The following is a 115,343-nucleotide window of genomic DNA, read 5'->3' on the forward strand; positions in this document are numbered from 1 at the left end:
CTACGTATCAAGTGTTTTATTATTTCACTTGTCTACCTAGAAGGGAGCATATCAGGATACAGGTGGCAACCTTTTTATTGTGCATACAGCATGAGTGCACAAATAGTCAAAGAATTTCCAAAAACTTTAAATTCTGTATTGACAACTCTGTTCTACTACAGTAAAATGAAAATCAAGATATTTTACTGCAGTAGAATGTTGTATGAAGGAGGTCAGATATGAAAATTAAGTTATTTGATTCAGAACTAAAGATAATGGATGTTCTTTGGAAAAATGGAGATACCACCGCAAAGCGAATAGCAGAGATTCTAAAAGAACAAGTGGGATGGAGCAAGACCACGACTTACACTCTAATCAAAAGGTGCATAGACAAAGGAGCGATTGAACGCATTGAACCTAATTTTGTGTGCCATCCCCTTGTTACGGTTGAACAAGCAAGAGAGCTTGAAACAACGGAACTTATTAACAAAATGTACGATGGTGCCGCCGACCAGCTTGTGGCTTGTATTTTGGGAGGTAAAAACCTATCCCGGGAAGAAATCGAAAAACTAAAGCTGTTGGTCAACAACCTGGAATAAGGAGGATAATTATGAGTTTGCTAAACATGAGTTTTGCGGCTGCTGTTCTTATTCTGGCTATCGTAATCATCCGTGCCCTGCTATTGCACAGACTGCCAAAAAAAACCTTTCTTGCTTTGTGGGGTGTGGCGTTATGCCGCTTATTGATTCCCTTTGAGGTTTCCTCACGGTTCAGCGTTTATTCGGTTGTAAATATAACGGAAGGTAGATTTTTTGAAAAGGGTTTATCTTTATCCGGAATACCTGTTATGCCAAGCAATACAGCTATAACACAAACTGCAGCAACCTGGCCTGAAGCGGCAGATATAAATTTATCTCCTTTCATGATAATCTGGCTTATTGGTTTTGCGGTCTGCGCTGTGTTTTTCCTTGTGACACATCTACGTTGCTGCAAGGAGTATAAGACTGCGCTCCCTATTGATAATGCCTTTGTAAGGCTTTGGCAACGGGAGCATCAAATGTGGAGAAAGATTCAAATACGGCAATCGGATAGAATATCTGCTCCCCTGACCTATGGTATATTGCGACCCGTTGTGCTTCTGCCTAAACAAACTGATTGGACAGATGAAACACGGCTGCGCTATATCTTAACCCATGAATTTGTGCATATACGGCGATTTGATACTCTGACAAAGTTAGTTATGGCAACAGCTTTCTGCGTTCATTGGTTCAACCCGGTTGTATGGCTGATGTATATGCTGGCAAATCGGGATATTGAATTATCCTGCGATGAAACTGTGGTGCAGACATTCGGTGGAGTGATAAAGTCTGCTTATGCCTGTACTCTTATTGAGTTGGAGGAAAAGAGAAGCCACCTTACTCCTCTTATAAATAATTATAGTAAAAATGCTATTGAAGAAAGGATTGTGTCTATTATGAAAATAAAAAAAGTTTCTATTATGGGAGTTTTACTTGCTTTTACCCTAGTCATTGGTACGATAACTGTCTTTGCTACAAACAGTGCTTCCGCTGCCGTACTGACTACAAAAGGTCAGCAAGAGAATAATCTGCAAGTTAGTGCAGTAAAATTAGGAAGAACAACAGATGAGAACACTTATAATCAAGCAGAAAAAGCTGTAAAAGCAGTAAACTATGTTCCGAATTATGTCGAATCATTTTCAAAGGGTTTCTATTTTAAGGAGGCTGTTGTTACTAACACGGAAGTGCTAGACAGCAAGAGCAACAAGGTTATGGAATACAACAGGGGCATTGTGTTCTACTATACTGATACGAAAGGAGCTGGCAAATTTAAAGGCGGAGCCATAATTCTAAGCACAAATCCTAAGGTCACCGGACTGCCAGAGGATCCGAAGGATGCAGTAGCCAATACGGAAGAGAGCTATTGTGGAGATATCAGACTGATTTATTCGCAGATAACGGAGAAACGTGTTCCTAAAGGCTATGTTCCAACGGAAGAGGAAAAGCAGAAAGTCAATCAAGGGTTGCTATATTTCAGTGTAGGTTCTGAAGAAGTCAAGATTTTAAATCTTCAGTGGGTGAAATGGGTTAAGGACGGCATTGACTATAACCTGATGGATTGGGGATACGGCGTCAAAAAGGATGAATTGCTAAAAATGGCAAAGGAAGTTATCGATTGATGCAGGTAATCCTAAATAAGATTGCGCCCATGCTGGGCGCACGATTTTAAATGAGGGACGGCTTGATAGAGCTGCCCCTCATTGTTTATTATTTTAGTGAATTGGTTATAATTAATTTAAAATTCCATATATTTCTTGAAAAAATTTTTTTTAATGATATTATTAATACAATACAAGTACTTGTGATTAAAAAATTTTTTAAACGATTGCCTATCTAACACTAGTGTGAAGTTTTCAAAACTTTCTAACAATGAAATTATATACACTTATGAAAGAAATGGAAATACTTATAAAAATATTGATACCATAATTTCACCAAATAAAGTTAATACTGAAGTATCTTCTAAAAAATAATTCTTACACACATGTTGACACAGTAACATCAATTGTTGAAGATTCAACAATAACTGAAATATCAACTATTAATGGAGAATCATCTTATGATTATTCTCTTGCTAAATCGTCAAAATCTCATAACTGGAAATATCAATATTCTGATGATGGAAATACTTCTGTTCGTAATCAAAGTGTAGCTGCTATTGCAATAGCTTTGGGTGCTTTAATAGGTGGTGGCCCCGGTGCTTTTCTGGCTGTTGCCGCATTTCTTTTTGATAAAAATGTAGATACAGTTTATTATCATGTTGAAGTGTATAAAGATATGAATAGTCCTAAGCTTAGACCAATTCTTAAGAATGTATCCTATTTTTATGAAGATGCCGCACACAAAAAAACTATACCCGGCAATCCTGTTACATCTATTATAGAACCTTAAGAACGAAATTTAACGGTCAAATTGAGGTGATTCAATATTAAAAAATTTTTATTTAATACAAAAAATTTAATGCATGTATCTATTTATATGATAATTGCTGCTATTATTTTTAATAATATTTCCTGGCTAACAAAACTCTCAGGAATATTATTAATCATCTCTTCTGTTTTAGCAATAATTGAAACCTATAAGAATAAGCAGTTTTATATTAAAAATTTGTTATACATATTGCTTATTATTGCAGGCTTTTATATGGTAATTTATTAATAGATTTAATTAAGCCATCCACGTTGCGGATGGCTTTTATTTTATTATAAAGTCTTTACTAATTCCTTTTGCTAAAGAAAGTTGTTGTTGCATATTTAGAATTAATTGCATTAAGTGTTTATCTTGAGGATAATATTTCACAATCTTTTTTAAGTCCATTTGAGATATATCAGATAATTTTTTACCTACTCTTGCCATTCCCATTGTTTTATCAAGATTTTCATTTAATAGTCTTTTTTCTTTCTTGTATTCAAGTTCTATTAATAATTTTTGTCTTTCCAATTTTTCTATATTTAATTCTAAATCTTTTGTATCTGATGGTATTTTTAAGTTAACTTCATGCTTTTGCTTTTCGATTTCATTAAGTTTATCAACTATCTGATCCGGAGCAACACAAAAGTCTATATACAAGTTCTTTTTCTCTAATTCAATTTTAGATTCAAAGTTCTTAATTTGTCCCTCAATCTGTTTTTTCTCTTTGCCGTTGTAGAACCACCTTAGGCCTTGTTTTTTCTCTGTTAAATTTTCAATTTGATAGTATAGTGACATTATGGTATTATTACTATCAAGCATTTTTTCAGCTACAGCAACCTTTGCTGCAATGTATGACGAAAAAGATGCCGTATCCCGAGGAGGAGCAAAGGACACTGATAATGACGGAAAACAAGATTTTTTTATGGGAGGTTCAGTTGTAATTTTCACTCTTAACGAAAAAATGGCTATTACAGTACTACTTTATTATAAATTTGGAGCTAATTTGGATACTGCAGAGCCCGCCGATACAGAGGCAGGTATTATAAATATGGATACTGCGGCAGTAATGACAAACAATAGAACTTACGCTCCAGTAAAATATCTGGCTGAGTTTTATGGGTATACTGTAAAGTAGGATCAAAAGAATACGGTAGCTCTTACAAGCGAAATAGAATAACAAAGGAAGAATATCAGAAGATAGAAAAACAATAAACAAGAAACTACCGCCTGCATTTTGGGGTCAGATCATTTTGCAGGTGGTAGTTTTTAAATTAGAATTGAAAATGTATAGGGTTACAAAGGTTTAAGGAAGTGTTATTTCCCCATTCAATGCTGCCATTGCAGCAGAAGTAGGGGAGGCTAAATAAATCTCTACCTTTGAGGTTCCCATTCTGCCCAGGAAATTACGATTGTTGGTTGCAACAACTCTTTCTCCATCAGATAAAATTCCTCCTGCACGGCCACAGCAAAGGCCGCAGCCAGGGTGTGTTACTACTGCGCCTGCAGCAGTTAAGGTTTTTATGATGCCTGAACGGGTGGCCTCTATAAAAATTTTGCGGCTGGCAGGAGTAACTATTAATTTTACAAATGGAGAGATAGTCTTACCTTCAAGAATTTTAGCAGCAGCTTCCAGATCTTCGTAACGACCATTGGTACAAGAACCAATAAATACCTGATCGATTTTGGTTCCAGCAAGTTCTGACACTGGTTTTATATTGTCCACCTGTGAAGGACAGGCCATAACTGGAACAAATTCTTCTGCCTTGTAGTATATTGTTTTGTAATATACTGCATCTGCATCCGCTTTCAAAGATGTCTCTTTTTCGGTCAATTGAATTTGGCAGTATTTTGCTGTCTTTTCACCCGGTGTGAATAATGCACATTTAGCGCCAGCTTCAATAGCCATGTTGGCTATAGTCATGCGGCTGGCAACGGTCATATTCTCAACAGTACTTCCTGTAAACTCTAAAGCCCTGTAAGTAGCACCATCAGCGCCTAAATCTCCGATAAGGGTTAAAATAATATCTTTTGATGTAACATTTTCAGGCAGGTGTCCCTCAATGTTTACCTTGATTGTTTCAGGAACTTTAATCCACATGGTCCCAGTACCGAGAATACTAGCCATTTCAGTATATCCAATCCCAGAAGAAAAAGCGCCTACACAACCGTAGGTAGTGGTGTGGCTGTCTGTTCCGAATACTACATTTCCAGGTTTTACATAACCAGCTTCTGTCATTAGCTGATGGCAGATTCCATCAGAACGATGAACATTTTTCATACCATATTTTTCGGCAAAAGCATCTCCGATTTTGAAGTGTCTCACATCATCCTGCTGGCTGGCAGGTACAAGATGGTCATAAATTAAGACCACTTTATCTGAATCCCAAAGTTTTGAAAAGCCCATTTCTTCAAATTTTTCTGCGACAAAAGGAATAAAAATATCATGAATCATTACACGGTCAACGTTGACTGTAACAATATCTCCGGCTTTAACGGAAGGTATGCTAGTATTTTCATTGATGTTTCGGGAAATAAGTTTTTCTATAAAGGTCTGTCCCACAGTATACCTCCTTATTTAAGCGGCTCAAGGCCGTTTTGTTTACGCATGGCCTGTACGAGACCACCAGCATTAATAATATCTACCAGATTCTGTGGTAATGAAGCAATAGGGTATTCTTTGCCATTACATTTAATAAATTGGTTTACGCATATTTCTATTTCCTGTCCTTCTTCCACAACATCATGAAGGTCAGGATTTTCTATTAGCAAAAGTCCATTGTTAATGGCATTTCTAAAAAATATACGGGCAAAAGATTTGGCTATTACACATTTTACTTTTAATGCTTTTATAATCTCTGGTGCCTGCTCTCTGGAAGAACCACAGCCAAAATTTTTTCCAGCAACTATTACATCTCCCTCGGTAATTTGCCCAGCAAGTTCAGGACGAAGAGGAGAGAACGCATATTTTTTCATATCTTCTATGGTTTTAAGGGCAAGGTAATCTGTAGGGATAATGATATCCGTGTCGATATCATCCCCTAAAACCCATACTTTACTTTTATACGTTTCCATTTATAATACTCCTTTATAGCTGATCTTCCGTCGCAATAGCTCCCTTGATTGCAGAAGCTGTAACTGTAGCGGCCGAACCAAGATATACCTTCGAAGTCGGGTGCCCTGCTCTGCCTTTGAAGTTTCTGGTTCCAGTGCTGATAAGAACTTCATTTTCTCCTATAACGCCCTGGCAGCTCCCCCAGCAGACACTGCAGTTAGCATTCATGACAATAGCGCCTGCTTCCATAAAGGTTTCAATTAATCCTTCATCAAGTGCCTGCATATAGACTTCATTGCTGGCAGGTACAATAAGAAATCGAACGGTATCTGAAACTTTACGCCCCTTTAAAAGTCTTGCAGCAACACGCATTTCGTCAATACGACCATTATTGCAGGAGCCAAGAAAGGCTTCATCAATCTTAATGCCACAAGCTTCTTTCGCTGGGATAACGTCGTCTACAAAGTCAGGCTTTGCAACAATTGGTTCTATTTGATTCAGATCAAAGGTATATTCCTTAAAATAATTTGCATCAGCATCACTTTTAAAAACATGTTTCGGATTACGTCCATGTTCTTTTAACCATGAAAGGGCAATTTCGTCAGCTTCAAAAATGGCTGATTTTGCGCCTGCTTCAACCGCAAGATTACATAAAACCATACGATCATTTACGCTAAGTGATTTAGCACCGTCACCTGTAAACTCCATTACCTGATAGTTCACACCATTTGCCCCAATCTTACCAATAATGTGGAGCATCAAATCTCTGGGGTAAACCCCATCTTTTAGTTTGCCCGTTAAATTAAATTTAACAGTTTCGGGAACAAGAACCCAGGAAGTACCTGTAACCATTCCGTATAAAAAATCTGTACAACCAACACCAGTACCAAAAGCACCAAGTGCGCCGTAGGTACAAGTATGACTATCAGCTCCAAAAATCAATTCCCCAGGACATACATAGTTTTCCATCATAATTTGATGACAAACCCCTTTTCCTTCCCAGAAATCAATGTTGTGCTGCTTTGCGAAATCTCGCATTTTTTTATGAGAAGCAGCTGTTTTTGGATTGTCAGCAGGAACATTGTGATCCACTATAAATACAAGCTTTTTGGGGTCGGCAATAGTTGGATTCTTAATCTGCTGATTATACATATCTATAGTTAAATGTGTTGTTCCATCATTACTCATCATACGGTCCAAAATGACCGTATGAATATCGCCAGGCTTTACGGTTTCTACACCTGCCGCAGCAGCAATTATTTTTTCTGCAATTGTCATACCCATATTATTTATCACCTCCGCAATTATATTTAGCAGTAGTGCTTTGATCCTCATTTAAAGATGCAATTAAACCACCTTTATCCAGAATCCCCTGCATGTAAGGAGGAAGCTTTGTGCAGGAATATTCTCTGCCGCAAGCTTTAACCATGCCTTCAGATAAGAATAGCTCCATAGTATCACCATCTGAAACATTTTCATACAAATCCTTGCACACAATTACAGGCAGACCAATGTTTATAGCGTTTCTAAAGAAGATACGGGCAAAGGATTTTGCAACAACGGCCTGAACCCCAAGAGCTTTTAGGACACTAGGCGCCTGTTCTCTTGAAGAACCACAGCCAAAGTTTTCTCCACCTAAAACAAAATCACCAGGCTGGACTTTCACAGCAAAGTCAGCATCTAGGGACTCAAACGCATGAGCTTTCATTTCATCTATAGTTGGCAGTAATAAATATTGTGAAGCAATAATCTGGTCTGTATCCAAATCATTGTGGAATTTATATATAACGCCCATAGGGACCTCCTTTAGTTGGAAACCTGTGGAGCACAAGGTTGTTCATTCAGCTCCATAGGTTTTTAAAATAGTAATGCTTTATCAATGAAATTAATAAGCCTAGTATTTTTATTAATAATAGCTTTAGGCTACCGAGAATTACGTTTTTTTAAAAATCACGGTAGCTTTTTGCTTGTTTTTTCGCTTATTTTAGTCTATTTTTACATTTTTATTATAAAATGCTACCATAGATTTTCACTTTTGAAAAAACTCGGTAGTTTTTGAGGTAATTGCTACCGAAAATCTTTATTTTGGGGAAAATTTTGAGCAACTCCATATTCCTGAGCTGCAACCCAATTTATTTAATTGCCTCAGCGACTAAGTCTCCCGCTTCTTTTGTGCCGATTGCTTTCATGCCTTCTGTGAAGATATCTGGTGTTCTGTAGCCGTCTGCAAGAACAGCCTTAACAGCAGCTTCCATGTCATCGGCTTCTGAGGAAAGACCAAAAGTATATCTTAGCATCATAGCCCCAGACAAAATCGTAGCCATAGGGTTCGCTTTATTTTGCCCAGCAATATCAGGTGCAGAACCGTGGACCGGTTCATACATACCGAAATTGCCCTTGGCAAGGCTGGCTGATGGAAGCATTCCAATAGAACCAGTTATCATGCTTGCTTCGTCTGAAAGAATATCCCCGAAAATGTTGCTAGTAACAATGACATCAAACTGCCTTGGATTTCGAACCATCTGCATAGTGGCATTATCAATATAAAGATTATCTAAAGCGACTTCTGGATAATCCTTTGCGACCTCAGCTACAATTCTTCTCCAAAGTCTTGAACTTTCAAGTACATTAGCCTTATCAACACTAGTTACTTTCTTGTTTCTCTTCATAGCCATATCAAAAGCAACAATCGCAATTCTTCTTACTTCTTCTTCTGCATATTGCTCAACATCGTAAGCAGCAGGACCTAAATCCGTATCTTTAAAGCCTTTCTCCCCAAAATAAATGCCCCCAGTAAGTTCTCGTACAACAACGATATCAAGACCGCCTTCAACAATTTCAGGTTTAAGAGGGCAGGCATCTGCCAGTTCATCAAATAAAATAGCAGGTCTTAAGTTAGCAAATAAACCTAATTCTTTTCTTAGACCAAGTAATGCTCTTTCAGGTCTTTGATCGCCTGGCAATGTATCCCACTGCCAGCCGCCAACCGCACCAAGAAGCACAGCATCGCTTGACTTACAAATATCAATCGTTTCTTGTGGAAGACATGCACCTGTTTCGTCTATGGCACAACCACCAGCTAGGACCTGAGTATATTCAAATTTATGATTATATTTTTCTCCGATTTTATTTAAAACCTTGACTGTTTCGGTTACAACTTCTGGGCCGATACCATCACCAGGGATTAACGCAATTTTATAATTCATTGATAGACCTCCTATTTGTCTGCTAAAGGACGAACCTTTTTTTGTCTGTTAAGTGCGGATACCAAAGCGTTAATTGAAGCAAGAATAATATCATCATGGATACCAATACCCCAGTAAAGCTTTTCACTTTTGTCAGTAAGTGCAACATAAGCGCAGGCTCTGGAATTAGAATCTGCATCAAGGGCATGTTCTGAATAAGTTACAAAAGTATAGTCAAAAGCATACGGTGTTTTCTTCAGAGCATTACTTACAGCATCAAGACGACCATTACCCGCAGCTGAAACCTCATATTCATTTCCATCTATGGTTACGCTGATATCAACAAGCATCCCATCATCACTTTTATAAGTAGATACCTTTTTAAAGGTGGCATCTGTGATGTCTACAGGATTAAACACGTTAATATATTCATTTTTAAAGACTTCATAAATTTCAGCAGGAGACAGTTCCTTATGGGAATTATCTGATATACCTTTCACAAGGTAACCAACTTCTTCACGCATTTTCTGAGGGATAGCATAACCGTAATTCTGTTCAAGAATATAGGCAATGCCGCCTTTACCGGACTGACTGTTTATACGGATAACATCCGCATCATATTTACGGCCAACATCATGTGGATCAATTGGAAGGTAAGGGACAGTCCACTGTGTCATATTGTTTTCTTCATGATAAGCCATACCTTTGGCAATTGCATCTTGATGTGACCCGGAAAATGCTGCAAAAACTAATTGACCACCATAAGGCTGCCTTGGGTGAACGGTTAAATCCGTAAATTTTTCATAGGTTTCCACAATAGCAGGCATATCAGCAAAATTAAGACCAGGATCAACACCGTGGGCAAACATGTTCATGGCAACTGTAATGATATCAACGTTGCCTGTGCGTTCACCATTTCCAAACAGGGTACCTTCTACTCTGTCGCCTCCGGCAAGGACTCCAAGCTCTGCGTCAGCAACAGCAGTCCCTCGGTCATTATGTGGATGTAGGGAAATAATTATATTGTCCCGTTCATGTAGGTTATCATTCATGTATTCAATCTGACTTGCGTAAACATGGGGCATAGACATAGAAACAGTGGCAGGCAAGTTTATAATTACCTTATTTGCAGGAGTAGGTTTCCAAATGTCTATAACCTCATTACAAATTTTTAACGCAAATTCCATCTCAGTACCAGTAAAGCTTTCAGGTGAATATTCAAAAGAAATTTCACTGTCCTTCATGGTTTCTTTATATTTATTTAAAAGTGTTGCTCCAGTTGTAGCAATTTCTATTATCTCTTCCTGAGTTTTCTTAAACACCTGTTGTCTCTGTGCAAAGGAAGTAGAGTTGTAAAGGTGGACAATAGCCTTCTTTACACCCTGTAATGCTTCAAAGGTTCTTTTTATAATGTGTTCTCTGGATTGTGTAAGTACCTGAATGGTGACATCATCAGGAATTAAATTCTTTTCAATCAGTGTTCTTAAAAAAGTATATTCTGTTTTGGAAGCAGCTGGAAAACCAACTTCTATTTCTTTGAATCCGAGGCTTACGAGGAACTGGAAAAATTCAATTTTTTCATTTAGGCTCATCGGTACGATTAAAGCCTGATTGCCATCACGCAGGTCAACACTGCACCAGACTGGTGGTGTTTCTATGTGATCTTTTTTGGTCCATTTCATTTCATTGACTGGCGGCATAAAGTAGCCGACCTTGTACTTCTCGTAATTCTTCATTTTTAAATTCCTCCTCGTTTTTACTTATCTTTTTTCTGCATTGCGTTGTTAGCTGGTTCACTTCGGTACTCACGTACTTTTATGTACGTTCCGTTCCTCGGTAAACCAGCTGCCTAGCACTGCAAAAAAAATCCTTCGTAAGCTATGCCTCGTAAGCAAATATTATTTATTTTGTTTATAATAGGTAAGCAAAGTTTTACATTATTTTATTTTTCACTAAGCACCTATTGATAATTTTACATACTAATAGAAGTTTTGTGTTTTGTCAATAAGAAAAGGTAAATTATTTTGTGTTTTTTAACAAAAACCGTTGACTTTTTTGTCTGCAAATATATAATAAGTATTAATCACCAAAAAACTGGTGGCTCTGGAGCGCACACTCCAATATAAAAGCATGTGCAAGTTTTAAGAAAGAAGGGAAGTAGACGAAAATGAAATTAAAAGGATCTGAGATCGTAGCAGAAGTATTGTTAGAGCAGAAAGTCGATACCGTGTTTGGGTATCCCGGAGGCACCATCCTCAATATTTACGATACACTCTACAGCTATCAGGACAAAATTAAGCACATTTTAGCTTCTCATGAACAGCATGCTGCACACGCAGCTGACGGTTATGCAAGAGCCACTGGAAAAACAGGTGTAGTATTCGCAACAAGTGGCCCTGGAGCTACTAACCTGGTAACTGGTATTGCCACAGCCTTTATGGACAGTATACCTATGGTAGCGATCACTTGTAATGTACCTGATTCTCTTGTTGGAAGAGATGCTTTTCAGGAGATTTGCATTACTGGTGTAACAATGCCAATTACAAAGCACAACTACTTTGTTAATAAAGTTGAGGACCTAGCGGATGCACTAAGAAATGCCTTTAGAATTGCTCAAAGTGGAAGAAAAGGACCGGTTCTGGTTGACATCACAAAGGATGTTACTGCAGCAACTATTGACTTTGAAAAGCAGGAACCTTTACCGGTGACAGAGATGCCAAAAGCTGATATGACTGATATCGAAAAAGTTGCTGAGCTGATAAATAAAGCACAGAGGCCTATTGTATATTTCGGTGGAGGCGTAGCAGCTTCATGTGCATCAAAACAATTAGCAGAATTGTTGCAGAAAGCAGATATACCAGGTACATATACGATGATGGCGGCTGGAGTTTTAGGCTATGATGACAAAAAGAACCTTGGATTGATTGGCATGCACGGAAGTGTTGCTTCAAACAAGGCAGTTGATAAAGCAGATTTAGTTTTGGCTCTTGGAACAAGGTTTAGTGACCGAGTAGCGCTGAATATGAAAAAGTTTGCAGAGGGTGCAACTATAGTCCAGATTGACATTGATAAAAGCGAAATCAACAAGAACGTACAGGTTGATTTAAGTATCGTAAGTGATGTTAAAGAGGCTCTAGATAAGTTAATCCCATTAGTAGAGAAAGTAGATCGATCTGAGTGGATTGATAAGATCCGTGAATGGAAAAAAGTTAGAGGAGACAAAAAGGAAGGAAATGCCAAGATTCATCCTTATGAAATTGTTACAGCTGTTTGTGATTTGACCGATAAAGAGACAATTTATGTAACAGATGTAGGCCAGCACCAAATGTGGGCCGCACAATATTTAAAGCATAAGAATACAAGGTGTTTTGTTACCAGCGGTGGTCTTGGAACCATGGGATTTGGATATGGTGCAGCTATTGGAGCACAAATCGGCTGCCCTGAAAAAAGAGTAATCCATTTTACTGGTGATGGTTCTTTCCATATGAACCTGGCAGAAGCATGTACGGCTATAAGCCATAACCTTCCAATTATAACAGTAATAATGAATAACAGTGTATTAGGAATGGTTTACCAATGGCAGACAGCTTTTTATGGCAAACGTTATTCTGCAACTACTCCAGAAAGAAAGACTGACTTTGTTAAAGTAATTGAAGGTTTTGGAGGCAAAGGTTATAGAGCTACAAACCCAGAAGAGTTTGAAGCAGCATTTACAGAAGCTCTTAAGTCAGAGGGGCCAGTTTGGATTGACTGCATTATTTCAAGAGAAGAAAGAGTTCTTCCAATGATTCCAAACGGCGGAACAGTAAATGACATGATAGTAGGTTAGGAAAGGGGGAGATTGCTATGACAAAAAGAAGAGAAGTAATAAGTATTTTTGTAGATAATCAGGCAAATGTTCTTAGCAGAGTTGTTAGTTTGTTCGGAAGAAGGGGCTTCAACATTGATTCCTTAACCGTATCTGCAACCAATAACCCTGAAATCTCAAGAATTACTATTGTATTTACAGGAACAGAACAGGCATTAAATCAAATTATAACACAGACAGAAAAGCTCGAGGTCGTAAAAGACATTTTCACTTTAGAAAAAGAAGAAAGCGTATATAGAGAGCTGCTGCTGGTAAAAATTAAAGCAGATAAAACAAATAGATCTGCGCTCAGAGAAATCGTTGACATATTCAGAGGAAAAATAATTGATCTTTCAAAAGGGAGCGTTGTTGTAGAACTGACAGGAGCACCTGAGAAAGTAGAAGGCTTTATGAACATGGTCAGCTGCTATGAAATCATAGAAATGTGCAGAACTGGAATAACTGGTATAAAAAGAGGTATAGCTACCCCTGAATGCATCCAGGAAGAACATGAGTTATATACGGGTGAACTTTTTGATTAAGTTGATTAAGAAAAATTTTTAATTGTTAAGATATTAAAGGAGAGAGAAAAATGGTAAAGAAATACTATGACACAGATTGTAACTTAGGAATGTTAGACGGTAAAACCGTTGCAATAATCGGATTTGGAAGCCAAGGGCATGCCCATGCTGAAAATCTTAAGGACAGTGGTGTAAACGTTGTTGTTGGTCTTAGAAAAGGCTCTGCGCATACAGCAAAAGCCGAAGCTGCTGGTCTTAAGGTTGTTGAAATAGAAGAAGCAGCAGAAGCTGGTGATGTTGTAATGATGTTAGTTCCAGATGAGCTTGCTGCAAATATTTATAAAACTCAGGTTGCTAAACATATGAAGCCAGGTAATGCATTAGCATTTGCACATGGTTTTAACATTCATTATAACCAGGTTAAGCCAGCAGCAGATATTGATGTAGTTATGATTGCACCGAAAGGTCCTGGCCATACTGTAAGAAGCCAGTATGTAGAAGGTAAGGGTGTTCCTTCCCTAATTGCTATTCATCAGGATGCAACAGGAAAAGCTAAAGATATTGCACTTGCTTATGCATCAGGAATTGGAGCAGGTAGAGCTGGTATTCTTGAAACCTCATTTAAAGAAGAAACTGAAACAGATTTGTTCGGTGAACAGGCTGTACTTTGCGGTGGTGTTACTGAGTTAATGAAGGCAGGTTTTGATACATTAGTAGAAGCTGGATACGAACCAGAAATGGCTTACTTTGAATGTATCCACGAAATGAAGCTAATTGTTGACCTAATCAACAGTGGTGGATTTGAAATGATGAGATACTCCATTTCAAACACTGCAGAATATGGTGACTACAGAACGGGCAGGAGACTAATTACAGAAGAGACTCGTAAGGAAATGAAGAAAGTTCTAGGAGAAATTCAGGATGGCACATTTGCAAGTGAATTTATTCAGGAATTCAATGCAGGCGGTCAGGCTAAATTCTTAGCTACCAGAAGAAAAGAAACAGAACATCTTCTAGTTAAGGTTGGCGGTGAATTAAGAAAGATGATGAGCTGGTTAAAAAAATAGATAAGGAGATTGCGTTATGACACTAAGAAGTGCGAACGTAACTCAGGGTGTAGAAAAGGCTCCAATGCGAAGCCTTTTTTATGCTATGGGTTATACAAAAGAAGAACTGGATAGACCACTGATAGGTGTGGTTTCAGCACATAGCGAGATCGTACCTGGTCACTATCATCTAGATAAAATTACAGAAGCTGTAAAAGCTGGTGTAAGAATGGCGGGAGGAACACCTATTATGATTCCGGCCATAGGTGTCTGTGACGGTATTGCCATGGGGCATATTGGCATGAAGTATAGTCTTGCCAGTAGAGAGTTAATCGCTGACAGTGTTGAAACTATGACATTAGCGCACGCTTTTGATGGTCTTGTACTGGTTCCAAACTGCGATAAAATTGTTCCTGGGATGGTCATGGCGGCAGTCAGAATGAACGTTCCAACAGTTGTTTGCTCTGGCGGTCCTATGATGGCTGGGCTTGTAGATGATGAGGAAATAAGCTTATCTAAAATCTTTGAGGCTGTTGGTGCCAGAAAAGCAAATATGATAGATGATGAAAAGCTAGAAGAATTTGAACAGGGATGCTGCCCAGGCTGCGGTTCATGTGCAGGTATGTATACTGCAAACAGCATGAACTGCCTATGTGAAGCATTAGGTATAGCTTTGCCAGGTAATGGCACTATCCCAGCTGTCCATAATGGAAGAATCCGTCTGGCAAAACATGCTGGCATGGCAATCATGAACTTAATCGAAAAAGATATAAAGGCTAGAGATATTATCAATGAAAGATCCATAAAAAATGCACTTAGATGTGATATGGCTTTGGGATGCTCTTCAAATAGCGTATTGCACTTGTTAGCTATCGCCAATGAGGCAGGAGTTCCCCTTGATTTAAAAATGTTTAATGCAGAGAGTGAAAAAACTCCGAACCTTTGTCATTTAGCACCTGCAGGAGAAACACATATGCAGGACTTAAATATAGCAGGAGGAATACCGGCAGTTCAAAGTGAGCTTGCTAAAAAAGGAATGCTGGATTTAGAAGTAATGACAGCAACAGGCTTGACATTAGGCGAAAATATAAGGGGTGCAAAGAACAAAAAACCTGAAACAATCAGAACTATTGACAATCCATACAGCAAAACTGGCGGTATAGCTATATTATTTGGTAACGTTGCACTTGAAGGCTGTGTAGTTAAGAGAAGTGCAGTTGCTCCAGAGATGTTAAAACACTCAGGCCCTGCAAGAGTATTTAATTCAGAAGAGGAAGCTATTGATGCAATCTATAAAGGCAAAATAGTGGCGGGTGATGTAGTTGTTATTAGATATGAAGGCCCTAAGGGCGGCCCTGGCATGAGGGAAATGTTAAATCCAACTAGTGCTCTGGCGGGAATGAAGCTAGACAAAGCTGTAGCACTTATTACGGATGGTAGATTTAGCGGTGCAAGCCGTGGGGCTTCCATTGGGCATGTGTGCCCAGAAGCTGCAAACGGTGGAAACATTGGACTGCTAGAGGAAGGCGACATCATAGAAATCAATATTCCTGAGTACTCTATCAGCGCTAAGGTGTCAGATGAAGAATTTGAGAAGCGTAGGGAACATTATGTAGCACCAGAACCAAACATCAAAACTGGATGGCTTGGAAGGTATGCAAAGCTTGTGGATTCAGCTGCAAAAGGTGCAATAATGAAACAGGATTTCTAATTTTGAAAAAATCCTTTAGGGTTTTTATTTAAGCTATAAAAAAGAGAAGAAGATTCATTTTTATGAGTCTTCTTTTCTTTTTGTATAGAAAAAATACATTTATTTTCGTAAAAAATGTATCATTTTGTTACTTAGTATGGTCTTCTATTATAGAAGTAATAAAAATGTAGAACAAAAAAGGGGATTACGTGTGATTAAAATTGCTATTTGCGATGATGAAGAAAACATATGCTCAAGGATAGAAGAACTTATACTAGATTATGGAATAACAAATAAAATAAAGGTAGACATTCAAATTTTCTATACAGGGGAAGATTTATTAAAATTAATACAACAGGGACAACAATTTGATTTAATTTTCCTTGATATTGAGATGCAACCTATGAATGGGATAGAGGTAGGGAAGACAATCAGAGAAAAAATGAAAAATGAGGTTATAAAGATAGTCTATATTTCTGCAATAGAAAGTTATGCTATGGAGCTATTTGAAGTGCGCCCATTACATTTTTTAATAAAACCTATAAGTAAGAAAAAAGTAATCTGGACTGTTACGAAAGCTATTGAATTATTAGAAAAAGATGAAACAGTATTTGAATTTAGTTGTAATAAAACTACTGTACGGGTACCAATAAAAAATATCATGTATTTTACCAGTGAAGCAAGGAAAGTAAAAATTATTATGGAAAATGAAGACAAAGAGTTTTATGGCAAACTATCAGATGTAGAAAAACAACTAAATCATAATTTTGTGAGAATACATAAATCCTATTTTATAAATCGAAAATACGTATCAGAGTACACGTATGAAAACATTCATTTATGTAATGGGGATATGCTTAATATAGCTCGTAAGTATAGAAATGAAGTAAGAAAAATATTAATGAGTAGAGAATAAATAATGGGGATAATAAATTCATATTACTGTTTAGCAATGTACTTAATTTACAATGCTTTTGGAATATATGTTATTTTTAAGTTTAATAAAATATTTTTTGATAGGACAAATGGTAATAAAAAAATAGAGCTTTTGGCATACATTGTGTACTTTGTGGTCACAAGCATAGTTTACCTATCGTGGAATTTACCAATACTTACAGTTGTGACAAACCTTATATTATGCTTTGCTGTAAATTGCGTTTACAATAGTAATCAAATAAAACGTCTAGTAATGTCAATTCTTATTAATGCAATATTTTTCTTGTCAGAAAGTATCTCTTATATAATTATGATTAAAGGCAACCTTAAAAATATTGAATTTGTTTTAAGTTTTATATCGACATTGTTAACGTTTGTTCTGGTATTAATATTAGAAAACATTATTAATAATAAAAAAACAGAGAAAGTGGCGGTAGTTCATTGGGAAGTAATTTTTACAGTCCCTGCGATAAGTATTTATATAGCTTTTGTTTTAGTTTCGTCAAGTTATCTTTTTGTACAGACAAGCTTGGGTATTTTAGGACTTCTATCAATAAACTTTTTAATATTCTATTTATATGACGAAATAGCAGAGATTTATGAGATAAAGTATGAAAAGGCATTACTACAGCAAAAAAATAAAGCATATTTAAATGAACTAGATCTAATAAAAACTTCAAATGAGAGTTTAAGAAGCTTAAAACATGATTTGAAAAACCATATTTTAACACTGGAAAGCATGACGGAAAATAATGAAACAGAAAAAACACAGAAATATTTAGGGAAAATGCGAAGTGAACTTTCAATAAGTGGAAACTATAGTTGTACTTACAACTATAGTTTGGATAGTATATTAAATTACAAATTGCAAAAAGCTAAAGAACTGGGCGCAGAGGTCAAAGCTAATGTCAATTTCCCGCAAAATTTAGAGATTGAACAGTTTGATATAACTATTGTTTTAGGAAATTTATTGGATAATGCTATTGAAAGTATTCAAGAATGTAAAGATAAGTTTATAGAGTTGAATATTAATGTAGAACGTGGAGTATTGTTTATAAATATAAAAAATTCAACTATAAGACCTGATAACGTAAAAGCTTTAAATGTTTGGAGGACAAGTAAATCGCAAGGCGAAAACCACGGTTTTGGGCTTAAACAAATCAAAAAAACAATAGATGAATATAACGGGGGATTTGATATATTCATTAAAAATAATATATGTGAAGCGAATATTATGATGTACATAAAAAAGTAAGGAAAATATCTAATATTTGTTTGTGTAGTACCTATACCTGTCAATTTTGACATTAATATATGTCGTTTTTTACAACTGCCCGTAAGGGCAATTTTTTTGTGGTAATATGCAGAAAATATAAATAAAAGGGGGGAGGCTTTATGAAGGGACAATAAGAAAATAGTAAAGTCAATAATTGATTTTTAAAAGGGTTAAATGAAGAAGGAAAAACGGTTTTAATTGTAAGTCATGATGAAAAAATAAAAAAAGTGGTAAGAGGATAGTGAACATATGAAAAATAGTAAAATAAATGCTAAAAAAGTAATAATTATAATTGTAATTATAGTTTTGGTACTATTTGGATTATACAATATTACATGGTATCAAATAACTCATGAAAAGTATGATAATTTTAGTGAAGAGATGGAGAAAACTTTTGGAGAAACTTATGTTAAGCCTTTTTATACTAGTTACAGCTCTTTTGAAAAAGGATATGGTTATAAAGTAAAGTATCCGGATTATTTATCCTATACAGGAAATTTAGCTATAACAAATAATAAGGATACTACATTAATAATATGGCCAGGTATATTTAGCGAAGATGATAATGAATATGGAGTAATAATACAAAATAATGAAAAAGGTTACCAAATCATGATTGATAAAAAGGCAAATTCAATTGAAGAAATATATGAAGATGAAAGCAAAGTTTTAAAAGAAAAGAAAGAAGAAATAAAAGACTTATTAAATAAAGCCAATGAAAAATGGAATTTATAACATGAAGCAAGGGGATATAAATCAATGAGTATAAAAAAATTTAATTTGGTATTAATGATCTTTTGCATGTTTTTTCTATTCAATCAAATTCGTGGAATACTGGATAATTCATTAAATAATTTTGTATGGATATCTATAGCAGTTAATATAGTTATACTTATGCTTTTAGCTCATTATAATTTTAATATAAATTTTCTTTATGTAAAAAAAATAATAATTATTGTAATAATAGGTTCTTTTTACTTTTCTATAGGAACATGGATTTTAGATTATAATATGCATGGATATGTGAAAAGTGGAGATGGGCTTAATGTATACATTGAATATGAGAATATTACAAAACTGCCAATAGAAATATACAAGGCCATTACAATTGGAGAAGAAAATTCAAAAAAATTTGAAAGCAATGTAGATTTAGAAGATGGAAATAAATATAAAATAAATACATTTTTTAAAGAAGATGAAATAAAGGAAGGGAATTCAGTTTCAAATATTATCATATTTAAAATGTTTAAATTTTTACCTTTTGTTAAGATTGCAAAAGTGACATATAGTCAGTAAGTTTAAAAGGGAGGACTCATTTATTTGAGACTTCCCTTTTGCTATTAATGTAAAGGTTATTTCTACAGGTTTACGGCCACCTTTTCTTTAGCATGGAATAAGCCAGTTTTTACGCACAGAATAACGGTAATAACGCAAGCTGTCAAATCGGATATAGGCTGTGCAAATAGCAGACCCGTTTTACCAAACAAGTTGGTAAGAATGAACAGTAATGGAATTAAAACAAGCCCTTGTCTTGCTATACTCAAAATTCCACCTTCTCTGGCCTTTCCTGTGGCTAAGAAATAGGAAGCATATACAAGCTGAAAACCAATGGTCATATAAGTAAGGGAGTTTACTCTGAGCACTTGCATGCCAAATATGATTACGTCTGCTGATTCCTTATTAAACAACAGTATAATATTTTTTGAAAATAAGATGCAGATAAGATTAAAAGCAATGCAGAATGCAGTTGCAATAATACTTGCTTTTTTAGTCAATTCATGAACCCTCAACATATCACCAGCTCCATAATTATAGCCTACAAGAGGTTGATAACCCTTTAAAAATCCAAATACAGCCATCATTTCCAAAGTTAAAATCCGGTTTACAATTCCTAAAGAGGCAACGGTCTGATTACCATACTTTACAGCTACCAGATTCGTCAGGCTTAAAGAAAGACTGATTAAAATCTGAAAGACTAAAATGGGAACACCAATTTTAAAAATATTACTGAATATTTCTTTAGACAATTGTACTTTTACTATTGAAAAGTTTAACATAGTTTTTTTGCTGAACAGATATTTTGTATATAGAGTGGTGGAAACCATACTGGAAACCAGAGTAGCATATGCCACACCTTCTACTCCGAAGTGAAATACATATACAAACAAGGGGTCTAATAACATATTAAGTACTCCGCCGATCATTAGTGCAAAGGCACTAAATCCTGTTGCTCCTTCGGATACAATAATGTTGTTGCATATGATGTTATACATGCTGAAAGCGAGTCCTACGATAATGATTCTTCCATATGTTTTTGCATAGCCGAAGGTGGCGGCATCGGATCCCAGCAAATGCAACAAAGGATTTATCCCGATTAACATGGCTGAAATTATTATTATTCCCACTATAGTACCCGTCACGATAGCCGTTGAGGTATAGGCAGACACTTTACTGTATTCTTTGTCGCCCAGTGCGCGGGCAATATTGGAACCTGCGCCATTTCCAAACAAGACACCAAAGCCTGTAATGATAAGAGTGAGTGGATAAACTAGTGAAACTGCAGCCATCTGATTGGTGCCCAGACCTCCTATAAAATAGCCGTCAACTAAGTTATAAAAAGATGTAATCAGCATACCAAACATGGTTGGAATCCCGAACTTAAATAGTAATTTTGTAATATTACCTTTTTCCATTTCTATGATTTTGTTTTGATTAGTCATTTTAAATTTAATCCTTCCTTTTTATGTTATAAAATAGTATTATAACTATACTGTATAGTAACTATACTAAAATCGAGAAGAAATAGGCACTTTCGTGCCTAAAAATTAGCCTTCTAATTTTATATCCATAGCTTCTTCAATTAATTTTAATACCTCGGCCATATTGTTATAAGTTTCTTCTGGCATACTGTTTAATAAGTCAAAAAATTTTTCATCATTATTTCTATGATAGGATTCATGACCTTCATAGGCCACTTTACCGCTATCTGTAACAAACAGACTGATTTGCGCATCAGAGTCAGGTGAAGTACGTTTTTCCACCATACCTTTGTCTACTAGTTTATAGATCATCTGCGATGCAGCCCCTTTGGTAATGCCTTGCTTCTTTGCCAGTTCAGTTATGCTGATGCCAGGATTTTCCACCACTACAACAACGGTATGTATTTCTGCTCTGGTAAGCATAATACCTGTACCATACTCTCTGTTTTTTAATTCCATCTGACTATACTTATGGATAACTCTTTCCATAAGAGCAGATAATGATTTAAGATCTCTCATTTGTTCACCACCTATACTGTGTAGTAACTATACCAAATTATAAAACGAATATTATTATATGTCAAGGGTAGAAACTATATAAATTTAATAATTACTGTGTACATTATGCATTTAGCTTATTGTAGTTAGGAAACTTATCTGATATTATTATAATAATGTTATAATTTAACAAAAAAGAAGGAGACTAATTACATGAAGAAATTAATTAAAAAAGTTTTTTCCATAACGTTAATTATTACCCTGATATTGACGTATTCGGGAAGCATAACTGCTTTTGCAGCAGATTCTAAGGGAATTAAGGTGCAGTACAATGGGGAAAATATTAAATTCACTGATGCTGCAGTTAAAGTAGTTGATGGAAGAACTGTTGTACCTTTTCGCCAGAGTCTTGAAACCATGGGCGCTGCTGTAAGTTTTGATACAAAGTCTAAGATGATAACAGCAAAGACAAAGGATAAAGAAATTTCCTTTACTGTTGGCAGTAAGAACATTACCATTAACGAGAATGGAAAAAAGGTAACGAAACAAATGGATACAGCTCCATTTGTTGATAAAAAATCAAATTGTACTTATGTATCTGTACGTTTTATTGCAGAAAGTATGGGTTATAGTGTAGGCTGGGATGAAGCGGAAAAGACTGCAATTATCATAAATCCTGCAGATATTTATGCTAATGTGGATAAAGACTTTTCTATTGTCAGCAAATTATTAAAGACAGATTTAGACCTAGAAAAAACATATGAAACAAATGGTAAGTTCAGTTGTGATGTAGTAACAAAAAATGCACCTAACACTACAAATTCAGCCATGAACTTTTCTGTAAACGGTGAAATGAATGGAGTACAGCAAAAACTAAATGCTGATTTAACCATGAAATTTACAGTAAATATGGATAAGATGCTGACAACCTTATCAGCTGAACAAAAGGCAGCCTTTCAGCCAATGCTGGAAATGCTGAAAAATGCAGACATGAACATAAAAATGAATGGTGAAACTGGAAATACATATATGCAGTCTAATCTTTTTTCTGTATTAAATCCTACAGCAGATAAGAATACTTGGTATAAAATGAATGTGTATGACCAATATGATGCAATGGGAATCGATTTGAAATCCATTATGAGCCATCAATCTACCAGAATGAGTTTATCTGATTTGATGAAAGTAATGTCTTCTGTTGAATATTCAGATGTTTCTGCGTATAAAGACATGAAAACGTCATATACTTTCTTAAAATACCTTATTGGCGACGATGCGTTTACAACAAAGACTTCTGGAGATATTAATACGTATACTTTAGATATTAACCAGACTGCAATTATGGCTGCTTTAGCAAAGACAGCAGTTGCTGAAGGAGTAACAAATGACGCAATAGACTTAAAAGAGTTAGAGACGTTTTTAAAGGAAAGCAAATTAAGTGCTAATCTTACCATCCAAGATAAAGGTGGAAGCCTGTATGGATATAGCATAAAGGGTTCAGGTTCAATAGAAAAGAAGGGCAGTTTTGCAATGAATATTACTGGAGATCAGAAGAACGCAGTAATTGATATGACCTTAGATATGGAAGAACTGATGAAGATGGCTATAAAGGCCGAGTCTCATATTTCCGAAACAACAAAGAAGCTTAATGTAGAGATCCCTGCTGGGGCTAAGGTTGTAGAAATGCCTTTACAAAACCCTACTCTTTAGTCAAATATTAAAAAGTTTTGGCGATATTTCAGATAAATATTAATGAAATTAAAAAACTATCCTCCTTGATTAAACTTAACATCAATCAAGGAGGATAGTTTTTATTTATTAATTTGGAAGCTGTTTCCCACAGTTGCTGCAGAACTCATAATCTGGGGCAACCTTAGCGCCACAATAAGGGCAGAATGATTGTTTCTCATGAAAATCCTGCATTGGGTCTGTCTCTTCTGCCTCATCCACAATATCAAATTCAGAAAACCGATTTTTACCAGTTGCATTCTTAAAATTATAAATCCCTTGAACAATGGCTACGCAGACAAAGATGACACCAAATATTGAAAAATACCAAGGCGCCATCATGTTAACCGTGCAAACAGTCCAAAAAACACCAAATACTCCTGCGGCAATAGAACCAAACGCCCCCATCATAGAAGGTCCTCTTCCTGGTTTAATACTTTTCATTAATATATCCCCCTTTTATTAAGCATAATTTTTATTTGGAATGAGTTTTAGCTGTAAGTTAAATATTTTCGCTGAAAGTTCATCAGAGTTTACTTCGTTTAGATACTTCATATATACCTGTGGTGCATGTGCACTTGTGGTTCCAGTAGGTATAAGATTCTCTTCTAAAAGTGCAAGAGAAAGCTTCGCTTTATTAAAATCTTTTACTGTTGGTGCTATTTCTGTAAGTTGTGATAAAGCTTTTTTTGCTGCAGTTAGGTCTTCAACTTTTATCTGCGTTTCATCAGGTAAAGAATAAGTTACCCCATATTTACTATATCCCCACTTTGCTAAAGGTATTTCTGTTACTATGTCCGCAGGATTTACTGCATTAAAAATATTAAAGTATACATTAGAGCTAATCTTTGCAACATTTGGAGTAGCAAACGTATATCCGTAAATATCAGACTGGTCTGCTAGTTTTTCACTCTTAGACAAGTCAGCAGCCAGTAAGTTGGCAACAGCAGCTCCTCTGCTGTGTCCGGTAATTAAAAACTTAGTATTTAATCTGTCCAGATTCAGGCTTTTAATATATTTATTTAAATTAGCTAACAGTGCTTTTTCGGCCTTACTAAAACCTTCATGTATGGCAGGACTGCTCCCGGAATCATTTATATTAAAATTACTAATCCATTCATTATCTCCACTGGTTCCACGTATAACCACAGCAATCAATGTGTATTCTCTATTCTGGCATTTTACTTGCTTGTGGGCAAAAGAGTAGGCCACTAAATTTGTATTCATCCGAGAGGCATTTTTGTAAGAAGTATTATCATAGGTCGTATCATTTGTGAAGCCATTTTCAGTTAAAACTTTTTCAATATTGGCAGCAGTATTGCCATAGGCGGCAGAACTCAATGTAAGAGAATATTTTGCTAAATCTAAATTGAATTCTGTGGAAGACTGTTCAAAAAGGGAATCTGGTGTGGTTGTAGCGAAAACAGTATTTAAATTCATTGGAATTAAGCCAAAAGCCAAAACAATAGTAAATATGATAAGGAATAATCTAATTTTCTCCATCATTACTTTCTTCTCCTTCTAACTGCATCACAGCTTGAATCTGAACAAAATGTTTTGCCGTACGCGGACTTCTTCCCCCATTTCTAATAGCGAAAGCTTCAGCTTTTATGCATAAATCCTTCTCACAAAGTGCCAGATTATATTCTTTTGCTAAATGCTTCACTATATCTAAATAATTATCTTTATCAGGGGCCTGGAATGTAACAGTAAGACCGAACCTTGCAGACAAACTAAGTGTTTCCTGGATGGTATCATTCAGATGCAGGTCATCCCCATTTCTTTCTGACATGTTTTCTTTAATTAAGTGTTTTCTGTTACTGGTTGCATAGATTGCAACGTTCTTACTTCTAGAAGCAATACTGCCTTCAAGAACTGCTTTTAAAGCAGCAAAGCTATCGTCATTACCACTAAAACTTAAATCGTCAATAAACAATATGAACTTAAGGGGATTGATAGATAGGGTTTCCAGCAAGTTTGGCAGATGAATTAACTGATCTTTTTTAATTTCAATAAGCCTCAGCCCTTTATCCTTGTATTCATTTAAGATGGCTTTTACAGTTGAGCTCTTCCCAGTTCCCGCGTCACCATATAAAAGAGCATTGCTTGCGCCAGTACCTTCAATTAGTGACAATGTGTTTTGGATAATGAGGCTGCGCTCTCTTTCGTAACCAGGAAGGTCAGAAAGCCTTTGTGGATCTGGATGTGTGATAGGCACAACTCCATCAGAACTTAAAACAAATGCATAATATTTCGCATAAATACCATACCCATTTGTAGGAAGCTTAGAGATTCGTTCCATATATAAAGAAGTTAAATCCACAGGTTCGTTAGTCCATACAGGTAAAAAACCTTTATAATTTATGATAGATTTTGCATCTTCTGGTGTCAATGATGCGAGTCTGGTTAATACATTTAATTCATTTTTCAAGCTGGATTCTATGACATGATCAAAAACTTTTCCCGCGCCTTTTCCAATAATATAAAAATTTTCATCACTCATAATTAGTTCTGTTATGTAATGGGAGAAGGAACTAGTGCTGTTAAATAGTTTAGAAACAAAGTCCCCATAGACGTGGAGAACAAGGTCTTTTGAATCTAAAGAATAAGTTGATGTTGCTAATTCTTGGAAACTTTGGATAACTTCATCTTTTAGAACATTCCTAAAAATGGCCAAAGTGTTTAATTCTGTAGATAAATCATGTAATTTGTTCATAAAATACTCCTTGTATCTATATATAAGTTTTATTGATAAACCTCTATAAAAATGATATTATTTAACTATTAATTATACCACGAATTTTAGGTGATTTTAAGGACTATACTAAAAGTATAATAAAATATTCGGGAGGTAGATGCTCATGCTTACGTTAGACAAAATATACCATGCAGCTTATGTCTTAAGAGAGGTGGCAAGAAAGACAGATTTGATTTTAGCCCCAGGGCTGAGTCAGGAAAATACCATATATCTTAAAACAGAAAACCTGCAGGTGACAGGTAGTTTTAAACTTAGAGGCGCTTATTATAAAATAAGCCAACTAAGTGAAGAGGAGAAAAAGCATGGGATTATTGCATGCAGTGCAGGAAACCACGCTCAAGGAGTCGCGCTTGCAGCACAAAAAAATGATATTCCTTGTTTAATTTGTATGCCGGATGGAGCTCCGTTAAGTAAAGTGGAAGCAACAAAAAAATATGGAGCCGAAGTCTGTCTAGTGAAGAATACTTATGATGACGCCCATGCAAAAGCATTGGAAATTCAGAAAGAAGAAGGAAGAACCATGATTCATCCTTTTGATGATGATGATGTCATAGCCGGACAGGGGACAATTGGACTGGAAATTTTAGATCAGCTTTCCAGCGCAGATGCAGTAATTGTGCCTGTAGGCGGAGGTGGGTTACTTAGTGGAGTGGCCTTTGCCATAAAAAATCTAAATCCAAACTGCAAAGTCTATGGTGTGCAGGCAGCAGGAGCGCCCAGCATGTATAAGTCTATAAAAGGTGGAGAGCCAATAACTCTTGATTCCGTCAATACTTTTGCAGATGGAATAGCGGTAAAGCACCCCGGCGACATTACCTATGAAATGATTTTAAAATACGTAGATGATATGGCTATTGTATCTGAAGATGAAATTGCAGCAGCCATACTTGCACTGATGGAAAAGCAAAAGCTAGTTGCAGAAGGAGCTGGTGCTGTTTCTGTTGCAGCGGCAATGTTTAATAAGTTTAACCTGCATGGAAAAAAGGTGGTATGTCTTGTCAGTGGAGGGAACATTGATGTAAGCTTTTTAAACAGAGTCGTAACAAGAGGCCTGATTATGAGTGGCAGAAGAAGTACCATAACTGTTGAACTAGCAGACAGACCAGGGCAGCTTTTAAGCGTTAGCGAAATTATAAGCCGTTGTGGTGGTAACGTTGTTACTGTATATCATGATAGAAGCGACCCAAATATGGCAATTAATAGTTGTTTCCTCAGAGTGGTTATGGAAACAAGAGACAGAGAACAAGCGGCAGAGATAAAACAGGAGTTAATAAAAGCAGGCATGCAGCTTGTGGGAGAAAAGCCACAATAATAAAGACATAATATAAAGGGGCTTGAACACTAACTTATGCGTTAGGTGTTCAAGCCCCTTTACACTTTTTGCTATATAGCGTTTGAGACAAGTTCAAAGCTTCTAGTTATTGATAGGGTAAAATTTTCGATACTTTTCGTCATACATTATGGTCAATGCTTCTTGTTCTGAAACAGTTTTTAATTTGTAGATTGGCGTTCCCTCTGTCAACAAATTAGAATCCCAATCTTGATTACCAATGACAAGTCGAATAGACCCTCCTATCCTACTTCCCACTATTTTTATTTATAATTGTGCAAATAATGAACATAAGGCTGCATACGGCAATATGATTATCTAAGAAGAATAAAATTAAGGAGGCAGCATATGAAGCCGATTAGCTATTTACAGACAGATAAACGATGGGCTGGTATTGACTATTCTGCCAAAGGCGAAAATACAACAATAGGCGAATCTGGATGCGGCCCATCCTGCATGGCAATGGTAATTGCCACTCTTAAAGATTCAACGGTTACGCCAAAGGAAACTTGTGCATGGGCACTAAAAAACGGGTATAAAGCTTTCAAGCAAGGCACGTATTATAGTTATTTTGTACCTGCAGGAGCAGAGTATGAAATTAATTTAATAAAAGTCAATAAATTAAATCTTTATGGGGATAAAAGTACTTCGGCTAAGGAAGCTCATGAAAAAGCCGTTATAGCGTTAAAATCAGGCCGCTGGGTGATTTCTTGTATGGGAAAAGGTAACTGGACAAAGTCAGGTCATTACGTTCTGGCATACGGCGTAGAAGAAAATAAGGTATTGATAAATGACCCAGGAAGCACAAAAGCCGGAAGGATTCGTGCAGATATTGAATTATGGCAAAGCCAAGTTAAATACTATTGGATAGTAGAAGTAGATAGTATAAATGAAGAGGAGGAAGTGTCAGTGATAAGGTATGAGAAACTTAAGGATATATCCAATGATTATGGCTTTAGAGATATCATTGAAATTCTAATGAATGCAAAAATAATTAATGGGGACGGCTCGGATACCAGTGGAAATAATGATGTTATAGATTTATCTCTGGATCAGGTCCGCACGTTTGTAATGCTGTATCGTGGCGGTGCTTTTGACCGTAAGCTCATGGAAATGGGAATGCAGCCTGCTGTTAAAATTTAAATCAAGGGAGCTAAAGCTTTAGAAATGCAGGGATGTGTTTTTAAAGCTTTTTATTCATGAGAAAGGCCCGATTACATAGGGTAACCAGGGCCTTTATCACATACTATTTTGATTGTTGACTTATATCATTTACTGTTTTGGATAAATGTTGTTATCATAGGAGCGTGAATCAGTTCCAAATACTAGAATTGGCGCAATAGATTTGTTTTTTACGTTTCTTCCGGCGGTGGAAATATCATAATCTCGCATTGTGATATTGTAAATTGTTGCACCATCAGCGAACCCGAACAATCCGATTACTTTTGAATTAGGGTTGGTCATTGTCAGCCCTTTTATTTCAAAACCATTTCCGCAATAAGTCCCAGTAAATGGATTTTTAGGGGCTCCTATGGGTTCCCACTCAGCCGTTGACATTTGTATATCGGCAGCCTGAATATAGTCTTTATCAAGGGTATAACTCCCTTGACCGATTGACCGCAGTTGTGTTTCATTTTCTACTTGATAGTATTTTTTTCCGGCTAAAATGAAGGTATCCATTGTCAATTTATCATTTGGAGTGCCGATAATTTTGGGATAAACCCGATTGTCCGTTAATGTGACGTTGGTAGGAACAGCACAAATCGGGTCAGCTTTCTTTTCTGCTATGTTTTTTCCCGCTGATGATATGTCTATATCTCTTAATTCAATATTATGCAGGCTTGCTCCTTTAGCATATCCGAAAAAACCGGACACTTTTGTGTTGGGGTTAGTCATAGTCAAGCCCTTAATATTGAAGCCATTTCCATCAAAAGTCCCAGTAAAAGGCTTAGTAGCAGTTCCGATAGGCACCCATTCGTCAGTGGATAGAACAATATCCTTTGCAAGCATATACAGTTTGTCTAAGCTATTGCTGCCTGTACCGATGGAACGAAGCCCCTTCTCTGTATAAACGAAGTAAACGGTTCTATTATTGATAGTGCCGCCAGCTTCAATATCGGGGACACTGGTTGACTCAGCGCTAATGTTGACAGCAGCATACGCGCCTGAAAAAGTAAAACCGCAAACCATTACGACCGTAAGTAGTAATGATATGCATATGCCCCATTTGCTTTTTTTCTTAAATTTCATAATAGCATCTAACCTCTCTTTCAGCAATTCCACACTTTCAGTAAGCGTGACAGAGGCAAGAGCATTTTCGTAATGCCCACCTGTTTTTATTGCTTCAATCAACGTATCACCATAAGCGTATTTTTCTTTTTCAGTCAGTCCCTTAATAACTGTTTCATCACAAGACAACTCACATGCTTTGCTTATTTCCCGTCCCATTAAACGCACGGCAGGGTTAAACCAATGGACGCAGATGGTGATTTGTATCAGCCATTTATAAAACATGTCCCGTCGTTTATAGTGGGTTAGTTCATGCAAAATTGTGTACTCAAAATCAGAATCAGATAGTTTTGTGGTAGGGAGCATAATGCAGGGTCGAAAAAAGCCAATAAGCAAAGGGGATGAAATCAGCGGATTTGTGTAAATTAAAACCGCTCTTTTTATACCTTCTTGTTCTACTAATTTCCCCAAACGCTCCCAATGCTTAATATCTGACACTTCAACTTGCCCTGCTTTTATATACTTCACAAAACTTTGATAGATGGTTATTTTTCGAATTAACAGCAAGGCTGCCACAAATAGCCAGATCAGCAAAGCATTTTGTATCACCTTATCAAGTATGCTTTGTACTACCGCTACAATTTCTTTTGGCCCCTGAGCGTTTGTCATATCATCTTGATTTACGTTCTGATAATCACTTTCGTTGTAAGTTGACAAGTCTGCCACATTTTGTTTAGGGGCCTCTATCATTTCTGATTGTGGAATAACATTGTCAATTTGCTGGAATACATTTCCCACAAGGTTTATTTCAAGCGTAAAGGGCAGCAACAAACGGGCAATCACAATCAGCCAAATGTAATACTGCCAGCTTTTGCTAATCTTATTCTTGATTAGCGGCTTCCAAAGGATAAGAATGAAAATTAAGAATGTGCCAGAAATAGATAAGGACAGCAATACTTTTAGCAGTTCGTTCATTCTTTCCCCTGGCCCTCTCTCCAATGTTTTTTTAATCGCTCGTAATCATCGGATGAAATTAAATCCTTGTGAATCAATGTGGAAATTAAGTCCTTGGCATTCCCCTCGTAAATCTTTTCTAGGAATGTTTCTGTTTGCGCAGCTTTGTATTCTGCTTCCGAAACTAGAGCAGTATACTTGTTCCTGTGGCCAATCTTGCTAATTTTCAGGAATCCCTTTTCTATCAGGCGGGATAGCAAAGAAATAATCGTGTTTTTAGTCGCTGGTGTCCCTTTCGTTTCCAGTGCTTCCACGATTTCAGCGTAAAGGGCTGATCCGCTATTTGCCCAAATGGTTTTCATAAGCTCTAATTCAAAATCCGACACCTGTTGTATCATTCTGATTCTCCTCTCTAAGATTGCGTAGTGCACTCTAAGCATAAGATAGCACTTTGCACTCTAACTGTCAACCAATTTTATGGAAATATCCTGCTACGTTTTTTACTCTATTTTGTGTGGAAAATTTCAATAAATAAGATAAAAAAACATAATATGATTGACTAATCAATAAAATTTTAAGGAGAGGTATATTTTGAAGTAGGTAAAGATGTGGACATAATTGTTGCAAAAGGTACTCCTCTTGAGAATGGAGGTAAGTGTGAAAAATGTAAAACGAATGTTTATAAACGGGCAGTGGTTATTGTCTTCTTCCGAAAAGACGAAGGACATAATTAACCCTGCAACAGGGGAAATCGTTGCAGTTGTAACAGAAGGCCAAGATAATGATGTCATATTGGCCGTAGAGTCAGCTAAAATTGCCTTTAAAGACGATTCTGTATGGAGAAGTATGAGTGCTGAAGAACGTGGCGCGTTATTGTATAAAATCGCAGATTTAATTGAAAAAAGGATAGATGAGATAGCAAGGACAGAGTGCATAAATACAGGAAAGTTGTTTAGAGAAACAAGATACGATGATGTGTATGCTGCCATAGGAGCATTTAGATTTTATGGTGGGATTGCAGCTTCTCTACAGGGGCATACGTCCAATAATTCAAATAATTTGTTATCAATGACAATTAGGGAACCTATAGGTATTTGCAGCATAATCGTTCCGTGGAATTACCCTTTGGGAACTGCATCAGCAAGTATAGCACCAGCATTGGCAGCAGGCAATACCATAATTGTAAAGCCATCTTCCCTTACTCCTTTAACAACCATTATGCTTTTTGAAATTTTTGAAGAAGCAGGCTTACCGGCAGGGGCTGCAAATCTGGTTTTGGGTTCCGGCAGTAACATCGGAAAGGAATTAATTACAAACAAAAATGTAAACAAGATTGTTTTTACCGGCAGCACAAAAACTGGTATGGATATCATTCAGGATTCATCGTCAAGTTTGAAAAAATTAGCACTTGAGTTGGGAGGTAAATCTCCAGTTATAGTGTTTGATGACGTGGATATAGATTTAGTCGTAGATAATGTTATGTTTGGCATATTTTTAAGTCAAGGTCAGGTTTGTGTGGCAGGTTCAAGGCTATTGGTTCAGGAAGGCATATATGATAAGTTGGTTGAAACCTTAGTAAAAAGAGTAGGCTCCATAAAGATTGGAATGCCTTTTGATGAAAATGCAGAATTTGGCCCATTGATTTCAAAAGAACATATGGCTTGCGTATTGAATTATATAGTGGTGGGGATAAGAGAAGGCGCCAAGCTGGCAGTGGGAGGCAAGAGAATAGTTGACGGAGATTTTGAAAAAGGATGCTTTGTTGAGCCCACTGTATTTATAGATTGTAAAAGCAATATGAGAATAGTGAAGGAAGAAATATTCGGGCCAGTTTTGACAGTTCAGAGTTTTTCAACTGAACAAGAAGCTATCGATATAGCTAATGACACTATTTATGGATTGGCAGGAGCCGTATTTACAAAGGATATTGGGAAAGCTCTTAGAGTGTGTAAGTTTGTAAAGTCTGGATTGTTATGGGTGAATACATATTTAGAAGCTGGCTCAAGCCTTCCAGTGAGTCCATATAAGCAAAGCGGCATAGGAGTTATGGGCGGAATACAAGGTCTGGAAGAGTTTACTATTTTAAAGCAGATAAATATGAGTTTAAACCCTAAAAAAACCAATTGGTTTCAGAATGATGATAAAAGGAAAGAAGGCGGGCTATGAGAAATACAGTTGAAATTACAGATGACAGAAATTTAAAGTCTGTCATGGTCAGGATTCCTAAATTTAAAATATCCGACGTTATTGAAGGGGGTGCTGATGTTACGCATCCAGCATTTATAGTGGACGGAAATGAGTTAGAGGCAATATATATAAGCAAATATCAAAATGTGGTGATTAATGGATTAGCATATAGTTTGCAAAACAAAGACCCAGAAGTTTTTGTCACTATAGAGGAAGCGCGAAACTATTGTAAAAATAAGGGTAAGGGGTGGCACCTCATGACTAACGATGAATGGGCAGCTGTAGCCCTTTTATCAAAAAAGAACAATACCCTTCCCAGAGGAAATAATAATTATGGGAAAGATTACCGATTTGAAGATCAAGAAGGAACATTATCAGAAAATAAACCGTGTCCAATCGAAGGAAAGCCTTTTAGAATCCTGACGGGCTCAGGCCCTGTTGAATGGAGCCATGATGGGACAACAGACGGCATCTATGACATGAACGGTAATGTTTGGGAATGGGTCGACGGCATTCGTTCAGTTGACTGCGAATTACAGCTTAGGAGACAAAGTGACGGTGTATGGCGTGCTTTGGACGGTGGGGGGGATTTCTGTAAAGCAGGTGCGAGGGAATCCTTAAAATACAGGGATCTGAACACAGATGGTACACTAATATTATCGGTATCTGAAAGTGGTGAACACACGGATAAAGACACATTAATTAGCCCATATAAGACTGTAAAAACCAATGTAGATAAGGCCTTCACCAATAAGCTTATAGCTATGGCTCTGCTTCCAGAAGGTGATAAATATGAAGAAGATGTGGTGGCCGTCAACGTAAAAGGAACATATAACGCTATACGTGGAGGTTATTGGATAAACAAAGAAAATGCAGGAGTATTTGCATTGGGACTAATATTAAAAGACGATGAAAACTATTTTGATGTGGGATTCAGATGTGCGTATTATGAACAATAGAACATAGAGAAGGAGAATAAGCAGTTGAGTAAAGATTTTGAAACAAAAATTATAACTGAGAAGCTTGACCTTAAAACCACAGTAATGTATGGAATCGGAGGTATGGGAGAAGACATAGCGTACAATATATTCTATATGTTTTTCATCTTCTTTTTGACTAGTGTTGCAGGAATAAATCCAGCAGCAGCAGGGACAATATCACTAATAGCAGTAATGTGGGATGCAATAACGGATCCAATAGTAGGATATTTGTCGGACAGATATAAAGGGAATAAATTTGGGAAGAGAGCCACTTTTATATTAGCAGGAGCTATTCCTCTTGGTTTATTTGTTTTTATCCTGTTTTGTGATGTGAATCTTGGGCAGACAGCAAAGATTTTATACTTTATTATGATAAATATAGCTTTCTGGATGTTTTTTACCATAGTTGATATACCGTACATAGCTGTAGCATCAGAAGTAACTGATGATTACGATTCTAAAACTAGGATGCGGACTTCTGTGCTTTTATTTTCTGCATTTGGTCAGGTAATTTTAACGGTAGGCATATTAAAATTTATGGATTTTATGGCGCTTCAGGGCAAAAGTGACGTTTTGACATGGAAGATAATCGGTGCCGTTTTAGGAACGGTAACAGCCATTGCATTTCTTACAACAGCTGTTGCACTTAGAGGAAAAGATCGCAATGCAATTAAGGAAGAAACAGTAAAAAACAACCAAAGCGGTGGATTTATCCAAGTAGCCTTTAAGGATGCTAAGGATTTATTTCATATAAAGCAGTACAGACTGACTGCGTGTATGGGATTTTTATATAATGTGTTTTTGGGCGTATCTAACAGCTCTTTATTATATTTTTTAATGTTTACATGTAGATTTGATAACAATCAGATAGCTATGGTCAACTTCTGGCCTGGAATTATTTCTATAATGTTTATCGTGCCAATGGGAAATCTTATAGTTAAACTGGGTAAAAAATCTGGGATGTTGATCGGATTTATAATTCTATTTGTATATTCAGTCATTTTATGTTTTATAACTCCAAGCACATTTCTTATGATGGCGCTTCTAATATGTTTATGTCTGGCTTCTGCATCATTTTGGATTATAATATATGCCATGAATTTTGACATAGCTGAAATATATGAATTTAAGTACGGAAAAAGAAGAGAGGGGCTAATCATTTCGCTAAGCTCATTCTTAACAAAAGCAGGAGTTGCTATAGGTATGTGGCTGAATGGAATAGTAATGTCATTACTTAGGGTCGATCCTACCGTTGAAGTGGTCACTGAAAGTATGAGTTCGGCATTAAGAGTGATTTATGCAGGAATTCCGATAGGTATAATCTTTGTCATGATAGTTGTATGTTCACGGTACAAAGTTAATAAAAAAAATATAACAGAGTTGGAGCAGGCTCTAAAACTAAAAAAAGACGGAGAGGAATATTCTCTAGAGGCTTTTAAAAACATTTTATAGCGCCCAAATACTCAAGAACCAGATTGAAAAAATAAAAATACAATTATAAAAATGGGGAAGAAGTAAATGAAAGTAAATGTAAATTATGAAAATAAAAGAAACCTTATTTTAGAAGCTTTCTATAAGCTTGTTGCCGAATTGGGTATGGAGAATGTATCCATAACTAAAATTGCTAAAGCTATAAATATACCGTCAAGCCTTATTTTTTACTATTTTAAAAATAAGCAAGAACTCATATATGGGCTCATTGATTATATGTTTGACAGGTGTATAGATGTTTCAATTCCTCCAGTGGAGATGTCAAACAAGGATGTAAAAGGTGAGTTTACCAAATTTATTGACTCCATGTTTTCTGTTAAGGGTGCATTAGATATTGATTCAAGAGTATATTTTTCTTGTGTGAATATAGCACTTCGTGATAAAAAAGCAAAAGAAAAGTTTATAGCATATACACAGCAAGCTAATGAAAAGCTATTACGATATATAGAATATTTTAAGGATAAAGGGGTTATAAATTGTGATAATGCCACAGAAATAGTTTATTATTTAATGGTTGTTATTGCAGGGCTGCAGGATACTTTGGATTTTTTAGATGACCACGAGAAATTTAAATGTATTGTAGACTTCCATAAAAAGCAGCTATTTAGATTTTTGGCATTTATAGAATGATTCTAAGGCTAGCAAAGATGGAAGATAAAAAGGCTGATATTTTTATAACTAGAATAAAAGTAAATATAACCCATAAAGGGCTGAATACTGTTTTGTAATCATGGTATGCAGCCCTTTTGTTATTTTAAAAAGTAGAAAGGTAGACTATTTTTTTATAAGGGTAATTAGGCCAATAATTAATAGAACAACAGAGATAGAACCAAAGAATATACCCATACCAGAGGAAATCTTTTCGACAGAATTTAAAACCTTCAAGGCCTTGTTAGTTTTTTCTAACTCCTTTTGGGCTTCCAGTGCAGATAATTTTTTTTGATAGGCTTTTTTTGAAAAGCTGAGTATAATACAAACGCAAGAACAAACTAACAAAATAAGTGATATTATCAATAGCTTAAAGTCAAAGTCCTTTAGTGATATGTAAATAGCTAAAAAGGATGTTATAAGATAAATAATTCCTAAAATAAACACTTTTCTATTATAAATTTTAATCACAGGTATACCCCTTATTTTTTCATTGAACTAGTTAATAGTACGAATTAATAACATGAAATTACTATATCACTCTGAAGGTGCTTGTTCAACAAACAAATTTATACGTATAATTTAAAAATAATAGCTAATTAGTTCAAAAATAGTATAATTATTCATAGTAAAGCAATAACGAAATAAAGTGATGTAGCTATAAATAACTAATGAAAAAGTACTATGTTGCTTTAATATAACAAAGCGAAGTTTTCAAGAGATTGTATGCAAAAACGCCTAAAAATACAACATTTCAATAAATTTTAAGAAAATTTAAAATAAAGTATTGTAAATTTATTAACAAGTTTGGTATAATGATTGTGGAGTCTAAATATTAAAAGACTTTTGCATAAACATACAGACATAATGAATAATTATTAAAAATATAAAAAATGAAAGGAACGAAGTCATGAGCATTACTATTAATGGAACAAAGCTAACGGTTGAAGAAGTAATCCGTGTAGCAAGATTTGATGAAGAGGTTGTTATTACACCGGAAGCACAGGCTGCTGTAAAGAAGGCGAGAGATTATGTTGACAAAAAATTAGCAGAGGGTGCGGTTATTTATGGATTGACAACTGGATTTGGAAAATTCTCTGATACATTTATCTCCAGTGACGAAACTGCAGATTTACAGAGAAACCTTATTATTAGCCATACGTGCGCTATGGGCAAGGGCTTGCCAAGAGAAGTTGTTAGGGCAGCAATGCTGCTTAGATGCAATGCACTTTCAAGAGGCCATTCAGGTATTAGACCTGGAACGTTAAATACTTTACTAGAAATGCTAAATAAGGGTGTTCACCCTGTTATACCTGAAAAAGGGTCATTAGGCGCTTCTGGAGATTTAGCTCCACTTTCACATATGGTTCTTACTATGATTGGTGAAGGCGATGCTGAATACAAGGGAGAAATTATGCCTGGCGCAGAAGCTATGAAGAAGGCAGGAATTTCTACTGTTGTGCTTGCAGCGAAAGAAGGTCTTGCACTAATAAATGGTACTCAGATTATGACTGCTGTTGGTGTAAATGTTCTTTGGGATGCAATGAATCTACTAAAAGTAGCAGACATTGCGACTTCTATGACAGCTGAAGCTTTAAATGGAATTAAGAAAGCCTATGATCATAAGGTTCATGATGTGAGAGGTCACCAGGGACAGAAGGATGTAGCAAATAATTTACTTACATTACTTGAAGGAAGTGACAATGCGCACGAAACAAATCCAAATAAGGTGCAGGATCCATATTCATTAAGATGTATTCCACAGATTCACGGAGCATCAAGAGATGCAGTTCAATATGTATATGAGGCAGTAACAAGAGAAATTAATGCAGTAACTGACAATCCACTTATTTTCCCTGATGAAGATGAAGTGATATCAGGTGGTAATTTCCATGGTCAGCCGATGGCTCTTGCATTCGATTTCTTAAAGCTGGCTATATCAGAGCTTGCTGACGTTTCGGAGAGAAGAACAGAAAGGCTTGTTAACCCTCAGCTGTCTGAAGGCTTACCTGCATTTCTTACAAAGCACGGTGGAGTTTGCTCTGGCTTTATGATTGCTCAGTATGCAGCTGCATCAATGGTTTCAGAAAACAAAATCTATGCACATCCAGCTTGTGTTGATTCTATTCCTTCATCAGGAAATCAAGAGGATCATGTAAGTATGGGAACTACAGCAGCAAGAACAGCAGCATTAATTCTTGATAATGCACAAAAAGTTCTGGGTATCGAATTATTTGCAGCGTCACAGGGTATCTGGCTAAGAGGAGAAAAAGGATTAGCAAAGGGTACACAGGCAGCATATGATTTCATAAGACAGTTAGTAGCTCCGGTAGATCAGGATGTTGTTATGCATTATGAGTTAGTGAAGTTTGATGAAATGATTAAGAATAATTCCATTGTTGAAGCAGTTCAAAAAGCGGTAAATATAATTTAATAAAGACACAAAGCATATCGCAAATAGGCGATTAGGCAGAACTAGGAGGTAATATAAATGTTAAATAACCAAAAAATTGCAGATGCTATGACTATAAAACTGGATGCAGCATTACCAGAATATCCAGCTTTTGAAGAAGGTAAGAGAAGAGCTCCAGACAGAGGATTCAGACTTACACCTGCACAGACTAAACTTGCGCTTAAGAATGCGCTTAGGTATGTGCCAGGAGAATTACACGAAACTTTAGCTCCAGAATTTATGGAAGAATTGAAGACTTATGGAAGAATCTATGCGTATAGATACAGACCAGCAGGGAGAATATACGGAAAACCAATTGAAGAATACAAAGGAAACTGTATTGAAGGTAAAGCATTCCAGGTTATGATTGATAATAATCTTGACTTTGAAATCGCACTTTATCCTTATGAACTGGTTACCTATGGAGAGACTGGCCAGCCTTGCCAGAACTGGTTACAGTACAGGTTAATCAAGAAATATCTTGAAGAACTGACTGATCATCAGACTTTAGTAGTTGAATCAGGGCATCCGCTTGGTTTATTTCCATCAAAGCCAGAAGCTCCTCGTGTAATCATTACCAATTCCATGATGATTGGTATGTTTGACAATTTGGAAGACTGGGAAATCGCAGAAGAAATGGGTGTTGCAAACTATGGACAGATGACTGCCGGAGGCTGGATGTACATTGGACCTCAGGGTATTGTTCATGGAACATTCAATACCATATTAAATGCAGGCAGAAAATATCTGGGAGTACCTGAGCAGGGTGACTTGGCGGGTCACACCTTTGTGTCATCAGGGCTTGGGGGTATGAGTGGTGCTCAGCCTAAGGCTGCGAATATTGCAAGAGCAGTTGGCATATTCGCCGAAGTGGATCTTTCCAGAATTGAAACAAGACACGATCAGGGATGGGTTGATGTAATCCTTGACAATCTGGATGATGTATTTAAGCTTGCTAATGAAAAAGTTGCAGCAAAAGAATCCATTTCTATTGCATACCACGGTAACATTGTAGATTTACTAGAGAAGGCTGCAGAGGTTGGTTTTAATATTGATTTATTATCTGACCAGACTTCCTGCCACAACGTATATAACGGTGGTTACTGTCCAGTTGGATTGACTTTTGATGAAAGAACTGAACTTCTCCATAAAGACAGGGATGAGTTCTGTAAGAAGATTGACGAGACATTACGCAGACACTTCCAGGCTATTAAAAAGTTAACAGCTAAGGGAACTTACTTCTTTGATTATGGTAACTCCTTCATGAAGGCTATGTATGATGCAGGAGTTCAGGAAATATCAAAGAATGGTATAGATGAAAAGGACGGATTTATCTGGCCTTCATACGTTGAAGACATCATGGGACCTATGTTATTTGATTATGGTTATGGACCTTTCAGATGGGTTTGCTTATCAGGGAAGCCAGAAGATCTGGATGCAACAGATAAGGCAGCTATGGACTGTATTAATCCTGACAGGAGATTCCAGGATAGAGATAACTGGGTTTGGATCAGAGATGCTAAGGAAAACAAGTTGGTTGTAGGTACTCAGGCAAGAATTCTTTATCAGGATGCAGAGGGAAGAACAAACATTGCGCTTAAGTTCAATGAACTTGTCAAAGAAGGCAAGATTGGTCCTGTAATGATCGGACGTGACCATCACGATGTAAGCGGAACAGACTCACCATTCAGAGAAACTTCAAACATCAAAGACGGTAGTAATGTAATGGCCGATATGGCTGTTCAGTGCTTTGCTGGAAATGCAGCAAGAGGTATGAGCTTATGTGCTCTTCACAATGGTGGTGGTGTTGGTATTGGTAAGTCCATTAATGGTGGGTTTGGTCTTGTACTTGATGGAAGCGATCGAGTCGATACAATCATTAAGTCTGCAATGATGTGGGATGTAATGGGTGGCGTTGCCAGAAGAAACTGGGCAAGAAACGAAAATGCTCTTGAAACTTCTGTTGCATACAACAAGAACTATGCAGGTGCAGGACACATTACCATTCCTTATGTTGCAAATGATGAACTGGTAGATAGTATTGTTGCAAAATATGTGAAATAGGTGAAAAAATGAAAAACACATTGCTGATTAAAAATATAGGAACTTTGCAGACTCCTGTGGGCAGCTACAGCCATACGGGAGAAAAGCAGGGTGAAAATGTGAAAATGAAAGATGCCGCGCTTCTTATAGAAGACGGCATCATAAAGGAAATCTGTGAAAATGGAAAACTTCCTGATGGAGCTCAGGATGCAGATACCATAATAGACGCGGAAGGTAAGCTTGTTACTCCGGGTCTAGTAGAGGGTCACACTCATTTAGTTTTTGGTGGATACAGACAAAATGAAATTCCTATGAAGCTGAAAGGTGCTACTTATTTGGACATCCTAAATGCTGGCGGAGGTATTTTAGACACAGTAAGACATACAAGGCAAGCTGCGTTTGAAGAACTCTATGACAAAGCTTTTGATTTCTTAGATGAAATGATGGCGCTTGGAGTAACTACCTGCGAAGCAAAGAGCGGCTATGGCCTGGATATGGAAAATGAAATGAAAATGCTAAAGGTAGTAAAGGCTCTTGATGAAAATCATCCAATGGATATGGTCGCTACTTTTATGGGAGCACATGCTATCCCTGACGAATATAAGGACAAGGCAGATGAATTTATTGATTTACTATGCAAAGAATTGATTCCAGAAGTGAAAAAACAGGACCTGGCAGAGTTCGTTGATGTGTTCTGTGAAGATTCAGTATTTGATGTACCTCAGAGCAGAAAATATCTGGAATGTGCAAAAGCACATGGATTTGGACTTAAGATTCATGCAGATGAAATTGAAGAAATTGGGGGTTCTGAACTAGCGGGTCAGATGGGAGCCATTTCGGCAGAGCATTTAATTGCTATAGGCGAAAAGGGAATGGAATCCATGGCAAAGGCCGGAACTACAGCTATGTTGCTTCCAGCTACATCTTTCTATCTTGGAAAGACCTTCGCACCTGCAAGAAGGATGATGGAACTAGGCATACCTGTGGCGATTGCTTCGGATTTTAACCCTGGATCATGTCCATCCCTAAACTTACAGTTTGCAATTAATCTAGGGTATTTAAAGTATAAAATGACTCCTGAGGAAATCCTGACAGCAGTAACGATTAATCCTGCTTGTGCTATTGGAAGAGGAGACAAAGTTGGAACGTTAGAAGTTGCAAAACAGGCGGATCTGGTCATCTGGGATGCTTCAGATATGGAGATGCTTTGCTATCGTTTTGGATCAAACTTAGCCATGCAGGTTATCAAAAAAGGTATACTAGTTTAGTAAAAGCTTATAATAAAAAATTAAATTTAACATGGGAGAAACGTATGAAATTAGTTGAAATGAAAGTGAATGAGTATTTAGACGTTCTAAAGTCTGATGCTCCAGCACCTGGAGGTGGATCTGTTAGTGCCCTGGCAGGGGCACAGGGAGTCGGTCTTTTCATGATGGTTTGCGATTTAACCTTGGGTAAGGAAAAATTTGCAGATTATCAGGAAATATGTGCACAGGCAAAAAAAGATGGAGCAAAGCTTTATAAAGAGTTGGTAGAGGCAATTGATAAAGATACGGAAGCTTTCAATCTTGTTTCTGCAGCATTTAAAATGCCAAAAGCAACTGACGAAGAAAAAAGTGCGAGAAGTAAGGCTATTGCAGACGGAACCTTAGTAGCTACTGAAGTTCCGTTTAGGTCTATGGAGCTGGCATATGAGGCACTTTTAATAGCGCAGGAACTTGAAGGTAAATCAAATCTCAATGCAGCCAGTGATTTAGGTGTAGCAGTTTTAAATCTTATGTCTTGTATCAAGGGCGCATGGTTAAATGTTAAAATTAATTTGCCAGGGGTGAAAGATGAATCTACTGCAAAAGCTTTTGTTGAAAAGGGTGAAAAAATCATTGCAGAAGCAGAAGCTATAGAAAAAGAGCTATATGTTAAAATTTTAGGTTCATTATAAGATTATAAAAAATTGAGGAGAAATTTTAGGAGGAATTAGTAACATGGCTAAAATAATAGAAAGCGTACCAAATATTAGTGAAGGTAGAAATCAGGAAGTTATCGAAGCATGTGTAGACCAGATTAGAACAACAGCAGGGTGCACATTACTTGATTACTCATCAGATACAAGTCATAACAGAACAGTTATTACCTACATGGGAAGTCCTGAAGCCTGCGAAGAAGCAAGTGTAAAACTTGCAAAGAAAGCAGTTGAATTAATTGATTTGACAAAGCACGTTGGGGAACACCCTAGAATGGGCTGCGTAGATGTTATGCCTTTCATTCCTATTAAAGATGCAACTACTGAAGATTGCGTTGAATTGTCAAAAAGAGTTGGTAAAAGAATTGCTGAAGAAGCAGATCTTCCAGTATTTTTATATGAACAGTCTGCAAGTGCTCCACATAGAGAAAATCTTGCAAAGGTACGTAAGGGACAATTTGAAGGCATGGCAGAAAAAGTTAAAGATGCTGAATGGATTCCTGACTTTGGTGGTCAGAGAATACACCCTACAGGTGGTGTTGTTGCAGTAGGAGCTAGACCACCACTAATAGCATTCAATATTAACTTAAGTACGTCAGATGTTGAAATTGCAAATAAAATTGGAAAGATTATTAGACGTTCAAATGGTGGATTTGACTGCGTTAAGGCTATGGGCGTAATGCTTGAGGACAGAAATATTGCACAGGTTTCCATTAACATGACGGACTTTACAAAAACTCCGCTATATAGAGTTGTTGAACTAACAAAGGCTGAGGCTGCTCGATATGGAGTACATGTCATTGGAACAGAAATTATTGGACTTTGCCCAATGAACGCATTGTTTGATGCAGCAGAATATTATCTTCAGATTGAAGAATTTAATCCTGCAGTACAGGTTATTGAAAATCATTTGCTTTAATTTATCTTAGTAAAATTGTAACTTAACTTAATTTACCTTAAAACCATTAAAAAGACGGATGTCTCATTTGCTTGAGACATCCGTCTTTATTTAACTATTGCACATATCACCGCCAAAGCGTTATTTCTGTTTTTTGTCTAGGTATATTTCTAATCTATAATTTTCTTGGTATGTGGCGGTATATAAATATTTGTCTGTTTCACCCTTGATTGAAAAGCCTTTACCGGCTAGTTTGCTACGAAACGCCGAGTCTAAGTCATTTGTTATTTTTTCATAGTCTTCTTGTTTAAATATTATATTAATTATCGTGTCTAGTGCAGGATAAAAAATATTTTGCATGTCATTTTGTATAATCGTAATATCATGTTTAGATTCATTATCTTTAATAAAGACTGACGTTTCTGCACCATTTAAATTTTTATAAGTTACACTACCTGATTTATCCAAATTATTTGCAAGAGTGTAAAGCCCGAAAATAAATTCTCTTGCAGTCTTTGGATTAGTTTCGTATAAATCGGCTAGTACTTCATTGTAACACGTCATATCTTGAACTTTTTTATCCCATTCCTCTGAATTGGGATCTGTTGAACTGGGCATCACTGTTGATATTTTAACTTCATTTTTTGTAGCATCCCACTCCACATCAGCACCTAAAGCTTCTGAAACAAATTTCACTGAAACCATAGTTCTGCCATTTAAAATGAAAGGTGATACATCCATATTAATACGCATAAAATTTTTTTTAATTATTGTAGGGTTACCTATTAATAGTGTAATATCACGGTCTCCCTTTGTAATCTTGATTACATCCTTTTGCTGCGAATAATTCCAGTCAACTTTTGCTCCAAGATTTTCTGAGATAACTCTTAGAGGTACCATAGTCCTTCCATCTTTTACAAAAGGTTTAACATCTGTGATGTTAAGCAGATTCCCATCAATGCTTACCTGTACTTCTTTTGTAGAAGCAGAGGAAGTAATGTTACTACATACAACTAATGCTAAAATCATAATAATACTGAATAATCTTTTAATCCCTTGTTTTTTTAATCCCATAAAAAATTTCCTCCTTTAAATTTTTTATATATTTATAACAATTGTATTATAACATAATTGTCATAATATTGAATCGTTTACTATGCTTAACTTTACTCTTAATCCTTTAGGACCCCAAATTACCATAATTAATGTTGAAATAAAAAGAAGAAAATTATGAGTAAAGCAGATGGGATTCCTGTTTTATCAAGAAAATCAAACGGCAAAAATTATAAAGATGCTGTTAGTATTGTTACACTAGGAACAAATATAGGAGCATCAGGAAATGCATATCCTTACTTTATGCGCAGTATTATTGATTATTACCCACTAGATTCTGGTATCTATTATAAAAATAATGTCTAGCATGTATATGCATCTGGTACACATTCAATTGATGAAAAAGATAACTGGATTGCAAGGAGATTACGGGTATTAAAGCAGGAGACACTGTTGAGATTTGTTTACATGTATCAGAAAATGACTTTTTAACTTAAAGGGAAAGAAAATAAAAACCTGCATTCCCTTTTGTATTAAAGTATAAACTTTAGATAATCGTAAAGATATAATAATATAAAAGCATCAAAATTATTTTACAAGTTTAGGGGGTAAAAATGAAGAGATTAATAGTTTGGGGAATGATTCTATTGATTGGAGCACTAGGGATGAGTTCTACATGTTACGCTGATTTTGAAGGAGTTCCATCCTGGGCATATGAGGCAAATGACAATGTGCCAGGATTTGTTGATAAAAATGGGAATCAGATTCCTAATATTTATATTAATGATAATATGACAATGGTTGATGTTTATGGAAACTGGGCGCAGGAGGCCATTGTATATTGTGCAAAACAGGGATGCTTAGATGGTATGCTAAGTCGCAAGTATTGGTTTAGTCCAAGTTCTTATTTGAGGAAATCTGAATTAGCAATTCTCTTAGGTAGAAAAAAGGGAATAGACTATAGCCAGTATAGAGTGGATTTTTTTACTGATATAAGCGTGAGTGATTATGCTATGTATGGTGAGTATAGCACTTTGATGGATAAGGCTGCGCCATATTACGTAAATTGGGCAGGCTCGGAAGGAATTCTAAAAGGAAGTAGCTAAAGCGTTTTAAGTGATGATTCTTTGACCAGGGAACAAGCAGCAACAATAATTGATCGATATATTGCAAAAAATACATCTTTATATAATAGCGTAAAGTTAGACAATTCTTTATCTTTTAAAGATGAAAATGAAATTTCAAGTTGGGCAAAAGAAAGTGTTGAAAGGCTTTCAAAAATTAAGTTATTTAATGGAGATGAAAAAGGATTTTTTAATCCCCAAGAAAATATATCTAGAGCAGAGATTTGTCAAATTATTTTTAATCTAGCAAAAAGCAAAATTTAAATTCATTATAGAAATTTAAAATGTAGATTATCAAAAACATCTGCAAATAAAATAAGAGGTCTTTAAGGTAAAATCAAATTTATCATAAAGGCCTTTTATTGTAAAGAAAATTGTAATCAGTTAAGTATATTATAGTTTATTTTATATTCCACTTTGATTGTGCGCGGTTTCTGGAATTATCTAGATGACGTGCTATTTTAAATTTTGCGTCCTCCACATTTTTATCTCTTATAGCTTTTAATATTTCTTTATGCTCAATACATATAACATCTAGGTTTTCTTGCTCAGAAACTGTAGCCCTTCTGGCCTGCTGAACATATTCTTGATAGGACTTAAGAATATGCGATAAGAAGCGGCTTCGTGTAGATCTGTAAATAATCCCATGAAAAGCAACATTTGTTTCCATAACTTTTTGACAGTCCTTACGTTTTGTATAAAACTCCATAAGTTCAATCTGATTTTGCAATTGTTCAAGTTCTTTTGCCGTAATTCGTTCAATAGCCCATTCAATGGCAAGCTGCTCAAGAGCGCTTCTTACGGAATAGATATCCTGCATGTCCTGCTTCGTAAAGCCTTTTGCAAAACTTCCGCGATTAGGAATATAGTCAATTAGACCCTCAGATTCTAATTGCTTGAAGGCATCTCGTATAGGAGTTCTGCTTACACGGAATTCAGTGGCGATTTGATTCTCGATTATTTTTTCGCCAATAATATATTCGCCTTTTAGAATTCTTTCTCTTAGAATATCTACAATTTCATTCGTAAGAGAGGAAGAATTTGAAAACTTTGTATCTGACACTTTGTTACCTCGCGTTTATATCAATATAAGGTTTAATAATGGATTCATTCTATGTGTTTATTTTATCAAATTTCAACATATTTATTTTATCAAATTTAAAGATACTTGAATAGGATAAATTCATAAAAAGTCCCCAGGAAGCTTATATAAATAATAATATAGCAAACTAGTACCAAAAAAATGAGCTTGTTTAACTTTGTGTATTGTACACATTATTACATTAAAGCGACACTACTGCACAGAATCTATGTGATTGCAACATATAGCGCTAACGCAAAAATTGTATACAATAATACTAAACACTAATAAAGAACAGAAAAGTAGTCGCAAAATTCGGTTATTTGTTTGCTATTTATACTTGTTTGGTGTTAATATAATCTTATAAAACTGGTTATAAGATTAACGAAACGAGGTTTGATGTTCACATGGGAGAAAAAGAATTACAAAAGCTAGTGCTCCAGGGGAATGAAGCATGTGCTAAGGGTGCTATATATGCAGGATGCAGATTTTTTGCAGGCTACCCTATTACGCCTTCAACAGAAATAATTGAACTACTTTCTGGTGAAATGCAAAAAGTAGGAGGCGCTTTCATTCAAATGGAGGATGAAATCGGATCAGCGTGTGCTATATTAGGCGCACGGTGGGGTGGTAAAAAGGCTATGACAGCAACGTCAGGACCAGGATATACATTGATGCAGGAAGCCATAGGCTTTGCTGCAGTAACAGAAACCCCAGTTGTTATTGTTAATGTCCAGAGAGGCGGTCCTTCCACAGGACAGCCGACCCTTTCTTCACAGCAGGACATTTACCAGGCTAGATACGGAAGTCATGGTGATTATGAGATTATATGTTTAGCACCATCTTCAGTACAGGAAATGTATGATTTTACAGTAAGGGCTTTTGAACTGTCAGAAAAATTCAGAACACCGGTTATTTTATTGGCAGATGAAGTTGTAGGACATATGAGAGAAAAAATAGTAGTTGAGGATGGATCCAAGCAGATTAAGAGTACAAAGCAATCTTATGTTGCTTCCCCTCAGGCGGACTTTTTTAAGGGAGAAAATTCTTTAGTTGAAGGACAATTACATGATGAAAACGGGAAAAGAATCGGTCACTTGGCAAATAAGAGTGGCGAGTTTATTAACAATATAAATAAGAAAATCACAGATAGCATCGACGAGATTACAGATATAGATACTTATTTTATGGAAGATGCCGATGTAGCTATAGTAGCTTGGGGCTCAGTATCAAGGCCGTCAATGAATGCTATAAAGCTAGCAAGAGGCGTGAAGGACGATAGAATTCAGACAAAATTTAAGCCTCTAAAAGATTTGTTTAGAAAGAGTCTTCCAGAGGTAATCCAGACAGACTACAGTCATTTAAAAGTTGGCTTAATAAAGATAAATACTGTTTGGCCATTCCCAGAAGAGGAATTAAAGAGGTTGGCTAAAAATGTTGATTTGGTTATTGTACCAGAGATGAATATGGGAAAATATTGCAGAGAAGTTGAAAGAGCTTTAAAAAATAAGAGAGTAGTTTCAATGCCTAAGTGTGGTGGAGACATACACACACCAAATGAACTGTTAGATAGAATACTTAAGGAGGTGGGTGTAAGTGAATAAGTTATACAAAGAGTACATAAAAACGGATTTACTTCCAACTCTTTTCTGCCCTGGATGTGGAAATGGGATAGTGCAAAATGCAGCAATTAGGGCGATAGATGCTTTAGGTATTAAAGAAGACGTGGCTTGTGTGAGCGGTATAGGCTGTTCATCCTGGATACCTTGTTATCTTAAATTAGATGTTATGCATACTATGCACGGGAGAGCACTAGCCTTTGCAGAAGGACTTAAACTTGCTCAGCCAAAAAAGAAAATTCTGGTTTTCACAGGAGATGGAGACTGCCTTGCGATTGGAGGTAATCATTTCATACATGCAGCAAAGAGAAACATCGATTTAACAGTTGTTCTTGTAAACAACTATATTTATGGAATGACTGGAGGACAAAAATCGCCAGCAACTCCGGTAGGAGCAGTGACAAAGACTTCTCCATTTGGTGCAATTGACATACCTATGGATGGCTGTGCAATGGCAATGGCTATGGGGGCAAGTTATGTTGCCAGATGGACAACAGCTCATCCTGTTCAGCTTGAAAAGGCTATTAAAGAGGGAATGGAGCATAAAGGCTTTTCTTTTATAGAAGTTCTTACCCAATGTCCGGTTCAGGCAGGAAAAAACGTTTATGGCGAGAAAGATCCTTCTGCGATTATGAAGATGTATAAAGAAAGCACTTACATCTATAAAGAAGGGATGGAGATTCCAGAAGGAAAAACCAGAATAGGTCTTTTGAAGCACGACAAAAATGCAAAGGAATATATTGATAGAGTAGAAGAAAGATTAGCCCAGCAAGGCGTTAAGCGAGGTTAAAAAGATGGCAACAGTTACAATTGACAAGGCATGCTGCAAAGGGTGCGATATATGCATTACAGTATGTCCAAAAAAAGTATTCATTCATTCAAAAAATAGAAATAAGTATGGAACCAATATGCCAGAGGCTGCAAATGCAAAAGAATGCGTGCAGTGTGGCATGTGTGAAAGAATGTGCCCAGATGGAGCCATTGATGTGATAGGGGAGGAATTGTAATGAGAATTAATGTAAGATTTTCAGGTGCAGGCGGTCAAGGGGTAATTTTGTCATCTGTATTACTTGCAAAAGCATATGGCTTAGGAGAAGATTACAACATTTCACAAACTCAGAGTTATGGCCCGGAAGCAAGAGGCGGAGCATGTAAGGCAGAAGTAGTTATTTCTGATGAGAACATTGATTACATGAAAGTTGACACTGCTGATGTATTTATTGCATTCAATCAGGCGGGTTATGAAAAGTATGGAAAGACAGTAAAAAATGATGCAATTGTTTTGATTAACAGTACTCTTGTAGAGACTGATTCGGATAAACATTTTAGAATTCCTGCAACTGAAATTGCAGAAGAAATGGGAAAGCCTTTTGTAGTAAATATGATAATGCTTGGAGCATTAACAAAGTTATTGCCTAAGCTTCATTATCCTACAGTAGAAGCTGAGATAATGGATAATTTTGCAGCAAGTATTGCAGGCTTAAACCTAGATGCATATGATAAGGGCTATCAATACATGGCGAAACAATTACAAGAAAGAAATAAGCAAAGCGCCTAATGATCTAATAACATAGATAAAATTTAGACTGTAAACGGGAATTTTAAATCTTGTTTACAGTCTTTTTTATAGGGTTCGTGTTATTTCTGTAGCTTTATACGCAGTATACTTGCGAAATTTGCACAGTATATGGTAAAATGTAAGCACTAATGAAATGTCGGAGGTGATAATATGGCAATTTATGAGTCGGGGGAAGACTATTTGGAAACAATTTTAGTACTCCATAAAAGAAATGATATCGTTCGTTCCATTGATGTAGCATCAGAGTTGGGATTTTCAAAGCCTAGTGTTAGCAGGGCTATGAGCATACTAAAAAAAGCTGGGTATATTTATATGGACGAGAAAGGCCATATAACTCTTTCTGACGCAGGTCAGATAGCGGCAGAGAATATTTATGAAAGACACACTAATATTTCACAGTTCTTAATGGAGATCCTTGGTGTAAGTGAGGAAAATGCCTTAAAGGATGCTTGCAGGATAGAGCATGATTTATCTAATGAAACTTATAGAAAAATTTGTGAAGCACTCGTTAACAAATAAATTTAATATATAAAAACAGGAGATTCTCGAGGCCGATCCCTTCGGGAATTTCTCTATGGGTTCCCAAAGAAAGGATTGAAAAATGTTAAAAGAAGCAATTAGACCAGTATGGGCAGAAATTAATTTATCAAATTTAGACTATAATATTAAGAACATTATAGCTAAAGCAGGAGCAGATACGGAGATAATCGGAGTGATTAAGGCTGATGCATATGGACATGGATCAGTAGAAGTTGCCAAAGTCCTTATGGAGAATGGCGTTAGCACTTTTGCCATTGCGACACTACAGGAGGCGGTTACGCTAAGAGAAGCCGGCATTAAAGGTGAAATTATAATGCTTGGCTTAACCCCTGATATGTATGCAGATGCAATTGTTAAATATGACATTACACCTGTTGTTTGCAGCTCCGAAAATGCCAAGGCTATTTCAGAGGAAGCAATGGCAAAGGGAAAGACAGTAAAGGGCCTTATTGCCGTAGATACAGGCATGGGACGAATCGGATATCTTTCGGATGATGAGAGTGCAGTAGAAGATGTTAAGAAAATATCAGCACTTTCAAATTTTAAGATTAAGGGAATGTTTTCACATATGGCTACTGCTGATGCGTTTGATAAGAATTTTTCAAAGACTCAAGAGGAAAGATACCTGGGATTTTATGAAAAACTAAAGTCAGCAGGGATTAGTGTGCCTTTCAGAACTTTTGCAAATAGCGCTTCAATTATGGAAATTCCATCTGTTCACTATGACGCAGTCAGACCAGGAATTATTCTTTATGGATGCTACCCTTCGGATGAGGTTGATAAGAATCAGCTTTCAATTAAACCAGTTATGTCAGTTAAAGCAAACATCGTTCATCTGAAGAAGGTTGGTAAAGATTTCTCCGTGGGTTATGGAAGAAAATTTATATCTGAAAGAGAAAGTTTAATAGCTACGATAGCTTTAGGTTATGCAGACGGATACCCAAGACCATACTCAGCTCAGGCAAAGGTTATTGTAAATGGTGTAATAGCACCAATTGCAGGAAATATCTGCATGGACCAGTGTATGATTGATGTTACAGATGTGCCCAGTGTAAAAGTTGGAGATGAAGTAATAATCATGGGCAGCGATGGAAAGAATACTATTTTAGCAGATGATATCGCAAAGGCAACTGGAACAATTAACTATGAAATTGTATGTGCGTTTGGACAACGACTGCCAAAAGTATATGTGAAGTAGAAGAGGTAAGAATAGATGGTTTTTGGATTATTTAAAAAGGACCGGACTGCGGATTCTGTATTTGTAAACGGCAATATATATACGCAAGATGCAGATATGCCTTGGGCTGAAGCTGTAGCCTGTAAGGATGGAGAAATTATATATGTAGGCAACAGGCAGGAAGCAGAAAGATTTACAGGGGCGGATACTTATGTGGTAGATTTAGCAGGTAAATATATGCTGCCAGGTCTGATCAATACTCATAGTCATCCTGCCCTTCGGGTTTTTGAGGATACTTATATTCCCGTTTCTGAAAATCAGGATATAGATGATATATTGGGAATGATGTCTGATTATATTTTAAATAACCCAGAAGAAGAAATATATTTTGGGTATGGATTTGGTAACAATGTTTTAAAAGAGCTGACTCAGGAAGAGGCTAGTGCTAAACTTGATGAAGTTTGCCTGGATAAACCCATAATGCTTATGAGTAATGGTGAGGCTACACTTTGGGTGAACAATTGTGCGCTTGAACAGGCCAGAGCAGCGGCTCAAGAGGATGGAGTTCTAAATATATCAATAGAATATTTTTTGCAAGTGGTATCACCTTTTGACTATGATGAGCTTCAAAATAAAACGGTAGGACTGGCTTCAGAATACTGTTCAAGGGGATTTACAAGTATTTTTAATGCAGGTGCCCCTGAATTTATGGATAATTTTTATCAGAACGTCATTATTAACATGCATCAGCAGGATATGATTAAGCAAAGGCATTTTGGAAGTTTACGGGTTGCTCGAAATATAAAACCAGAGACTGTCATAAATCGTCTTATGCAGAAAAAAACAAACACGACAGAATTAGATGACTATGTTCATTGCAATACTTTGAAAATAACGCTCAGCAGAGATGCAGACTATGAAAGCATAGACACAGAAAATCTAAGAAAGCTGTTGGAACAGGTCTGCGCCAGAGGGTTTGATGCGCACATGGACATTTTGGATAGAAAAGCTTTTATGGAATGTATGGCAAGCATTACAGCAATTAGAAATGCAGGATACCGAAAAAATAATTTTATCGTAGCCAGTGATGCAGATATTCGAGAAGACAGAGAAGGATTCTGTTTGAATGAAATGTGTCTGGATAATGTTTTCTTTCAGCCCTCCACCAGATGTGAACCGTCAAATGAATATGCGGCAATCGAGGGGGCTTCAAGTGTTGAAGAAATCTTGGATCGATTTACTATAGATGCGGCGGTATCCCTTGGAGTTAGTGATAAACTCGGGTCAATTGAAGTCGGAAAGTATGCAGACCTTGTAGTCTTTGAGGAGAATCCTTTTGATGTAATGAAACCAGCTATGTTTAAAAAACTTTCAGCAGATATGACGATTTTGGCGGGACACGTTGTATATGATGTAGAAGAAGATAACATGCAGGAATGGTACAATTTAATGAGCGGCATGCAGCTTTAAGCTGCTGCCGTTTTTTTATATAATAGGAAAGTCTATCGATATTTTCTATTATATTAAAAAAGGAAGTGCAGAGGGGCGAAGCTACATTTTTTATTCACACAAGACCTAACGAAATTTCTAATTATTTATGTATTAGTAAGAAGTAAAGCATAAGTTAATATCTACGATATGATTAATGCCATCAACATAGCCTGCATTTGTATACTGCCACATTTTAAAATCATATGGAAAACTTGGACAATCGGCATATTGAGCCAGCCAAATATCATATTTTATAATTTGTGTAAGATCATAATAATCTGTAAGCCAGGAAGCGTTACCATATACCATGGGAGTATAACCTGCAGCTTCTATGCGATTACAAAAAGCCAGTGCTATATCGGTGCGCTGTTCCCGTGTTAAATTATAAGTACGGTGATCTGAAGATGAAATTTCTTCTAAATCAAAGACAATAGGAAAAGAAATATCATAACCTGAAATGTTTTGTAAAACAAATTCGGCTTCTTCTATTGCCTCATCCTCTGTAATGGCTTGAGAAAAGAAATAAGCGCCAACTTTAACTCCTGCTGCAATGGCCTGCTGCATATTTTGAATAAATTTTTCGTCTATAGTAATTATTCCGCTTTCGTAACCCCTGTAACCTACCCGTAACATGGCATAGGAAACTCCAGAAGCTTTTACCTTTGCCCAGTCGATATCTCCTTGATAACGGGAGACATCCACCCCTTGCATAGCCTCAGAGCCTTTTGCATCAGCATATTCAACGCGGTTAGATGTAACAGACAGATTGTCCCAGTTATAACTATGTAAAGGTACATCTTTATATGGATCATCAATAGAGTCTGTGGTGGCGGATGCTTCAGTGTTATTTAAAATTAAACTAAATATATTACTTATATTTAGATGCCAAAGACAAAAAATAAGTAGAAAAATTAAAATAAGTTTAAAAGGTGTGAAAACTTTTTTAGCTTTCTTTTTTTTTGTTCGGCGAGATTTTGTTTCTTCATATGTCATAAATAGTACTCCTAATAATTGCACAGCTTATATAATAATAACTTTAGTATATATTTACTATATATGACAATTGTTAAGAATAAAGGGAGTTTATATTAAGAAATTCTTAAGGATTTCAATAAATTTTACATAAAATCCACACATAATCATCACAATTATTGTCTATAATAATTCTTGTAGGGGATTATTGGGACCCTGAAATATGCATTTCAATTTGGAAATGCAGGTTTCCTTCTTTTATTAGATACACACACACTAAGGAAAAACCTCCCGCTTGGCGGGAGGTTTTTTCTTAGTGTGTAAAGATAGGATTATCAGATCTACCTTTCTTTTTCTCCATTTAGGTTTTTGCATAACTTTTTAATAAATCCTTCAAGAATAATTTCTTCGGCTTCTGTCATTTCAAGTATAGTTGATAGCAAGGTCTTTTTAAAATTCTGCTTATTATCAAGCAGGCGTGCTGTGAGTGCTACGATTTTTTCATCCTGTGCCATGTCTAGAAACATTTGCCCCTCACCTTTACGAAGCCAGTTCTCTGAAACACCGAATTCCTTGCAAATCAAAAGAATGCTTCTGTCTGCAACTCCGCGAAGATTATTCTCATACATTCCAATAGCAGTTTGTTTTAATCCGATACGCTCACCAAATTCAGTCTGATTCATTTTTAGTTCTTTTCTAAGTTTTTTAATTCGCTCTCCTATGGGCAACTTAATCACCTGCCTTTTTATATTATATATAGTATCATGCCGAATACCACGTTGCAATATTTTGTTGCACCATATTGACAATATTATTGCGTTGAGCTATTATATATATTGCAGAGGGGTACATTTAAAGGGGGGATGGTACTTTGATGAAGAAATGAACGCATAGAATCTGTAATTATAAAAGGGATTAGAGGGAGGATGAATAGTAATGTTTGATAAGTACATTAATTTTAACAGGGTGGTAGAGGATATGATTCGAAACAGGGAAGATAATCTTGCTGCATTAAAGTCTCTAAAAGAACAATATGAAGAGATCGTAAATGATGAGGGGCTAAAGTCCGCTCAATCTGATAAAGTACATGTACAAAAAGGAATTACAAATGATGCAATTATAAATCTTATTATTCAGAAAGAGACTGTAGAAAAAAGAATGGAGGATTTAGAGGCAGAGAGAAAGTTATATGATCATGCATGGCAAAACCTTACGGGGGAGGAGAAACGAGTGTTGCAAGTATTTTATACAATGGGTATAAAGAAGCGTCAGGATGCTGTAGATATACTGTGTGAAGAACTGGAAAGAGAACCTGCAACTATTTACAGGAAAAAAGATGAAGCGGTAAGTAGGTTTAAAAAACTGCTTTTTGGTTAAGTGAGAAATAGTTGAGAATACATAGCCTGTTTCTAATGATATTATGGTATCAAGTTAAGTAGCAAGAACTACATAACTATTATAAGAAGACCTTACTGTAAATTGCAGAAGGTCTTTTTTCATGCAGAAAAAAGGGAAACCAGCATTCTGGTCAATGAGGGGGTGAGTACATGTGACTAAGTTAATTTATAATTGATTGCACATGAGTGCAGAAAAGTAATTCTTTGAAACTATTTTTTATGTATTTGCATAGGAATAAATTACCTGTGCAGGAAAGAAAAAGAAAGAGGTAAAACAATGAAAGAAGATTTAAAAAGTGTTGGCACAATGGCAGCAAAAATGCATTATTATGCATTCCTAAATGAGCAGGATGTGGTGGAAGATATCTACTCCCTTCCAACAGTGATTTCAGATTCAAAGTACATCGAAATTCCTACTAACGATCAGTCTTTAATCGGGAAAAAGTATAATAGAACAACTGGTAAATTCGAAGATATTATGTTCTATTATGCTATTTTGGATGACAAGGATATTGTTACTCAGGTAGTTGCATTGGAGGCAAAGGTAACAGATCCAAAGAAAATAGAAATTTCTACTTATGACCAGACTTTGGTTGGGAAATGGTATAACAGAAGTAATGGGACTTTTACTGCGCCACCTATTCATGTTTTAGCAAAAATGAGTACAGGTGAAATCAACACATTAAAAGCAGATGGCACCCCAGAAGATAAGTGGCTTAATACAGAACTTACTGAAATAAAAAGCAAAATTACAGAAGTTGAAAATGGCACTCCAGAAGTTAAATCTCTTCATACAGAGTTAGCCCAATTAAGAAGCAAAATTACAGAAGTTGAGAATGGTACACCAGAAGTTAAACAGCTTCATACAGAATTAGCCGAAGTAAGAAGTAAAATTACAGAAGTTGAAAGAGGCAACTTTGGGGGGTATAAGGCACGATTTAAAATGGAAGATAACCAAATGATGACAGAAGACTGGGCTAATAATGGCAAACGCTTAACTTTTACATTTGATACTGGCATTTCAGGTTACTTTCCAAAGATGATTAGGTTGGCAGATGATGGGATCGAAGACTATTTTGTCGCAGATTTTTATATTGTAAGAAATACGGATGGAACAATTAAATCAGCATATATGGATCAGGATTATATAGGATTTATGCCAATTAATATTAGTGATGTTAAGGGAAGAGTTGTAAAGCATGGTATAGATATGGAGGATAGAAGTATTTTTTCATCAGAATATAGTGGCAATGAGGCAAAAATGTATAATTATGGGGGGTTCTATTTTACAGGAACACCATATAAGAAGCAGAATTCTCGAGTAGATATAGGAGAATTTTCTTATAATGAAAACTCATTTTCATTCACGATAAGGCCATCTGATACTATGGTAGGTCAGTATACTAGTATTGATTTTATGGGATATATATATTAGTAATAAATGTCTTACTAAATAATGAGCAACGCTATCGGATTTTCTGATAGCGTTGTTTTATCTCTTATAGTAAATTGCCTAAGGGGGCGGTAATTTGTATATTCAATTTAATTCTTTGCCGGTAAATGCGCCTTTAAGAATTACAAGTCCATTTGGACCGAGAAGGACTAATATAAAAGGGGCAAGTACATACCATAGAGGCGTGGATATCGGCAGAGATTTTAGTCAAAATGATACAAAGATTTTAGCGGCGTGTGACGGAACAGTTATAAGTAATTATTGGAATGATACACGGGGCTGGGTCGTTATTATTAGTCATGGTGGGTATAAGACTTTATATCAGCATTTAGAGAAAAGATCTAGTTTAAGTATTGGTATTAAAGTAAAGGCTGGAGATGAACTTGGAATAATGGGGGCAAGTACCAAAACAATAAGAAATATGACTGTACATTTGCATTTTGAACTTATTGTCAATGGTGTATCTATTGACCCAGAGACTTATTTAAGGAAGGTTATAAAAAAAAATAGAAAGAAGGAAAATGATGCGATGGAACGATATAAAAGAGTGGAGGAAATGCCAGAATCCCTACAGAAAGATATTCAATTCCTTGTGGACTGTGGTGTATTAAACGGAAAATCTGAGGAAAATTTGGATATTACAGAGGATATGGCCAGGATGCTTGTGGTTAGTAAGCGATATATGGACAAGCTCTATGATATGGTAAAAATATGGAATCAACAATTATAGTAGCAATAATTGTTACGAGTGGAAATATCTTAGTACAGCTATTGATTGCAAAGATTGGTCAGAAATCAACAGAGGAAATTATAAATTATCGCATAGGAGCTTTAGAAAAGAAAGTAGATAAGCATAATCACATAGTTGAAAGAATGACTGCTGTGGAGCAATCAATAAGGTCTGCACACCATCGCATTGATGAAATTAAAAGGGGTGTAAATAGTAATGAAAATTAATTGGAGAGTTCGTTTAAAAAATCCAATATTTGTAATCCAAATATTGTGCGGATTTTTTGGGCCTATTTTCGCTTATTTCGGTCTTGTATGGGAAGACATGACAACATGGGGATGCCTTTTAAACGTACTTTTAAAGGCAGTTCAAAATCCTGTAGTTGTAGTTGCTGTGATAATTAGTATATTTAATGCTGTGACAGATCCAACAACGAAGGGGATGGGAGATAGCGTCCAAGCCAGAGAATATAAAAATCCCAATTAAAAAAATAAAACATGGTCAATTAGACAAATTTATACAGCCAATGCTATAATAATACTTAACATGCATGTATAATACCTAAAAGTGTCACTTTTCAATAGGCATATAAAGAGGAGGCGGTAGTACTTTCAAAGCAAAGAAATAGCAAATGCTGTAGTCAAATGTGTATTGTAATTAATGTATTTTTTATGTTTTAGAATGATAAAAAAGAAAGGTGATTAAATGGAATATAGAGGTTTATACGACAGTGGAAAATATGGATTAATCCCTATTTTTACAATAAAGGGGGATCCGACTGAATGTGATATGAGGTTATGCGAAATAGTTGAACGTCTCAGAGGAGATAAGCGATTAATTCAATTAGTAGAAATACTGATAAATAATGTTCCCCGATAAATGCACTGCTTATACAAAAAGTAATTGTATATTATAGTTGGAATAATGCCATGATATAAAATCTTGTTGACAGCCAATTTGATCTAAGGAATGAAATATAGGATACAGAAATAATTCAAGCACGGATGTACAAAAAAGGGCTGGTATCAATTTTATTTGATACCGGCCCTTTTTATATTATAAAACTTCTGGCGACGCTAGAGGTTAACTATGTTAAATAAAATAAATTAAGAGTTTTTATTGGATAAGAACTTTACACAAGGCAGTGTACCAATTAAACACCCAATAATGGCCGGTATTACCCAGCCTAAGCCCAAGTCGAATAAAGGAATTCTGGAAACTAATTCGCTTAAGCTTCCTAAAGAAATATTTGCAGTTTTTAAACCGTCAAATATTCCGATTATAAAAGCTAACAAAAGAGCTAAAGCATAGGCTTCAGGCTTATTTTTAATCCACCTGTTACAAAAAGATAATAGAATAAGAGCTATTGCAGGGGGATAAATCATAACTAATGCTGGAAGTGTAAAATGTATCATTGTAGTTAATCCAACGTTAGATAGTGCAAAACTAAAAATACAGACTGTAGCTAGAATGCTTTTATATGAAAACTTCGGTAAAATAAGATTGAAGTAATCTGAAAAGGAGCTTGACAAACCAATGGAAGTAGTAAGGCACGCTAATAAAACGGCTAATCCTAAAACAATATTTCCACCTGTTCCCAGAAGCTTAGACACTACAGTTGCTAATAACTGTCCGCCATTTTCAAATGCTGGACCATTGGAAGTCTGAGCGCCTACATAACCTAAAGCAAGATAGGTTATACCTAAACCTACGCCAGCAAGTATGCCTGCAAGCAGTGTGTATTTTGCAATAGCTTTTGGTTCAGAAATTCCAAAATCCTTAACCGCATTAATAACTACAATAGCAAAAGCTAAAGCTGCAAGGCCATCAAGTGCCAGATAACCCTCTATCATACCTTTGAAAAAAGGAATGGATGCATAGTCACCAGTTGCCGGACCAATCTCACCAACAGGATGAAAGAAACAGGTTATAAAAATTACTGCTATAGAGATTAAAAGTACTGGTGTTAATACCTTTCCTACGATATCAACTATTTTTGAAGGATTTAAGCTTAATATATAAGTTATACCGAAGAATATAGCTGTAAAAATAACTGAAAATGTAACTTTTGATATATCATCGGGTATAAAAGGTACAACCGCTAATTCAAAAGAAACCGTACCCGTTCTTGGCAGTGCAAATAATGGACCGATTAATAAATAAATCATAACACCCACAAACACGGAGAATTTTGGACCGATTAAGCCTACCAAATCATCTAATTTTGTGCCAACCATAACAACTGCAGCTATTCCTAAAATGGATAACCCTGCGTCAGTTACCACAAAGCCGGCAACACTGTGTAAAAAGTTTTCACCGGACAACTGTCCTAACATTGGAGGGAAAATCATATTTCCTGCTCCGAAAAACATAGCAAACAACATTAAAGATAATGAAAGAAGTTTGCTAAAACTTAATTTCTGGTTCATTTTTTACCTCTGTCTTTTCTGTCTAAATATTATTGTCATAAATTTATACTATTTGATCAGGTTCTTCCTTATCATTCGTGATTCCCATTCTATCAAAGATATAGAATAGTAAACTTAATATCATACCAACAACGCAGGCAAGCACCATGCCTTTCAGTTGAATTCCCCAGAGATTTATGGCAATTCCGGAAAGGCCTGTTACAAATATTACAGAAGTAAGAGTAAGATTTCTTGATCTACCATAGTTTACTTTTGCATCAACCATAATACGAATACCGGAAGCACCAATCATACCGTAAAGAAGGAAGGAAATACCACCGATAACAGGACCAGGGATTGTACTGATAAGTTCTGAAAGCTTTCCGACGAAGGAACAAACTATTGACAACACTGCTGCACCAGCTATTACACGAACACTGTAAACTTTTGTAACAGCCATAACTCCAATGTTTTCGCCATAAGTAGTTGTAGGAACTGAACCGATGAAACCTGAAAGCATAGTTGAAAAGTTGTCTGCAAATAAACTTCTGTGAAGTCCGGGGTCTTTTAAAAGATCTCTTTCAATGATTTTACTTGTAACAATCTGGTGACCAATATGTTCAGATGCGATTACTAATAAAACCGGTAGAATCATAAGAATCGCTTCTAAATTAAAATGTGGTGTTGAAAAATTGGGGATTGCAAAAAGTGGCGCTGCTGCGACTTTATCGAAGTTTAGAAGACCTGTAAAGAAGGCTGCAATGTAACCGGCCACAATAGCAATAAGGATTGGAATAACTGAAAAGAACTTTTTAAACAGTACATTTCCGAAAATTGCAGTACCAAGGGTAATGGCAAACACAATAACATTTCTAGAATCAATAGGTGTTACAACTTTTGCAAAAGTACTGGTACCTTCTATTAGATTATAGGAAACATTTTCAAAAAGGCCAGCTGTATTTGCTGCTGTTCCTGCAAGTTCAAGACCAATCAGTGCAACTACAGGACCCATAGCTGCAGGGGGCAGAACAATATTAATCCAATCTGCGCCAAACTTGTATATGATTAAAGAAAGAATACATCCAAAGAAACCCACGGCAATGAAACCGCCTAGGGCATATGAATAACCTAAATCTTGTCCAAACTTTCCTATTAAGGTAATTACGGGCGCAATAAAAGCAAAGCTGGAGCCTAAGTAAGCCGGTGCTTTGCCTTTGGTAATAAGTATAAATAATAATGTACCGAAACCGTTCATAAAGAGAACGACCGCCGGGTTTATCCCAAACAAAAAGGGAACTAAAACTGATGCACCGAACATGGCGAACATGTGTTGTATACTAAGCGGTGCCAAAAGAGAAAACGGAACCTTTTCCTCTACTTGAATAATTTTTCTTTCCATAAAAAAGAGCCTCCTTTCATCAGACCAAAAGAGATTATAGCATTTTCTGCTGATGGGAGCAAGAACAATTTTAAGGAAATTTGTATAAATAGATAAAATTTTGTATTAATTTATATTATTTCACACAATTGTTAACGATATCTTTGATTACTTCACCCGCAATAATAAGTCCTGCTACGGAAGGTACAAAAGCAATACTTCCAGGAATCGACTTTTGACCGGGTTCCGGTTTCGAAACCATTATAGGTTGTTCTTTTGAGTAAACTACTTTTAGTTTTTTTATCCCCCTCTGCTTAAGCTCTTTTCTCATGACTTTCGCAAGTGGGCATACAGATGTTTTATAAATATCTTCAACCTCAAACATAGACGGTTCAAGTTTATTGCCTGCACCCATACTGCTGATAATCGGAGTTCCCGCTGCTTCGGCATTCATGACTAGCTCTATTTTAGCAGTAACTGTGTCAACTGCATCCACAATATAATCATAATTGCTAAAATTAAACTGCTCTGAAGTTTCAGGCAGGTAAAAGCATTGATATGCATTTACAATGATGTCAGGATTAATGTCATGGATTCGATCTTTCATAACCTGAACCTTGGGGATTCCTACGGTTTTAGTAGTAGCTATAAGCTGTCTGTTGATATTGCTGATACTGACATCATCCTTATCAATAATGTCGATGGTACCAACGCCACTTCTGGCAAGAGCTTCTACTACATATCCTCCAACGCCGCCAATTCCGAAAACGGCAACCTTAGAGGCAGCTAATGTATTTAAGGCATCCGTGCCTAAAAGTCTTTCTGTTCTTGTATATATTGTTTCTTGTCCCTGCATATATTTTCTCCAATTTATAGTTTATCATGTGTTCTATTAATCAAATGTGTCATTAATTAAATAGGGTGTCTTTTATTTTAGCATTTATTACTTGAATTTAAAAGCGAAACAAGAGATAATATATACAACTAAAAAGTTTGGGGGAAATTGTTGCAAATCACAAAAAAACAAGGAGGCGAGTTTGTTGAAAACAATAAATAAAGAAGCTGCATTGGAATTATTGAAAGAATATAATAAGGAAGAGTTTCATATACTGCACGGTTTAACTGTTGCAGGCTGTATGAAGTACTTTGCAGAGAAGTTAGGCTATGGTGTGGATGCTGACTTCTGGGAAGTAGTAGGTCTGCTTCATGATATAGATTTTGAGATTTATCCAGAGGAACATTGTGTAAAGGCCCAAGAAATATTAAAAGAAAAAGGTTTTGAAGAAGATTTTATTCATGCAGTTGCCAGTCATGGGTACGGATTATGCTGTGATATAAAGCCAGAGCACGAAATGGAAAAAGTATTATTTGCTGTGGATGAATTAACAGGATTAATCGGGGCGGCTGCGCTTATGAGACCATCAAAAAGTGTTCAGGATATGGAATTAAAGTCAGTTAAAAAGAAATATAAAGATAAGAAGTTTGCTGCGGGATGTTCAAGAGATGTAATAGAACAGGGAGCTAATATGCTTGGATGGGAATTGGACCAGTTAATTTCTGAGACCCTTGAAGCCATGAAAACTTGTGAGCAGTAGTAAAGTAAAGTTCCGATAGGTTTAACTAATGAAAACAAGGGTATTATAAGGTATGATACCCTTGTTTTTTTTTTGTTTTTTTGCTAATGTACTATACAATATATTGTTGTTGGGTGTAAAATCATTACTATATGATGTTAAATTTTAAAATTAAGATATATGGGAGGACGCTATTATGGCAATTAAAATTACTGGAAGTGTTAATGAAAAAGAAGCACAGGTTTATGTGGATTATTTACAGAACAAATATAATAGAAAACTGGAAAGTCTAGATATAAAGGTGGATGGAGAATTTGTTGATTTAAGTTATGAATTTGAACATGTAAATTTTGACAGAATCAGAAGAATTACAGGGTACTTAGTAGGAACAATGGATCACTGGAACGATGCAAAGGCAGCAGAGGAACATGATCGAGTGAAACATGGACTTGGCGGATGCAAATGCAGTAATATGGAACGTATTTAAATTTAATCTAAAGGAAACATGAATTTCCTTGTAATTAAAAAAGGATGATGATAAAATATATGGGTTCAAAAAGTAATTTGTATTTCTATGGCGTAAAGAAAGGATTATGATATATGAAAACAAACTATACAAGCCCTTTATCAGAACGTTATCCCAGCAAGGAGATGAAATATATATTCTCACCGGAGATGAAGTTCCGTACATGGCGCCGTCTTTGGATTGCGCTTGCAGAAACTGAAAAAGAGTTGGGCCTGGACATTACGCAGGAACAAATTGATGAATTAAAAGCAAATGCACTTGATATAAATTATGATGTAGCAAAAGAAAGAGAAGCTGTAGTAAGGCACGACGTTATGGCCCATGTTTATGCTTATGGACAGCAGTGCCCTAAAGCAAAGGGAATTATTCATCTTGGTGCCACTTCTTGTTATGTGGGCGATAACACAGATCTAATCATTATGACAGAGGGTCTTAAGCTTATAAAAAATAAGCTCATAAATGTATTGGCAGAACTTGCAAAGTTCGCAGATAAATATAAGGACATGCCTACATTAGGCTTTACACACTTTCAGGCGGCACAGCCAACAACCGTAGGCAAACGTGCAACACTTTGGATGCAGGAATTATTATTGGATTTAGAAGATTTAGAGCATCTGATTGGTTCCATGAAGCTTCTTGGTTCAAAGGGAACAACTGGAACACAGGCAAGTTTCCTTGAATTGTTTGATGGAGACCATGAAAAGGTCAAGCAGATTGATGGATTGATAGCAAAGAAAATGGGATTTAACTCATGTTATGCCGTTTCTGGTCAGACTTACAGCCGTAAGGTGGATAGCAGAGTAGTAAATGTACTGAGTGGAATTGCACAAAGTGCACACAAATTCTCAAATGATATAAGATTATTACAACACTTAAAAGAAGTTGAAGAGCCTTTCGAAAAAAATCAGATTGGTTCCTCAGCAATGGCATATAAGAGAAACCCTATGAGAAGTGAAAGAATTGCTTCCCTGGCAAACTATGTAATTGCAGATGCAACCAATCCTGCTATCACAGCAGCAACTCAGTGGTTTGAAAGAACCCTTGACGATTCCGCAAACAAAAGAATAAGTATTCCGGAGGCATTTTTAGCGGTAGACGGAATATTGGAACTATACCTGAACATTACCGACGGACTTGTAGTTTACCCGAAGGTTATTCATGCTAGGCTGATGCAGGAATTACCTTTCATGGCCACTGAAAATATCTTAATGGATGCAGTAAAGGCTGGTGGAGACCGGCAGGAACTTCATGAAAGAATCAGAGAGCATTCTATGGAGGCCGGTAAGATGGTTAAGGTTGAAGGCAAAGAAAACGACTTACTAGAGCGAATAGCAGCAGACCCTGCATTTAACATGACAATAGAACAGCTTCAAAGCATTATGGATCCTGCAAATTTTGTGGGAAGATCGGTGCAGCAGACAGCAGAATTTATTGTAGAAATAATTAAACCTATTCTTGATAAGAATAAGGATGTATTAGGAATTACAGGGGAAATAACTGTTTAGTGTTTAGGCATTTCATTGCAGTAAAATTCTGCAAATCAGAGATTTGCGAATTTCTTGCATGAGACCTGTCTGCAATTTGCTTCGGCAAATTGGGCTAGGGCTTCAACTTCAGACACATGCCAGAGGTCGATTTAATCTGGTAATAATATTTTTCCTGGTTAAATCGGCTTTTTTAATTGATATATTTGATAATGAAGAAAGAAGAAGGTGTTTTTATGGTAAAAGCAATAGTAGGAGCTAATTGGGGCGATGAAGGTAAGGGTAAGATTACAGACATGCTTGCGAAGGAATGTGATATAATTGTCAGATTTCAAGGTGGAAGCAATGCAGGACATACAATTGTAAATGATTATGGTAAGTTTGCATTACACTTATTACCATCTGGTGTATTTTATAATCACACTACTAGTGTTATTGGTAATGGAGTAGCATTAAACATTCCATACCTTGTAAAAGAAATTAACTCTTTAGTAGAACAAGGAGTTCCAAAGCCTAAAGTTTTAGTCTCAGATAGAGCACAGATTTTAATGCCCTACCATATTTTATTTGACGAATATGAAGAAGAGAGACTTGGCGGTAAGTCTTTTGGCTCAACAAAGTCAGGTATTGCACCTTGTTATTCCGATAAATATGCAAAGATAGGTTTTCAGGTAAATGAACTTTTTGATGAAGAGACATTGAGAGAGAAAATCGACAATGTGTGCGAACAGAAGAACATTATCCTAGAACATTTATATCATAAACCAGCAATTGATAAAGAAGAACTTTATAAAACTATGGTTGAGTACAGAGAAATGGTTAGACCTTATGTATGTAATGTTTCTGCTTACCTTTACAATGCGATTAAAGAAGGAAAGACAGTACTTCTTGAAGGTCAGTTGGGAGCGCTTAAGGATACTGACCATGGTATCTATCCAATGGTTACATCTTCATCAACCCTAGCTGCATTTGGAGCGATTGGAGCGGGCATTGCGCCGTATGAGATCAAGGAAATTATTACGGTAGTTAAAGCTTATTCCAGTGCTGTTGGTGCTGGAGCATTTGTAAGTGAATTATTTGGTGATGAAGCTGAAGAACTTAGAAAGCGTGGCGGTGATGGCGGCGAATATGGCGCAACTACTGGAAGACCAAGACGTGTAGGCTGGTTTGATGCTGTGGCTACAAAGTATGGATGCCGTATGCAGGGTGCTACAGAAGTTGCACTTACTGTATTAGATCCACTTGGATACTTAGATGAAATCCCTATGTGTATAGGATATGAAATTGATGGGGAGGTTACAACAGATTTCCCTAATACAACACAGCTTTACAAGGCAAAGCCAGTATTAAAGACGTTACCTGGTTGGAAGTGCGACATTAGAGGTATAAAAGATTTCGACAAGCTTCCTAAAGAATGCCAGAACTATGTCATTGAAATTGAAAAAGAAATTGGAGTGCCTATCACAATGGTTTCAAACGGACCAGGAAGAGATGATATTATCCTAAGAAGATAACACAAGCTAGAAGATAAGAAAATCAGAAGGTTGGAAGAGCCGAAGGATTGGAAATTGGAGAGCGTACTTTCAAAATTGAATGAAATTAAGATTTATGGTAGCCTTTTTTTGCAAAAGCTACCATATTTTTTTGCAAATTATAAAATCGCGGTAGTATTTTTAGTTAATTAACAAAAATAAGTACGAAATAGCTTGATTTTATGTAAAAAACCTACCGAGATTTTAGTTTTCCGTAAATTTTCGGTAGGGTGGAACTTCAATAAGTTGAACATTTTGTGGCAAGCATTGCGCAAGGAAATTAAAAATGATGCAGGCATATTCGGGTTCATTATAATGGCATATATAATTTTGAGTAATAAGGTAAGAATAACCCTTGAAAGGAAGGTGAATTCTTTGAAAGACACAGATAACTTATGGGAAACTTCGAATATGGAAAACTCTAGAAGTTTTAAACCTGAAGGAGAAGATCTTTGGTTTGGTAATGAGAGATATGCGGAAGAACTAATTAAAAATGGAAATGTACCGCCAGGAAGTATTGAGCATCAAAACCTAGGGCATAATTCCAAAAAAGAAGGACTTGGACCTAATACAAAACGTTAAAATTAAAGCTGACCTTTAAAGATGAGAAATCATCAGAAGGTCAGTTTTGTTATTTTGGGCAAATATATACAATTCAAAAAACAAAGCTACAAGTACAGAGGTGATGCTTTAGAGGAGGTCTGCTACCCGCTAAGATAAGTGTTAATTGTCTCCAAATTGTAGTTATCCATGATATAATAATAAGCAAGAATTAAAAAGTATAATTGTTAAAGAAGTTATTGCTAAAGATAAGAGAAGGAACTACAATAAATGATTATCTTGACCATCTCAATAGACGATGCAGAAAAAATAGATATATTGTTTCGCAAATATGAAAAACCTCTTGGAAGGTATATTTTAAAAATTATCAAAGATGACTCCTTATTTGAGGATGTTCTTCAGGCAACTTTTTACAAAGTAGTTAAAAACATAGAGCGAATCGGGGATACGAACTCAAAGGAAAGCAGAAATTACTTATATACAATAGCATATACTACAGCTATAGATTATTATAATGAAAAAAAATTACAAGAAAGTGTCACAAAACCCTATGATGATACGGTTATTAGTATTATAGATGAGTTTCATGCAGATGAAATTATTGCTGATTTAAACATGAGCCAGTGGATTCTGGACTGCATTGAACAGCTAAGGGCAAAAGACCAAGATATCATAGCAGTGAAATATGGTATGGGCTGGGATAATGGGAGAATTGCAGAGCATTTAAATATTAGTGAAGAAGCCGTAAGAAAACGTCTGTCAAGAGCCAAAATCCGGCTAGCAGTTATAATTGATAATGCAAGAAGGAGGGCTTAGTGATGAGAGATGTCAAAAAAAACAATGACGAATTATATAGAAAAACTGTCGCGGCCAAAAGCGATGCTGTGCTTAGAGTCATAGGTCAGAGAATTCTTGAATTGCGTGAGGCTGAAATAGAACAAAATGAAGCTGAAAGCAAAGGTTTTGTTATTCCACAAGAAACACATGAAAAAGTATTGCAGATGATAAAAAGTGAGAAGAAAGCAGCCCTACGAACAAATACAAAAATCAGGCTAAGAAAATTTGCCAAAGTTTGTGCGATGGTTTTTCTGGTTTTGGGTGTTGTAGGTATGACGCTTGTAAACAATGTAGAAGCATTTAAATATCATTTTGATAACTTATGGGTTGAAGTAAAAACAGAGTATTTGGGGCTTTCACCAAATGATGACAATTCAGACAGTGGCACTGAGGAGAAGGAACAACTAAAAGGACTTTGGTATCCAAAGTATCTGCCAGAGGGCTTTGAATTTAGCAGTGTTAAAGATATAGGCGGTATTAATAGAATTATATTTACAGAAAGTGAAGGGCACTTTGTAGAGATTTCAGAGATAAAAGCAGCGGGAACGAAGCTGTATCTTGATAATGAGGCGGAGGAGAGTGGAAGAGTAGAGATTAATGAAAAATATGAGGGCTACTGGGCTAAAAATGATGGAAAAACAGTACTCGCATGGCTACAAAGTGACCAGATAATGGAGGTCTCCGCAGAACTTGAGTTAACTGAACTAGTAAAAATTGCAGAAAGTATGTCTATTCAAAAATAAAATATATAAAATTAAATAAAAGTGTCACAAAACCTCTTATGTTTCAGTTATTAATATATGAAACAAAAGAGGTTTTTTTATTTCATCAAACAATAAAAAAATGAAAAATATTATGTTAAGGCCACAGTAAAGTGCTATAAGAACAATAAGGTTGTAGACATTTTGAATATTGAATCTGAGCACCTGCAATATAATTGAATCATAGGCATGTTAGGGGCTTGCCTATGAAAAATGAAGTATAAGTAAAAAATACAAAGATATTTTCAAAATGGTGTCACAAAACGGTGAGAAAAAGGGTTATTAAATATATAAAGAATTTAGTAATGATTGGAAGTGATGATTATGATTGTGTGATTATGAAAAGTTTTGATTAGTGGTGGATAAAATCCTTATTTTGATGAAGATTTTAGAGTGAGTTATGAATAATTTACGGTTAGTATTTTTGCATTCTTACTGATAATAGTATAATATATAATTGGTAAGAATGCAGAACCGTAATTTATTAGAGGAATATAAAATGAAGAAAAAAATATTAGTATTTACGTTATGCATTGCAGTATTTCTTAGTTTTTGTAGTTTTACAAACACGAGTAACTTTGATGCTACTAAAGGGGATGACAATTTAATAAATATTAGCTTATGCCAACCAAAGGATGCATATCTACCTCAATACAAGATAACAGTAAATGGACAAATTATAGACAATCAGAAAAATGAATTTCCATTTTTGGTTTGCAATAATACCACGTATATGCCAATGACATATATACTTAATAGGTTCATGGGAATAAGACTATATATTTATAGAACAACTCCATCAAATATAGAAAGAGTGTATGTTGGTCGTGCAGAAATAGAAAATAAAAAGTTCTCATATTCGAAAACCAGTGAGGTTAATTCAAAGAAAGTAAGCGTAAGCCACTTGAGTATGCCACTACAACTGAATAACATAGGTTACAATAATAATGATAAAAAAATGGGCATCAATCCTGCTCCTTTTGTTTTTAGGAACATAATATATTTACCACTGACAAGAGAAATTATGACTGAAGAGCTGGGGTGGGGATTTTCATGGAGCAAAAAGGCTGGCTTAAAAATCAATACAAAGGATGCCAGCAGACCAATTATATTTAACCCAAGTGAAATTGAAAATATGGGGCCATGGAAATACATGGAGAATAATCCATATGATTATGCATGCGAAAGAAACAACTACGTTGGAATAAAAAATAAGGAGTCAAAGGTAGAACTTAATGATATGGTAATCATTAAAGAAAAAGGGAAGCCGGCGAGGAAGATAAAATTAGAAAATTTTGGGGCCATATGGATGAATAACGGAGTGAAGGATGTCAAAGATGAGCTGGCAGGGAAAGGTATAGTTTATCCTCAATTGAATGATTTGAAATTTACATTTGTGGCAGTAAAGACAAAAAATACTGACACAAAAGAAATAAAGAAAGAAAATTTATATCTTGTTACTGTAGATATATCAAATGATAGATTGACATCTAAAAAAATGTTTTAACAAAGGAAGTTTTATGAAAAAGATTAGTATAGGAAAAATATTTATTGTATTGTTGTTAATTTTTGTGCTAGTTTTAATGTATGGTAACATAACTCAAAGCAATCAATTAAGGAATAATATTGTAGGCACATATTTATTACAAGGGTCTATTCCAACCGATTCACATTATCTTGTATTTACCAATGATAATAAATATACCTACTATAAGCCATTTGAAATTTTAGATGAAGGTACATATTCCGAAACAGATAAAAGGCTCTACGCCATGACAAATCAAAGTGGGCATATAAGTCAAGCAATCTTATATGGCAAAACACTATATTTTTATGGAAATAATAGTAAAGAAATTACTATATATAATAAAATAGAGAGTATTCCACTGTACATAAATCTTAAAAAAGAATAAAATTGATAATATATTGTAACTTCTAAGGTTGTTTTATGGCACAGGCACCAGTGTTGAGAAGATACTGCTATGATAAGGATGCTTCCAGGGGTGGGCAGATCAGGGTCATTTTATACCAATAAATGACACTTAAAAAAACACAAGGGAAATCCACCTTGTGTTTTTTTGCCATTATTAGGAACAAAGTATTGACTTTTTCGTCTAATCTAAATATGGTAAATGTGGGAACATAAAGAAATCATATAAGAGGAGGTTTTTTGGGAGTATGAACATAAGAAAAATAAGGATTGTCAGTAGTATTTTGATGGTTATCTTATTGGCCACGAGCTTCAGTGGCTGTCAATCATCTTCAAAGAGTAAGGAGGATCAAAACACTTGGATTTTGACTCCGTCAACAGCTTTTGCCTCGTACAAGGAGATACCGGTAACTGTGAATCCTTCCGTAAAGGCATATCAGATATCAGGGGACTTGAATAATGTTACAAATAAGGATCGTTTTGCATTTTCAACAGAAGCTAACAAACTCCTGGCTAAAAATGGATTTGTGGTGATTCCATATCCAATGGAGGAGTTTTTCATTAGTTATGAGATGAATCGCTACGATAATATGCCTAACTTTGTGACAACAGATGCTATGCTACATAATTATCATTTATATTTTAGTTATTTATTAAGGACGATGGAAAAGGATAGTTTGCGTAGTGAACTGGATTCTCTCACAAAGTCAATGCTGGCAAAAAGTCAGAAACAATATGAATCATTGAAGAAAACAGAATGGGAAAATGCAGCAAAACGAAACGTGGCTTTTTTTGCTGTGGCGGGTAAACTCCTTGACCCCAAATCTGATATTCCTTCTTATATCAATAAGGAGGTAAAAGGAGAGTTACAGCTGATTGGTGATCATCAGGAAACTTTTACTCCATCACCGGTCATGAACATGGGCAATTCGGATGCAGCACTAACTGAAACTTTTAAAGAAGATTACACTCAGTATATACCACGGGGACATTATACCAAGTCGGATGAGCTAAAAACATATTTTCAGGCGATGATGTGGTATGGGCGAATGAATTTCCGTGCTTCCAGTGTGGATGAAACGAAATCTGCGGTACTGATGACGCTGCTCTTCGATCAGAAAGATTATAAACATTGGGATAATATTTACGAGCCTACAAATTTCTTTGTAGGCAAAAGTGACGACTTAGGCATTAATCAGTATTATCCGCTATTAAAAAAGGTTTATGGTGACATACCTTCTTTGGATGTATTAACTAAAAATACAAAGAACTGGGAAAGTATGCTTGCTGGAATTAAAAAGCTTAAGCAGCCTGACATAAACTCAATGCCTATCTTTGATAAAAACATACAGCCTGACAGAGAAAAAGTAATCAAAGGGTTCCGGTTTATGGGCCAGCGTTTTACTTTAGATGCTTCCGTATTTCAACATTTAGTGTACCGTGAGGTAGATAAAAACAGTAAGGGGCAGCTCCGCATGCTTCCAAAAGGCTTGGATATTCCAGCAGCCATGGGTTCACAGGAAGCTTACGATTTACTAAAGGATATGGGAGAAACATCTTATAAAAATTATCCTGAAAATATGAAAAAAATTCAGGAGCACATGACTTCTATGGATGTAAAGGATCAGACCCAAAATCTTTATGGTGCATGGCTGTATATGCTTTCACCTCTCACAGAGCCAAAAGGTGAAGGATATCCTGGTTTTATGCAGAATCAAGCATGGACACGTAAGCAGCTGGAAACATATCTTGGAAGTTATACGGAACTGAAACATGATACGGTTTTATATGCAAAACAGGTTTATGCAGAAATGGGCGGTGGTGAAGAAGAACAGGATGACAGAGGTTATGTAGAGCCAAATCCTGAGGTGTACGGAAGGCTGGCAGCCCTCACCAGAATGACCATTGACGGACTAGAGAGCAGAAAATTACTGGATAAGACCACCAGCGCTTCATTAAAAGAGTTGGAACAATTGGCTATCCAGATGAAAACTATCTCAGAAAAAGAGTTGACAGAAAAACCTCTGAGTGATAAAGAATATGAACTGATTCGTAGCTTTGGGGGGCAGTTGGAACATTTTTGGCTTGAAGCCCTGAAAGATGAGGGCGTAGATACTCCATCGGCTGTTTCAAACAATCCGGCAGCATTGGTTACGGATGTAGCAACAGACCCAAGTGGGCAGGTTTTGGAAGAAGGCACTGGAAATATTAATGATATTTATGTAATCGTTCCAGTTGCAGGGTCCCTGCGTATTGCTAAGGGTGCAGTTTATTCCTATTATGAGTTCTCATGGCCATCTACGGATCGTCTTACAGATGAAAAGTGGCAGGACATGTTAAAGAATGAAAAAATTCCAGCTTCTCCGGCATGGACAAAAATCTATACGGCACCTAAAGGGTCGTCACAGTGGTAAAAAAAAGATGCAGGCCGGGGGCAGCCGTGGCGTTGACGCTGTTCCTGCTCCTAGTGGCAGCTATATTTTATGCTGTACCGCTGAACGATGTGACTCAGTTTAGAATGAAAGGCGATATAAATGAAAATGGCATAACAGAGGAATATGAGTTGAACAATTCTGCTCTTACAGTCAAGGAGGGAAGTAAACTTCTATGGAAATCCCCTGAAGGTTACCATATTGATAGTTTTGCCCTGGGAGATGTAGATAATGACGGAAAGGTTAACCTAGTTATCAGTCTGTGGAAAAAAGGCAGTTTTGGTGACGTTCAGCCTTTCTGGCATAAAGGACAAAATAACGACTATAAAAATCATTTGTTTGTTTATAAGCTGGAGGGAGAAACATTGAAAAGTGTTTGGTGCTCTTCTAACTTGGATAAACCAATCCTTTCTTTTACAATTCAGGATGTTGATGGCGACAGAGAGAATGAACTGGTAGTTGAAGAAGGGCTGTATAAAAAAATAGGTAAAGAGAAGTATACTCTTAATCATGATGGGCCTGTACAAACTACGGTTTGGAAGTGGGATAAATGGGGATTCTATTTAGCTGATTCTTTAAGAACTAGTGAGTAATAAAAACGCAAGGGTTTAACCTTGCGTTTTTAAATTTGGTGGAGAATAGGGGGTTCGAACCCCTGACCTTTTGACTGCCAGTCAAACGCGCTCCCAGCTGCGCTAATCCCCCAAAGGATATTAAATTATAAAAAAGCTATCTCGGTATGATTATGAATCCACTGAGATAGCCGTTTATTGGTATCCCCGGTGGGAATCGAACCCACAATTAAGCTTTAGGAGAGCTTTGGTATATCCATTTACCTACGGAGACATATTTTGCTTAGCTTTTATATATTAGCATATTTATTTAGTACTTTCAAGAGGTTACTTGAAACACATTAATAGGAGTGATAAGATATATCAAGAGAATGATGGTAACGGAAGGATGGAGGAAGAATGAAAAAGAATGTGCTTGTGATAACGGGAAGTCCAAGAGCCGGAGGGAATAGTGATTTGCTTGCAGATGCATTTATTGAAGGGGCGCAGTCTGCTGGGCATATTGTAATGAAGTGGAAAGCAGCTGAGAAGAACGTTGGTGGATGTCATGCTTGTGAAACCTGCTTTAGCACAGGAAAAGCCTGCAGTTTTGATGATGATTTTAACGAACTGGCACCTTTGCTTGCCAAGGCTGATGTGTTGGTATTAGCTACCCCAGTTTACTGGTTTAGTTTTCCAGCTCAGATAAAAGCTGCAATTGATAAACTGTATTCTTTTTACATAGGACAAAGACCTTTAAAAATAAAAGAATCTTTATTACTAACTTGTGCAGAAATGGACGATATGTCAGTATTTGAGGGGGTTAAATATACATATGAGCATATTGTTAATTTTTTACAATGGTCTGACCGAGGTTGTCTGGCAGTACCAGCTGTCCAGAAGGTTGGGGATGTAATAGCAACTACAGCATTGCATAAAGCTAGAGCATTAGGTAATGAGTTATAAATTCAAGATACAAAATAAGCCCTGAATGATTTAACAAAGATTCAGGGCTTTTTATGTTATACCAGATGATCATTCAGGCCATAATAGGCGAGGAGTAAATCTACCATTCGTCCATAACTTTTTACACCACCTGCCTGAGCGTTGGCTTTTAAGTAAGTGTCATTGGCAGCTGTTGAGATACGGGAAACCGCTCCTTGATGATTTTGCCAATAAATTTGATTTTCCATTAAATCGGATAAAGCTTCCTTTGGTACCTGTGCTAATATACTTTTGTATTCTTCTTCACTACTGTCTTTACATAGCGCGTTTAAAGCAAAACTCAAAGCATTCATAGCACCACTGTAACGTAACTCTGTTGATTGAGAATTTGAACAAGCTAAGTAAGCTATAAACCCAGCATCATCTTCACGGATATATCCTCGCAAATGAGCAAGTTCATGACAGATGGTATAAGGCTTTACGTAGTTTACAACATCATTATTGTAGTTTGCTTCAATTGTATAGGGCGAAAATAGCCCAGTTAAGTTTATATCTGACATCCACGATGACATAATAACAGGTTTAGGATTAGGATAATACCCCTTAAGAGAAGGATATTCTTTGCCTAAAGTAATCATAGCTTGCTTTGTTTGATTCTGTAATGCGGTAGCATCCATTTCATCTGAAAATTCATCGAGGCTTACAGTATCAGATATATCGCCTATAAGCAATAAGCAAAGATTAACTAAATCATCATGGGAAGAGGGGGCTACAATCATATCCATATCCTTAGAAATCCCATCCCGAGAATAGTTCATACTACATGATAAAGTAATCATTAAAAAAATAGTACTACAAAAGCATAGGGTAAGGACTATGACTCTGGGTATATGTAATAATAACTTATGCCTGCGACTCTTAGCCAAAAGACTGTGTAGAGCAACTAAAAAAATTAATATTGTGCAGAAACTTAATACATATATACTGATTTCCAAAAAAGAAAATGGAAAAATTGAAAAAAAACGTCCAAAAGTATTTGGAAGTAGGGGGAATATATAAGCTGAATATAATTGACCTAAATTAGGTGATTTACGAACAAGAAATATTAAAGCGGTACATAAGACAGGAGTCAGGCCCGCATAAAGTAAAAAATATTTATAATTTTTAATAAATGAAATCGTCTTTATATACATAGTAAGCTCCCCCTTAAGTTGATTAAACAAGTTCAATTTAATTATACAGTAAAAAGTATAATTGTACGACAAAATAAACAAAATTTAATCATGTAAATTGTTGGACATTTTTAAGGATTAAAATGGTATAATAAGAAATGATGAAGTGACAGGAGGAAGAGACTTAATGAGCCGTTTTTTTAGTAATAAGTATAATAATTTAAAACCGTATACGCCAGAGGAGCAAATACAGCAAAAAAAGACTATAGTATTAAATACTAATGAGAGCCCTTACCCAGCAAGTTCTTTTGTTTATAGGTCTATTGATCAGTTTGAGGTAGACAATTTAAGAAAGTATTCTGATCCAGATGCTAACAAGCTGGTTAAGGCTATAGCAGAAAATTTTGGTGTAAATGAAAACCAAGTGGCTGTTGGTAACGGCTCAGATGAAATTCTCGCATTTTCATTTATGGCATTCCAAAACCAGGATAAAAGATTTTATTTTCCTAAAGTTAGCTATGAACTTTATTCTGTTTATTCAGATGTTTTTGGAGTAAATAAAATTGAAATACCACTAGCAGAAGATTTAAGCATAAACCCAGAAGATTATTTTAATTTAGATGGGACGATTGTCATAGCTAATCCGAATACACCAACAGGTATTGCACTGACAGCTGCTGAAGTTGAAGAGATTGTCAGAACAAATAGAGACAATTTAGTAATTATTGATGAGGCTTATGTAGACTTTGGTGCAGAGAGCTGCGTTCCATTAGTGGAAAAGTTTGATAACTTATTGGTGATACAGACTTTCTCAAAATCAAGAAATTTAGCAGGGGCAAGAGTTGGGTTTGCAATTGGGAATTCAGATATAATAGCAGATTTAAATCGAATTAAGTTTTCATTTAACCCTTACAATATAAATAGATTATCAATTATTGCTGGAACAGCAGCTATGAAGGATAAGGACTATTTTAAAAAATGTGTCAATGAAATAAAAAAAACAAGAGAAAGATTTAGAAAAGAAATGGAAGCGTTAGGATTCAGTGTGTTTAACTCTAAGGCAAATTTTGTATTTGTCAGAAATGATGCTTTAAATGGCAAAGAGTATTGTAATGCTTTGCGTGATAAAAATATACTGGTAAGACATTTTGATAAGCCTGAGATAGTGGATTATGTAAGAGTTACTATAGGTATGCCAGACCAAATGGAGGCTTTTGTTAAAGTAACAAAAGATATTTTAGGCATTGAAGAACCCAGTGAACATTAATCTGAAGGATTCAATTCAATAAATAAGAAAAAATGGACTGTCATAAAACGGTCCATTTTTTTTTAATACTTATGGGATAAAAAAACTACGACTATAAGTTTTCATCATTTTCTAATTGTTTATTTAATTTCTTGATTCTGCGCTGAGCCGCATTCCTATAAAAGTAGTCAAATAAAAGCATAAGCACTAGTAAAACCATAAAGATTGGAATAACTACAGCCAAAATGTATATAGGAGGGAAATCATATTTTAGATAATTTCCAATTCCCACAACTAAACTTGCAGCTAAAGAAGACGTAACATAAAGGAGCAGATTAGCTTTAGGATTCTGCATTTCTTTAGTATATAAATTCCCCTGTCTGACATCTAGAGCGATATTAAGAATGCAGACTATAAGCAGAATGCCTAACTCAGGCATATAGTGCTGAGGGGAGGCAGTAAATATAACAGACTGCACAATTACGCTAAAACCCAGCAGAAATATTGCCACAGTCCAGCAAATCTTAACATTTTTTAAACTTTGTAATTCTTGTCTTTCATCTATAATTTTCTTATTTTTCATAAACATCCTTCTCAACCTCCCAAAATAATTCATCAAGTGTTTTATTTAATGCTTTGCAAATTGCCACACATAAGTTTAATGTAGGGTTATAATTGCCAGCTTCTATCATCCCTATAGTTTGTCTGGTTACGCCTACTTTTTCAGCAAGCTGCTCCTGTGATAAATCACATTCAATTCTTGCTATTTTCATCTTTTTATTCTTCATAAAATCCCCTCCTGTAGGTACAGTATATGATATATAAAACCAAATGTCAAATATATATTACATTTTAAATAAAATAAATTACAAAATGTATAATAGTTGGTGAGATGCCACCTAAAGTATTGTTTACTAAGATTAGAATATTTCTAATTTTCGAAAAATAGCTTTGAAACTTTAATAAGATATGGTATAAATATATCTTAATACAGAAATATAATAGATAAGTTATTTGAAAGTAGTAAGTATTATAGAAAAGCTAAATAAGAGGTAAACAAATGTATATATCGTTAAATGAAATATTGAAAAATAGCATATTTAAGAGTGTTACCATATTGGCCGGAGAAGCAGGCCTTAACAGGAAAGTAAAACGAATATCCGTATTTGACTGCCCCTGTAATAAAGATATTTTAAATAGGAATACTTTAATAAATGGTGATTTGTTTATTACATGCCTGGAACAGTTTCAAGATAATAAAGATGGGATTTATGATTATATAAATGCCCTGATTATGACAAAGAGCAGCGGGCTGCTTATAGTAACTGATGATTGTATTGATACTATTACAAAAGATATTATAAAAATTTGTGACGAAAGCGATTTTCCTTTAATATTGATTAAAGAAGATGTGCCCTATGCAGTGATAATGGATACTGTAAATCAATATATTGCTATTGAGAATTTAAATGCTATAAATACTTTGAAGTTAGACAAAATTATGTATGGCAGTGTTTCCAATAATGAAAAAATGGAGATATTATACAGCATTAACCCTAATATAGGACAGTATCTACGTACCATATATGTAGATGGAGGATTTGATTCTGCAATAGAAGAACTAAAGACTCATATACTATATTTAAATAGTCGAGATGATATTTTTGTAAGAAGTAACAATTATTATATATTTATTTTAAGTGCTGACGACATAAAATACCTGAAGCACCATTCGGATGCTACAGCTCTTAAGGTAAAAGAATTCATAAACAATCCAAAAGTAGGTTATAGCAGGATTTATTCTCGGAAGGATATCAGCAAGGCACTTGAAGAGGGAAAACGTTCCTTGGAAACAGCAAAAACCATGAACATGTCATTTCAGGAATACAATCCCTTATCAGTCATGCAGCTGTTAGTTTCTGTAAAGGATACACAGGAGGCTCATGATTTTTATGAGGCTTATGTAAATGCTATAAGGGATAATGTGTCAGCAGAAAACTTAAAGGAAATTCTCCTTACCATGGAGATTTATGTAGCGAATTCAGGAGATTATAAGGCTACAGGTAAGATTATGAACCAGCACGAAAACACTATCAGATATAGAGTAAATAAGGTAAAAGGCGCATTGAATATGGAAACGGATAATATTAAATTCAATGAAACGATTGCTATTGCAGTAAAACTCAGAATCTTAATGAATGAAATCTTTTACTGAAAATATTACAAAAAAATATTGTATTTTTTGTAAAAATAATAAAGAACTTCTCTCAGAATATTTGTATAATTGAGAAAAATTGAAAGGAGAGGAGAAAATGGTGGAAAAAATGAAGAGTAGCAATATTGAGACTACTACATTGGAAAAAGTACCTTTGGATCAAAGAAAAAACTGGATTGAAGTAGCTTTGATTCAAGCGGGAATTATGATTTGCGTTCCCAGCCTTATGCTGGGAGGGATACTTGAGGCTAGTATGTCATTAAAAAATGCAATTATTTCAGGTTCAATCGGTTATTTAATAGTAATAGTGCTGTTTTCGCTTATGGGAATTATGGGCAGCGATTTAGGCGTTCCTACTTGCGTGACAGTAATGGGTGGTTTTGGGAAAAAGGGTGCACGATTTATTATAAGTACACTTATCTTTATTTCTATGATTGGATGGTTTGCAGTACAAACCAGTGTTTGCGGAAACGCTTTTTCTAATTTGACAGATAGGTTTTTCCACTTGTCAGTTCCGCCTACAGTTTCTATGGTGATTTGGGGTGTAATAATGCTGGTAACAGCAGTCTACGGAATAAATGCGTTAGATAAGCTGAATAGGGTGGCAGTACCTGCATTATTTATTGTAACCATTGTAGGGTGCTTTCTGGCATTACATAAATATGGTACAGAGAATCTGTTCGTGGAAAATACAGCTCCTACAATGACCTTGGTGCAAGGCATTGTGCTTACGGTAAGCTTTATGGCAGCGGGCTGTCTTGCAGCTTCGGATATTACCAGATATCAAAGAACTAGAAAAGACACAATTTTATCAAGTGCTATAGGGGTGGCACCGGCAGGTGTACTGATGGTTATACTTGGTGCTGTTATGGCTAAGGTGGCACAGCAGTATGACATAACTCTAGTGTTTTGTGACATAGGGATACCTGTACTTGGCATGTTGGTTTTGATAGCTGCAACTTGGACAACCAACACTACTAATGCATATTCGGCGGGAATAAATGCCGTATTAATGTTTAATCTAAAGGAAAATAAGCGTGCTATGGCGACAATGGTTTCAGGGCTTGTTGGTACCGTTTGTGCAGTGCTTGGGTTTGCAAACCATTTTGAAAGTTTTTTGTATATATTAGGTGATGCCTTGCTTCCGACGATGGGTGTTATTTTGGCTGATTACTGGATTATTGGTAAGGGAAACTCAGAAAATTACAAAGCAACAGATGATTTTAATTGGATCGGAATATTATGCTGGCTGGTAGGATATGGTGTAATTAAGCTGATTCCTTATGGAGTACCTTTTGCACAGGGAATTGCAACATCAGCAGTGTTGTATTGTATTCTAATTAAACTTATAAAACAAAAAGTAGTTAAATAGAAAATCCAAAAGGGCTGTTGCACTAAAACTGGGAAAAAATTAGTGCACAGCTCAATTTTAATGTCTTTTATGATAATGCTGTAATGGAATTATTCTACAGAGTAGAAAAAATAGAGCTTATTCAGGATTCCAAGTATGGTAATCCTGAATAAGCTCTATTTTTAGATTTTAAATACATTGAACTATACTATTACACAAAGCAAATTCATTCTGCTCCATTGCGTTATTATTTAACAGGAGACAGTAACGCCAGCTCTGAATCTACGATTTGACCTTCTTTCATGATTAGTTTATCATCAAGCCAAACAGTTGAATTCAAACAGATCCCGTCTGTGTGCGATTTGGCATCTTGTCCGTCAGGTGCAGCATCAATTGGGCTTACATATCCAATTCCCCATTCTGTACATCCCCATACTCTTTCATCTTCTACAACATTTCCAGTTAACTTCGCACCAGGATTAAAACCATAAGCTATATGTGCCATCTTCAGCATACCTTCATCATTAAATGATTTTAGGAATTTTTCATATTCAGCAGCTTCAGGACCTCCCTCAAGTTTTACGATTTTACTGTCTTTAATTGTAAGAACAACTGGCTGAGATGGGATTTTACCAAATGGTGGTGTAATAGTTCCGTCAAATACAATTTTTCCATTAATAGTACCAAATTTAGGAACCACATTAATCTGGCCTGTAAGCATATGCATTCCTGGTTTTGTTGCATTACCACAGTCGTTACATACACGATGATTTGAATCAAGGTCGAAACTTACATCTGTACCAGCTGGGGTAGTTACGTGCATCTTTTTAGCCTGTTCGTGTCTCTTTGTAAAATTTGTCATAAAGATTTGAAGAGCAGGTGTCTCAACTTTCCCAACAGTCCGAATTAAAAGCTCCTTTGAAAAATCAACAAGACACATGTACCTTAACTTCGGATTTTTTTCCATAGCAATTTCAAAGGGTGTTGAATAAAGCAACCATTGGTGGTTAAATTCAATCCACACATCGGTACTAAGTAGTGCTCCGGTCAAAGCTTCCAAAGGAAGGTCTGGGTCTGCAGCTTTTCCTACGCCTCCTGGAGTAGGCATAACAATGGTCATAGGAGTTGCTCCCGCAGCATAGGCACTGGCGGCCACTGCGTTTACCAGTTCCATATCGGACATGGTATCAGCAGTAATTATAACGGTTTCTCCTTTTTTTACGCCGAAGATTTCATTAATTAATTTGTCGGCAGATCTTTGTAACTCAAATTCTAACATTCTATCACCTCTCAATTTAAATTTGAATTCATTATATTATTTAAGCGATATTAACGCATTGTAATTATACAAAATATAAGGTGGTTTTTTTAAAATAATTACAAAGAAACTTTTGCTTTTTACATTTATAATAACTAAATAAATAAAGGAGGTTTTCAGATGGATGTAAAAAAATTTATTAATAAAAATAAAGACAAAATAATTGAAGATATAGCTACGTTAGTGGAAATTCCTACTGTTTATTCGGAAGGAACGGAAGGAAAGCCTTTTGGAGACAGTATTGCAGAAGGTCTGGACACTGTTCTTGAGATGGGTAGGGAAATGGGCATGCAGGCAAAAAATATTGATGGGTATGCTGGTGAAATTACGGCAGGTACAGGAAATCGAACAATAGGTGTATTGGCGCATATTGATGTGGTTCCAGCAGGGACAGACTGGAATACAGAACCTTTTAAATGTAAAAACAAAGATGGTAAGCTTTATGGAAGAGGAACTATGGATGACAAGGGACCATTGGTGGCTGGATTATATGCTATGAAATATTTGATGGATAATAATAAGATTCCCAAAGATTCCGCAGTTAAGCTCATAATTGGTGCTGATGAGGAAGAAGAGTGGAGATGTATGAAGTATTATAAGGAGCATGTCCACCCACTGCCGGAATATTCCATTGTGCCTGATGGGTATTTCCCTTTGATATTCTGTGAGAAAGGATTGATTGATTTTGATTTATCACAGGAGTTTTACAATGATAAGGCTGCAGTGGTTAAAGTTGTAGAAATAACTGGAGGGACATCGAGAAATATAGTGCCAGGAAATGCTATATGCAAGTTGCTGGTGGACGGAGAAGTGAAAAAAGCATTAATAAATCAGCTTAAGCAGTTTAAGGAAATTGAATGTTTAGAAATAGAGAATGGGTTGAAGCTGAATGTCACAGGGAAAAGCACTCATGCTATGTCACCGGAAAAGGGACTGAATGCTATAAGTCTCTTACTGGAGGTTTTGGGAAAAGTTAAAGCAACAATTTCTAATAGGGTTTTTATAGAAACATATAATAAATATATTGGTATGAATTATAACGGAGAAAGATTTGGTTGTGGCTTCAATGACGAACTGTCTGGCAAATTAACATTAAATGTGGGAATTATTTCATTAAAAGAAAACCATGTTTCTATGGAAATGAATTTGAGATATCCGGCATCTATGAAATGGGAAATTGTAAAAGAGGCAATGATGAAAACCATAAAAGAGGCGGGGTTTTCTTATAAAGAAAAGTCATATCTGCCACCTGTATATATAGACCCAGATTCGGATTTTGTCCAAGGGCTAATGGATTCATATAGAAGAATTACTGGAGACATGGAAAATCAGCCTTTTGCTATAGGAGGAGCCACTTACGCCAGAGGTATTCCAAATGCTGTTGCGTTTGGACCCCTTTTCCCTGACGAAGAGGAGCTTGCCCATGAGGCTAATGAATTTATATCAATTCGAAGCTTGGAAAAAATGACAGAAATATACGCAGATGCTTTGGAGCAATTATTAAGGAGGTATTAGAGACCGGATGCAGACAAGTATAATAACTAATAAAGAGAAAATAAATGAGGAATCACAAAAAATTATTGGGACTAACCCTATATTAAAAAAAGCATTTAGTTTAGAAACATTAGTATTTATCGGAATCTTTGGAGCAATATTTTATGCTTTGGGGACAACTATGGGACCTATAAATATGGTAAATACCCTTATGAATACTGCATATTCCCTGCTTATTAATACTGTACTCTATATAATGGCTATTGCAGTTATTGCGGGAGCTGTATCGGGACTTTTAACGGAATTTGGTGTTGTTGCGGCAATCAATAAAATATTATCACCATTGATGAAACCTTTGTATGGTTTGCCCGGTGCAAGTATAGTGGGAGTAGTTACTACGTATTTGTCAGATAATCCTGCTATATTGACCCTAGCACAGGATGATAATTTTAGAAGATATTTTAAGAAGTATCAGCTTCCCGCTTTAACAAATATAGGAACAGCTTTTGGAATGGGTCTTATTGTAACTATGTTTATGATAGGCATAAGAAGTCATGATGGAAGCAGCTTCATGGTTTCAGCTTTGATTGGTAATATAGGAGCTGCCATTGGAAGTATTGTAAGTGTAAGGTTAATGATTATGAAAACCAAAAGAATCTTTGGGACTGAGGAGTATGCTGAAACTAAAACTGATCAATGCCGGATTGATATAAATCATAGGATTGTCAGAAATGGCAGTATAGGTGGGCGATTTATGGATGCAATGCTGGAGGGCGGGAAAAATGGAGTTACTATGGGGGTTGCAATAATACCAGGTGTGCTTATGATATGCACCTTTGTTTTAATGCTGACCAATGGCCCGGGTGAGGGAGGCATGTATACAGGAGCAGCTAATCAAGGTGTTGCATTTCTTCCCTGGCTGGCAGAAAAACTAAACTTTGTTCTATTACCACTGTTTGGTTTCACTTCGCCGGAAGCTATCTCTGTTCCGATTACAGCTTTGGGTGCTGCAGGTGCTGCTATAGGGCTTGTACCGGATTTGGTTACAAAAGGGCTGGCGACAGGCAATGATATAGCGGTGTTTACGGCCATGTGTATGTGTTGGAGTGGCTATCTGAGTACTCATGTTGCAATGATGGATAGTTTGAAATTTAGGGAACTAACAGGGCACGCAATTTTATGCCACACAATAGGAGGTATTTGTGCAGGTGTTAGCGCACATTTTATATTTCTTATGGTATGCTGACAATTAAAAAGTTTAAATAAAAAATTTAATATTATTTATAGATAATCCCAGAAGTAAAAAATCTGGGATTTTTTTATCTGTGTTTGAAGCGATTTATTGACACATTTTTTTTAACAGCGTATACTTAAATGTATCGAATTATGATATAACGATAAACGTTACAAGACAAATACACAACATAATATAATTATTAAATTCTAAATAAACGGGTAACTTAAATCTTAGGACTAGGGAGATAGAGAATGAAGCATATTTTTAGGGACTTTAATTTTGACATATATGACTATAAAGATGCGGAAAAATTTTTGAATGAAATGGCATTAAAGGGTTTTGAATTTAAAGGGACTGGAAAAGGTTATATTAAAGATATTGCTATGTTTGAGAAAAACCATAAAGCAAAAAATCTTAAGTATGCAATTGATGTTCGAAAAAATCTGCTAAATAGTGAAAGGGAACAGTATTATGAATTTTACAAGGATTTAGGCTGGAGGAATATTGATTGTTTTAATGATAAGCTTCATATGTTTGTAGCTGAAAAAGAAAATGCCTTTCCATTGTATACAGATGAATTAACAGAAATGGAGAATTTCGGAAAAGCAATAAAAAGGGATAATGAAATATTTAAGTATTTATTGATGGCAGTATGTATGGTTGCAGCCATGGGAATAATAATAGCTGAAGGCGGAAAAGAATTTAATCGGCTGGTGGCTTACATAATTATTGTGTATTTTGGGTGCTTTGCACTCTTCTCAATTCTTGAAATAATCGCTAATCTGGTTTGTATTCGGCGCTTCAGTAAACATATGCAAACGGGTGGAGGAATTCCAGCAAGCAGATTAAAAAAAGAGCTGAGATTATGGGAGAGCTTTTTCTCAGTTGTAGCAATTAGTGTATTTCCACTTATTATAATAGTTAGCTATTCCTATGAAATATGGAGTAAGGGGTTAAATAGTATCAACTTATACGGGAGCGGCTGGGAGATTGTACTACTTATTATACTTTGTACACTTTCGATACCAATCGAATTAGCTGCTACATATATGCTCTTTTTATATCCAGAAAAAGAAAAGTATAAACTATTTAGTTATATTGGCTTTTTCATGTTTTATATCAGTATATTCCAGTATTTTCGTACATATCTGGGATGCAGATAAATGAATGGAGGAAACAATGGCAAGAGAACAATTAAAAACACTGACAGAACCAATGTATTATGTTCTGCTTTCACTTATAAAAGAGAACCATGGATACGGAATTATGCAGATGATTAGTGAACTTACAGAGGGCAGGGTTGCTGTGGGTGCAGGAACTTTATATGCACTTTTAGGAAGATTTGAGAAAGAAGAAATTATCTTCCAGGTTGCAGAAGAAAACCGAAGAAAAATTTATAAGTTAACCGAGAAAGGCCAGAATATTTTACAGGAAGAATTGCAGAGGCTAAATAAAATGGTTAGTGACGGACAGAAATTTTTTGAATATGATGGGGAAAGACCTGCGCCGCCAGATGATAATACAGGAAGTGGAATTTCTATGCCTATTACTGAAGAGGTTTGTAATAAAGAACAACAAATTTTCAAGGAAAGAGAAAAAGGTTTTACCCTTGGAGGATTTGGAAAAGGAGCGCTAATACCAACATAAAAGAAGGGGATATAGTAAGTAACTTAGCACTAGTGTATTCAACAAAAAGGGGAAATTATGAAAAAGAAGTATGCGTTAATAATTGCAAGTATTTGTTTGATTGGGCTGGTAGTATATGCAGGCTACATTCGTTGGAATAGCTATGTGATGGATGAAGAGACCATAGCCAGTTTACAATGGGTGGAGCCATTAAGCCAAGATTCTGAAGAGGAAGAGGATAGACGTTATAAGGAGGAAGAATGTAACTTTTTAGTTAAAGAAATTAAAGCGTTAAAAGAAAAGTTAAAAGAAATAAATCTGCAACTTGTGGTTGTTAAAAATAACAATACTGATGAAGATGAAAATGACCATAATGAAAAATTATATGGCATTGAAAACAGTCGGGGAGAAGTAATCATACCAGCTAGATATGAAAGTATAGATATTGATTTAGAACAAGGATATATATTAGCAGGAAACTATTATACAAAGCAATACCATTATTATAAATTAGACGGTTCAGATTTGATAAAGGAAAATTTTGAAAATGCCAGTAGGTATGAAGCTGGATATGCCTGTGTGGAAAAACAAGGAAAGCATTTGGTTATATCTCCAACAGGTGAAGAATTATTAAAAGTGAACTGTGACTCATTAAGTATTTTTGATAGCAATAGAGGAATCTTTGAATTTTCTAATGATAGTAATGCCGTTTATAAAAATGGAAGTAATACTACATATGTATCAGGCTCTCTGACAGGGTTAATTGATATAAGTGGTAATATATTATTAGAACCTAAATATGAACTTATATTCAGAGAGTCAGAAGATAAGCTTTGCGCTGAATATTTAAATGATAAAGGACAGGAAGAATACCTTTTTTTAGACAATAGTTTTAATCCTGTATCAGGAAAAATTTATGAAAGTCTAAGTGGATTTTACCAAGGGTCTGCTATTGCTAAATATAATGGAGAGTGGTTTATAATCAATGAAGAGGAAGAGGTAATAACCAAATTACAAGGATGCATAAAAGTACATGGTTTTTCAGAGGGTATTGCCGTAGCAGAATGTTATAGTGAGTTAAAATACATAAATACTACGGGAAAAACAATATTTACATTACCATATAAAGGATATAATCAAACGTTAGATGAAAATAAGGCTAGTTTTAGTGAGGGAAAGATTGTTTTTCCAGCCCAAAACGGGAAATTAGGATACATGGATTCAAAGGGAAATGTAGTAGTGGAACCTATTTTTAATCGAGCAGGAATGGTAAAAAATGGGCAGTCAGAAGTTAAAATAGGAAATAAAAGAGGCGTTATAAAATTTTAGAAGGGTATTTTTAGAAGGGGAAAAAACCATAAGAAATAGATGTAAATTAAGGATTATATGTATTTGCGCAATGGTGGCATTGATATATGCAGGATACAATTAATGGAACCATTATTTAGATGCAAGAGAGAATGTAAAAGGGGTAATATCTTTACGTAAACATTATAGTAAAGATAAAGCAATTGAAAAAATGTATTTTGGGAAAAAAGGGGTTAAAATAATCTAAAAGTGTGTCGATGAAATTGGTTACACCGGGTCTGATAATAAATTAAAAAGGATAAATTATGAAAGAATTGTGGAATTTATTTATAGCGTTTTTTAAAATAGGTCTATTTACTATAGGCGGTGGGTTGGCAATGCTGCCACTTATTCAACGTATGGTGGTAGAAGATAATAAGTGGTTAAAAGAGAATGAGATGATAGACTGCATAGCAATCTGTCAGTCATTACCGGGGGTTATTGCTATAAATGCAGCTACTTTTGTAGGATATAGAAAAAATAGGCTGGCAGGGTCAATTGCAGCAACTTTAGGAACCATCATGCCATCCTTAATTATTATAATACTTGCAGCTATTTTTTTAGATGCAGCTGGCAGTAATCCTTATGTGAATGGAGCATTTGTTTCTATTAAAGCAGCTTCTTGTGGGTTAATACTATTTGCAGCAGTTAAATTAGGTAAACAGGTTTTAGAAAGCCGGTTTGCATGGGCAATTGCAGTTATTGCTTTTGTTATGATTGCAGTTTTCAAAGTAACAGCTGTATGGGCTATCATACTAGGTGCATTTGCAGGATTGATACCCTATTGGACCAAATCAAAGAACATTAATAGCAAAACCTTGAAAGAGGATCCTAATTCAATACTAGAAAATGTTCCTTCAGATGAAAAAAAGGAGGGTAAGTAATGATTTATCTAACATTATTTTTCTCCTTCTTTAGAATAGGTATTTTTAGCTTTGGTGGAGGGTTAGCAATGCTACCCTTAATATTTCAGACCGTACAGCAATTTGGATTTATGTCGGCAGAGGAATTCTCCAATTTAGTAGCATTATCCCAAGTAACACCAGGTCCTGTAGCCGTGAATGCAGCTACTTTTATAGGGTATAATTTCGCTGGTGTGACTGGCGCTGTATGTGCAACTTTAGGCGTTGCCTTGCCATCGTTTTTATTAATCATAACCGTTATAAAATTTTTAGATAGATTTAATAATAATAAAGGAATTGAAGCCGCATTTTCCGGAATCCGTCCTGCCACAGTAGGGTTAATAGCGGCTGCGGCGGTATTTGTAGGAGAGTCCGCTCTTATTAACATGGAAAATAGTATACTATTAAATGGATCTGCGACAGGAGTCTGCAATGAATTGACATGGGGATATATCAAGTGGGTATTGGAAGATCTTGCTAGGGGAGTTGAAATAATACCGTGCCTGGTTTTTGTGGTAACAGTGATACTGGCAGCAAAATTCAAAATGAGCCCAGTAAAAATCATAATGATTATGGCAGTAGTTGGTATCATTTTCTGTAGTTAGAGTAAATCTTTCATAATAAGCAGAATCAAATTGTTATCGTAAAGTTCCCCAGCCAAATAAGAATTACCTAGGTTTTCCATTAGAAAAGTCATAACTTTAGGATCTGCAAGCGAAGCAATAGGCACCATCAAAGTCAGCAGTATAAAGACATAGACAATGCCCTTTATAAAGCCAAAAACCATACCTATACAACCATCTAAGAAGCCAGTTATTCCGTGGTTGCGTTCCTTTGACACTAAAGATATAGCAATGTGAAGTACGATTTGAACAGCTAGTGTTATAATCAAAAAACAAGCAATTTTAAAAAGCAGATTAGATAACCCCACTGAAATAGAACCAGATAACGAGTTAATTAAATTTGTCAGTGAATCCTGAATAATAGTCGGCATACTTCCCTGCATTTCTGCAGGAGTAAGAGTGGTGCTGACTTTTTCATTTATATTTCCATAAATAGATGAATATAAATCGGTATTGTCTAAGATAAATGCATTAAATTTAGGTGACCAGATAAAGGCAAAAGCAAGAGCTAAAAACCAGCCAACTGTGTGGACAAGCGTTTGGAGCAAACCATGCCTGTACCCCTGAACCATAGTGCCTATAATTACAACAGCAACAATTATATCAAGTATCATAAATGAATCCCCTTCCCCATATATATGTATATAGTACTAAAAATGACAAGGGAGGGCAATATGGAATATACAAAATATAACAAAACGATGGTGCTTCTTTCTGAGGAAAATCGGGATTTCGCTGCAAAAACAGAGCAGGCAATATATGGAAACTTACGAATAGAAACAGGCAACAATAAAGGAGCCATTTCTTTAAGTGTCCAAAATCTACGATTTTTTGAACGAAATCGTTACATTTACAAATTGATTTTATTTGGAGAAAAGAAAGAACGGACCATTCATGCAGTCATGGGTACGCTAATTTTAAACCGATTTGGTACTGGAGAAAATTATTTCAGATTTGATCCAGGGAACGTTGATGGAAGAGGCGGGCAGCTTGGAGATTATTCTGTAGCCATTGTTGCAGCGGTATCCATGCGTGAAAACAAGGAACCTTTACATCCTGTACTAAAAGGTAAGCTGGCTTTTTCTGGGAGTAATGTAATAGCAGCAAGTGCAGAAAAATTTAATAGCAAAGAGGAAATAGAAACCATAGAAGATGAAGCAGAAAAACATGAAGACTTTAAAGAACCAAAAGAGATAATGGAAGAAGTAACAGAAAGAGTGCCGGAAAGAGTGCCGGAAAAAGTACCAGAAAAAGTGCTTAAACCTAATCCATATGAAGAAGTACAGACCTATATAAAAAAACAAAGAGCAAATTATAATCAGTTTTATAATGAATATGTAAAAGAAGTGTGTGAAAAAACTGCAAAATCATCAGAGCTATATGAACATATTTTACCTTTTAGCAAGGACAAGACAGGCGCAAGATGGAAAAGAATTGCAAACATAAAAAATTTACCATTGGTTTCACCAGGGGCTATGTGGGGTGCATCAAAATATAGGCATTACATATTTGGCGAAGATGCCAAGCTATATTATTTAGGCATACCAGGAAGATTCTTAAATGAAGAACAACCTGAGGGAGGAAAGTCAGGATTTGTTTTGTGGCAGCCAATCGTGGGGGCTGAAAGTTTGGAAGCTACAAAAGCAGAGTGCTCTTTAGAAAACAGGATGACGGCTTATGGATATTGGATAACCGCTATAGATAAAGATACTGGCGATATTGTAGACCCAGTTTGATTATAAGTAATGGGTGTGTAAAATACTAAAATGGCAGAGTTTTCACTCTGCCATTTTTGATAAGCCTTTACGGTTTAATATGGTTATGCCTTTTCTTGATACGGTTAAATATCCCTCATTTGCTAAGTATTTTAATATACGTGAAATCACTTCCCGGGCAGTACCTAAATGCCCAGCAATTTGCTCATGAGTCAAAGTAATTGTGTCACTCTCCTCTAAAGCAGATTGTTCTAAAAGAAAAATAGATACTCTCTTGTCCATTTTCATAAATAATAACTGTTCTACTATCCACATGACTTCTGAAAAACGCATAGAAATAATCTCATTCATAAAACCCTCCACAACAGGGCTTTTCTTTGCAATTCTGTCATAAACGGAAGGATTAATTATAGCTAATTCCGTCTTAACTTCTGCAGATACGTGAACATCAAAAGAAATATTTTTTATCATACAGGAGGCGGATAACATGCAGTTATCTCCCTCAACAAGTCGAAAAAGAGTAATCTCCTTGCCCTCGTCCGAAAGCATAAAGGTACGAAGCCTGCCGCTTATAACACCTAAGACCCCAGTACATTCCTGTCCTCCTGCATGGACTATATCACCAGGTTCAAAGATACGTATTACTGTATTTGCAGATATTTCTGCTTTCTGAGGTGGAGTAAGTTTATCCCAGAATGGATATACTTCAGAAAGAAGGTTTTCGTTGATCATATATATCACCTCTAAATATTTTGTTTAAATTTTCTGAAAATAGTGTTAATATCATCTAAAGAATATTATAACACAACTAATTCAAAATGTGACTTTATCACTGAAACATTTTATTAATGTGGTTAAAATAAACCTAGAAATGTGAATGGAGGATAGAATAATGAGTAATAAAAAGGTTGTTATAATTGGCGGAGTTGCAGGTGGGGCAACTACAGCGGCAAGACTTAGAAGACTTGATGAAAACATAGAAATCATTATTATGGAAAAAGGTGAATACATTTCTTATGCTAATTGTGGGCTTCCTTATTACATTGGTGATGTTATCAAGGAAAGAGAGGCGTTACTCCTTCAGACTCCACAAGTAATGAAACAACGTTTTAATATTGATGTAAGAACGGGGAACGAAGTAACATCTATTAATAAAGAAGAAAAAACAATTACAGTACGAAGGATTTCTGACGGAAGTGAATATGTGGAAGGTTATGATAATTTGGTTATTTCTACAGGATCCACACCAATTGTACCTCCCATTGAAGGAATTAATGGAGAAGGCATTTTCACCCTTTGGAATATTCCAGATACAGATAAGATAAAAAGTTACATTACAGAGAAAAAGCCAACCACAGCAGCAGTGATAGGGGGAGGCTTTATTGGACTTGAAATGGCCGAAAACCTAAGAGAAGCTGGCTGTAAGGTATCAATTATAGAAATGCAGGATCAGGTAATGGCCCCTGTAGATTTTGAAATGGCACAATTAGTTCATGAAAATATTAGGATGAACGGTGTTGAACTTATTTTGTCAGACGGAGTGAAAAAGTTTGAAAGTATCACTTCTGCGCAGGGCGTGAACCCTAGGAAAACTAAAATTACGCTATCAAGTGGAAAAACTTTAGATGTTGATATGATCATTTTATCTATTGGAATTAAGCCAAACAGCAGCCTTGCAAAACAGGCAGGGCTAGAATTAAATCAAAGAGGCGGAATCTTAGTAAATGAATATCTGAAAACTTCTGATAAAAACATATATGCAGTAGGTGATGTAATTGAAGTGACGGAGTTTATAGAAAAAGGAAAAACAATGATTCCTCTAGCAGGTCCAGCCAATAAGCAGGCCCGAATTTGTGCTGGAAATATTGCTGCGGAATTTGGGGTTCTTGATGCAAAAACGCATGGAACGTATGAGGGAACACAAGGAACTTCGGTAGCAAAAGTGTTTGATTTTACTGTAGCTGCAACCGGATTAAATGAAAAAACCTTAATACGAATGGGGAAAAAAGTTGATGTAGATTATTTTGTAGCAATCATTAATCAGAAATCTCATGCTGGATATTATCCAGGAGCCGCACCGATAACTTTAAAAATGCTGTTCTCTCCAGAGGGGAAAATCTTTGGCGCACAGATTGTTGGTGTAGAAGGGGTTGATAAACGAATCGATGTGATAGCTACAGCCATTAGACTGGGAGCAGGTGTAATTGATTTGCAAAAACTAGAGTTGGCTTATGCTCCTCCTTATTCCTCGGCAAAAGATCCTGTAAATATGTTAGGGTTTGTGGCTGAGAATATTTTGAATGGAATAACTCAGTTTATCCCATGGAATGGTCTTGAAAATCGAGAAGAACTGGCAAAACAAAGGGGAGTGCCAGCTGTCACAGTACTTGATGTGACAGAAGACTTTGAAAGAATGGCATTTGCAGTGGAAGATTCGGTGCATATACCATTTGGCCAGGTTAGAGATAAAATGAACGAGCTGAATAAGGAGAATCTAATCGTCACATTTTGTGCGATAGGAGTTCGTTCGTACAATGTCGCAAGAATTTTAATGAACGCAGGGTTTAAACATGTAGCAGTATATCCTGCCGGAACAGGTTTTTACAAATCTTCATTCCATGATAAATTATTTTGCAAGTCAGAAGAATGCCCTCCAATTGTTGAATTTACTTCAAAAGCAGAAGAAGTTCTAGCAAAAGACCGAGGAGAGGTGAAAGGTGGAACCCAATTGGATATAAATAATATTGTAATAACAAAAGATTTAGACTGTAGTGGATTACAGTGCCCTGGACCTATCATGAGAGTGTTTAATTCCATAAATGAAATTGAGCAGGGTCAGATCATTAAGGTAGCGGCTACAGATATGGGCTTTGCCAGAGATATAGAAGCATGGTGCAGAAGAACGGGCAATACGTTAGTCAAAACATGCAGAGAAGGAAAACAAAATATTGTATATATTCAAAAGGGAACCATAGGCGATAATCAGAATGGCGATAAAAGTAAAAATGTGGGGACACAAGCGGAATTGCCACAGGGAAAGACAATGATTGTATTTAGTGGTGATTTAGATAAGGTTTTGGCCTCATTTATTATAGCGAATGGTGCTGCGGCTATGGGTAGACCTGTAACTATGTTCTTTACATTCTGGGGGCTTAATGCTTTAAGAAAGTCAGAAAAGCAGAATGTAAAAAAACCACTTCTTGATGGGATGTTCGGAATGATGATGCCAAGAGGAACATCTAGATTAAAACTTTCTAACATGAATATGGGCGGCATGGGAACAAAAATGATGAAGAAAGTAATGAATGATAAAAATGTGGATTCTTTAGAAGACTTAATGAAAAAGGCTATGGAAAATGGTGTTAAGCTTGTAGCTTGTACCATGTCAATGGATGTTATGGGGATTACGAAGGAGGAACTTATTGACGGCGTTGAGCTTGCAGGTGTCGCAGCATATCTGGGAGACGCAGAACAATCAAATGTAAATTTGTTTATTTAATATGATTAGAGTTATTGTAGAAAATTTGAATGATAAAACGACCCTCTTGGGTCGTTTTTTTCTTGAATATTGTATGCGATTGTGATAACATTGTAAGGTATATGAGAAATTATATGATCGATGCACTGGCTGAAGCCGGAAAAGCCTATGCCTGCGGTGAGATTCCTATTGGAGCAGTTGTTGAAAAAGATGGAATAATCATAGGCAGAGGACACAATTTAACAGAAACTTTAAAAGATCCGACAGCACATGCAGAGTTGATTGCTATACGAGAAGCAGCGAAGACTTTAGGAGGATGGAGACTGCTTGATTGCAATTTGTATGTGACTTGTGAGCCCTGTGCCATGTGTGCGGGCGCTATTGTCTGGTCTCGAATGAGTAAGATTTTTATTGGCACCATGGATCCTAAAGGCGGTGCTTGTGGTTCAGTGTTTAATATTATTCAAGAAGAAAGATTAAATCATTTTGTTGAAATAGAAGTAGGCCTTATGGAAGAGGAATGTTCTGGCATTATGAAAACTTTTTTTAAAGAATTACGACTAAGGGGTTCCAAATGGGACAAACAGAAGGAACCAGGGCTCACAAAATAGAAAGTGGAGGAACTTAAATGAAAAGAAGAATAGGTGCAATAGTTGCACTGACACTATTAATGGTAATGATGACAACATCTCTTTGTTTTGCAGGAACCTTGGAGCTTGAAGACTCTTATCCCAGAAATGGTGACAAAGGAATGCAGGTTGAAAATTCAGGTGTAAAGCTGTATTTCAACCAGAATATGATTAATAAAAACAACGAAGCGGCAAATTTGAAATGCGTTAAGCTTACTGATTCAAAAGGTAAAAAACTACCACTTAGAATTCTATATAGTCCTAAAGAAAAGGGATTAGTTTTAGTACTTGTTGACAAACAAACACTCCTTTCTGACAGCTCATACAAGCTTTCAGTTTCTGGGGATATAATGGCGGCTTCAGGAGAGACCCTTGGAGAGGATGTACACATCAAATTTAATACAGTGGATACTAGTTCTTCGATGAAGGCAAATATGATTATGATGGGTATCATGATGGTAGGCGTGATCTGGGTGTCAAGCAGGTCTGCAAAAAGAAAAGAAGAAAAAGATAAAGAAGAAGCAGCTGCAGATGACAAGGTTAATCCATATAAGATTGCAAAAGAAACGGGCAAATCCGTAGAAGAGGTTGTTGCTAAAGACCAGAAAGAAAAGGAAAAGCAACGCAGAAAGATGGAGAAAAAACTTGCAAGGGAAGCTAAGGGCGATGATTATTATGATGATGACGACGATGAAGCTTTTAATGATAATAAGCGCGTAAAAGGCGCTAGACCAATTTCAGCAGGTGGAAGTAGTTATATTACTGGCAGAAAGGCTGCTGCAGAAGAAGCAGCCAGAAGAAAAGCTCAGGCAGGAACTACAAAACCAAAGAACAAGGGAAAGAAAAAGAATTAAGGATCACATATTTACAGCTCACTTTATGAAGCACTATAAAGTGAGCTGTTTTACTAATTCTAACCCTAGAAAGGAAATGCTAATGAACGAAATATCCATAAAGTCTTATGCTAAAATCAATTTATCGTTAGATGTGCTGGGCATTCTTCCAAATGGATATCATCAGGTGGAGATGGTTATGCAGCAGTTGGAATTGCACGATCTAGTAACTGTTAAATGGACGGAAATTGAAGCACCAATGGCCTGCCAGATTAGTTTAACTGCCAACCGAAAAGATTTACCCTTAAATCATGAAAATATTGCGTATAAAGCAGCTGAAATGATGATGGAATGTTTGCATAAACAGGGCAAAGTTGAAATACATATAGAGAAAAATATACCTGTTGCAGCGGGACTAGCAGGTGGAAGTGGAAATGGTGCGGCTGTGATTCATGCCCTAAACAACCTCTGGAATTCAGGGCTGTCAGTAAAAGAACTTTGCTGCATAGGGGTTACGCTAGGAGCAGATGTACCATTTTGTATAATGGGTCAAGCTAAGGGAAATGTACAGCTTGGTGCATATATGAACAATGATGCGTTAGCCTGCACTTGTGCTCTGGCTGAGGGGATAGGAGAGCAGCTTACGCCAGTTACACCTCTTTCTTGTGATGTATTATTAAGTAAGCCATCCATAGGAGTTTCAACCGCAGACGTTTATAAGGGAATCGATGCAGAACTTGGACTAGAAAAAACAGATAATGAAGAACAAACAGCAATTATAAAACATCATATAGATACAAAAGAACTTATAAATGGGTTAAATGCCAGAAATTACGGTAAAGTCATCAACAATATGGCAAATATACTTGAATTATTCAGTGTAAAGAGGTATCCTATAATTGTGTATACAAAAGACAAGATTACTCAGCAGGGTAGAGCTGCAAAAGTTCTTATGAGTGGAAGTGGTCCTACCGTATTTGCTATATACTTTGAAAAATCAAAACTAGAGGAAGACTATAAGCTTTTAAGTGGAATCAATAAGGAGACTTATGCTACAAAGACATTAGTATGAAATAATAAAGATGAGGTGAAAGATGTTAAATTTTGATATTCAAAATCATAGACCACTTAGAGAGATTGTTTATGAGGAACTAAAGCTACAGATTCTGACGGGGAAAATTGTCCCTGGTACAAGAATGATGGAAGTGGAGCTTGCAGAGGATATGGGTGTAAGTCGTACTCCTATTAGGGAAGCAATTAGAAAGCTGGAAAAAGAAGGACTCGTAATTATTGAGCCTCGTAGAGGAGCGTACGCATCTCAGATTTCTACAGATGATATGATTGAGATACTTGAAGTGCGTCAAAATATGGAGGGCCTTGCAGCATATATAGCGGCTTCACGTATGAAACCAGAACAGCTGAAACAAATTGAAGACGCAGAAGAAGCTTACAACGATGCTGTTGAAAAAGGCAATACAACTGATATGATATATTATGATTCAAAATTTCATAAATTAATTGTAGAAGCCAGTAACAACAAAACTTTGCTTCAACTTATTGAGCCATTACAGGAAATGGCATTGAGATTTAGATATTTGTATTATGATGACTTTAAAAGAGCTGAAAATATGCCTCATGAGCATCAGATTATTATAGATGCCATCGCTAAAGGCGATTCAGAAGCAGCAAAAGAAGCTGCAGACACACATATTAGAAAATTAAAAGAGCTTGTTATAACAGAAGGCGTATAGGTACGTAAACATAAAAAAGACCCCTTTCCTAAGAAAAATTGAATTTCTTGAGAAAGAGGGTCTTTTCTTTTATGATTTATTGGTTATAAACTATGTAATAGGATGCATCTTTCGCATCTCATCTAATATAGCCTGATAAATATCGCTGCTCATAACAGTTATGAAATTAGTTGTTAAAAAATCTTCTACATCCAAAGTGAAAGTTACTGTCATAACCGTATCATACTGTCCGTACATAAAATCTTTATAAGAGTTTGTATCTTGAACTTCACCTAACTTTGGTGTTGATATATCGATCTCTTTATTAAGAAATCCAGCTATAGCTGTTGAGGAAGAACCCATCATCTGATTCATTAACTCACAAATAGCACTTTGTGATATCTCATCTATTTCAGTAATTTCCATGTAAGTCATTTGGCTGACCATTTTTAAAATATCTTCTCTTTTTAGAAGCAAGGAGTTTGTACCTCTTAGTCCTTTGGTGTAGTCCACACTTATGCCGAAAGCAGGCTCTAAGTAGGTTATATCCAGGTCTTTAGGTGTTACTATGTCTACTTTAGGTACAGAAATGTTTACTGTCTTGCTAAGTATAGTAGATAATGCAGTAGCAGAAGAGCCGATACCAATATTAAAAAGTTCGCCAATCGCATCTATTTCTTTTTTTGTTACATCCATGTCGCATTACTCCTTGCATAATAAATTATAAAAATTAACTTTTTTTAAGGTTACCACAAAATGTGAAATTATTCAATTCTTTTCATTGCTATTATATTTATATTAAACAAGTAGTAATACAAACAAAGGGGACGGAATAAAATGTATTGTGTTTAATGTATGCAATGCGGACAATGCCGCAGTATAAAAGTTTAAAAAATCTAACGTATAAGGGGGATAATATCATGACCTATGATAAGGATATACCTGATTTTGCACTTCAACCAGCGAGAGATACAGATGAGGCGGATGTGTTTGACCCGTCGCCCTATGATCGATTATTGAACTTGCATAGACAGGAGCAGGCTGAAGAGGTTGATCCACATTTAGCAAATCATTCTGTTCGGGATTATGTTTTTCCTGAATTTGCGGAACCAGTCTTTGAAGAGAATACAGAATTACTTGAACCACAAGCAGATACAGTAGTGGAAACGGAATCAGAAGTTTTTGCAGAAATTAAATCAGAAGAAGCCGCAGAAATGGAAGCAGAAGTAATCACAGAGCCAGAGTTTGTACAGGAAGTAATAACTGAACCGCAATTAATACCACAACAGGAACCAGAGCCTGAGCTAATTGAAGTAATTAGTGAACCTGATTATGTACTAGAAGTTGAAGCAGAACCTGAAACGATTGAAAGGGCAAAGCCTGTTATGGCGTCACCTGCACCTGCAGCACCCAATAGTGAGGCGGCAGTGCTTATACCAGTGGCAGGAAGTCTTATTACAAACGAATTAAAAATGACAGATATTCGTGAAAAACCTGAGACAAGAGTGTATATAGAAGAAGATATATTAGTACCAGACACAAAAGAAGATTTGGCATCAATTTTATCTATGACAGGAAAAGTAAGCCTGTCTGATTCAGAAATTCGTATCGGACAACTGAGTCAAGATTCAGTAAAGATTACAGGAGAAATCGAATTACATACTTTATATATCCCTGAAAATTATACTGGGGAGCATCATATTATAAATATACAGTCTAGAATTCCATTTAAAACGGAGAGCAATGTATCGGCAGAATCCCTTTCAAGATTAGTTATCAAGCCATATATTGAAAGCATTGACTATACAGTTATAAACGAAAGAAAATTTAGAGCAAAGTTAACAGTCAGGTTAACGATGCGGGAATATGCAAATGTTGAAATGCAAGTATTTCAGGGGATTAAGGGCGAAAAACTACAGCTTTTAAAAGAAAAAATACAAATGACCCATGTATCAGAAAGAAAAACCGATATAATGGATATAAATGAAACGCTGGCTATAAAAGATACACAACCAAAACCAGAACGTATCTTAAAATATGATGTAGATATAGTAGAAAATCATAAACAAATCACGGAGGATAAAGCCGTAGTAAATGCAACTATATATTGTAATGTTTTGTATTTGGGAAGTAATAATGAAGTGGAAGCAATGGACCTTTCAGAAAACGAAGAAAAGAAACTTACCCCTCAGTTATTCCAAGGAAAAACGGAATTTACTCAATTCATTCCAATTTTAAATCCTGCAGAAGGAAGCAAAATATCGTTTAACTACAATAATCTTACTGTTCATATAAAAGAACCTGATCCGGAGGAACCTGGAGAAAATGCATTTGCATTGGATGGTAATGTGGAAACTACCATAGAAATTTATAAAAATTTAGAAAGAGAAATTGTAACAGATATTTACCATCGAACTAAAGATGTCATTTGTGACAAGGTAGAGCTGGAAGCTATGTCTTTAGGTGGCAGTGGCGTCACGGAAGCAGCAGTAAGAGAAATTATAAATGTACCTGAAAAATATGGAGAAGTAAAGAGAGTTATCTACATATTTGGAAATATAAAGAATAGTAAAAGTTTCTTAGAGCAGAATAAAAACATTGTAGAGGGCACAGTTGATATTACATTATTGTGTCTTCCTGAAGATGAAAAGAAGACTGCTTTTAGACTAAATAAGGAAGTCAATTTCAGGGGCTCTATGGAAATTCCAATGGGCAGAGGTGACACAAAAGCAAACAGTGAAATTGCAATAAAAGAACTATGGTTTGACAGAATTAATGCAAAACAGATTGAAGTAAATGCAAATTTATTTATTTCTTCATCTGTATATGGGCAGGATAAATATCAGGTCATACAAAATGTTTGTTTTGTTGAGTCAAAAGAAGAACCAGGGACAAAGCCAGGAATGGTGGTTTATATAACAAAGAGCGACGATACACTTTGGAATATAGCCAAAAAATATAGAACTACAATGGAAATGATAACTGAAATTAATGACCTCGGAGAAGACCAGGTATTACCACCGGGTATGAAGCTTTTAATCGTTAAATAATCTTGGTGTGAATAAAAAGCCTCTTGTTGGCAATACTTCCAAATAAGGAAGTAAGCATAACAGGAGGTTTTTTTATGAGATTTGATAAACGGCAAATGCAAGCAATGCTTTTTATTTTAATATGCATGATTTTATATACGGGGTGGTATGCACAAAGTGCTAATAAAGATGATCACCATTCTGGGATTATTCGTTTCCACGTGCTGGCAAACAGCAACTCACCGGCAGACCAGGAACTGAAGCTTAAGGTTCGCGATGGAGTGTTAGAAGCTGTAAATAATAATTTAATTAAAGAAACTATGGAAAAGTATGATTCTGTAGAAGATGTGCCAGCAGAAGTACCAAAGGCTGAAAGTGAAGAAAGTGAACCTGTAAATGAAACCATGGCAGTAGTAGATAGCATAAACACAGCACAGGTTTCTTTAAATGTAGAGGAATCCAGAGAGTATTTATTATCTCACATGGATCAGATCCAGCAAATTGCAGAAAAAATTATTAGAGATAATGGTTATGATTATAAGGTTACTGCCGAATTAGGAGTAAGGTGGATTCCTGAAAAAAGTTATGGAGATATGACTTTTCCAGCAGGAAATTATGAAGCTTTAAACATTACGATTGGAGCAGGAGAAGGGAACAACTGGTGGTGTGTACTATTTCCTCCTTTATGTCTAATTGATGGTTCAGATAATCCGAATCAGCTTGAGGCTTTTGATACCACCACCTATGCAGCCATAGGCATGACACAGGATTTATTGAAACTACGGAATAGTAACAAGGCGTGTGTTACTACCCAAACTGCCATTAAGCTGAAATTTAAAACTTTAGAATTGTTAGAGAAACAGTAAAAAACAGGGTTTGCTTTATTACAGCAAACCCTGTTTTTTATGTGGCAAAGCCACATTTATTATTTAACTGCTGGTTTTTTCACAAAGCGTTAGTGTCAATTTTTTCATATCATCGTTACGAATTACAGTGACTATAACTTTGTCCCCAACTTTATATCCATTAAAGGCACTTGTCAAATCAGATGCCGATTCTATTTTCTTATCGCCTACATAATAGATCATATCGCCGCTCTGAAAACCTGCATTTTTTGCAAGTTCACTATCAACAGTTTTCACATAGATCCCTAGACTTCTAACACTATAGAAAATTGCATTTTTCATATCGGTTAAATCAACAAAGGTAATACCGGTGTCTACTCTTCCTTTAACATAACCATAATCAGCTAATTGCTGTGCAATTTTCTTTACCTGGTTTACTGGAATAGCGAAACCTAAACCTTCAACGTCTGAACCAGAGGATTTCGCAACAATAATACCTACTAATTCGCCATTTTGGTTAAACATTCCTCCTCCAGAATTACCTGGATTAATAGAGGCATCTGTTTGAAGTAATGTCATGCTTTTACCATCAATCGTAATGGAACGGTCAAGGGCACTTACGATACCGGCAGTAACTGTTCCACCTAGACTCCCTAAGGGGTTACCAATTACAACGGATAAATCTCCTACCTCTAAAGCGCTGCTGTCTCCATAAACAACTGGAGTAAGGCCACTGGCATCAATTTTTAACACGGCTAAATCGGATTCATCATCTCGTCCAACAAGAGTTGCTTTGTAAGACTTATTATTTTTTAAAGTTACTGTAATTTTATTAGAATTTTCAATAACATGGTTATTCGTTACAATATAACCGTCAGAAGAAATGACCACGCCACTTCCTGCACCTTCTGTAACATATTGCTGCATCCAGGAGTCAGTAACCATTGCTTCAGTTTTAATTTCTACTACTGAATTGGCATTCAATGCAGCAATTTCTTTTATGGTTAAGTCGCTTTCAGTAGCCAGTTCCAAAGTAGTTCCTGTATTGGCTATATTTAATTTACTAGTTGTAGCAGATCGTTTACCAAAGCTGTCACTGCCATCAGACAAGTGGTTGGCAAGCATTGCACCGCCAAATCCAAAAACTGTCGATGTAAGAAGACATAAAACAACAAGAAGAGCTATACCCATCTTAGACAGCCTAAAGTTAAACCTGTGTTTATGCTTTGAGCCGTGACTTGTACCGGAATGTTCTGTTGGTGACGTATCTTCCACTATTACAAAATTTACATCCTGTATTGGCTCATTATTATTATTCTCCCCTGAATAATAACTTTTAAAATTATCCATACTACAAATCCCCTCCTAATATTTTTATTTTATTGAACCTTAAATGTACAATAACAAAATGTATATTCATATATTAACTCTCAAATGTGATTTTTTTGTGAAAAAAATATGTTTATGTGGTAAAATATATTGTTAATAATGTAGAATAACATAAAGGTGAACCTCTACGGACTTAAACGGGAGATTATAAAATGAAAACAAAGTATAAAATTTGGCATAAATTTTTAATAGATCAATTGAATTTAAAGAATAACGACCAAGAGATTACAAGTATTAATAAACAATTATTAGAAGAACTGGATAGCTGTGCGATGGCAGAGAACGCTGAAGAGGAAATCTATGAACGATTTTATAAGGATGTTGACTTTGGAACGGGCGGTCTACGTGGAATTTTAGGGGCAGGCATAAACCGAATGAATATTTACACAGTAGCAAAAGCAACCCAGGGAATTGCACATTATATCCATGCGGGAGAATATATTACAGATTCACCCCTTAAAGGGAAAAAATTGGAGAAAAGACCTTCAGTGGCCATAGCTTATGACAGTCGTATCCATTCTAAAGTTTTTGCAAAAATAACTGCAGATGTATTGACTGCAAATGATATAGATGTATATTTATATGAGGAATTAATGCCCACACCGGCACTTTCTTTTGCCGTAAGGCGTTTTAACTGTGCAATGGGTATTATGATTACTGCCAGCCATAATCCAGCCAAATACAATGGATATAAAGTATATGACAATTCAGGTTGTCAGGTAACTTTAACCGCGGCGGAAAAAATCTATGAATTTGTTCAAAAATTGGATATTTTTGAAGATGTTAAACATATCGGAGGAAATGGTATACTTAGATTGTTAGGAGAGGAAACTGTAAATGCCTATCTTGATGCAGTACAGGCTGAAAGTGCTTTAACTAAAGAAAGTGAAAAACAAATATTAAAAAATCTCTCTATTGTTTATACGCCACTAAATGGAGCGGGAAATAAACCGGTTAGAAAGATTTTACAAAGATTGGGTATTACAAAGGTAAATATAGTTAAGGAACAAGAACTTCCAAATGGAAATTTCCCTACATGCCCTTATCCAAATCCGGAAAAAAAAGAAGCTCTGGAACTTGGACTTTCAGTTTGTGAAAAATTGGCCCATAAAGCTGTAGCCTCAGGAAATGTTGATGATATTCCAGATTTACTTTTGGCCACTGATCCAGATTGTGACCGAGTAGGAATTGCTGTTTGTGAAAGCAAAGGGAACGATCCAGCCTACAAGCTTCTTTCAGGAAATGAAGTAGGTATTATGCTTTTAGATTTTATGATTACAACAAAGGTAAAAACTGGATGCAAGAAAAATCCATGTGCTATAACGACTATTGTTTCAACTAAAATGGCAGAAGCTATTGCAGTAAAGCATGGAGTTAAACTAATTTTAACTTTAACAGGGTTTAAGTTTATCGGAGAGCAGATTGGATTTCTTGAAAATGAACATCGGGAAGAGGAGTACTTATTTGGTTTTGAGGAAAGCTATGGTTATCTGTCGGGAACTTATGTAAGAGACAAGGATGCCGTAAATGGGGCTATGCTTATTTGTGAAATGGCAGCCTACTATAAGGCTAAAGGTATAACTCTAGCAGATAGATTAGAAGAACTTTATCAAGAATATGGATATTTTAAGAATAAGCTCATTGATTTTACATTTGAAGGCTCAAAAGGTATGGAAGTTATGAAGCAGCTAATGCTGGATTTCAGAGAAAATCTAGCGGAAGAGTTTATAGGGAAATCAGTAGTTGAGGTGGCAGACTATCAGAAGCAGGAAAGACGGCTTTTCACAGGGAGTGGATGTTGTGGAATGTCTGAAGCCATTGTTCCAATAAACCTTCCTAAATCTGATGTTATAGAAGTCGTGCTTGAAGGAGGAAGTTCCTTTACAGTAAGGCCTTCAGGTACAGAGCCAAAGCTTAAAATCTACTTATCTGCAAAGGGCGAAACTGCACAGGAATCAGAGGCAGTGATTGAATACTTAATAAATGAGCTGACAGATAAAGTCAATTGCAAATAAACGATGAATAAAAAGGAGAAAATTTAATGGGAAAAGCATTAATTGCTATAGATAAAAGTAAAATGTATAGAGTCTACTTGACTATTTCCACGGATATGATAGAAGAGGCAAGAAAGATCCACGATACTACACCTCTTGCAACAGCTGGACTAGGTCGTGTTCTGACAGGAGCTGGTCTAATGGGCATCATGCTTAAAGGGCAACGGGACAAATTAACCCTAAGTTTTACTGGGGATGGTCCTGCTAAACAGATTCTGGCAACAGCGAATGCAGATGGTTTAGTAAAGGGCTATATTGCTAATCCTGACGTTGACCTTCCTCGTACAAAAGAAGGAAAATTAGACGTAGGCGGTTCTCTTGGAATTGGTGAACTTAAAGTGATAAAGGACTTAGGACTTAAAGAGCCGTATATGGGGAGCATTGCACTAGTTACAGGAGAAATTGCAGATGACTTAACCGCTTATTTCTTTATTTCAGAGCAGCAGAACTCTTCCGTTGCGTTAGGTGTGAAGATTGCAAAGGATTTATCAGTGCTTTGTGCAGGGGGCATGATTATTCAAATGATGCCTGGCTTTGAAGAAGAAGCCGTAGATGCACTTGAAGAAATGCTTGGCAACATGAAGCCAATGACAACCCTTATAGAAGAAATCATCCTGCAGTCAGCAGGTAAAACGGAAGAAGGCGTGTTAGAGGCATTGATGGAGCATATATTTAAAGAGATGCCGGAACAATATAAGCCTGAGCCATTAGAATTTAGAGAAATAAAATGGCAATGTGATTGCGATGAAAAGCGTATCGAACAGGCATTGATGACTATTGGCCGCAAGGATTTGACTGAAATAATAGAAGAAGACGGTCAGGCAGAACTTGTTTGTCAATTCTGTGAGAAAAAATATTTCTTTGATAAGAAACACTTGGAGGATATTCTTTCAAGAATTTAGGGGGCATAATAATGATTAAAATAGGCGTAATTTTTGGTGGCAGGTCTGGAGAACATGAAGTATCGCTTATGTCTGCGGCATCTGTAATAAATGCACTTGATAAAACAAAATTTCAACCATTTTTCTTTGGTATTACAAAAGAGGGGAAATGGAAGCATTTTGAGGGAACTACCTCGGAAATAGAAAACGGACAGTGGGAAAGAAAAGCAAAGGATTTTAATCCAGGAAGGTTAAAAGAAATCATAGATTTTGCATTACCTATACTGCATGGCCCTTACGGAGAAGATGGTACTATTCAGGGGATGTTTGAAATGCTAGATGTCCCTTATGCAGGCTGTGGTGTTTTAGCATCTGCAGCAGCAATGGATAAGGCTATCGCGAAAGATATATTTGCAAAAGCAGGTTTGCCAATTTGTAAACACGCCTTGTCTTATATAGAGGATTTTATGTCTGTAGGAGGAAAGGTGAATGAAAAGTTAATGGAGGCCGAAGCTGAAAAGATTGAGGCGAAAGTGCCTTATCCTATGTTTGTAAAGCCTGCTAATATGGGATCCAGTGTGGGCATTACCAAGGTAAAAGATAGGGAAGGGTTATATAAAGCTTTACTGGAAGCAGCAAAATATGATAGAAGGATTGTTGTTGAAGAAGGCATAGAGTGCAGAGAACTGGAAACAGGAGTGATTGGAAATCATAATCCTAAAGCTGCGGCGGTTGGAGAAATATTACCATCAGCAGAGTTCTATGATTATAAGGCTAAATATTTTGATGGCGGGCAGTCTAAAATATGTGTACCTGCAGATATTCCAGACAATATAAAGGAGCAAATTCGAGATATTGCAGTGAGAGCTTATATGGCACTTGACTGTGCAGGATTTTCCAGAGTAGATTTCTTTTTAGAGAGGAACAACAATAAGATTTACATAAATGAGATAAATACCATACCGGGATTTACGAAGTTCAGCATGTTCCCTATACTGTGGGAAGAAGCGGGCATTCCATATTCCCAGTTAATTGAAAGGATTGTGGATTTTGGATATGAAAGATATCATGCTAAGAATAATAGGTAGACAGATTTCAACAGATGCTGCCAACGAGGATCAGATAGAATTTATTACAGAGGGCAAAATCTTTGAAAGAAACCAAGCAACGTATTTGGTATATGAGGAAAGTGAAGTTTCAGGAATGCCTGGCTGCAAAACCAGCCTAAAATTAAAAGGTGACACTATAAAAATGAAACGATTTGGAGATAGTGTCGCACTGGACACTGTTATAGAATTTCAAAAGGGCTGTCGATATGAAGGTTTTTATGATACGCCTTTTGGAGCGATTGAAATGGAAGTCCTTACAAATGATTTAGTCAACAATCTTACACCAGATGGAAAAGGCTCTATCGATATAGATTACCACGTTAGTTTAAAGGGCTTGTCAGAAGGTCGAAGCAAGCTGAATATACAAATAATTTAAAGGGGAACAGAATGGATAAAAAAATTGTTAAAGTAATCGCTTTAGTTATTGCTATGGCTCTGATTATTACATCATTTTCTTTTGTAGTATTTTTGCCTTCAGCTTTTGCAGAAACAAAGGATGAAGATACTAATTCAGAAGAGTATTTATTAAATCGTCTCGTATCAATGCAGGAGTATTTGGAATTTCTCAACAAATATTATAAAGATAAGGTGAATTATGACGATCTCATGGATGCAGCCATGGAGGGTGCTACTGAGTCACTGGGCGACCCATACAGCTTGTTTTATGCAACTGAAAAAGATAGTGAAAAGTTTGTAGAGTCTGTCTCTGGTGAATATGCAGGCATTGGGGTTACTATGCAGAATGAAAATGGCAAGCATAAGGTGGTTTTAGTAAATGCAGCAGGTCCATCTATAAAAGCAGGGGTGGAAGCTGGAGACATAGTCATAAAAGTCGACGGAAAAGATGTGACTTCTTTAAGTTTAGACCAATTGGTGTTACTTATGAGAGGTGAAGCAGGTACAAAGGTTACATTAACTGTCAATAGGGCAGGACAGCAGAAAGACATAACTATTATTCGCGAGATTGTAACAACAGCTAGCATTTCTTATGAAATGTTAGAGGGAAAAATTGGGTACATGCTTGTTTCTGGATTTGACTCAGATGTTGCTAAAGAATTTAAAATGGCTAAGATTGCCCTTGTAAATAAAGGTGCAGAATCTTTAATTATTGATATGCGTAACAATCCTGGGGGATACATAGACGGAGCAGTTGAGATTGCCAATGAATTAATTCCAAACGGATATATTGCACACTTTGTAAATAAAGGAAAAGTAATTGAAAGTGAAAAAGCAGCTGGAACTGCAGATCCGAAAATGCCTATTGTACTTCTTGTCAATGAGGAAAGTGCCAGTGCTTCCGAGCTTTTAGCAGGAGCGCTTCAGGATAATAAGATAGCTACGTTAGTTGGTACTACCACTTTTGGAAAGGGTGTAGCACAACAGATTATATCATTATCTTCAGGGGATAAAGCGAAAGTTTCTGTTTTCTACTTTGAAACGCCAAACAGGAAGGCTATAGATCATGTTGGAGTTACACCAGATTATGTGGTTAGAAATGGCAACGTGGGAAGCGAAGATGCTAAGGCAAAATACGTGACATTTGCACCTATGAATGCAAATGAAAAACCTAAAACAGGAGATACAGGGTTGACGGTTTACGCTGCGCAGCAAAGATTAACTTTACTTGGTTATTATAAAGGAAAAATCACTGGGACAATGGATGATGCTACTGCAGCAGCTGTAAAGAAGTTCCAAAAGGATGAAGGACTTTTCCCGTATGCGGTTGTAGACAACTCAACAAAGAGTAAATTGGAAATTGAAGCCTATGGATTAGCCTATGGGAATACTAAAAAAGGTGAAGACCTGCAGTTAGCAAAGGCCATAGAGTTATTAAAAAAATAAATATATAAAAAAGTGGAATAAGAGACTGTTTCAAAATAAGTTAGTTTGTATGCATACGCTAATTTGTTTTGGGCAGTCTTTTTATACTAATTGGCCGTTTTTAGCTTTGATGGCGCAATGAAAATGGCGAGACCTTTAAAAGTCTAAAGGTTTCGCCTTAAAATACGGGATTACAAGTAGCCTTTTCTTCCGTTCATGCGTATAATTACCTTTCGGAGAATATCCACAGGAACAACTGTAAATGCAAGCAGAATTACCATTTGCAGTTCAAAGAAGGTTAGGCCGGTTGTGCGGAAGACAGAACCTCCAAAGTAAATGAGTAATAGCTGAACAATACAAATTAAAGAAATAATGACTATAAAGGACTTATTTCCTTTTAAGTGTGCAAGCAAGTTAAGTCTGTAAGTTCTTGCATTAAAACTGTTAAATATACTTGCAAAGATAAACAGACTAAAAAAGGCAGTCATGAAATAGTTTGTTCCTTCATTCCCCCTAAATAGCTGATGGAATATAGGAAGCTGTAAAAATAGCAGGCACAAAGATGCGGTATATGCTCCTGTGAAAAGGATTTGGTTCCACATATACTTATTAATGATGACTTCATCTCTGCGTTTTGGACGTTCTTTCATATATTCTTCAAGAGGGATTTCTCCAGAAAAAGCAAGTCCTGCCAGTGTATCCATAACCATATTAATCCAGAGCATTTGGATGACGGTTACAGGGGTATCTACTCCTAAAAAAGGACCAATACTGGAGACTATAACTGCACATAAATTTACAGTAAGCTGAAAAACAATAAATTTTCGAATACTTTTAAAGATTGTTCGGCCATATAAAATTGCTTTGGCGATGGATTGAAAGTTATCATCCAGGATTACAATATCGCTGGCTTCTTTTGCTATTTCAGTGCCGCTGCCCATAGAAAATCCCACATCTGCCTTCTTTAAAGCAGGAGCATCATTTACCCCATCTCCTGTCATTCCTGCAACTAATCCCATTTCTTGCGAAAGTTTAATTAATCTGCTTTTATCGGAAGGAAGAGCACGTGCGACTACCCGAAGATGAGGCAGAGCTTGTTTAAGCATTTGGTCGTTTAAGGTAGATAATTCACTACTTGTAATAACTGCAGAAGTTTCGCCTTCTTTAATTAAATGAACCTCTTTTGCTATGGCAGCAGCCGTTTCTTTATTGTCACCAGTTATCATAACCACCTGTATACCTGCCTGTGTCACCTGCCTTATGGCACTGACAGCTTCAGGCCTGATTTCATCCCTTATTCCTAGGATGCCCACTAAAGTTAAACTATTGAAATCCCCCATGGGAGTAACCATTTCATTACTGGTGGCAACAGCTAATAGTCTTACAGCTCTTGAAGACATCTTATTTAGAGTTTTATTTAAAGAGGATAAACTCGTCAAGGATTGAATCTTACCATATTCATCATAATAACCAGTGCACTTAGAAAGAATTTTTTCGGGAGCCCCTTTGATTAAGGTGAGAGGAATCTCTTTATTTGTTACACTAACTGCTGAAAATTTATTTGTGCTGTTAAAAGGGACTTTTGAAACTACCTTAATATTTCTAGGGTTTATGACAGAATGATTCATCGTAAAGTCCAATAATGCTCTTTCTGTGGTATTGCCGCCAATGGCAGTTTTGTGACTGCCCTTTAAGGTCAAAGAGGCAGTGGTATTGTAAACGGCAGTAAGCTCCAGCAGACTATAAAGCTCACTTTTATTTACAATTTGCATGTGATTGTATTCGACATTATCACCGCTGACGAAAGATACTACTTCTAATTTACCTTTAGTAATCGTTCCAGTTTTATCAGAAAATAATATATTTAAGCTACCAGAGGTTTCAATACCCACTAATTTTCTGACTAAAACATTATCTTTCAGCATTCTGTTCATATTAGAAGACAATACCACAGTAATCATCATGGGAAGTCCCTCTGGAACAGCTACAACAATTACGGTAATGGCAAGGGTCAATGCATGTAGAAGGTCTGCAACTATAATCGAGGGCGTTTGTATGACTGCCAAGGTTTTCATTAAGTCGTAGCCTTGATCCATTACTAAGGAGTTAAACAAATCGGCTAAAGCAACCATGACAGCAGCTACATAGCCAAAAGTACTTATTGTTTCAGCAAGATTCCTGAGACGGTGTTTAAGTGGGCTGTCTCTTGTCTCTTCCTGCACTTCACGGGCAATATGTCCGTAGAAAGTAGATACGCCAACCTGAGTTACCTGCATAGCAGCTTCTCCAGAACATACGATGCTGCCTCGGAAAAGTTTATTTGGCTGTAAAAAATCTGTAGATGAATGCCCTGAAGAGGGCAAAGCACTTCCACGAGGAATTTTTAGGGCTTCCTTAGATTCTCCGTTCAAAGCGGATTGATCCACATTTATCTCACCAGCCACAATCAGACCATCAGCGGGAATTTTTTCTCCAGCTTGTAATAATACATAGTCCCCAACAACAATGTCCTTTATAGGCAGTTCTAGCAGGCCTGATGCACGTTTTACTCTACAGAAAGTAATGTCAGCATCCTCCTGTAACTTTTCAAAAGCAGATTCACTGCCATATTCAGACAAGGTAGAAACAAAGGTTGCTAAAAAAATTGCAGCGACAATACCTGCGGATTCGTACCAGTTAAAGTTATGTATAAGTAAAACTATATTAATGGCTAATGCTATTAATAGGATTTTGATGATTGGGTCATTAAAACTTTGGATAAATTGTTTCATAAACTGATTTTTCTTTCGTTCTCCTAATTGATTATCTCCATGTTTGTCCTTTGATAAGGCGACCTCTTCGGCAGTCAGTCCAATAAAAGAGTCTGGTGTTACATTGCCTGTATTAAACATAGTATAAATTCACCTCCCAATTAAGATTATTCAGACAAGCTATAAAATATTACAAAGGATTGAATTACACTATAAAAAAACAAAATTAATTAAATTAGCAGTTTTAAATTATATTAGTGCATGTTATAATAATTGCTGTTGTTTAAAAATAAGAAAGTTAGAAAGAGGTGAGGACTATGAACAAAATAGGATTTAGCGCAGAGAAGTATATTGAGGAACAATCACAGCACATTCTAGAGAGAATTAATGCTGAAAAAAGTGAAAGATTGTATCTTGAATTTGGTGGAAAGCTAGTTCACGACAAGCACGCCATGAGAGTTTTGCCTGGATTTGATGAAAATGCAAAAATAAAATTATTAGAAAAAATGAAAGACCACGCAGAAATAATTATATGTATTTATGCAGGGGACATTACAACCAATAAAACACGACAGGATTTTGGTATAACGTATGATTTAGAGGTCCTCCGTTTAATAGATACTTTTAGAAAATACGATTTATCTATTAACAGTGTAGTGGTAACAAGATATGAAGAGCAACCAGCGGTAGACATGTTTATTAATAAACTTAACCGCAGAGGAATAAAGACATATAAACATAAATTTACAAAAGGATATCCTACTGATGTAGAAGTAATTGTAAGTGAAGAGGGATATGGTGCCAATCCGTATATTGAAGTAACGAGGCCGTTGGTGGTAGTTACAGGGCCGGGTGGTGGCAGCGGAAAACTTGCAACTTGTCTTTCACAGCTTTATCATGACAACAGACGTGGAGCAAAAGTAAGATATGCGAAATTTGAGACTTTCCCAATTTGGAGCTTACCATTAAAACACCCAGTTAATGTTGCATATGAAGCAGCGACAGCAGATCTTAAGGATGTAAATATGATTGATTCATTTCATTTAGAAGCTTATGGGGAAAAGGCCGTAAACTATAACAGAGATTTGGAAGTATTTCCAGTGGTTAAGAGAATAATAGAGAAAATAACAGGCGAAGAGTCTGAATATCAATCACCTACAGACATGGGTGTAAATAGAGCCGGATTCGGAATTACAGACGATGAAGTCTGTAAGGAAGCGGCGAAACAGGAAATTATCAGAAGATACTTTATTGCAGAATGTAACTATAAGAAAGGCAAAATTGACGAAGGTGCCTTGGAAAGATGCAAGCTGTTGATGGACGAGCTTGGGGTCAAGCCTTCTGATAGAGCTGTAGTTCAGCCTGCCAGAGACTATGCTGAACTTAAGCGTAATTGTGATCCAAGATATGAGAATGTTGTTGTTATGGCTATAGAAATGCCAGATGGCAGTTTTATAACAGGCAGGAGTTCACGCAGAATGGTTGCAGCAGCAGCAGCAGTTTTAAATGCAATTAAGTGCTTGGCTGGTATTGCAGATGATATGCCGCTTATTTCGCATACTGCACTGGAATCCATTCAGCACCTCAGAAAAGATATTTTAAATCAGGATAGATCTAGCTTAAACTGTGAAGAAATTTTAAGTGCATTGACTATTTCAGCTACAACCAATCCACCGGCAGAAATTGCTACAGACAAGCTCCTTTTATTACAGGGATGTAAGGCACACTGTACCGCTATTTTAAGTGATAAGGATGAGCAGTTACTAAACTCTCTGGGGCTTGATGTGACTTGTGACCCTGAATATGTAACAACTAACTTGTATTTTGGCTAGAATTTGATATATTGAATATAGATACTTAGGGGGCTGTCTTTGGACAGCCCTTAATTGTAACATCAAAGGAGGAGCGTGAGCTTCATGTACGGACGGTTTTTAGTATTGTTTGCATTAATGGCAACAGGATATATATTAGCAAAGAAAAAAGTGTTTGACAGTAATTCAACTCATGCTATAAATAAATTTATAGTTTATTTTGCTTATCCATGTCTGGTGGTACAAAAAATCAGTGCTTTAGAAATGGAGAAAAGTACTTTTGCCAACTTCATTATAACATTGGTTTTATCCACATTATTGCTGTATTTAGGATATGGAATATCGTATTTGTATGGAAAAGCAAGGAAGTTTCCTAGAGAGAATGCTAACGTAGCAGAATTTTCTATGGCAAGCCCAAATGACGGTTTTATGGGGTTTCCTGTAGCACTGCTTTTCTTTGGAGATATGGGGCTTCTATTTATGCTTGCGCATAACTCAGCTTTAAACTTATATTTCTTTACTTTGGGTATCAGTATGCTGAAAAGAAATAAAGAAGAAAAACAGGGAATTACCATAGGCGGAATGGTTAAAGCAGTAGCTAAACTAATTATGAATCCAAACATACTGGCATTGATTGTGGGCTTAGTATTATGTGGCTCAGGTATAAAACTACCCACTCCACTGAACGATTACTTTTTATATATAGGAAATGTAGCCACACCAATGGCTATGATTTATATTGGAACCTCCCTTGCCAAAAGTAATTTTATTGAGATTATAAAAGATAAGAGGATTGTTGAATGCAGTCTGATGAAATTAATCTGGCTGCCCTTAATAACTTATGGCATTATGGTGTTTATGCCAGTTAACAATCTAATAAAGATTACTTGTATATTAGGTTCCTGCTTCCCAACGGCAGCAACAGTACCAATGCTTGCAGAGCAGGAGCAGCAGGACTCCAGACTTGGTAGTGAAATTTTGTTTTTAAGCACTGTATTTTCTGCAGTAACCATTCCATTGGCAATTCAGTTGATAAATATGTTTATTACCAATTAACCAATAGGCTTCTTCGAAGGCATGCACTCTTTTGGCTGTTTCAAAGTCAATGATTTTGGGAAATAGCAGTAGGTGGAACTTGGCAAATAACAACAAATTTACTGGAATTTGAATACTACAAATGGTATACTTAGTTGGAATTATGCCAATTAGTATCGTGATAATAATTAATATCAGATAAAGGTCTGATTGAAAAGTGAATTTTAATTTAGGAGGGATTTAACATGTCAGGAATTAAAGGATTATTTAGTTCATTCGCTACAATGCAGGGTATGGTTGCACTTGCAATTGCAGTTGTACTTTGTGTAATTATTTTTATCTTTGGTAAGAAATTTGGAAAGCCAATGAACACTAAAACAGTAGTAGCAATTGGTATTGGGGCAGCTCTTTATGCAGCACTTTCATTTATTGAAATTCCAGTAGGACCAAATACAGGATTCAGATTAGCTATTGCTGTGATTTCCATTTTTGGAGCTTTTTTTGGTCCAACAGCAGGTTTCCTTGTTGGATTCTTAGGGCATGCTTTACACGATGCATTCTTTTATGGGAGCGTATGGTGGAGCTGGGTATTCATGTCAGCGATGCTAGGTTTCTTTGCGGGATTCGTTCAATTGGATAAAAAGTTTGACCCACTTAGTGGAAGCTGTAGCAAATTAAATATGCTTAGTATGTACATATGGTCCGCTGTCGGCATGGTCGTAGGAAGTATTTTGGCATACTTTGGAGATGTTTACCTATACGGTGAACCAGCCCAAAAGTTATTTATACAAATTACATTAGCAAATATTTGTAACCTTGTAGTAATATTTGTTATCGGTATTCCAGCAGTAGCACTAATAGCAAAAAGTAAATCAAAGAGTAAAGGACTTGTAAAGGAAGAAGAATAATGAGCATTATTTCTTTTAAAAATTTTTCGTTTAAATATACCAATTTAAATGAAAACACTTTAACTAACATAGACTTTGAAATCCAGCAGGGTGAAAAAGTTTTAATAACAGGAAAAAGCGGAAGCGGTAAATCAACTATAGCCCATTGTATCAATGGGCTTATTCCATTTAATTACAAAGGTGACATAACAGGAGAAATTCTTGTGAATGGAAAAGTGCCGTC

General features: G+C 36.1%; 109 protein-coding genes, 2 tRNA genes and 1 pseudogene (1 of these 112 running past the window's edge). 79 read left to right on the plus strand and 33 right to left on the minus strand.

Translation table 11 applies throughout. The annotated features are described in order from the left end of the window. Positions 1-218: 218 nt before the first annotated feature. From RTW14_RS00005 to RTW14_RS00015, 3 genes are all read left to right on the plus strand, one after another. Positions 219-578 carry a BlaI/MecI/CopY family transcriptional regulator gene (locus tag RTW14_RS00005; RefSeq protein ID WP_312647206.1) on the plus strand — a complete coding sequence of 120 codons (360 nt, stop codon included), beginning with the start codon at positions 219-221 and terminating at the stop codon, positions 576-578. Between the two features lie 11 nt (positions 579-589). Further along, positions 590-2,176 carry a M56 family metallopeptidase gene (locus tag RTW14_RS00010; protein ID WP_312647208.1) on the plus strand — a complete coding sequence of 529 codons (1,587 nt, stop codon included), beginning with the start codon at positions 590-592 and terminating at the stop codon, positions 2,174-2,176. A gap of 550 nt (positions 2,177-2,726) precedes the next feature. Further along, the gene (locus RTW14_RS00015) at positions 2,727-2,948 is read left to right on the plus strand and encodes a hypothetical protein (RefSeq protein WP_312647209.1); all 222 of its coding nucleotides are present in this window, start codon (positions 2,727-2,729) and stop codon (positions 2,946-2,948) included. A gap of 303 nt (positions 2,949-3,251) precedes the next feature. Here the strand turns inward: RTW14_RS00015 and RTW14_RS00020 are convergent, their stop codons facing one another. Continuing rightward, positions 3,252-3,788, minus strand: a complete 537-nt coding sequence (locus RTW14_RS00020; RefSeq protein WP_312647210.1) for a hypothetical protein — start codon at positions 3,786-3,788, stop codon at positions 3,252-3,254. Between RTW14_RS00020 and RTW14_RS00025 the strand changes: the two genes are divergently transcribed. After that, positions 3,766-4,104, plus strand: a complete 339-nt coding sequence (locus RTW14_RS00025) for a stalk domain-containing protein (protein ID WP_312647212.1) — start codon at positions 3,766-3,768, stop codon at positions 4,102-4,104. The two genes, RTW14_RS00020 and RTW14_RS00025, sit on opposite strands and share 23 nt — an antisense overlap. Before the next feature lie 168 nt (positions 4,105-4,272). On the opposite strand, the gene RTW14_RS00030 is transcribed toward RTW14_RS00025, so the two are convergent. From RTW14_RS00030 to RTW14_RS00055, 6 genes are all read right to left on the minus strand, one after another. Beyond that, on the minus strand, positions 4,273-5,529 hold the full coding sequence (locus RTW14_RS00030) for a 3-isopropylmalate dehydratase large subunit (RefSeq protein WP_312647213.1): 1,257 nt from the start codon (positions 5,527-5,529) through the stop codon (positions 4,273-4,275). An 11-nt stretch (positions 5,530-5,540) separates the two neighbouring features. Continuing rightward, on the minus strand, positions 5,541-6,041 hold the full coding sequence (locus RTW14_RS00035) for a LeuD/DmdB family oxidoreductase small subunit (RefSeq protein ID WP_312647214.1): 501 nt from the start codon (positions 6,039-6,041) through the stop codon (positions 5,541-5,543). Between the two features lie 13 nt (positions 6,042-6,054). Further along, positions 6,055-7,305, minus strand: a complete 1,251-nt coding sequence (locus RTW14_RS00040) for a 3-isopropylmalate dehydratase large subunit (RefSeq protein ID WP_312647215.1) — start codon at positions 7,303-7,305, stop codon at positions 6,055-6,057. 1 nt (position 7,306) lies between these two features. Beyond that, a complete protein-coding gene (locus tag RTW14_RS00045; protein WP_312647216.1) occupies positions 7,307-7,816 on the minus strand; it encodes a LeuD/DmdB family oxidoreductase small subunit in 510 nt (169 codons plus the stop codon). 337 nt (positions 7,817-8,153) lie between these two features. Continuing rightward, the gene (leuB, locus tag RTW14_RS00050; protein ID WP_312647218.1) at positions 8,154-9,227 is read right to left on the minus strand and encodes a 3-isopropylmalate dehydrogenase; all 1,074 of its coding nucleotides are present in this window, start codon (positions 9,225-9,227) and stop codon (positions 8,154-8,156) included. An 11-nt stretch (positions 9,228-9,238) separates the two neighbouring features. Next, positions 9,239-10,942, minus strand: coding sequence for a 2-isopropylmalate synthase (locus RTW14_RS00055; protein WP_312647220.1), 1,704 nt, complete (start codon positions 10,940-10,942; stop codon positions 9,239-9,241). Positions 10,943-11,373: 431 nt separating this feature from the next. On the opposite strand from RTW14_RS00055, the gene ilvB reads away from it, so the two are divergent. The 8 genes from ilvB (at position 11,374) to RTW14_RS00095 (ending at position 19,818) form a co-directional block, all read left to right on the plus strand. Beyond that, entirely contained in the window at positions 11,374-13,035 is a 1,662-nt protein-coding gene (gene ilvB / locus RTW14_RS00060) for a biosynthetic-type acetolactate synthase large subunit (RefSeq protein WP_312647221.1), read from the plus strand. A 17-nt stretch (positions 13,036-13,052) separates the two neighbouring features. After that, positions 13,053-13,595 (plus strand): acetolactate synthase small subunit, encoded by a 543-nt coding sequence (gene ilvN / locus RTW14_RS00065; protein WP_312647222.1) that lies wholly within the window; start codon positions 13,053-13,055, stop codon positions 13,593-13,595. Between the two features lie 50 nt (positions 13,596-13,645). Next, positions 13,646-14,641, plus strand: coding sequence for a ketol-acid reductoisomerase (ilvC, locus tag RTW14_RS00070; RefSeq protein WP_312647223.1), 996 nt, complete (start codon positions 13,646-13,648; stop codon positions 14,639-14,641). Between the two features lie 16 nt (positions 14,642-14,657). Then, positions 14,658-16,331 (plus strand): dihydroxy-acid dehydratase, encoded by a 1,674-nt coding sequence (gene ilvD, locus RTW14_RS00075; RefSeq protein ID WP_312647224.1) that lies wholly within the window; start codon positions 14,658-14,660, stop codon positions 16,329-16,331. Between the two features lie 190 nt (positions 16,332-16,521). After that, on the plus strand, positions 16,522-17,226 hold the full coding sequence (locus RTW14_RS00080; protein WP_312647225.1) for a LytR/AlgR family response regulator transcription factor: 705 nt from the start codon (positions 16,522-16,524) through the stop codon (positions 17,224-17,226). 3 nt (positions 17,227-17,229) lie between these two features. After that, entirely contained in the window at positions 17,230-18,501 is a 1,272-nt protein-coding gene (locus RTW14_RS00085; RefSeq protein WP_312647227.1) for a sensor histidine kinase, read from the plus strand. Positions 18,502-18,771: 270 nt separating this feature from the next. Then, complete coding sequence (locus tag RTW14_RS00090; protein WP_312647229.1) at positions 18,772-19,257, plus strand: hypothetical protein; 486 nt, start codon at positions 18,772-18,774, stop codon at positions 19,255-19,257. Between the two features lie 24 nt (positions 19,258-19,281). Next, complete coding sequence (locus tag RTW14_RS00095) at positions 19,282-19,818, plus strand: hypothetical protein (RefSeq protein WP_312647231.1); 537 nt, start codon at positions 19,282-19,284, stop codon at positions 19,816-19,818. Positions 19,819-19,880: 62 nt separating this feature from the next. Here RTW14_RS00095 and RTW14_RS00100 read toward each other — a convergent pair whose 3' ends face one another. Together RTW14_RS00100 and RTW14_RS00105 are read right to left on the minus strand one after the other, a co-directional pair. Then, a complete protein-coding gene (locus tag RTW14_RS00100) occupies positions 19,881-21,242 on the minus strand; it encodes an MATE family efflux transporter (RefSeq protein WP_312647233.1) in 1,362 nt (453 codons plus the stop codon). Positions 21,243-21,347: 105 nt separating this feature from the next. Beyond that, positions 21,348-21,800, minus strand: a complete 453-nt coding sequence (locus RTW14_RS00105; RefSeq protein ID WP_312647234.1) for a MarR family transcriptional regulator — start codon at positions 21,798-21,800, stop codon at positions 21,348-21,350. A 192-nt stretch (positions 21,801-21,992) separates the two neighbouring features. Here RTW14_RS00105 and RTW14_RS00110 point away from each other — a divergent pair, with 192 nt between their 5' ends. Next, positions 21,993-23,489 carry a copper amine oxidase N-terminal domain-containing protein gene (locus tag RTW14_RS00110; protein ID WP_312647235.1) on the plus strand — a complete coding sequence of 499 codons (1,497 nt, stop codon included), beginning with the start codon at positions 21,993-21,995 and terminating at the stop codon, positions 23,487-23,489. Positions 23,490-23,597: 108 nt separating this feature from the next. Here RTW14_RS00110 and RTW14_RS00115 read toward each other — a convergent pair whose 3' ends face one another. The 3 genes from RTW14_RS00115 to RTW14_RS00125 are packed head-to-tail and all read right to left on the minus strand — an operon-like array spanning position 23,598 to position 26,223. After that, positions 23,598-23,951: a zinc ribbon domain-containing protein gene (locus RTW14_RS00115; RefSeq protein WP_312647236.1), complete on the minus strand. Its 354-nt coding sequence runs from the start codon at positions 23,949-23,951 to the stop codon at positions 23,598-23,600. 18 nt (positions 23,952-23,969) lie between these two features. Continuing rightward, complete coding sequence (locus tag RTW14_RS00120; protein WP_312647237.1) at positions 23,970-25,013, minus strand: lipase family protein; 1,044 nt, start codon at positions 25,011-25,013, stop codon at positions 23,970-23,972. Beyond that, positions 24,997-26,223 (minus strand): ATP-binding protein, encoded by a 1,227-nt coding sequence (locus RTW14_RS00125; protein WP_312647238.1) that lies wholly within the window; start codon positions 26,221-26,223, stop codon positions 24,997-24,999. Before RTW14_RS00125 ends, RTW14_RS00120 begins: the two co-directional genes overlap by 17 nt. Positions 26,224-26,368: 145 nt before the next feature. Here RTW14_RS00125 and ilvA point away from each other — a divergent pair, with 145 nt between their 5' ends. Then, positions 26,369-27,577 (plus strand): threonine ammonia-lyase, encoded by a 1,209-nt coding sequence (ilvA, locus tag RTW14_RS00130; RefSeq protein WP_312647240.1) that lies wholly within the window; start codon positions 26,369-26,371, stop codon positions 27,575-27,577. A gap of 366 nt (positions 27,578-27,943) precedes the next feature. Further along, positions 27,944-28,738 carry a C39 family peptidase gene (locus tag RTW14_RS00135; RefSeq protein WP_312647243.1) on the plus strand — a complete coding sequence of 265 codons (795 nt, stop codon included), beginning with the start codon at positions 27,944-27,946 and terminating at the stop codon, positions 28,736-28,738. Positions 28,739-28,867: 129 nt separating this feature from the next. Here the strand turns inward: RTW14_RS00135 and RTW14_RS00140 are convergent, their stop codons facing one another. Both RTW14_RS00140 and RTW14_RS00145 read right to left on the minus strand, forming a co-directional pair. After that, a complete protein-coding gene (locus RTW14_RS00140) occupies positions 28,868-30,799 on the minus strand; it encodes a M56 family metallopeptidase (RefSeq protein WP_312647244.1) in 1,932 nt (643 codons plus the stop codon). Further along, the gene (locus RTW14_RS00145; protein WP_312647245.1) at positions 30,796-31,176 is read right to left on the minus strand and encodes a BlaI/MecI/CopY family transcriptional regulator; all 381 of its coding nucleotides are present in this window, start codon (positions 31,174-31,176) and stop codon (positions 30,796-30,798) included. Before RTW14_RS00145 ends, RTW14_RS00140 begins: the two co-directional genes overlap by 4 nt. A 259-nt stretch (positions 31,177-31,435) precedes the next feature. Between RTW14_RS00145 and RTW14_RS00150 the strand changes: the two genes are divergently transcribed. The 4 genes from RTW14_RS00150 to RTW14_RS00165 all read left to right on the plus strand — a co-directional run bounded on the left by RTW14_RS00150 (position 31,436) and on the right by RTW14_RS00165 (position 36,066). After that, positions 31,436-32,944: an aldehyde dehydrogenase family protein gene (locus RTW14_RS00150; protein WP_312647246.1), complete on the plus strand. Its 1,509-nt coding sequence runs from the start codon at positions 31,436-31,438 to the stop codon at positions 32,942-32,944. Further along, positions 32,941-33,924, plus strand: coding sequence for an SUMF1/EgtB/PvdO family nonheme iron enzyme (locus RTW14_RS00155; RefSeq protein ID WP_312647247.1), 984 nt, complete (start codon positions 32,941-32,943; stop codon positions 33,922-33,924). The genes RTW14_RS00150 and RTW14_RS00155 overlap by 4 nt, the downstream gene beginning before the upstream one ends. Positions 33,925-33,948: 24 nt before the next feature. Further along, positions 33,949-35,397, plus strand: coding sequence for an MFS transporter (locus RTW14_RS00160; RefSeq protein ID WP_312647249.1), 1,449 nt, complete (start codon positions 33,949-33,951; stop codon positions 35,395-35,397). Between the two features lie 66 nt (positions 35,398-35,463). Continuing rightward, positions 35,464-36,066 carry a TetR/AcrR family transcriptional regulator gene (locus RTW14_RS00165; protein ID WP_312647250.1) on the plus strand — a complete coding sequence of 201 codons (603 nt, stop codon included), beginning with the start codon at positions 35,464-35,466 and terminating at the stop codon, positions 36,064-36,066. 144 nt (positions 36,067-36,210) lie between these two features. Here the strand turns inward: RTW14_RS00165 and RTW14_RS00170 are convergent, their stop codons facing one another. Next, a complete protein-coding gene (locus RTW14_RS00170) occupies positions 36,211-36,555 on the minus strand; it encodes a hypothetical protein (protein ID WP_312647251.1) in 345 nt (114 codons plus the stop codon). Between the two features lie 439 nt (positions 36,556-36,994). On the opposite strand from RTW14_RS00170, the gene hutH reads away from it, so the two are divergent. Genes hutH through ftcD form a run of 5 tightly spaced genes read left to right on the plus strand, consistent with a single transcriptional unit; the run spans position 36,995 to position 43,458 of the window. Continuing rightward, positions 36,995-38,518, plus strand: a complete 1,524-nt coding sequence (gene hutH / locus RTW14_RS00175) for a histidine ammonia-lyase (protein WP_312647253.1) — start codon at positions 36,995-36,997, stop codon at positions 38,516-38,518. Positions 38,519-38,575: 57 nt separating this feature from the next. Next, entirely contained in the window at positions 38,576-40,600 is a 2,025-nt protein-coding gene (locus RTW14_RS00180; protein WP_312647254.1) for a urocanate hydratase, read from the plus strand. An 8-nt stretch (positions 40,601-40,608) separates the two neighbouring features. After that, on the plus strand, positions 40,609-41,847 hold the full coding sequence (gene hutI, locus RTW14_RS00185; protein WP_312647255.1) for an imidazolonepropionase: 1,239 nt from the start codon (positions 40,609-40,611) through the stop codon (positions 41,845-41,847). Positions 41,848-41,891: 44 nt separating this feature from the next. After that, complete coding sequence (locus tag RTW14_RS00190; RefSeq protein ID WP_312647257.1) at positions 41,892-42,518, plus strand: cyclodeaminase/cyclohydrolase family protein; 627 nt, start codon at positions 41,892-41,894, stop codon at positions 42,516-42,518. Positions 42,519-42,561: 43 nt separating this feature from the next. Next, positions 42,562-43,458: a glutamate formimidoyltransferase gene (gene ftcD, locus RTW14_RS00195; protein ID WP_312647258.1), complete on the plus strand. Its 897-nt coding sequence runs from the start codon at positions 42,562-42,564 to the stop codon at positions 43,456-43,458. A 120-nt stretch (positions 43,459-43,578) separates the two neighbouring features. On the opposite strand, the gene RTW14_RS00200 is transcribed toward ftcD, so the two are convergent. Next, the gene (locus RTW14_RS00200) at positions 43,579-44,511 is read right to left on the minus strand and encodes a copper amine oxidase N-terminal domain-containing protein (RefSeq protein WP_312647259.1); all 933 of its coding nucleotides are present in this window, start codon (positions 44,509-44,511) and stop codon (positions 43,579-43,581) included. Positions 44,512-44,667: 156 nt separating this feature from the next. On the opposite strand from RTW14_RS00200, the gene RTW14_RS00205 reads away from it, so the two are divergent. The 3 genes from RTW14_RS00205 (at position 44,668) to RTW14_RS00215 (ending at position 45,878) form a co-directional block, all read left to right on the plus strand. Beyond that, positions 44,668-44,856: a hypothetical protein gene (locus RTW14_RS00205; RefSeq protein WP_312647261.1), complete on the plus strand. Its 189-nt coding sequence runs from the start codon at positions 44,668-44,670 to the stop codon at positions 44,854-44,856. Positions 44,857-45,104: 248 nt separating this feature from the next. Further along, positions 45,105-45,596 carry a hypothetical protein gene (locus tag RTW14_RS00210; protein WP_312647262.1) on the plus strand — a complete coding sequence of 164 codons (492 nt, stop codon included), beginning with the start codon at positions 45,105-45,107 and terminating at the stop codon, positions 45,594-45,596. 21 nt (positions 45,597-45,617) lie between these two features. Continuing rightward, positions 45,618-45,878 (plus strand): S-layer homology domain-containing protein, encoded by a 261-nt coding sequence (locus RTW14_RS00215; RefSeq protein ID WP_312647263.1) that lies wholly within the window; start codon positions 45,618-45,620, stop codon positions 45,876-45,878. Positions 45,879-46,014: 136 nt separating this feature from the next. Here RTW14_RS00215 and RTW14_RS00220 read toward each other — a convergent pair whose 3' ends face one another. Continuing rightward, positions 46,015-46,677: a GntR family transcriptional regulator gene (locus tag RTW14_RS00220; protein WP_312647264.1), complete on the minus strand. Its 663-nt coding sequence runs from the start codon at positions 46,675-46,677 to the stop codon at positions 46,015-46,017. Positions 46,678-47,102: 425 nt separating this feature from the next. Here RTW14_RS00220 and RTW14_RS00225 point away from each other — a divergent pair, with 425 nt between their 5' ends. The 7 genes from RTW14_RS00225 to RTW14_RS00255 all read left to right on the plus strand — a co-directional run bounded on the left by RTW14_RS00225 (position 47,103) and on the right by RTW14_RS00255 (position 53,080). Further along, positions 47,103-48,299: a 2-oxoacid:acceptor oxidoreductase subunit alpha gene (locus RTW14_RS00225; protein ID WP_312647265.1), complete on the plus strand. Its 1,197-nt coding sequence runs from the start codon at positions 47,103-47,105 to the stop codon at positions 48,297-48,299. Beyond that, a complete protein-coding gene (locus RTW14_RS00230) occupies positions 48,292-49,104 on the plus strand; it encodes a thiamine pyrophosphate-dependent enzyme (protein WP_312647267.1) in 813 nt (270 codons plus the stop codon). The genes RTW14_RS00225 and RTW14_RS00230 overlap by 8 nt, the downstream gene beginning before the upstream one ends. Positions 49,105-49,108: 4 nt before the next feature. Beyond that, on the plus strand, positions 49,109-49,321 hold the full coding sequence (locus tag RTW14_RS00235; protein ID WP_312647268.1) for a 4Fe-4S dicluster domain-containing protein: 213 nt from the start codon (positions 49,109-49,111) through the stop codon (positions 49,319-49,321). Further along, a complete protein-coding gene (locus tag RTW14_RS00240; RefSeq protein ID WP_312647269.1) occupies positions 49,321-49,872 on the plus strand; it encodes a 2-oxoacid:acceptor oxidoreductase family protein in 552 nt (183 codons plus the stop codon). Before RTW14_RS00235 ends, RTW14_RS00240 begins: the two co-directional genes overlap by 1 nt. Before the next feature lie 171 nt (positions 49,873-50,043). Then, positions 50,044-50,412: a metal-dependent transcriptional regulator gene (locus tag RTW14_RS00245; RefSeq protein ID WP_312647271.1), complete on the plus strand. Its 369-nt coding sequence runs from the start codon at positions 50,044-50,046 to the stop codon at positions 50,410-50,412. 82 nt (positions 50,413-50,494) lie between these two features. Beyond that, positions 50,495-51,631 carry an alanine racemase gene (gene alr, locus RTW14_RS00250; RefSeq protein ID WP_312647273.1) on the plus strand — a complete coding sequence of 379 codons (1,137 nt, stop codon included), beginning with the start codon at positions 50,495-50,497 and terminating at the stop codon, positions 51,629-51,631. A 15-nt stretch (positions 51,632-51,646) separates the two neighbouring features. Next, on the plus strand, positions 51,647-53,080 hold the full coding sequence (locus tag RTW14_RS00255) for an amidohydrolase family protein (RefSeq protein WP_312647274.1): 1,434 nt from the start codon (positions 51,647-51,649) through the stop codon (positions 53,078-53,080). Between the two features lie 132 nt (positions 53,081-53,212). On the opposite strand, the gene RTW14_RS00260 is transcribed toward RTW14_RS00255, so the two are convergent. Beyond that, positions 53,213-54,094, minus strand: a complete 882-nt coding sequence (locus RTW14_RS00260) for a glycoside hydrolase family 25 protein (protein WP_312647276.1) — start codon at positions 54,092-54,094, stop codon at positions 53,213-53,215. A gap of 320 nt (positions 54,095-54,414) precedes the next feature. Beyond that, positions 54,415-54,801, minus strand: a complete 387-nt coding sequence (locus tag RTW14_RS00265; protein WP_312647278.1) for a helix-turn-helix domain-containing protein — start codon at positions 54,799-54,801, stop codon at positions 54,415-54,417. A gap of 208 nt (positions 54,802-55,009) precedes the next feature. On the opposite strand from RTW14_RS00265, the gene RTW14_RS00270 reads away from it, so the two are divergent. From RTW14_RS00270 to RTW14_RS00295, 6 genes are all read left to right on the plus strand, one after another. Next, positions 55,010-55,450, plus strand: a complete 441-nt coding sequence (locus tag RTW14_RS00270; RefSeq protein ID WP_312647279.1) for a hypothetical protein — start codon at positions 55,010-55,012, stop codon at positions 55,448-55,450. 297 nt (positions 55,451-55,747) lie between these two features. Then, entirely contained in the window at positions 55,748-56,905 is a 1,158-nt protein-coding gene (locus tag RTW14_RS00275) for a hypothetical protein (protein WP_312647280.1), read from the plus strand. A 94-nt stretch (positions 56,906-56,999) separates the two neighbouring features. Further along, positions 57,000-57,653 (plus strand): M23 family metallopeptidase, encoded by a 654-nt coding sequence (locus tag RTW14_RS00280; RefSeq protein ID WP_312647281.1) that lies wholly within the window; start codon positions 57,000-57,002, stop codon positions 57,651-57,653. Continuing rightward, positions 57,635-57,880, plus strand: a complete 246-nt coding sequence (locus RTW14_RS00285) for a hypothetical protein (RefSeq protein ID WP_312647283.1) — start codon at positions 57,635-57,637, stop codon at positions 57,878-57,880. The genes RTW14_RS00280 and RTW14_RS00285 overlap by 19 nt, the downstream gene beginning before the upstream one ends. Continuing rightward, positions 57,870-58,139: a phage holin gene (locus RTW14_RS00290; RefSeq protein ID WP_312647285.1), complete on the plus strand. Its 270-nt coding sequence runs from the start codon at positions 57,870-57,872 to the stop codon at positions 58,137-58,139. The genes RTW14_RS00285 and RTW14_RS00290 overlap by 11 nt, the downstream gene beginning before the upstream one ends. 219 nt (positions 58,140-58,358) lie before the next feature. Beyond that, positions 58,359-58,532, plus strand: a complete 174-nt coding sequence (locus tag RTW14_RS00295) for a hypothetical protein (protein ID WP_312647286.1) — start codon at positions 58,359-58,361, stop codon at positions 58,530-58,532. Between the two features lie 227 nt (positions 58,533-58,759). On the opposite strand, the gene brnQ is transcribed toward RTW14_RS00295, so the two are convergent. The 3 genes from brnQ to RTW14_RS00310 all read right to left on the minus strand — a co-directional run bounded on the left by brnQ (position 58,760) and on the right by RTW14_RS00310 (position 62,295). Continuing rightward, entirely contained in the window at positions 58,760-60,082 is a 1,323-nt protein-coding gene (gene brnQ, locus RTW14_RS00300; RefSeq protein ID WP_312647287.1) for a branched-chain amino acid transport system II carrier protein, read from the minus strand. Between the two features lie 43 nt (positions 60,083-60,125). Then, positions 60,126-61,460, minus strand: coding sequence for a uracil permease (gene uraA, locus RTW14_RS00305; protein ID WP_312647288.1), 1,335 nt, complete (start codon positions 61,458-61,460; stop codon positions 60,126-60,128). A gap of 115 nt (positions 61,461-61,575) precedes the next feature. Further along, entirely contained in the window at positions 61,576-62,295 is a 720-nt protein-coding gene (locus RTW14_RS00310) for a tRNA threonylcarbamoyladenosine dehydratase (RefSeq protein ID WP_312647289.1), read from the minus strand. A 184-nt stretch (positions 62,296-62,479) separates the two neighbouring features. Between RTW14_RS00310 and RTW14_RS00315 the strand changes: the two genes are divergently transcribed. The 11 genes and pseudogenes from RTW14_RS00315 (at position 62,480) to RTW14_RS00365 (ending at position 73,669) form a co-directional block, all read left to right on the plus strand. Beyond that, positions 62,480-63,034, plus strand: a complete 555-nt coding sequence (locus tag RTW14_RS00315) for an HDIG domain-containing metalloprotein (RefSeq protein ID WP_312647291.1) — start codon at positions 62,480-62,482, stop codon at positions 63,032-63,034. A 322-nt stretch (positions 63,035-63,356) separates the two neighbouring features. Then, a pseudogene (gene nrdD / locus RTW14_RS18775) lies at positions 63,357-63,500 on the plus strand (anaerobic ribonucleoside-triphosphate reductase); the annotation flags it as partial. A 113-nt stretch (positions 63,501-63,613) separates the two neighbouring features. Beyond that, positions 63,614-65,044 carry an adenylosuccinate lyase gene (gene purB, locus RTW14_RS00325; RefSeq protein WP_312647294.1) on the plus strand — a complete coding sequence of 477 codons (1,431 nt, stop codon included), beginning with the start codon at positions 63,614-63,616 and terminating at the stop codon, positions 65,042-65,044. A gap of 215 nt (positions 65,045-65,259) precedes the next feature. Then, complete coding sequence (locus RTW14_RS00330) at positions 65,260-66,537, plus strand: adenylosuccinate synthase (protein ID WP_312647295.1); 1,278 nt, start codon at positions 65,260-65,262, stop codon at positions 66,535-66,537. A gap of 393 nt (positions 66,538-66,930) precedes the next feature. Then, entirely contained in the window at positions 66,931-67,137 is a 207-nt protein-coding gene (locus tag RTW14_RS00335) for a hypothetical protein (RefSeq protein WP_312647297.1), read from the plus strand. Positions 67,138-67,386: 249 nt separating this feature from the next. Continuing rightward, positions 67,387-67,932, plus strand: coding sequence for an RNA polymerase sigma factor (locus RTW14_RS00340; RefSeq protein ID WP_312647299.1), 546 nt, complete (start codon positions 67,387-67,389; stop codon positions 67,930-67,932). Between the two features lie 2 nt (positions 67,933-67,934). Beyond that, positions 67,935-68,696 carry a DUF4367 domain-containing protein gene (locus RTW14_RS00345; protein WP_312647300.1) on the plus strand — a complete coding sequence of 254 codons (762 nt, stop codon included), beginning with the start codon at positions 67,935-67,937 and terminating at the stop codon, positions 68,694-68,696. Between the two features lie 517 nt (positions 68,697-69,213). Continuing rightward, entirely contained in the window at positions 69,214-70,221 is a 1,008-nt protein-coding gene (locus RTW14_RS00350; protein ID WP_312647301.1) for a hypothetical protein, read from the plus strand. A 13-nt stretch (positions 70,222-70,234) separates the two neighbouring features. Beyond that, positions 70,235-70,627, plus strand: coding sequence for a hypothetical protein (locus RTW14_RS00355; protein WP_312647303.1), 393 nt, complete (start codon positions 70,235-70,237; stop codon positions 70,625-70,627). 265 nt (positions 70,628-70,892) lie between these two features. Next, positions 70,893-73,058, plus strand: a complete 2,166-nt coding sequence (locus RTW14_RS00360) for a DUF3160 domain-containing protein (protein WP_312647304.1) — start codon at positions 70,893-70,895, stop codon at positions 73,056-73,058. Next, positions 73,052-73,669 carry a hypothetical protein gene (locus tag RTW14_RS00365; RefSeq protein WP_312647305.1) on the plus strand — a complete coding sequence of 206 codons (618 nt, stop codon included), beginning with the start codon at positions 73,052-73,054 and terminating at the stop codon, positions 73,667-73,669. Before RTW14_RS00360 ends, RTW14_RS00365 begins: the two co-directional genes overlap by 7 nt. Before the next feature lie 36 nt (positions 73,670-73,705). Here the strand turns inward: RTW14_RS00365 and RTW14_RS00370 are convergent. After that, positions 73,706-73,781, minus strand: a tRNA-Ala gene (locus RTW14_RS00370). Positions 73,782-73,847: 66 nt separating this feature from the next. Continuing rightward, positions 73,848-73,922: transfer RNA gene (locus RTW14_RS00375), tRNA-Arg, on the minus strand. Positions 73,923-74,047: 125 nt separating this feature from the next. Between RTW14_RS00375 and RTW14_RS00380 the strand changes: the two genes are divergently transcribed. Next, complete coding sequence (locus RTW14_RS00380; RefSeq protein WP_312647306.1) at positions 74,048-74,593, plus strand: flavodoxin family protein; 546 nt, start codon at positions 74,048-74,050, stop codon at positions 74,591-74,593. Positions 74,594-74,649: 56 nt separating this feature from the next. On the opposite strand, the gene RTW14_RS00385 is transcribed toward RTW14_RS00380, so the two are convergent. Then, a complete protein-coding gene (locus RTW14_RS00385) occupies positions 74,650-75,765 on the minus strand; it encodes a DUF3810 domain-containing protein (RefSeq protein WP_312647307.1) in 1,116 nt (371 codons plus the stop codon). Positions 75,766-75,931: 166 nt separating this feature from the next. On the opposite strand from RTW14_RS00385, the gene hisC reads away from it, so the two are divergent. Next, positions 75,932-77,011 (plus strand): histidinol-phosphate transaminase, encoded by a 1,080-nt coding sequence (gene hisC, locus RTW14_RS00390; RefSeq protein ID WP_312647308.1) that lies wholly within the window; start codon positions 75,932-75,934, stop codon positions 77,009-77,011. 91 nt (positions 77,012-77,102) lie between these two features. Here the strand turns inward: hisC and RTW14_RS00395 are convergent, their stop codons facing one another. After that, complete coding sequence (locus tag RTW14_RS00395; RefSeq protein ID WP_312647310.1) at positions 77,103-77,573, minus strand: DUF6773 family protein; 471 nt, start codon at positions 77,571-77,573, stop codon at positions 77,103-77,105. Then, complete coding sequence (locus RTW14_RS00400) at positions 77,563-77,778, minus strand: helix-turn-helix transcriptional regulator (RefSeq protein WP_312647312.1); 216 nt, start codon at positions 77,776-77,778, stop codon at positions 77,563-77,565. Before RTW14_RS00400 ends, RTW14_RS00395 begins: the two co-directional genes overlap by 11 nt. Before the next feature lie 272 nt (positions 77,779-78,050). Here RTW14_RS00400 and RTW14_RS00405 point away from each other — a divergent pair, with 272 nt between their 5' ends. Further along, positions 78,051-79,205 carry a PucR family transcriptional regulator gene (locus RTW14_RS00405; protein WP_312647313.1) on the plus strand — a complete coding sequence of 385 codons (1,155 nt, stop codon included), beginning with the start codon at positions 78,051-78,053 and terminating at the stop codon, positions 79,203-79,205. A 97-nt stretch (positions 79,206-79,302) separates the two neighbouring features. After that, positions 79,303-80,577, plus strand: a complete 1,275-nt coding sequence (locus RTW14_RS00410; protein ID WP_312647314.1) for a cytosine permease — start codon at positions 79,303-79,305, stop codon at positions 80,575-80,577. 226 nt (positions 80,578-80,803) lie between these two features. On the opposite strand, the gene RTW14_RS00415 is transcribed toward RTW14_RS00410, so the two are convergent. Beyond that, on the minus strand, positions 80,804-81,835 hold the full coding sequence (locus RTW14_RS00415) for an aminopeptidase (RefSeq protein WP_312647315.1): 1,032 nt from the start codon (positions 81,833-81,835) through the stop codon (positions 80,804-80,806). Between the two features lie 159 nt (positions 81,836-81,994). Between RTW14_RS00415 and pepV the strand changes: the two genes are divergently transcribed. From pepV to RTW14_RS00450, 7 genes are all read left to right on the plus strand, one after another. Next, positions 81,995-83,389, plus strand: coding sequence for a dipeptidase PepV (gene pepV / locus RTW14_RS00420; RefSeq protein ID WP_312647316.1), 1,395 nt, complete (start codon positions 81,995-81,997; stop codon positions 83,387-83,389). A 7-nt stretch (positions 83,390-83,396) separates the two neighbouring features. Next, the gene (locus tag RTW14_RS00425; RefSeq protein WP_312647317.1) at positions 83,397-84,614 is read left to right on the plus strand and encodes a CD0519/CD1768 family membrane protein; all 1,218 of its coding nucleotides are present in this window, start codon (positions 83,397-83,399) and stop codon (positions 84,612-84,614) included. 242 nt (positions 84,615-84,856) lie between these two features. Then, a complete protein-coding gene (locus RTW14_RS00430) occupies positions 84,857-85,768 on the plus strand; it encodes a DUF2812 domain-containing protein (protein WP_312647322.1) in 912 nt (303 codons plus the stop codon). Positions 85,769-85,784: 16 nt separating this feature from the next. Further along, positions 85,785-86,252 (plus strand): PadR family transcriptional regulator, encoded by a 468-nt coding sequence (locus RTW14_RS00435; RefSeq protein WP_312647324.1) that lies wholly within the window; start codon positions 85,785-85,787, stop codon positions 86,250-86,252. Between the two features lie 57 nt (positions 86,253-86,309). Continuing rightward, positions 86,310-87,560, plus strand: a complete 1,251-nt coding sequence (locus RTW14_RS00440) for a WG repeat-containing protein (RefSeq protein WP_312647325.1) — start codon at positions 86,310-86,312, stop codon at positions 87,558-87,560. A 284-nt stretch (positions 87,561-87,844) separates the two neighbouring features. Next, positions 87,845-88,462, plus strand: coding sequence for a chromate transporter (locus tag RTW14_RS00445; RefSeq protein WP_312647326.1), 618 nt, complete (start codon positions 87,845-87,847; stop codon positions 88,460-88,462). Beyond that, complete coding sequence (locus RTW14_RS00450) at positions 88,462-89,085, plus strand: chromate transporter (protein ID WP_312647327.1); 624 nt, start codon at positions 88,462-88,464, stop codon at positions 89,083-89,085. Before RTW14_RS00445 ends, RTW14_RS00450 begins: the two co-directional genes overlap by 1 nt. Here the strand turns inward: RTW14_RS00450 and RTW14_RS00455 are convergent. Continuing rightward, the gene (locus RTW14_RS00455) at positions 89,082-89,717 is read right to left on the minus strand and encodes a CvpA family protein (protein WP_312647328.1); all 636 of its coding nucleotides are present in this window, start codon (positions 89,715-89,717) and stop codon (positions 89,082-89,084) included. The two genes, RTW14_RS00450 and RTW14_RS00455, sit on opposite strands and share 4 nt — an antisense overlap. Before the next feature lie 60 nt (positions 89,718-89,777). On the opposite strand from RTW14_RS00455, the gene RTW14_RS00460 reads away from it, so the two are divergent. Beyond that, on the plus strand, positions 89,778-90,839 hold the full coding sequence (locus tag RTW14_RS00460; RefSeq protein ID WP_312647331.1) for a hypothetical protein: 1,062 nt from the start codon (positions 89,778-89,780) through the stop codon (positions 90,837-90,839). Between the two features lie 42 nt (positions 90,840-90,881). On the opposite strand, the gene RTW14_RS00465 is transcribed toward RTW14_RS00460, so the two are convergent. Next, the gene (locus RTW14_RS00465) at positions 90,882-91,550 is read right to left on the minus strand and encodes a Crp/Fnr family transcriptional regulator (protein ID WP_312647337.1); all 669 of its coding nucleotides are present in this window, start codon (positions 91,548-91,550) and stop codon (positions 90,882-90,884) included. A 160-nt stretch (positions 91,551-91,710) separates the two neighbouring features. Between RTW14_RS00465 and RTW14_RS00470 the strand changes: the two genes are divergently transcribed. From RTW14_RS00470 to RTW14_RS00490, 5 genes are all read left to right on the plus strand, one after another. After that, entirely contained in the window at positions 91,711-94,317 is a 2,607-nt protein-coding gene (locus RTW14_RS00470; RefSeq protein WP_312647338.1) for an FAD-dependent oxidoreductase, read from the plus strand. Between the two features lie 113 nt (positions 94,318-94,430). After that, positions 94,431-94,907 carry a nucleoside deaminase gene (locus RTW14_RS00475; RefSeq protein WP_312647343.1) on the plus strand — a complete coding sequence of 159 codons (477 nt, stop codon included), beginning with the start codon at positions 94,431-94,433 and terminating at the stop codon, positions 94,905-94,907. Between the two features lie 17 nt (positions 94,908-94,924). Further along, entirely contained in the window at positions 94,925-95,779 is an 855-nt protein-coding gene (locus tag RTW14_RS00480; RefSeq protein WP_312647346.1) for a hypothetical protein, read from the plus strand. Positions 95,780-95,861: 82 nt separating this feature from the next. Further along, a complete protein-coding gene (gene ispE, locus RTW14_RS00485) occupies positions 95,862-96,830 on the plus strand; it encodes a 4-(cytidine 5'-diphospho)-2-C-methyl-D-erythritol kinase (protein ID WP_312647348.1) in 969 nt (322 codons plus the stop codon). A 22-nt stretch (positions 96,831-96,852) separates the two neighbouring features. Further along, a complete protein-coding gene (locus tag RTW14_RS00490) occupies positions 96,853-97,509 on the plus strand; it encodes a GntR family transcriptional regulator (RefSeq protein WP_312647350.1) in 657 nt (218 codons plus the stop codon). A gap of 90 nt (positions 97,510-97,599) precedes the next feature. Here the strand turns inward: RTW14_RS00490 and RTW14_RS00495 are convergent, their stop codons facing one another. Then, on the minus strand, positions 97,600-98,184 hold the full coding sequence (locus RTW14_RS00495) for a chemotaxis protein CheC (RefSeq protein WP_312647351.1): 585 nt from the start codon (positions 98,182-98,184) through the stop codon (positions 97,600-97,602). 224 nt (positions 98,185-98,408) lie between these two features. Between RTW14_RS00495 and RTW14_RS00500 the strand changes: the two genes are divergently transcribed. Together RTW14_RS00500 and RTW14_RS00505 are read left to right on the plus strand one after the other, a co-directional pair. Then, entirely contained in the window at positions 98,409-100,538 is a 2,130-nt protein-coding gene (locus tag RTW14_RS00500) for an SPOCS domain-containing protein (protein WP_312647352.1), read from the plus strand. A 74-nt stretch (positions 100,539-100,612) separates the two neighbouring features. Beyond that, complete coding sequence (locus tag RTW14_RS00505; protein WP_312647353.1) at positions 100,613-101,383, plus strand: stage II sporulation protein R; 771 nt, start codon at positions 100,613-100,615, stop codon at positions 101,381-101,383. A 63-nt stretch (positions 101,384-101,446) separates the two neighbouring features. Here the strand turns inward: RTW14_RS00505 and RTW14_RS00510 are convergent, their stop codons facing one another. Further along, on the minus strand, positions 101,447-102,712 hold the full coding sequence (locus RTW14_RS00510) for a S1C family serine protease (protein ID WP_312647354.1): 1,266 nt from the start codon (positions 102,710-102,712) through the stop codon (positions 101,447-101,449). Positions 102,713-102,903: 191 nt separating this feature from the next. Here RTW14_RS00510 and RTW14_RS00515 point away from each other — a divergent pair, with 191 nt between their 5' ends. From RTW14_RS00515 to RTW14_RS00535, 5 genes are read left to right on the plus strand one after another with little or no spacing between them, the layout of a single operon-like run. Then, a complete protein-coding gene (locus RTW14_RS00515) occupies positions 102,904-104,766 on the plus strand; it encodes a phospho-sugar mutase (protein ID WP_312647355.1) in 1,863 nt (620 codons plus the stop codon). Between the two features lie 26 nt (positions 104,767-104,792). Then, positions 104,793-105,707 carry an Hsp33 family molecular chaperone HslO gene (gene hslO / locus RTW14_RS00520; RefSeq protein WP_312647357.1) on the plus strand — a complete coding sequence of 305 codons (915 nt, stop codon included), beginning with the start codon at positions 104,793-104,795 and terminating at the stop codon, positions 105,705-105,707. Between the two features lie 11 nt (positions 105,708-105,718). Beyond that, positions 105,719-106,774, plus strand: a complete 1,056-nt coding sequence (locus RTW14_RS00525) for a D-alanine--D-alanine ligase family protein (protein ID WP_312647358.1) — start codon at positions 105,719-105,721, stop codon at positions 106,772-106,774. Beyond that, a complete protein-coding gene (locus RTW14_RS00530) occupies positions 106,743-107,171 on the plus strand; it encodes a DUF1934 domain-containing protein (RefSeq protein WP_312647359.1) in 429 nt (142 codons plus the stop codon). The genes RTW14_RS00525 and RTW14_RS00530 overlap by 32 nt, the downstream gene beginning before the upstream one ends. A gap of 11 nt (positions 107,172-107,182) precedes the next feature. Then, positions 107,183-108,637: a S41 family peptidase gene (locus RTW14_RS00535; protein ID WP_312647361.1), complete on the plus strand. Its 1,455-nt coding sequence runs from the start codon at positions 107,183-107,185 to the stop codon at positions 108,635-108,637. 170 nt (positions 108,638-108,807) lie between these two features. On the opposite strand, the gene RTW14_RS00540 is transcribed toward RTW14_RS00535, so the two are convergent. Next, a complete protein-coding gene (locus RTW14_RS00540) occupies positions 108,808-111,507 on the minus strand; it encodes a calcium-translocating P-type ATPase, PMCA-type (protein ID WP_312647362.1) in 2,700 nt (899 codons plus the stop codon). Between the two features lie 176 nt (positions 111,508-111,683). On the opposite strand from RTW14_RS00540, the gene RTW14_RS00545 reads away from it, so the two are divergent. The 4 genes from RTW14_RS00545 to RTW14_RS00560 form a co-directional block, all read left to right on the plus strand. Beyond that, positions 111,684-113,198 (plus strand): DUF1846 domain-containing protein, encoded by a 1,515-nt coding sequence (locus RTW14_RS00545; RefSeq protein ID WP_312647364.1) that lies wholly within the window; start codon positions 111,684-111,686, stop codon positions 113,196-113,198. An 84-nt stretch (positions 113,199-113,282) separates the two neighbouring features. Further along, on the plus strand, positions 113,283-114,233 hold the full coding sequence (locus RTW14_RS00550) for an AEC family transporter (RefSeq protein ID WP_312647366.1): 951 nt from the start codon (positions 113,283-113,285) through the stop codon (positions 114,231-114,233). Between the two features lie 224 nt (positions 114,234-114,457). Continuing rightward, positions 114,458-115,120 (plus strand): ECF-type riboflavin transporter substrate-binding protein, encoded by a 663-nt coding sequence (locus RTW14_RS00555; RefSeq protein WP_312647367.1) that lies wholly within the window; start codon positions 114,458-114,460, stop codon positions 115,118-115,120. Next, positions 115,120-115,343, plus strand: partial view of an ABC transporter ATP-binding protein gene (locus RTW14_RS00560; protein ID WP_312647368.1) — the 5' portion only. Its footprint extends 1,477 nt past the window's final position; the window shows 224 of its 1,701 coding nt (coding positions 1-224); its start codon is at positions 115,120-115,122; its stop codon lies beyond the right edge, outside the window. Before RTW14_RS00555 ends, RTW14_RS00560 begins: the two co-directional genes overlap by 1 nt.

The sequence above is a fragment of the Aminipila sp. genome, from assembly GCF_032051575.1.
Taxonomy (GTDB): Bacteria; Bacillota; Clostridia; order Peptostreptococcales; family Anaerovoracaceae; genus Aminipila.

Bases quoted from the DNA above. Each gene is read 5' to 3' on its own strand.
- RTW14_RS00005 (WP_312647206.1), top strand. From the start codon at position 219: ATGAAAATTAAGTTATTTGATTCAGAACTAAAGATAATGGATGTTCTT.
- RTW14_RS00010 (WP_312647208.1), top strand. From the start codon at position 590: ATGAGTTTGCTAAACATGAGTTTTGCGGCTGCTGTTCTTATTCTGGCT.
- RTW14_RS00025 (WP_312647212.1), top strand. From the start codon at position 3,766: ATGGTATTATTACTATCAAGCATTTTTTCAGCTACAGCAACCTTTGCT.
- RTW14_RS00020 (WP_312647210.1), bottom strand. From the start codon at position 3,788: ATGCTTGATAGTAATAATACCATAATGTCACTATACTATCAAATTGAA.
- RTW14_RS00035 (WP_312647214.1), bottom strand. From the start codon at position 6,041: ATGGAAACGTATAAAAGTAAAGTATGGGTTTTAGGGGATGATATCGAC.
- RTW14_RS00040 (WP_312647215.1), bottom strand. From the start codon at position 7,305: ATGGGTATGACAATTGCAGAAAAAATAATTGCTGCTGCGGCAGGTGTA.
- RTW14_RS00045 (WP_312647216.1), bottom strand. From the start codon at position 7,816: ATGGGCGTTATATATAAATTCCACAATGATTTGGATACAGACCAGATT.
- leuB (WP_312647218.1), bottom strand. From the start codon at position 9,227: ATGAATTATAAAATTGCGTTAATCCCTGGTGATGGTATCGGCCCAGAA.
- RTW14_RS00055 (WP_312647220.1), bottom strand. From the start codon at position 10,942: ATGAAGAATTACGAGAAGTACAAGGTCGGCTACTTTATGCCGCCAGTC.
- ilvB (WP_312647221.1), top strand. From the start codon at position 11,374: ATGAAATTAAAAGGATCTGAGATCGTAGCAGAAGTATTGTTAGAGCAG.
- ilvN (WP_312647222.1), top strand. From the start codon at position 13,053: ATGACAAAAAGAAGAGAAGTAATAAGTATTTTTGTAGATAATCAGGCA.
- ilvC (WP_312647223.1), top strand. From the start codon at position 13,646: ATGGTAAAGAAATACTATGACACAGATTGTAACTTAGGAATGTTAGAC.
- ilvD (WP_312647224.1), top strand. From the start codon at position 14,658: ATGACACTAAGAAGTGCGAACGTAACTCAGGGTGTAGAAAAGGCTCCA.
- RTW14_RS00085 (WP_312647227.1), top strand. From the start codon at position 17,230: ATGGGGATAATAAATTCATATTACTGTTTAGCAATGTACTTAATTTAC.
- RTW14_RS00090 (WP_312647229.1), top strand. From the start codon at position 18,772: ATGAAAAATAGTAAAATAAATGCTAAAAAAGTAATAATTATAATTGTA.
- RTW14_RS00095 (WP_312647231.1), top strand. From the start codon at position 19,282: ATGAGTATAAAAAAATTTAATTTGGTATTAATGATCTTTTGCATGTTT.
- RTW14_RS00100 (WP_312647233.1), bottom strand. From the start codon at position 21,242: ATGACTAATCAAAACAAAATCATAGAAATGGAAAAAGGTAATATTACA.
- RTW14_RS00105 (WP_312647234.1), bottom strand. From the start codon at position 21,800: ATGAGAGATCTTAAATCATTATCTGCTCTTATGGAAAGAGTTATCCAT.
- RTW14_RS00110 (WP_312647235.1), top strand. From the start codon at position 21,993: ATGAAGAAATTAATTAAAAAAGTTTTTTCCATAACGTTAATTATTACC.
- RTW14_RS00115 (WP_312647236.1), bottom strand. From the start codon at position 23,951: ATGAAAAGTATTAAACCAGGAAGAGGACCTTCTATGATGGGGGCGTTT.
- RTW14_RS00120 (WP_312647237.1), bottom strand. From the start codon at position 25,013: ATGATGGAGAAAATTAGATTATTCCTTATCATATTTACTATTGTTTTG.
- RTW14_RS00125 (WP_312647238.1), bottom strand. From the start codon at position 26,223: ATGAACAAATTACATGATTTATCTACAGAATTAAACACTTTGGCCATT.
- ilvA (WP_312647240.1), top strand. From the start codon at position 26,369: ATGCTTACGTTAGACAAAATATACCATGCAGCTTATGTCTTAAGAGAG.
- RTW14_RS00135 (WP_312647243.1), top strand. From the start codon at position 27,944: ATGAAGCCGATTAGCTATTTACAGACAGATAAACGATGGGCTGGTATT.
- RTW14_RS00140 (WP_312647244.1), bottom strand. From the start codon at position 30,799: ATGAACGAACTGCTAAAAGTATTGCTGTCCTTATCTATTTCTGGCACA.
- RTW14_RS00145 (WP_312647245.1), bottom strand. From the start codon at position 31,176: ATGATACAACAGGTGTCGGATTTTGAATTAGAGCTTATGAAAACCATT.
- RTW14_RS00155 (WP_312647247.1), top strand. From the start codon at position 32,941: ATGAGAAATACAGTTGAAATTACAGATGACAGAAATTTAAAGTCTGTC.
- RTW14_RS00165 (WP_312647250.1), top strand. From the start codon at position 35,464: ATGAAAGTAAATGTAAATTATGAAAATAAAAGAAACCTTATTTTAGAA.
- hutH (WP_312647253.1), top strand. From the start codon at position 36,995: ATGAGCATTACTATTAATGGAACAAAGCTAACGGTTGAAGAAGTAATC.
- RTW14_RS00180 (WP_312647254.1), top strand. From the start codon at position 38,576: ATGTTAAATAACCAAAAAATTGCAGATGCTATGACTATAAAACTGGAT.
- hutI (WP_312647255.1), top strand. From the start codon at position 40,609: ATGAAAAACACATTGCTGATTAAAAATATAGGAACTTTGCAGACTCCT.
- RTW14_RS00190 (WP_312647257.1), top strand. From the start codon at position 41,892: ATGAAATTAGTTGAAATGAAAGTGAATGAGTATTTAGACGTTCTAAAG.
- ftcD (WP_312647258.1), top strand. From the start codon at position 42,562: ATGGCTAAAATAATAGAAAGCGTACCAAATATTAGTGAAGGTAGAAAT.
- RTW14_RS00200 (WP_312647259.1), bottom strand. From the start codon at position 44,511: ATGGGATTAAAAAAACAAGGGATTAAAAGATTATTCAGTATTATTATG.
- RTW14_RS00205 (WP_312647261.1), top strand. From the start codon at position 44,668: ATGAGTAAAGCAGATGGGATTCCTGTTTTATCAAGAAAATCAAACGGC.
- RTW14_RS00210 (WP_312647262.1), top strand. From the start codon at position 45,105: ATGAAGAGATTAATAGTTTGGGGAATGATTCTATTGATTGGAGCACTA.
- RTW14_RS00225 (WP_312647265.1), top strand. From the start codon at position 47,103: ATGGGAGAAAAAGAATTACAAAAGCTAGTGCTCCAGGGGAATGAAGCA.
- RTW14_RS00235 (WP_312647268.1), top strand. From the start codon at position 49,109: ATGGCAACAGTTACAATTGACAAGGCATGCTGCAAAGGGTGCGATATA.
- RTW14_RS00240 (WP_312647269.1), top strand. From the start codon at position 49,321: ATGAGAATTAATGTAAGATTTTCAGGTGCAGGCGGTCAAGGGGTAATT.
- RTW14_RS00245 (WP_312647271.1), top strand. From the start codon at position 50,044: ATGGCAATTTATGAGTCGGGGGAAGACTATTTGGAAACAATTTTAGTA.
- alr (WP_312647273.1), top strand. From the start codon at position 50,495: ATGTTAAAAGAAGCAATTAGACCAGTATGGGCAGAAATTAATTTATCA.
- RTW14_RS00255 (WP_312647274.1), top strand. From the start codon at position 51,647: ATGGTTTTTGGATTATTTAAAAAGGACCGGACTGCGGATTCTGTATTT.
- RTW14_RS00260 (WP_312647276.1), bottom strand. From the start codon at position 54,094: ATGACATATGAAGAAACAAAATCTCGCCGAACAAAAAAAAAGAAAGCT.
- RTW14_RS00270 (WP_312647279.1), top strand. From the start codon at position 55,010: ATGTTTGATAAGTACATTAATTTTAACAGGGTGGTAGAGGATATGATT.
- RTW14_RS00275 (WP_312647280.1), top strand. From the start codon at position 55,748: ATGAAAGAAGATTTAAAAAGTGTTGGCACAATGGCAGCAAAAATGCAT.
- RTW14_RS00285 (WP_312647283.1), top strand. From the start codon at position 57,635: ATGGAATCAACAATTATAGTAGCAATAATTGTTACGAGTGGAAATATC.
- RTW14_RS00290 (WP_312647285.1), top strand. From the start codon at position 57,870: ATGAAAATTAATTGGAGAGTTCGTTTAAAAAATCCAATATTTGTAATC.
- RTW14_RS00295 (WP_312647286.1), top strand. From the start codon at position 58,359: ATGGAATATAGAGGTTTATACGACAGTGGAAAATATGGATTAATCCCT.
- brnQ (WP_312647287.1), bottom strand. From the start codon at position 60,082: ATGAACCAGAAATTAAGTTTTAGCAAACTTCTTTCATTATCTTTAATG.
- uraA (WP_312647288.1), bottom strand. From the start codon at position 61,460: ATGGAAAGAAAAATTATTCAAGTAGAGGAAAAGGTTCCGTTTTCTCTT.
- RTW14_RS00310 (WP_312647289.1), bottom strand. From the start codon at position 62,295: ATGCAGGGACAAGAAACAATATATACAAGAACAGAAAGACTTTTAGGC.
- purB (WP_312647294.1), top strand. From the start codon at position 63,614: ATGAAAACAAACTATACAAGCCCTTTATCAGAACGTTATCCCAGCAAG.
- RTW14_RS00330 (WP_312647295.1), top strand. From the start codon at position 65,260: ATGGTAAAAGCAATAGTAGGAGCTAATTGGGGCGATGAAGGTAAGGGT.
- RTW14_RS00340 (WP_312647299.1), top strand. From the start codon at position 67,387: ATGATTATCTTGACCATCTCAATAGACGATGCAGAAAAAATAGATATA.
- RTW14_RS00345 (WP_312647300.1), top strand. From the start codon at position 67,935: ATGAGAGATGTCAAAAAAAACAATGACGAATTATATAGAAAAACTGTC.
- RTW14_RS00350 (WP_312647301.1), top strand. From the start codon at position 69,214: ATGAAGAAAAAAATATTAGTATTTACGTTATGCATTGCAGTATTTCTT.
- RTW14_RS00355 (WP_312647303.1), top strand. From the start codon at position 70,235: ATGAAAAAGATTAGTATAGGAAAAATATTTATTGTATTGTTGTTAATT.
- RTW14_RS00360 (WP_312647304.1), top strand. From the start codon at position 70,893: ATGAACATAAGAAAAATAAGGATTGTCAGTAGTATTTTGATGGTTATC.
- RTW14_RS00380 (WP_312647306.1), top strand. From the start codon at position 74,048: ATGAAAAAGAATGTGCTTGTGATAACGGGAAGTCCAAGAGCCGGAGGG.
- RTW14_RS00385 (WP_312647307.1), bottom strand. From the start codon at position 75,765: ATGTATATAAAGACGATTTCATTTATTAAAAATTATAAATATTTTTTA.
- hisC (WP_312647308.1), top strand. From the start codon at position 75,932: ATGAGCCGTTTTTTTAGTAATAAGTATAATAATTTAAAACCGTATACG.
- RTW14_RS00395 (WP_312647310.1), bottom strand. From the start codon at position 77,573: ATGAAAAATAAGAAAATTATAGATGAAAGACAAGAATTACAAAGTTTA.
- RTW14_RS00400 (WP_312647312.1), bottom strand. From the start codon at position 77,778: ATGAAGAATAAAAAGATGAAAATAGCAAGAATTGAATGTGATTTATCA.
- RTW14_RS00405 (WP_312647313.1), top strand. From the start codon at position 78,051: ATGTATATATCGTTAAATGAAATATTGAAAAATAGCATATTTAAGAGT.
- RTW14_RS00410 (WP_312647314.1), top strand. From the start codon at position 79,303: ATGGTGGAAAAAATGAAGAGTAGCAATATTGAGACTACTACATTGGAA.
- RTW14_RS00415 (WP_312647315.1), bottom strand. From the start codon at position 81,835: ATGTTAGAATTTGAGTTACAAAGATCTGCCGACAAATTAATTAATGAA.
- pepV (WP_312647316.1), top strand. From the start codon at position 81,995: ATGGATGTAAAAAAATTTATTAATAAAAATAAAGACAAAATAATTGAA.
- RTW14_RS00425 (WP_312647317.1), top strand. From the start codon at position 83,397: ATGCAGACAAGTATAATAACTAATAAAGAGAAAATAAATGAGGAATCA.
- RTW14_RS00430 (WP_312647322.1), top strand. From the start codon at position 84,857: ATGAAGCATATTTTTAGGGACTTTAATTTTGACATATATGACTATAAA.
- RTW14_RS00435 (WP_312647324.1), top strand. From the start codon at position 85,785: ATGGCAAGAGAACAATTAAAAACACTGACAGAACCAATGTATTATGTT.
- RTW14_RS00440 (WP_312647325.1), top strand. From the start codon at position 86,310: ATGAAAAAGAAGTATGCGTTAATAATTGCAAGTATTTGTTTGATTGGG.
- RTW14_RS00445 (WP_312647326.1), top strand. From the start codon at position 87,845: ATGAAAGAATTGTGGAATTTATTTATAGCGTTTTTTAAAATAGGTCTA.
- RTW14_RS00450 (WP_312647327.1), top strand. From the start codon at position 88,462: ATGATTTATCTAACATTATTTTTCTCCTTCTTTAGAATAGGTATTTTT.
- RTW14_RS00455 (WP_312647328.1), bottom strand. From the start codon at position 89,717: ATGATACTTGATATAATTGTTGCTGTTGTAATTATAGGCACTATGGTT.
- RTW14_RS00460 (WP_312647331.1), top strand. From the start codon at position 89,778: ATGGAATATACAAAATATAACAAAACGATGGTGCTTCTTTCTGAGGAA.
- RTW14_RS00465 (WP_312647337.1), bottom strand. From the start codon at position 91,550: ATGATCAACGAAAACCTTCTTTCTGAAGTATATCCATTCTGGGATAAA.
- RTW14_RS00470 (WP_312647338.1), top strand. From the start codon at position 91,711: ATGAGTAATAAAAAGGTTGTTATAATTGGCGGAGTTGCAGGTGGGGCA.
- RTW14_RS00475 (WP_312647343.1), top strand. From the start codon at position 94,431: ATGATCGATGCACTGGCTGAAGCCGGAAAAGCCTATGCCTGCGGTGAG.
- RTW14_RS00480 (WP_312647346.1), top strand. From the start codon at position 94,925: ATGAAAAGAAGAATAGGTGCAATAGTTGCACTGACACTATTAATGGTA.
- ispE (WP_312647348.1), top strand. From the start codon at position 95,862: ATGAACGAAATATCCATAAAGTCTTATGCTAAAATCAATTTATCGTTA.
- RTW14_RS00490 (WP_312647350.1), top strand. From the start codon at position 96,853: ATGTTAAATTTTGATATTCAAAATCATAGACCACTTAGAGAGATTGTT.
- RTW14_RS00495 (WP_312647351.1), bottom strand. From the start codon at position 98,184: ATGGATGTAACAAAAAAAGAAATAGATGCGATTGGCGAACTTTTTAAT.
- RTW14_RS00500 (WP_312647352.1), top strand. From the start codon at position 98,409: ATGACCTATGATAAGGATATACCTGATTTTGCACTTCAACCAGCGAGA.
- RTW14_RS00505 (WP_312647353.1), top strand. From the start codon at position 100,613: ATGAGATTTGATAAACGGCAAATGCAAGCAATGCTTTTTATTTTAATA.
- RTW14_RS00510 (WP_312647354.1), bottom strand. From the start codon at position 102,712: ATGGATAATTTTAAAAGTTATTATTCAGGGGAGAATAATAATAATGAG.
- RTW14_RS00515 (WP_312647355.1), top strand. From the start codon at position 102,904: ATGAAAACAAAGTATAAAATTTGGCATAAATTTTTAATAGATCAATTG.
- hslO (WP_312647357.1), top strand. From the start codon at position 104,793: ATGGGAAAAGCATTAATTGCTATAGATAAAAGTAAAATGTATAGAGTC.
- RTW14_RS00525 (WP_312647358.1), top strand. From the start codon at position 105,719: ATGATTAAAATAGGCGTAATTTTTGGTGGCAGGTCTGGAGAACATGAA.
- RTW14_RS00530 (WP_312647359.1), top strand. From the start codon at position 106,743: ATGAAAGATATCATGCTAAGAATAATAGGTAGACAGATTTCAACAGAT.
- RTW14_RS00535 (WP_312647361.1), top strand. From the start codon at position 107,183: ATGGATAAAAAAATTGTTAAAGTAATCGCTTTAGTTATTGCTATGGCT.
- RTW14_RS00540 (WP_312647362.1), bottom strand. From the start codon at position 111,507: ATGTTTAATACAGGCAATGTAACACCAGACTCTTTTATTGGACTGACT.
- RTW14_RS00545 (WP_312647364.1), top strand. From the start codon at position 111,684: ATGAACAAAATAGGATTTAGCGCAGAGAAGTATATTGAGGAACAATCA.
- RTW14_RS00550 (WP_312647366.1), top strand. From the start codon at position 113,283: ATGTACGGACGGTTTTTAGTATTGTTTGCATTAATGGCAACAGGATAT.
- RTW14_RS00555 (WP_312647367.1), top strand. From the start codon at position 114,458: ATGTCAGGAATTAAAGGATTATTTAGTTCATTCGCTACAATGCAGGGT.